At 57.7% G+C, this 110,384-nt stretch carries 118 protein-coding genes, 1 other RNA gene, 1 pseudogene and 1 riboswitch (2 of these 121 running past the window's edge); of the genes and pseudogenes, 68 read left to right on the top strand and 52 right to left on the bottom strand.

Features of this window, described 5'->3' with window-relative positions:
- From lnt to rpsA, 10 genes are all read left to right on the top strand, one after another.
- Positions 1-1,199 carry the 3' portion of an apolipoprotein N-acyltransferase gene (gene lnt / locus DHN10_RS11000; protein ID WP_108815376.1) on the top strand. Its footprint begins 301 nt before the window's first position, so only the last 1,199 of its 1,500 coding nucleotides appear in the window; its start codon lies off the left edge, out of view; its stop codon occupies positions 1,197-1,199.
- A gap of 33 nt (positions 1,200-1,232) precedes the next feature.
- Positions 1,233-1,281, top strand: a riboswitch (SAM-SAH riboswitch).
- Positions 1,282-1,288: 7 nt separating this feature from the next.
- Entirely contained in the window at positions 1,289-2,470 is a 1,182-nt protein-coding gene (gene metK, locus DHN10_RS10995; RefSeq protein ID WP_108815375.1) for a methionine adenosyltransferase, read from the top strand.
- 115 nt (positions 2,471-2,585) lie between these two features.
- Positions 2,586-3,254: a hypothetical protein gene (locus DHN10_RS10990; RefSeq protein ID WP_234417109.1), complete on the top strand. Its 669-nt coding sequence runs from the start codon at positions 2,586-2,588 to the stop codon at positions 3,252-3,254.
- Positions 3,255-3,293: 39 nt separating this feature from the next.
- The gene (gene trmB, locus DHN10_RS10985; protein WP_108815374.1) at positions 3,294-4,007 is read left to right on the top strand and encodes a tRNA (guanosine(46)-N7)-methyltransferase TrmB; all 714 of its coding nucleotides are present in this window, start codon (positions 3,294-3,296) and stop codon (positions 4,005-4,007) included.
- A gap of 103 nt (positions 4,008-4,110) precedes the next feature.
- On the top strand, positions 4,111-5,463 hold the full coding sequence (gene aroA, locus DHN10_RS10980) for a 3-phosphoshikimate 1-carboxyvinyltransferase (RefSeq protein WP_108815373.1): 1,353 nt from the start codon (positions 4,111-4,113) through the stop codon (positions 5,461-5,463).
- On the top strand, positions 5,460-6,068 hold the full coding sequence (cmk, locus tag DHN10_RS10975) for a (d)CMP kinase (RefSeq protein WP_108815372.1): 609 nt from the start codon (positions 5,460-5,462) through the stop codon (positions 6,066-6,068). The genes aroA and cmk overlap by 4 nt, the downstream gene beginning before the upstream one ends.
- A gap of 85 nt (positions 6,069-6,153) precedes the next feature.
- Entirely contained in the window at positions 6,154-6,672 is a 519-nt protein-coding gene (locus DHN10_RS10970; RefSeq protein WP_108815371.1) for a hypothetical protein, read from the top strand.
- A gap of 12 nt (positions 6,673-6,684) precedes the next feature.
- On the top strand, positions 6,685-7,311 hold the full coding sequence (locus DHN10_RS10965; protein WP_108815370.1) for a CatA-like O-acetyltransferase: 627 nt from the start codon (positions 6,685-6,687) through the stop codon (positions 7,309-7,311).
- A 77-nt stretch (positions 7,312-7,388) separates the two neighbouring features.
- Positions 7,389-8,243, top strand: a complete 855-nt coding sequence (locus DHN10_RS10960) for a class I SAM-dependent methyltransferase (protein ID WP_108815369.1) — start codon at positions 7,389-7,391, stop codon at positions 8,241-8,243.
- A gap of 265 nt (positions 8,244-8,508) precedes the next feature.
- Positions 8,509-10,182: a 30S ribosomal protein S1 gene (gene rpsA / locus DHN10_RS10955; protein WP_267895718.1), complete on the top strand. Its 1,674-nt coding sequence runs from the start codon at positions 8,509-8,511 to the stop codon at positions 10,180-10,182.
- 168 nt (positions 10,183-10,350) lie between these two features.
- Here rpsA and DHN10_RS19735 read toward each other — a convergent pair whose 3' ends face one another.
- Entirely contained in the window at positions 10,351-10,524 is a 174-nt protein-coding gene (locus tag DHN10_RS19735) for a hypothetical protein (protein WP_159086980.1), read from the bottom strand.
- A gap of 474 nt (positions 10,525-10,998) precedes the next feature.
- Here DHN10_RS19735 and ihfB point away from each other — a divergent pair, with 474 nt between their 5' ends.
- From ihfB to DHN10_RS10920, 7 genes are all read left to right on the top strand, one after another.
- On the top strand, positions 10,999-11,280 hold the full coding sequence (gene ihfB, locus DHN10_RS10950) for an integration host factor subunit beta (RefSeq protein WP_108815367.1): 282 nt from the start codon (positions 10,999-11,001) through the stop codon (positions 11,278-11,280).
- A gap of 82 nt (positions 11,281-11,362) precedes the next feature.
- Complete coding sequence (locus tag DHN10_RS10945) at positions 11,363-11,716, top strand: LapA family protein (protein WP_108815366.1); 354 nt, start codon at positions 11,363-11,365, stop codon at positions 11,714-11,716.
- A 3-nt stretch (positions 11,717-11,719) separates the two neighbouring features.
- Positions 11,720-12,367: a phosphoribosylanthranilate isomerase gene (locus DHN10_RS10940; protein WP_108815365.1), complete on the top strand. Its 648-nt coding sequence runs from the start codon at positions 11,720-11,722 to the stop codon at positions 12,365-12,367.
- 144 nt (positions 12,368-12,511) lie between these two features.
- Positions 12,512-13,738, top strand: coding sequence for a tryptophan synthase subunit beta (gene trpB, locus DHN10_RS10935; protein WP_108815364.1), 1,227 nt, complete (start codon positions 12,512-12,514; stop codon positions 13,736-13,738).
- A 152-nt stretch (positions 13,739-13,890) separates the two neighbouring features.
- On the top strand, positions 13,891-14,394 hold the full coding sequence (locus DHN10_RS19895) for a PepSY domain-containing protein (RefSeq protein WP_199910662.1): 504 nt from the start codon (positions 13,891-13,893) through the stop codon (positions 14,392-14,394).
- Positions 14,395-14,459: 65 nt separating this feature from the next.
- The gene (locus DHN10_RS10925) at positions 14,460-14,906 is read left to right on the top strand and encodes a hypothetical protein (RefSeq protein ID WP_159086979.1); all 447 of its coding nucleotides are present in this window, start codon (positions 14,460-14,462) and stop codon (positions 14,904-14,906) included.
- Between the two features lie 28 nt (positions 14,907-14,934).
- On the top strand, positions 14,935-15,411 hold the full coding sequence (locus DHN10_RS10920) for a helix-turn-helix transcriptional regulator (RefSeq protein ID WP_108815362.1): 477 nt from the start codon (positions 14,935-14,937) through the stop codon (positions 15,409-15,411).
- On the opposite strand, the gene DHN10_RS10915 is transcribed toward DHN10_RS10920, so the two are convergent.
- The 5 genes from DHN10_RS10915 to DHN10_RS10895 form a co-directional block, all read right to left on the bottom strand.
- Positions 15,412-15,795, bottom strand: a complete 384-nt coding sequence (locus DHN10_RS10915) for a DUF2237 family protein (protein WP_108815361.1) — start codon at positions 15,793-15,795, stop codon at positions 15,412-15,414.
- 42 nt (positions 15,796-15,837) lie between these two features.
- Positions 15,838-16,869, bottom strand: coding sequence for a DUF2332 domain-containing protein (locus DHN10_RS10910; protein WP_108815360.1), 1,032 nt, complete (start codon positions 16,867-16,869; stop codon positions 15,838-15,840).
- Positions 16,866-17,540 carry an aminoacyl-tRNA hydrolase gene (gene pth, locus DHN10_RS10905; protein WP_108815359.1) on the bottom strand — a complete coding sequence of 225 codons (675 nt, stop codon included), beginning with the start codon at positions 17,538-17,540 and terminating at the stop codon, positions 16,866-16,868. Before pth ends, DHN10_RS10910 begins: the two co-directional genes overlap by 4 nt.
- Positions 17,541-17,593: 53 nt before the next feature.
- Complete coding sequence (locus DHN10_RS10900; RefSeq protein ID WP_108815358.1) at positions 17,594-18,106, bottom strand: class I SAM-dependent methyltransferase; 513 nt, start codon at positions 18,104-18,106, stop codon at positions 17,594-17,596.
- A gap of 98 nt (positions 18,107-18,204) precedes the next feature.
- Positions 18,205-18,867, bottom strand: a complete 663-nt coding sequence (locus DHN10_RS10895) for a 50S ribosomal protein L25/general stress protein Ctc (protein WP_108815357.1) — start codon at positions 18,865-18,867, stop codon at positions 18,205-18,207.
- Between the two features lie 156 nt (positions 18,868-19,023).
- On the opposite strand from DHN10_RS10895, the gene DHN10_RS10890 reads away from it, so the two are divergent.
- Positions 19,024-20,181: an MFS transporter gene (locus DHN10_RS10890; protein ID WP_108815356.1), complete on the top strand. Its 1,158-nt coding sequence runs from the start codon at positions 19,024-19,026 to the stop codon at positions 20,179-20,181.
- Between the two features lie 124 nt (positions 20,182-20,305).
- Here DHN10_RS10890 and DHN10_RS10885 read toward each other — a convergent pair whose 3' ends face one another.
- The 3 genes from DHN10_RS10885 to trpA all read right to left on the bottom strand — a co-directional run bounded on the left by DHN10_RS10885 (position 20,306) and on the right by trpA (position 22,768).
- On the bottom strand, positions 20,306-20,518 hold the full coding sequence (locus tag DHN10_RS10885) for a hypothetical protein (RefSeq protein ID WP_108815355.1): 213 nt from the start codon (positions 20,516-20,518) through the stop codon (positions 20,306-20,308).
- 234 nt (positions 20,519-20,752) lie between these two features.
- On the bottom strand, positions 20,753-21,916 hold the full coding sequence (locus tag DHN10_RS10880; RefSeq protein WP_108815354.1) for an alpha-hydroxy acid oxidase: 1,164 nt from the start codon (positions 21,914-21,916) through the stop codon (positions 20,753-20,755).
- A 60-nt stretch (positions 21,917-21,976) separates the two neighbouring features.
- Positions 21,977-22,768 carry a tryptophan synthase subunit alpha gene (trpA, locus tag DHN10_RS10875; RefSeq protein ID WP_108815691.1) on the bottom strand — a complete coding sequence of 264 codons (792 nt, stop codon included), beginning with the start codon at positions 22,766-22,768 and terminating at the stop codon, positions 21,977-21,979.
- Between the two features lie 128 nt (positions 22,769-22,896).
- Between trpA and ychF the strand changes: the two genes are divergently transcribed.
- The 3 genes from ychF (at position 22,897) to DHN10_RS10855 (ending at position 24,887) form a co-directional block, all read left to right on the top strand.
- Positions 22,897-23,994, top strand: coding sequence for a redox-regulated ATPase YchF (gene ychF, locus DHN10_RS10870; protein ID WP_108815353.1), 1,098 nt, complete (start codon positions 22,897-22,899; stop codon positions 23,992-23,994).
- Between the two features lie 124 nt (positions 23,995-24,118).
- The gene (locus tag DHN10_RS10860) at positions 24,119-24,436 is read left to right on the top strand and encodes a type II toxin-antitoxin system death-on-curing family toxin (protein ID WP_234417108.1); all 318 of its coding nucleotides are present in this window, start codon (positions 24,119-24,121) and stop codon (positions 24,434-24,436) included.
- Between the two features lie 76 nt (positions 24,437-24,512).
- Positions 24,513-24,887: a hypothetical protein gene (locus DHN10_RS10855; protein ID WP_108815351.1), complete on the top strand. Its 375-nt coding sequence runs from the start codon at positions 24,513-24,515 to the stop codon at positions 24,885-24,887.
- Here DHN10_RS10855 and DHN10_RS10850 read toward each other — a convergent pair.
- The 5 genes and pseudogenes from DHN10_RS10850 to DHN10_RS10830 form a co-directional block, all read right to left on the bottom strand.
- Complete coding sequence (locus DHN10_RS10850) at positions 24,884-25,723, bottom strand: TIGR03915 family putative DNA repair protein (RefSeq protein ID WP_108815350.1); 840 nt, start codon at positions 25,721-25,723, stop codon at positions 24,884-24,886. The genes DHN10_RS10855 and DHN10_RS10850 overlap by 4 nt on opposite strands.
- 110 nt (positions 25,724-25,833) lie before the next feature.
- Positions 25,834-26,076: pseudogene (locus tag DHN10_RS10845) on the bottom strand (putative DNA modification/repair radical SAM protein); the annotation flags it as partial.
- A 60-nt stretch (positions 26,077-26,136) separates the two neighbouring features.
- Complete coding sequence (locus tag DHN10_RS10840; protein ID WP_108815349.1) at positions 26,137-27,273, bottom strand: hypothetical protein; 1,137 nt, start codon at positions 27,271-27,273, stop codon at positions 26,137-26,139.
- A gap of 33 nt (positions 27,274-27,306) precedes the next feature.
- Complete coding sequence (locus DHN10_RS10835) at positions 27,307-28,092, bottom strand: glycosyltransferase family 25 protein (protein ID WP_108815348.1); 786 nt, start codon at positions 28,090-28,092, stop codon at positions 27,307-27,309.
- Positions 28,085-29,116, bottom strand: a complete 1,032-nt coding sequence (locus tag DHN10_RS10830) for an N-acetylneuraminate synthase family protein (protein ID WP_108815347.1) — start codon at positions 29,114-29,116, stop codon at positions 28,085-28,087. The genes DHN10_RS10835 and DHN10_RS10830 overlap by 8 nt, the downstream gene beginning before the upstream one ends.
- Before the next feature lie 90 nt (positions 29,117-29,206).
- Between DHN10_RS10830 and DHN10_RS10825 the strand changes: the two genes are divergently transcribed.
- Positions 29,207-29,950, top strand: a complete 744-nt coding sequence (locus DHN10_RS10825) for a fused DSP-PTPase phosphatase/NAD kinase-like protein (protein WP_234417107.1) — start codon at positions 29,207-29,209, stop codon at positions 29,948-29,950.
- Here DHN10_RS10825 and DHN10_RS10820 read toward each other — a convergent pair whose 3' ends face one another.
- Positions 29,951-30,658 (bottom strand): acylneuraminate cytidylyltransferase family protein, encoded by a 708-nt coding sequence (locus DHN10_RS10820; RefSeq protein ID WP_108815346.1) that lies wholly within the window; start codon positions 30,656-30,658, stop codon positions 29,951-29,953. It abuts the gene before it with no gap.
- Between the two features lie 5 nt (positions 30,659-30,663).
- Positions 30,664-32,376: a methionine--tRNA ligase gene (metG, locus tag DHN10_RS10815; RefSeq protein WP_108815345.1), complete on the bottom strand. Its 1,713-nt coding sequence runs from the start codon at positions 32,374-32,376 to the stop codon at positions 30,664-30,666.
- Between the two features lie 123 nt (positions 32,377-32,499).
- Here metG and DHN10_RS10810 point away from each other — a divergent pair, with 123 nt between their 5' ends.
- Positions 32,500-32,964 carry an outer membrane protein gene (locus DHN10_RS10810; protein ID WP_108815344.1) on the top strand — a complete coding sequence of 155 codons (465 nt, stop codon included), beginning with the start codon at positions 32,500-32,502 and terminating at the stop codon, positions 32,962-32,964.
- Here the strand turns inward: DHN10_RS10810 and DHN10_RS10805 are convergent.
- Positions 32,952-34,184 (bottom strand): MFS transporter, encoded by a 1,233-nt coding sequence (locus tag DHN10_RS10805; protein WP_108815343.1) that lies wholly within the window; start codon positions 34,182-34,184, stop codon positions 32,952-32,954. The genes DHN10_RS10810 and DHN10_RS10805 overlap by 13 nt on opposite strands.
- 131 nt (positions 34,185-34,315) lie before the next feature.
- Between DHN10_RS10805 and DHN10_RS10800 the strand changes: the two genes are divergently transcribed.
- Positions 34,316-35,359: an aldo/keto reductase gene (locus DHN10_RS10800; protein ID WP_108815342.1), complete on the top strand. Its 1,044-nt coding sequence runs from the start codon at positions 34,316-34,318 to the stop codon at positions 35,357-35,359.
- Positions 35,360-35,371: 12 nt separating this feature from the next.
- Here the strand turns inward: DHN10_RS10800 and DHN10_RS10795 are convergent, their stop codons facing one another.
- On the bottom strand, positions 35,372-35,836 hold the full coding sequence (locus DHN10_RS10795) for a GNAT family N-acetyltransferase (protein WP_108815341.1): 465 nt from the start codon (positions 35,834-35,836) through the stop codon (positions 35,372-35,374).
- Positions 35,837-36,095: 259 nt separating this feature from the next.
- Here DHN10_RS10795 and DHN10_RS10790 point away from each other — a divergent pair, with 259 nt between their 5' ends.
- The 4 genes from DHN10_RS10790 to DHN10_RS10775 are packed head-to-tail and all read left to right on the top strand — an operon-like array spanning position 36,096 to position 39,255.
- A complete protein-coding gene (locus tag DHN10_RS10790; RefSeq protein WP_108815340.1) occupies positions 36,096-37,010 on the top strand; it encodes a 3-keto-5-aminohexanoate cleavage protein in 915 nt (304 codons plus the stop codon).
- A complete protein-coding gene (locus DHN10_RS10785) occupies positions 37,007-37,540 on the top strand; it encodes a lipocalin family protein (protein WP_108815339.1) in 534 nt (177 codons plus the stop codon). The genes DHN10_RS10790 and DHN10_RS10785 overlap by 4 nt, the downstream gene beginning before the upstream one ends.
- On the top strand, positions 37,537-37,785 hold the full coding sequence (locus DHN10_RS10780) for a hypothetical protein (protein WP_159086978.1): 249 nt from the start codon (positions 37,537-37,539) through the stop codon (positions 37,783-37,785). Before DHN10_RS10785 ends, DHN10_RS10780 begins: the two co-directional genes overlap by 4 nt.
- A 9-nt stretch (positions 37,786-37,794) precedes the next feature.
- A complete protein-coding gene (locus tag DHN10_RS10775) occupies positions 37,795-39,255 on the top strand; it encodes a carnitine 3-dehydrogenase (protein WP_108815337.1) in 1,461 nt (486 codons plus the stop codon).
- Here the strand turns inward: DHN10_RS10775 and DHN10_RS10770 are convergent.
- Positions 39,252-40,112, bottom strand: coding sequence for a helix-turn-helix domain-containing protein (locus tag DHN10_RS10770; RefSeq protein WP_108815336.1), 861 nt, complete (start codon positions 40,110-40,112; stop codon positions 39,252-39,254). The genes DHN10_RS10775 and DHN10_RS10770 overlap by 4 nt on opposite strands.
- 83 nt (positions 40,113-40,195) lie before the next feature.
- On the opposite strand from DHN10_RS10770, the gene DHN10_RS10765 reads away from it, so the two are divergent.
- Both DHN10_RS10765 and DHN10_RS10760 read left to right on the top strand, forming a co-directional pair.
- Positions 40,196-41,083 carry a fatty acid desaturase gene (locus DHN10_RS10765; RefSeq protein ID WP_108815335.1) on the top strand — a complete coding sequence of 296 codons (888 nt, stop codon included), beginning with the start codon at positions 40,196-40,198 and terminating at the stop codon, positions 41,081-41,083.
- 23 nt (positions 41,084-41,106) lie between these two features.
- The gene (locus DHN10_RS10760) at positions 41,107-42,009 is read left to right on the top strand and encodes a DMT family transporter (protein WP_108815334.1); all 903 of its coding nucleotides are present in this window, start codon (positions 41,107-41,109) and stop codon (positions 42,007-42,009) included.
- Here DHN10_RS10760 and DHN10_RS10755 read toward each other — a convergent pair.
- Together DHN10_RS10755 and DHN10_RS10750 are read right to left on the bottom strand one after the other, a co-directional pair.
- Positions 42,006-42,683 (bottom strand): NUDIX hydrolase, encoded by a 678-nt coding sequence (locus DHN10_RS10755; protein ID WP_108815333.1) that lies wholly within the window; start codon positions 42,681-42,683, stop codon positions 42,006-42,008. The genes DHN10_RS10760 and DHN10_RS10755 overlap by 4 nt on opposite strands.
- Before the next feature lie 7 nt (positions 42,684-42,690).
- Positions 42,691-43,080: a DUF983 domain-containing protein gene (locus DHN10_RS10750; RefSeq protein WP_108815332.1), complete on the bottom strand. Its 390-nt coding sequence runs from the start codon at positions 43,078-43,080 to the stop codon at positions 42,691-42,693.
- A 177-nt stretch (positions 43,081-43,257) separates the two neighbouring features.
- Between DHN10_RS10750 and DHN10_RS10745 the strand changes: the two genes are divergently transcribed.
- The 4 genes from DHN10_RS10745 to DHN10_RS10730 all read left to right on the top strand — a co-directional run bounded on the left by DHN10_RS10745 (position 43,258) and on the right by DHN10_RS10730 (position 45,208).
- Positions 43,258-43,713 carry an EF-hand domain-containing protein gene (locus DHN10_RS10745; protein ID WP_108815689.1) on the top strand — a complete coding sequence of 152 codons (456 nt, stop codon included), beginning with the start codon at positions 43,258-43,260 and terminating at the stop codon, positions 43,711-43,713.
- Positions 43,714-43,787: 74 nt separating this feature from the next.
- Positions 43,788-44,381 carry an RNA polymerase sigma factor gene (locus DHN10_RS10740; protein ID WP_108815331.1) on the top strand — a complete coding sequence of 198 codons (594 nt, stop codon included), beginning with the start codon at positions 43,788-43,790 and terminating at the stop codon, positions 44,379-44,381.
- The gene (locus tag DHN10_RS10735) at positions 44,365-44,724 is read left to right on the top strand and encodes a hypothetical protein (protein WP_234417106.1); all 360 of its coding nucleotides are present in this window, start codon (positions 44,365-44,367) and stop codon (positions 44,722-44,724) included. The genes DHN10_RS10740 and DHN10_RS10735 overlap by 17 nt, the downstream gene beginning before the upstream one ends.
- On the top strand, positions 44,717-45,208 hold the full coding sequence (locus DHN10_RS10730) for a periplasmic heavy metal sensor (RefSeq protein ID WP_108815329.1): 492 nt from the start codon (positions 44,717-44,719) through the stop codon (positions 45,206-45,208). The genes DHN10_RS10735 and DHN10_RS10730 overlap by 8 nt, the downstream gene beginning before the upstream one ends.
- Here DHN10_RS10730 and DHN10_RS10725 read toward each other — a convergent pair.
- Positions 45,197-46,582, bottom strand: a complete 1,386-nt coding sequence (locus DHN10_RS10725) for a diguanylate cyclase (RefSeq protein WP_108815328.1) — start codon at positions 46,580-46,582, stop codon at positions 45,197-45,199. The two genes, DHN10_RS10730 and DHN10_RS10725, sit on opposite strands and share 12 nt — an antisense overlap.
- A gap of 97 nt (positions 46,583-46,679) precedes the next feature.
- On the opposite strand from DHN10_RS10725, the gene DHN10_RS10720 reads away from it, so the two are divergent.
- Positions 46,680-46,958 (top strand): DUF3572 domain-containing protein, encoded by a 279-nt coding sequence (locus DHN10_RS10720; RefSeq protein ID WP_108815327.1) that lies wholly within the window; start codon positions 46,680-46,682, stop codon positions 46,956-46,958.
- Here the strand turns inward: DHN10_RS10720 and DHN10_RS10715 are convergent.
- A complete protein-coding gene (locus tag DHN10_RS10715) occupies positions 46,955-50,140 on the bottom strand; it encodes a 2Fe-2S iron-sulfur cluster-binding protein (RefSeq protein ID WP_108815326.1) in 3,186 nt (1,061 codons plus the stop codon). The two genes, DHN10_RS10720 and DHN10_RS10715, sit on opposite strands and share 4 nt — an antisense overlap.
- Between DHN10_RS10715 and DHN10_RS10710 the strand changes: the two genes are divergently transcribed.
- Both DHN10_RS10710 and DHN10_RS10705 read left to right on the top strand, forming a co-directional pair.
- Positions 50,122-50,898 (top strand): HAD family hydrolase, encoded by a 777-nt coding sequence (locus tag DHN10_RS10710; RefSeq protein WP_108815325.1) that lies wholly within the window; start codon positions 50,122-50,124, stop codon positions 50,896-50,898. The two genes, DHN10_RS10715 and DHN10_RS10710, sit on opposite strands and share 19 nt — an antisense overlap.
- 90 nt (positions 50,899-50,988) lie before the next feature.
- On the top strand, positions 50,989-52,548 hold the full coding sequence (locus DHN10_RS10705) for a trimethylamine methyltransferase family protein (RefSeq protein WP_108815324.1): 1,560 nt from the start codon (positions 50,989-50,991) through the stop codon (positions 52,546-52,548).
- Here DHN10_RS10705 and DHN10_RS10700 read toward each other — a convergent pair whose 3' ends face one another.
- Positions 52,549-53,640 (bottom strand): zinc ABC transporter substrate-binding protein, encoded by a 1,092-nt coding sequence (locus DHN10_RS10700; RefSeq protein WP_108815323.1) that lies wholly within the window; start codon positions 53,638-53,640, stop codon positions 52,549-52,551.
- Between the two features lie 69 nt (positions 53,641-53,709).
- On the opposite strand from DHN10_RS10700, the gene DHN10_RS10695 reads away from it, so the two are divergent.
- The 3 genes from DHN10_RS10695 to DHN10_RS10685 are packed head-to-tail and all read left to right on the top strand — an operon-like array spanning position 53,710 to position 55,717.
- Positions 53,710-54,189, top strand: a complete 480-nt coding sequence (locus DHN10_RS10695; protein WP_108815322.1) for a transcriptional repressor — start codon at positions 53,710-53,712, stop codon at positions 54,187-54,189.
- A complete protein-coding gene (locus DHN10_RS10690) occupies positions 54,186-54,923 on the top strand; it encodes an ATP-binding cassette domain-containing protein (protein WP_108815321.1) in 738 nt (245 codons plus the stop codon). The genes DHN10_RS10695 and DHN10_RS10690 overlap by 4 nt, the downstream gene beginning before the upstream one ends.
- The gene (locus DHN10_RS10685; protein ID WP_108815320.1) at positions 54,923-55,717 is read left to right on the top strand and encodes a metal ABC transporter permease; all 795 of its coding nucleotides are present in this window, start codon (positions 54,923-54,925) and stop codon (positions 55,715-55,717) included. The genes DHN10_RS10690 and DHN10_RS10685 overlap by 1 nt, the downstream gene beginning before the upstream one ends.
- Here DHN10_RS10685 and dtd read toward each other — a convergent pair.
- The 12 genes from dtd to DHN10_RS10625 all read right to left on the bottom strand — a co-directional run bounded on the left by dtd (position 55,714) and on the right by DHN10_RS10625 (position 65,246).
- A complete protein-coding gene (gene dtd, locus DHN10_RS10680; protein WP_108815319.1) occupies positions 55,714-56,151 on the bottom strand; it encodes a D-aminoacyl-tRNA deacylase in 438 nt (145 codons plus the stop codon). The genes DHN10_RS10685 and dtd overlap by 4 nt on opposite strands.
- Positions 56,148-57,044, bottom strand: coding sequence for a carbohydrate kinase family protein (locus DHN10_RS10675; protein ID WP_108815318.1), 897 nt, complete (start codon positions 57,042-57,044; stop codon positions 56,148-56,150). Before DHN10_RS10675 ends, dtd begins: the two co-directional genes overlap by 4 nt.
- A 20-nt stretch (positions 57,045-57,064) precedes the next feature.
- Positions 57,065-58,168: a TFIIB-type zinc finger domain-containing protein gene (locus tag DHN10_RS10670; protein ID WP_108815317.1), complete on the bottom strand. Its 1,104-nt coding sequence runs from the start codon at positions 58,166-58,168 to the stop codon at positions 57,065-57,067.
- 1 nt (position 58,169) lies between these two features.
- Positions 58,170-58,592 (bottom strand): hypothetical protein, encoded by a 423-nt coding sequence (locus DHN10_RS10665; RefSeq protein WP_108815316.1) that lies wholly within the window; start codon positions 58,590-58,592, stop codon positions 58,170-58,172.
- Positions 58,589-59,113 (bottom strand): cytochrome b, encoded by a 525-nt coding sequence (locus tag DHN10_RS10660; protein WP_234417105.1) that lies wholly within the window; start codon positions 59,111-59,113, stop codon positions 58,589-58,591. Before DHN10_RS10660 ends, DHN10_RS10665 begins: the two co-directional genes overlap by 4 nt.
- 6 nt (positions 59,114-59,119) lie before the next feature.
- Complete coding sequence (locus DHN10_RS10655) at positions 59,120-60,226, bottom strand: SPFH domain-containing protein (protein WP_108815314.1); 1,107 nt, start codon at positions 60,224-60,226, stop codon at positions 59,120-59,122.
- A gap of 24 nt (positions 60,227-60,250) precedes the next feature.
- Positions 60,251-61,198 (bottom strand): DUF2927 domain-containing protein, encoded by a 948-nt coding sequence (locus DHN10_RS10650; protein ID WP_234417104.1) that lies wholly within the window; start codon positions 61,196-61,198, stop codon positions 60,251-60,253.
- A gap of 17 nt (positions 61,199-61,215) precedes the next feature.
- Positions 61,216-62,409, bottom strand: a complete 1,194-nt coding sequence (locus DHN10_RS10645) for a toxic anion resistance protein (protein ID WP_108815312.1) — start codon at positions 62,407-62,409, stop codon at positions 61,216-61,218.
- Positions 62,409-63,299, bottom strand: a complete 891-nt coding sequence (locus DHN10_RS10640) for a 5-bromo-4-chloroindolyl phosphate hydrolysis family protein (protein ID WP_108815311.1) — start codon at positions 63,297-63,299, stop codon at positions 62,409-62,411. Before DHN10_RS10640 ends, DHN10_RS10645 begins: the two co-directional genes overlap by 1 nt.
- A complete protein-coding gene (locus DHN10_RS10635; RefSeq protein ID WP_234417103.1) occupies positions 63,299-63,499 on the bottom strand; it encodes a hypothetical protein in 201 nt (66 codons plus the stop codon). The genes DHN10_RS10640 and DHN10_RS10635 overlap by 1 nt, the downstream gene beginning before the upstream one ends.
- A gap of 59 nt (positions 63,500-63,558) precedes the next feature.
- Positions 63,559-64,380, bottom strand: a complete 822-nt coding sequence (locus tag DHN10_RS10630; protein WP_108815688.1) for a TerC family protein — start codon at positions 64,378-64,380, stop codon at positions 63,559-63,561.
- Between the two features lie 65 nt (positions 64,381-64,445).
- Positions 64,446-65,246 carry a pseudouridine synthase gene (locus DHN10_RS10625; RefSeq protein ID WP_108815309.1) on the bottom strand — a complete coding sequence of 267 codons (801 nt, stop codon included), beginning with the start codon at positions 65,244-65,246 and terminating at the stop codon, positions 64,446-64,448.
- Positions 65,247-65,336: 90 nt separating this feature from the next.
- Between DHN10_RS10625 and DHN10_RS10620 the strand changes: the two genes are divergently transcribed.
- From DHN10_RS10620 to rnpB, 7 genes are all read left to right on the top strand, one after another.
- Positions 65,337-65,783 carry a nucleoside deaminase gene (locus tag DHN10_RS10620; RefSeq protein ID WP_108815308.1) on the top strand — a complete coding sequence of 149 codons (447 nt, stop codon included), beginning with the start codon at positions 65,337-65,339 and terminating at the stop codon, positions 65,781-65,783.
- Between the two features lie 135 nt (positions 65,784-65,918).
- Positions 65,919-66,053 carry a hypothetical protein gene (locus tag DHN10_RS20100; protein ID WP_267895717.1) on the top strand — a complete coding sequence of 45 codons (135 nt, stop codon included), beginning with the start codon at positions 65,919-65,921 and terminating at the stop codon, positions 66,051-66,053.
- A gap of 30 nt (positions 66,054-66,083) precedes the next feature.
- Positions 66,084-66,371, top strand: coding sequence for an Asp-tRNA(Asn)/Glu-tRNA(Gln) amidotransferase subunit GatC (gene gatC / locus DHN10_RS10615; protein WP_108815307.1), 288 nt, complete (start codon positions 66,084-66,086; stop codon positions 66,369-66,371).
- The gene (gene gatA, locus DHN10_RS10610) at positions 66,371-67,858 is read left to right on the top strand and encodes an Asp-tRNA(Asn)/Glu-tRNA(Gln) amidotransferase subunit GatA (RefSeq protein WP_108815306.1); all 1,488 of its coding nucleotides are present in this window, start codon (positions 66,371-66,373) and stop codon (positions 67,856-67,858) included. The genes gatC and gatA overlap by 1 nt, the downstream gene beginning before the upstream one ends.
- Before the next feature lie 41 nt (positions 67,859-67,899).
- Positions 67,900-68,679, top strand: a complete 780-nt coding sequence (locus tag DHN10_RS10605) for a hypothetical protein (protein WP_108815305.1) — start codon at positions 67,900-67,902, stop codon at positions 68,677-68,679.
- A gap of 59 nt (positions 68,680-68,738) precedes the next feature.
- On the top strand, positions 68,739-69,359 hold the full coding sequence (locus tag DHN10_RS10600) for an N-acetylmuramoyl-L-alanine amidase (protein WP_108815304.1): 621 nt from the start codon (positions 68,739-68,741) through the stop codon (positions 69,357-69,359).
- Between the two features lie 12 nt (positions 69,360-69,371).
- An RNA gene (rnpB, locus tag DHN10_RS10595) (RNase P RNA component class A) lies at positions 69,372-69,751 on the top strand.
- 340 nt (positions 69,752-70,091) lie between these two features.
- On the opposite strand, the gene DHN10_RS10590 is transcribed toward rnpB, so the two are convergent.
- Together DHN10_RS10590 and DHN10_RS10585 are read right to left on the bottom strand one after the other, a co-directional pair.
- On the bottom strand, positions 70,092-71,468 hold the full coding sequence (locus DHN10_RS10590) for a sensor histidine kinase (RefSeq protein ID WP_108815303.1): 1,377 nt from the start codon (positions 71,466-71,468) through the stop codon (positions 70,092-70,094).
- Positions 71,465-72,133 (bottom strand): response regulator transcription factor, encoded by a 669-nt coding sequence (locus DHN10_RS10585; RefSeq protein ID WP_108815302.1) that lies wholly within the window; start codon positions 72,131-72,133, stop codon positions 71,465-71,467. Before DHN10_RS10585 ends, DHN10_RS10590 begins: the two co-directional genes overlap by 4 nt.
- Before the next feature lie 136 nt (positions 72,134-72,269).
- Here DHN10_RS10585 and DHN10_RS10580 point away from each other — a divergent pair, with 136 nt between their 5' ends.
- The 4 genes from DHN10_RS10580 to DHN10_RS10565 all read left to right on the top strand — a co-directional run bounded on the left by DHN10_RS10580 (position 72,270) and on the right by DHN10_RS10565 (position 77,514).
- On the top strand, positions 72,270-73,361 hold the full coding sequence (locus tag DHN10_RS10580) for a tricarboxylate transporter (protein ID WP_108815301.1): 1,092 nt from the start codon (positions 72,270-72,272) through the stop codon (positions 73,359-73,361).
- Positions 73,362-73,433: 72 nt separating this feature from the next.
- Entirely contained in the window at positions 73,434-75,461 is a 2,028-nt protein-coding gene (locus DHN10_RS10575) for a tripartite tricarboxylate transporter permease (RefSeq protein ID WP_108815300.1), read from the top strand.
- The gene (locus tag DHN10_RS10570) at positions 75,458-76,549 is read left to right on the top strand and encodes a 4-oxalomesaconate tautomerase (protein ID WP_108815299.1); all 1,092 of its coding nucleotides are present in this window, start codon (positions 75,458-75,460) and stop codon (positions 76,547-76,549) included. The genes DHN10_RS10575 and DHN10_RS10570 overlap by 4 nt, the downstream gene beginning before the upstream one ends.
- Positions 76,546-77,514, top strand: a complete 969-nt coding sequence (locus DHN10_RS10565; protein WP_108815298.1) for a D-2-hydroxyacid dehydrogenase family protein — start codon at positions 76,546-76,548, stop codon at positions 77,512-77,514. The genes DHN10_RS10570 and DHN10_RS10565 overlap by 4 nt, the downstream gene beginning before the upstream one ends.
- On the opposite strand, the gene DHN10_RS10560 is transcribed toward DHN10_RS10565, so the two are convergent.
- Positions 77,504-78,520: an AbrB family transcriptional regulator gene (locus tag DHN10_RS10560; protein WP_108815297.1), complete on the bottom strand. Its 1,017-nt coding sequence runs from the start codon at positions 78,518-78,520 to the stop codon at positions 77,504-77,506. The two genes, DHN10_RS10565 and DHN10_RS10560, sit on opposite strands and share 11 nt — an antisense overlap.
- The gene (locus tag DHN10_RS10555; protein ID WP_108815296.1) at positions 78,517-79,164 is read right to left on the bottom strand and encodes a GntR family transcriptional regulator; all 648 of its coding nucleotides are present in this window, start codon (positions 79,162-79,164) and stop codon (positions 78,517-78,519) included. The genes DHN10_RS10560 and DHN10_RS10555 overlap by 4 nt, the downstream gene beginning before the upstream one ends.
- A 64-nt stretch (positions 79,165-79,228) precedes the next feature.
- Between DHN10_RS10555 and tcuA the strand changes: the two genes are divergently transcribed.
- The gene (gene tcuA, locus DHN10_RS10550) at positions 79,229-80,695 is read left to right on the top strand and encodes an FAD-dependent tricarballylate dehydrogenase TcuA (RefSeq protein WP_108815295.1); all 1,467 of its coding nucleotides are present in this window, start codon (positions 79,229-79,231) and stop codon (positions 80,693-80,695) included.
- Positions 80,696-80,864: 169 nt separating this feature from the next.
- On the opposite strand, the gene DHN10_RS19730 is transcribed toward tcuA, so the two are convergent.
- Positions 80,865-81,212 carry a hypothetical protein gene (locus DHN10_RS19730; protein WP_159086977.1) on the bottom strand — a complete coding sequence of 116 codons (348 nt, stop codon included), beginning with the start codon at positions 81,210-81,212 and terminating at the stop codon, positions 80,865-80,867.
- A 717-nt stretch (positions 81,213-81,929) separates the two neighbouring features.
- On the opposite strand from DHN10_RS19730, the gene rpmG reads away from it, so the two are divergent.
- Positions 81,930-82,097 carry a 50S ribosomal protein L33 gene (gene rpmG, locus DHN10_RS10540; RefSeq protein ID WP_008233681.1) on the top strand — a complete coding sequence of 56 codons (168 nt, stop codon included), beginning with the start codon at positions 81,930-81,932 and terminating at the stop codon, positions 82,095-82,097.
- 171 nt (positions 82,098-82,268) lie between these two features.
- Here the strand turns inward: rpmG and DHN10_RS10535 are convergent, their stop codons facing one another.
- Both DHN10_RS10535 and DHN10_RS10530 read right to left on the bottom strand, forming a co-directional pair.
- Positions 82,269-82,667 carry an MAPEG family protein gene (locus DHN10_RS10535; RefSeq protein WP_108815293.1) on the bottom strand — a complete coding sequence of 133 codons (399 nt, stop codon included), beginning with the start codon at positions 82,665-82,667 and terminating at the stop codon, positions 82,269-82,271.
- An 86-nt stretch (positions 82,668-82,753) separates the two neighbouring features.
- Positions 82,754-83,464 (bottom strand): helix-turn-helix domain-containing protein, encoded by a 711-nt coding sequence (locus tag DHN10_RS10530; protein ID WP_234417102.1) that lies wholly within the window; start codon positions 83,462-83,464, stop codon positions 82,754-82,756.
- A gap of 246 nt (positions 83,465-83,710) precedes the next feature.
- On the opposite strand from DHN10_RS10530, the gene DHN10_RS10525 reads away from it, so the two are divergent.
- From DHN10_RS10525 to DHN10_RS10495, 7 genes are all read left to right on the top strand, one after another.
- A complete protein-coding gene (locus DHN10_RS10525) occupies positions 83,711-85,120 on the top strand; it encodes an MFS transporter (RefSeq protein WP_108815292.1) in 1,410 nt (469 codons plus the stop codon).
- Between the two features lie 62 nt (positions 85,121-85,182).
- Complete coding sequence (locus tag DHN10_RS10520; RefSeq protein WP_108815291.1) at positions 85,183-86,799, top strand: antiporter; 1,617 nt, start codon at positions 85,183-85,185, stop codon at positions 86,797-86,799.
- A 61-nt stretch (positions 86,800-86,860) separates the two neighbouring features.
- Entirely contained in the window at positions 86,861-90,589 is a 3,729-nt protein-coding gene (locus DHN10_RS10515; protein ID WP_108815290.1) for a nitrate reductase subunit alpha, read from the top strand.
- On the top strand, positions 90,586-92,109 hold the full coding sequence (narH, locus tag DHN10_RS10510; protein ID WP_108815289.1) for a nitrate reductase subunit beta: 1,524 nt from the start codon (positions 90,586-90,588) through the stop codon (positions 92,107-92,109). Before DHN10_RS10515 ends, narH begins: the two co-directional genes overlap by 4 nt.
- Position 92,110: 1 nt before the next feature.
- The gene (gene narJ, locus DHN10_RS10505) at positions 92,111-92,818 is read left to right on the top strand and encodes a nitrate reductase molybdenum cofactor assembly chaperone (protein ID WP_108815288.1); all 708 of its coding nucleotides are present in this window, start codon (positions 92,111-92,113) and stop codon (positions 92,816-92,818) included.
- Between the two features lie 12 nt (positions 92,819-92,830).
- Positions 92,831-93,577, top strand: a complete 747-nt coding sequence (gene narI / locus DHN10_RS10500; RefSeq protein WP_108815287.1) for a respiratory nitrate reductase subunit gamma — start codon at positions 92,831-92,833, stop codon at positions 93,575-93,577.
- A 5-nt stretch (positions 93,578-93,582) separates the two neighbouring features.
- The gene (locus DHN10_RS10495; RefSeq protein WP_108815286.1) at positions 93,583-94,380 is read left to right on the top strand and encodes a peptidylprolyl isomerase; all 798 of its coding nucleotides are present in this window, start codon (positions 93,583-93,585) and stop codon (positions 94,378-94,380) included.
- Positions 94,381-94,528: 148 nt separating this feature from the next.
- Here DHN10_RS10495 and DHN10_RS10490 read toward each other — a convergent pair whose 3' ends face one another.
- Positions 94,529-95,305, bottom strand: coding sequence for a Bax inhibitor-1/YccA family protein (locus DHN10_RS10490; protein WP_108815285.1), 777 nt, complete (start codon positions 95,303-95,305; stop codon positions 94,529-94,531).
- A gap of 153 nt (positions 95,306-95,458) precedes the next feature.
- Complete coding sequence (locus DHN10_RS10485) at positions 95,459-95,680, bottom strand: DUF1127 domain-containing protein (RefSeq protein WP_108815284.1); 222 nt, start codon at positions 95,678-95,680, stop codon at positions 95,459-95,461.
- Positions 95,681-95,794: 114 nt separating this feature from the next.
- Here DHN10_RS10485 and DHN10_RS10480 point away from each other — a divergent pair, with 114 nt between their 5' ends.
- Positions 95,795-96,673, top strand: coding sequence for a LysR family transcriptional regulator (locus tag DHN10_RS10480; protein WP_108815686.1), 879 nt, complete (start codon positions 95,795-95,797; stop codon positions 96,671-96,673).
- Here DHN10_RS10480 and DHN10_RS10475 read toward each other — a convergent pair.
- On the bottom strand, positions 96,663-97,622 hold the full coding sequence (locus tag DHN10_RS10475; RefSeq protein WP_108815283.1) for an NADPH:quinone oxidoreductase family protein: 960 nt from the start codon (positions 97,620-97,622) through the stop codon (positions 96,663-96,665). The genes DHN10_RS10480 and DHN10_RS10475 overlap by 11 nt on opposite strands.
- A 319-nt stretch (positions 97,623-97,941) precedes the next feature.
- Here DHN10_RS10475 and DHN10_RS10470 point away from each other — a divergent pair, with 319 nt between their 5' ends.
- The 4 genes from DHN10_RS10470 to DHN10_RS10455 all read left to right on the top strand — a co-directional run bounded on the left by DHN10_RS10470 (position 97,942) and on the right by DHN10_RS10455 (position 101,080).
- Entirely contained in the window at positions 97,942-98,313 is a 372-nt protein-coding gene (locus DHN10_RS10470) for a helix-turn-helix domain-containing protein (RefSeq protein WP_108815685.1), read from the top strand.
- Positions 98,314-98,385: 72 nt separating this feature from the next.
- Positions 98,386-99,195 (top strand): inositol monophosphatase family protein, encoded by an 810-nt coding sequence (locus tag DHN10_RS10465; RefSeq protein ID WP_108815282.1) that lies wholly within the window; start codon positions 98,386-98,388, stop codon positions 99,193-99,195.
- Positions 99,188-100,531 (top strand): 8-oxoguanine deaminase, encoded by a 1,344-nt coding sequence (locus DHN10_RS10460; protein ID WP_108815281.1) that lies wholly within the window; start codon positions 99,188-99,190, stop codon positions 100,529-100,531. Before DHN10_RS10465 ends, DHN10_RS10460 begins: the two co-directional genes overlap by 8 nt.
- Before the next feature lie 69 nt (positions 100,532-100,600).
- Positions 100,601-101,080, top strand: coding sequence for a CAP domain-containing protein (locus tag DHN10_RS10455; protein WP_108815280.1), 480 nt, complete (start codon positions 100,601-100,603; stop codon positions 101,078-101,080).
- Here the strand turns inward: DHN10_RS10455 and guaD are convergent.
- Complete coding sequence (guaD, locus tag DHN10_RS10450) at positions 101,077-102,366, bottom strand: guanine deaminase (protein ID WP_108815279.1); 1,290 nt, start codon at positions 102,364-102,366, stop codon at positions 101,077-101,079. The genes DHN10_RS10455 and guaD overlap by 4 nt on opposite strands.
- 99 nt (positions 102,367-102,465) lie before the next feature.
- Here guaD and mgtE point away from each other — a divergent pair, with 99 nt between their 5' ends.
- Complete coding sequence (gene mgtE, locus DHN10_RS10445) at positions 102,466-103,839, top strand: magnesium transporter (protein WP_108815684.1); 1,374 nt, start codon at positions 102,466-102,468, stop codon at positions 103,837-103,839.
- Complete coding sequence (locus DHN10_RS10440; RefSeq protein ID WP_108815278.1) at positions 103,839-104,378, top strand: 5-formyltetrahydrofolate cyclo-ligase; 540 nt, start codon at positions 103,839-103,841, stop codon at positions 104,376-104,378. Before mgtE ends, DHN10_RS10440 begins: the two co-directional genes overlap by 1 nt.
- Before the next feature lie 88 nt (positions 104,379-104,466).
- Here DHN10_RS10440 and DHN10_RS10435 read toward each other — a convergent pair whose 3' ends face one another.
- The 4 genes from DHN10_RS10435 to DHN10_RS10420 all read right to left on the bottom strand — a co-directional run bounded on the left by DHN10_RS10435 (position 104,467) and on the right by DHN10_RS10420 (position 108,794).
- Complete coding sequence (locus DHN10_RS10435) at positions 104,467-105,216, bottom strand: YebC/PmpR family DNA-binding transcriptional regulator (RefSeq protein ID WP_108815277.1); 750 nt, start codon at positions 105,214-105,216, stop codon at positions 104,467-104,469.
- 71 nt (positions 105,217-105,287) lie between these two features.
- On the bottom strand, positions 105,288-107,069 hold the full coding sequence (locus DHN10_RS10430; protein ID WP_108815276.1) for an SLC13 family permease: 1,782 nt from the start codon (positions 107,067-107,069) through the stop codon (positions 105,288-105,290).
- On the bottom strand, positions 107,062-107,982 hold the full coding sequence (locus tag DHN10_RS10425; protein ID WP_108815275.1) for a DMT family transporter: 921 nt from the start codon (positions 107,980-107,982) through the stop codon (positions 107,062-107,064). Before DHN10_RS10425 ends, DHN10_RS10430 begins: the two co-directional genes overlap by 8 nt.
- Entirely contained in the window at positions 107,979-108,794 is an 816-nt protein-coding gene (locus DHN10_RS10420) for a TIGR00282 family metallophosphoesterase (protein ID WP_108815683.1), read from the bottom strand. The genes DHN10_RS10425 and DHN10_RS10420 overlap by 4 nt, the downstream gene beginning before the upstream one ends.
- An 84-nt stretch (positions 108,795-108,878) precedes the next feature.
- Here DHN10_RS10420 and DHN10_RS10415 point away from each other — a divergent pair, with 84 nt between their 5' ends.
- The gene (locus DHN10_RS10415; protein ID WP_108815274.1) at positions 108,879-109,781 is read left to right on the top strand and encodes a DMT family transporter; all 903 of its coding nucleotides are present in this window, start codon (positions 108,879-108,881) and stop codon (positions 109,779-109,781) included.
- Here DHN10_RS10415 and choV read toward each other — a convergent pair.
- Positions 109,778-110,384, bottom strand: the 3' portion of a protein-coding gene (gene choV, locus DHN10_RS10410) for a choline ABC transporter ATP-binding protein (RefSeq protein WP_108815273.1). The gene runs 407 nt beyond the window's last position; the window shows 607 of its 1,014 coding nt (coding positions 408-1,014); the start codon falls outside the window, past its right edge — the gene reads right to left on this strand; its stop codon occupies positions 109,778-109,780. The two genes, DHN10_RS10415 and choV, sit on opposite strands and share 4 nt — an antisense overlap.

Below are 110,384 nucleotides of genomic sequence, written 5' to 3'. Positions count from 1 at the left end.
TGGGCGGCGGCGCTGCACTGTTCTGGGCGTTGGCTGGGTGGGTTGCGCACCGGGTCGCGCCACGCAATGTCCTGCTGCTTGGTCTGGTGCTGGTCGGTGCGGAAGTCTTGCGTGCCTTGATCCTGACGGGTTTTCCTTGGGCGCTATTGGGCCATGTTTGGCTGGACACGGGTATTGCCCAAGCGGCTGCTTGGGGTGGTCCGCATCTGCTAAGCCTTCTGGCCGTGCTTTGCGCGTGGGGGCTTGCCGCGCTCTTCAGTTCTGTTCGGTTGATCGGGCTGGTTGTGATCGGCCTGCTGCTTGCTCTCAACTTTGTTTTGCAACCCGGCCCAATGCCGAATGCCGACGCCGAAGCACCGCTGGTACGCCTGGTGCAACCCAATGCGCCACAAAGCCAGAAATGGGACCCCGCCTATCGTGATCTGTTCTTTGCGCGCCTTTTGCGATTGACCGGCGAAGGCGATGCGGCTGATCTGGTGGTTTGGCCAGAGACCTCCGTGCCGTATCTGCTCAATTCACTTGATGAAGATGTAAACCTGCTGGCTGATGCCGCCCGCGGTGCGCCTCTGGTGTTTGGGATCCAGCGGCGGGATGCGGAATTGCGGGCATACAATAGCATGGTTGTAATGGGACCGGGCGGCGAGCTGCAGGCGGTGTATGACAAGCGGCATCTGGTGCCCTTCGGCGAATACATGCCCGGCGCGGCCTTGTTGGGGCAGGCCGGGGCCACGGGGCTGGCCCGCAGTCTGGGCATTGGATTTACATCTGGCACTGTGCCCGGTCCGTTGGAGATACCGGGGATCGGCGGGGCTGTACCGCTGATCTGCTACGAAGGCATTTTTGCTGAAGAGATCGGGTATGGCGACGCACGGCCAAGGATGCTGTTGCTGATCACAAATGATGCCTGGTTTGGGCAAGGCGCGGGCCCGCGTCAGCACCTGGCACAGGCCCGCCTGCGCGCGATTGAGCAGGGGTTGCCGATGGTGCGGGTCGCCAATACCGGGATCAGCGCGATGATTGATGGTCGGGGCCGGGTGACCGCCGCCCTGCCGCTGAACGCCGAAGGGGCATTGGATGCGCGCCTGCCAGCGGCTCTGCCGGAAACGTTTTATGCGAAATGGGGTGATCTGCCGGCCACAATTGTGCTCATTTTGTTAATGATACTGGGTTATCTTATCGCCAGACGCGATAGCGATTGACCCTGAACTGGCGACCCCCTATCTGGGACCGTAGTTCTGTCACAACGGCTTCCTGGCGTGACAATTGTTTTTCATTGGAGCACTTCCTCATGGCACGGCAAAATTATATTTTTACTTCGGAATCTGTTTCCGAGGGCCACCCCGATAAGGTCTGCGATCGGATCTCCGACGCAATCCTTGATGCATTCCTCACCGAAGAACCCGAAGCGCGGGTCGCATGCGAAACCTTCGCGACCACAAACCGTGTGGTGATCGGTGGCGAGGTTGGTCTGTCGGATCAATCCAAGCTCAAGGATTATATGGGCCGGGTTGAAGACATCGCGCGCGTCTGCATCAAAGATATCGGCTATGAGCAGGACAAGTTCCATCATGCGACCTGTGAGGTCACAAACCTGCTGCACGAGCAGTCCGCACATATCGCGCAAGGCGTTGATGCCGCAGCAGACAAGGACGAAGGTGCAGGCGATCAGGGGATTATGTTTGGCTATGCCACGACTGAAACCGACGCCTTGATGCCGGCCCCGATCCAATACGCCCACGCGATCCTGCGCCGGTTGGCCGCAGCGCGCAAATCTGGCGAAGAGCCCACCCTGCGTCCTGACGCCAAAAGCCAGATTTCGCTGCGCTATGTGGATGGCAAACCGGTGGAGGCGACGCAGATCGTGCTGTCGACCCAGCACCGTGACGAAAGCCAAAGCAGCGACGATATTCGCGCCATTGTTGAGCCCTACATTCGCGAAGTACTGCCAGAGGGGTTGATCACGCCGCAAACAGAATGGTGGGTGAACCCGACGGGCACGTTTGTTATTGGCGGCCCTGATGGGGATGCTGGCCTGACGGGTCGTAAGATTATTGTTGATACATATGGTGGTGCGGCCCCGCATGGTGGCGGTGCATTTTCGGGCAAGGACCCGACCAAAGTGGACCGCTCAGCGGCCTATGTGTCGCGCTATCTTGCCAAGAACGTTGTGGCCGCGGGCATGGCTGAACGCTGCACGATCCAGCTTAGCTATGCCATTGGTGTGGCCAAGCCACTTTCGATTTATGCCGATACGCATGGCACCGGCGACGTTGATCCAGCCGAGATTGAGCGCGCCATTGATCAGGTCATGGATCTGACGCCACGTGGAATTCGCGAGCATTTGCAGCTGAACAAGCCGATTTATGAACGCACGGCTGCCTACGGCCATTTCGGGCGTGAACCGGATGCTGATGGCGGATTCAGCTGGGAGCGGACCGATCTGGTTGAGGCTCTGAAGAAAGCCGTTTGATCAGGTAAGGTGGATCTTGATCCACCTTACGATGCTGCACAGTCGCGCTAAAATCACTGGCCGTTTCCACCGCTCGCCCTTAAGCTGAGCGGCGGAGCCGTTCGGAGAAAGCCTGATGTTGCGAAGATTTGCCTTGGTGATGGGTCTGTTGGTGGGTGTTGCCACGCCCCTATTTGCAGAGAAATCCGCGTCAACAATTGACGCTGAGGAAAACACAACCGCCTCAAAGTTCACAGTTGATGGCGACACGCTGATCTACAACAGCCAAATCGAGATCGACGGCAGATATGCGGAGATCTCAGAAGAAGATATCGACCTGCTGGCCGAGCATCTGCGACAAAACAAGGACATATCTGTCCTGCAACTGACCAGCAGCGGTGGGGTCATTTGGGTCGGGGCCGATATGGCGCAGATCGTGCTGGACTTCGAGTTGGACACTCTTGTCGTTGATGAATGCAGCAGTGCTTGTGTCACGGTGTTCCTTGCGGGCGCGCGCCGAGAGATGACCCGCGGCTCAAGGATCGGGTTTCATCAAAGCAGCTGGGATGCCCAAGACATCCAAGATTACTACAAATACTGGCGTGAGCAGTCCCATTGGCACACGCCTTGGGATTTCGCCGCATGGCTTTATGGCGACACCCAGCATGAAACGGCAGAGCAGATTGCCTATATGCTGGCCCGCGGCGTTGATCCTGAATTTGCAGTCGAAACCAAGAAATACCGCCCCGGCATGTGGTTCCCCTCGCGACAAGAATTGCAAACAGCGGGTGTTCTGCGCGAGTGAATGTTTGCGCCAGTGGGGTCAGCTTGTTAAAGCCCCGGGATGAGCAAGACAAACCACCCCTCTGGCGCCCCTTGGCGCAACTTCTATGGCCGCTTCAAGGGCAAGACGATCCGTGCGTCACAGCATGACTATCTTGACAATGACCTTGCGCCTTTGTCACCCGGCCCGATTTCCTGGGACGAAAACCCTGATCGCACGCCCCTTGATCTGGCGGCAGTCTTTGGAGACCGTGAAGTCTGGCTTGAAATCGGTTTTGGCGGTGGTGAGCACCTGTTGCACATGGCCGAAACCTATCCCGATATTGGTCTGATCGGCTGTGAGCCCTTCATTAACGGCGTGGCCATGCTTTTGGGTAAGATCCGCAAAGCTGAAGTGTCCAATCTGCGGGTCCACCCTGGCGATGTGCGCGATCTGTTTGATGTGCTGCCTGATGCGACCGTCAGCAAGGTCTTCCTGAACTACCCCGACCCATGGCCCAAGAAACGCCATCATCGCCGCCGCTTTGTCACACCCGAACATCTGGCCCCGCTGCATAAGGTGATGAAGCCGGGGGCAGAGTTGCGGGTTGCTACAGACATTCCCGATTATGTGCGCCAGACCCTCGAACAGGTGCCGCGCCATGGGTTTGATTGGTTGGCCGAAACGCCGGCTGATTGGCGGGAACCTTGGGCTGATTGGCATTCCACCCGTTATGAGCAGAAGGCCCTACGCGAAGGCCGCACCCCGCATTATCTGACTTTCCGCCGGGTGTAGGGCCCGCACCTAGGGGCGAGTTTTTCGGCCAAGATGAAGCAGGGCAATGGACCCTGTCGCGACCCTGCGCTATCAGCGGCGCAAGCGATAAGGAATTCCTGATATGTCCGGCCATGGCACCCCGATCCCGATGACCTCTCGGCCTTGCGGCCCTTTGAAAGGCACCGCAAATGTGCCCGGCGACAAATCGATCTCGCATCGCTCGCTGATCCTTGGTGCGCTTTGCGTGGGTGAGACCCGGATCACCGGGCTGCTGGAGGGTGATGATGTGCTCGACACAGCCAAGGCAATGCGCGCCTTTGGTGCGACGGTGACTGATCATGGCGGCGGTGAATGGACGGTGTCAGGCGTTGGTGTTGGTGGTTTTGCCGAACCCCAGAACATCATTGATTGCGGCAATTCCGGTACTGGTGTGCGGTTGATCATGGGGGCGATGGCGACATCGCCGATCGCAACCACCTTTACAGGCGATGCCTCACTGAATGGCCGTCCGATGGGGCGGGTCACTGATCCGCTGGCCCTGTTTGGCACGCAGGCTGTAGGCCGCGAAGGTGGCCGTTTGCCTATGACTTTGGTGGGTGCCGCAGAGCCTGTACCCGTGCGATACACTGTGCCCGTGCCATCGGCTCAGGTGAAATCTGCGGTGCTTTTGGCGGGCCTCAATGCGCCGGGTCAGACCGTGGTGATTGAGAAAGAAGCGACCCGCGACCATACCGAACGCATGCTGCAGGGCTTTGGGGCGACGCTGCATGTTGAAGAAACTGACGAAGGTCGGGTGATCACTCTGGATGGCCAGCCAGAGCTGGCCCCGCAGACCATCATTGTTCCCCGCGATCCCTCTTCGGCGGCATTTCCGGTCTGCGCAGCGCTGATCGTTCCCGGCTCTGATGTGCTGGTTCCCAATATCGGACTGAACCCAACCCGTGCTGGCCTGTTTACAACCTTGCAAGAGATGGGCGCCGATCTGACCTTTGAGAATATGCGCGAAGAGGGCGGTGAACCAGTTGCCGATCTGCGTGCAAAGTTTTCGCCCAACCTCAAGGGTATCGCCGTGCCGCCCGAACGTGCCGCCAGCATGATCGACGAATACCCAGTGCTGTCGGTTGTCGCCTCTTTTGCCGAAGGTGTGACTGACATGCGGGGGGTCAAGGAGCTGCGTGTCAAAGAAAGCGACCGCATCGATGCAATGGCAAAGGGGCTGCGCACCGCTGGTGTGCAGGTTGATGAAGGCCCCGACTGGTGGCAGGTTACCGGGCTGGGGCATGGCAATGTGCCGGGCGGTGCGACCGTGGCAAGCGTGTTGGATCACCGCATTGCGATGGCCTTTGCTGTCATGGGCATGGCCACACAAAAGCCGATCCACATTGATGATGGCAGCCCGATTGCGACGTCCTTTCCAATTTTCGAAGGTTTGATGGCGGATCTGGGCGCGCAAATCGTGCGGACCAATTCATGAGCTTTACCGTCGCCATCGACGGCCCTGCTGCCGCAGGCAAAGGGACGATATCCAAGGCGGTGGCCGCGCTTTTTGGTTTTGCGCATTTGGATACGGGCCTGCTTTATCGCGCCGTAGCGGCCAAGGTTCTGGCCGGAGCTGACCCGGTTGATGCAGCACGCACGCTTGATCCGATTGACCTAGAGAATGACGCGCTTCGCACACCTGCCGTGGCGCAGGCCGCTAGCGAAGTTGCCGTGATGCCCGAGGTGCGCCTTGCACTGGAGGCATTTCAGCGTGACTTTGCCCGCCGCGGTGCGGGAGCTGTTCTGGATGGCCGCGACATTGGCACGGTGATCTGCCCCGATGCTGAAGTCAAATTATTCGTCACCGCCAGTTCCGCGTGCCGGGCTCAGCGCCGGTTTCAGGAACTGACCAGCAAGGGTATGGAGATCACCTTCGAAACCGTGCTGGCCGACGTCAAAGCCCGCGATGACCGTGACCGCAATCGCGCAACGGCCCCGCTGGTGCCTGCGGGCGATGCCGTCATGCTCGATACTTCTGACCTGAGCATTGACGCGGCTGTTGCCCGCGCGATTGAGATTATCGCCGCCAAACGCGGCTGACGCCCTAGATATTGCAATCTTTCACCAAAGGTTGCTTTGGCCGTGTGACGTGATCAGCCTAAGCTTCTAACAAAGGAGTACGCCCATGATCCGTTGTCTTGCCCTGATTGCATTTCTGTTGCCCGCCACAGCGCATGCGCAAGAGGCCGAACCACATATGACGGTAGAGCGTATGGCGCAAATCGTGCTGGCGCTTGATGCAGAGGCTGCGGTGTCTGGGCCCGGTTTTGCCCTGACCATCGACGATATTCCGATCCTGATTGTCACCGATGTTGCCGCCAATCGGATGCGGGCCATGGTGCCCATCCGCTCTGCCGAGACGATGACACCCGACGAGATGCAGCGCGTCATGCAGGCAAATTTCGACAGTGCGCTGGATGCGCGCTATGCAGTGGCGCAGGGGCGTCTTTGGGGTGTTTTTATACATCCTTTCAAGGAGTTGGAGCGGGATCAGCTTATCTCTGGCATTGCCCAGACCGTGAATATCGCAAAAACCTATGGGTCGCTCTACACCGGAGGTGCCACACAATTTGGCCGCGGTGACAGCGGCGATTTGCAGCGCCAGTTGATCGAAGATCTGCTGGAACGCGGGCAGGACATCTGACACTGTTGGGTCATGACCCATCACATCATCGATCTTAACAACTGGCCCCGCGCCGCGCAGTTTCATTTCTTTCGGACTTATGAAAAGCCACATTACGCGATCACCAGTCGGTTAGACTGCACCCATCTAATGGGGCGTAAACCGGATGGTGTGTCACCTTACCGGGCTTGCCTTTATGCGATCGGATCGGGGCTGCATGCAGTGCCAGAATTATGCATGCGTTTTCGCGATGACGTGGTTGTGCGCCATGACATGATCACACTGTCGATGACGGTGCCCAACGATGCGGGCAGCTTTGGCTATGCCTACGTGCCCTACGTCGCGGATTTCGCGGGCTTTGATACACAAGCCAAGACGCTGATTGATGAGGTCGCGAAAGGTGGCGTATTGCAGGCCAATAGCGGAGAACGTGACGATCTGGCCTATCTGTCGTGTATGCCATGGCTTGACTACAGCTCGATCAACAATGCCCTGCCGGGGCCGGATGACTGCATTCCACGGGTGACCTGGGGCAAGTTTGTGGACCACGGCGGGCGTTGGGACATGGCCATGACGCTTGAAGTGCATCACGCCTTGGTCGATGGCGCGCAAGTTGGGGCGTATTTTGCGGCGGTGCAGAGCGCTTTGAATGACCTCTGACAGCACAGTTCACCGCCGATGACACCCGCCTCCAGTTTTTTCTTTCGCCAAGCCATTATTTCTACTACCGAAACGGCATGGCAGGGAAAAAAATAGATACGCGAAGTTTGGGCCTTGATATCGGGCTCGCTTTTTCAAAATGGCTGACAGGTGCTGAGAACCTGCACTATGGGTATTGGGACGGGCTAGAGGTCTGTGCGGCCAACTTTGGTACAGCACAGGAGGCTTATACCGATTTGCTGTTTGAACGATTGCCGGACCGGCCGTGCCGCATTCTTGATATCGGCGGCGGCGCAGGCGAGACGGCACGAAAACTAATTGCGCTTGGTCATCAGGTCGAGATTGTCATTCCCAGCGCTTTTCTGGCTGCGCGTTGTCGCGAGAATGCGCCAGAGGCTGTGGTTCATGAGGCCACTTTTCAGAATGCACAGGTCCAAGGCCCGTTTGATGTCTGCGTTTTTTCAGAGAGCTTTCAGTATATCCCGCTGGATATCGGCATGGCGAAGTGCCTGACGCTTCTGGCCCCGAAAGGACGCATCGTGATCGCGGACTGTTTCCGCAGCGCGCAGTTTCAGTCCGATGCGGTGAAAGCCACAGTCGGCGGGGGACATGCTATCGCGGCGTTTCGCGCCCGCACAGAAACCCTTGGACTTGAAGTGAGCCAGGAAATCGACATCACCACTCAAGTGGCCCCGTCGATTGATCTCGAGCAGGGCCTTTTCAATGTGATGGGCTATGCCACACGGCGTGTTGATGAAGAACTGGATCGGCAGCGACCGCGTTTGCGTCGCTTTGGGCATTGGATGCTGCGTCGCCTGATCGGCCCGCGCAAACGTGCGCGTCTGGATCAGCGTCTGAACCAACAATCCCGCAATGCCGCGCATTTTGCTGCGAACAACACCTATCTGATGCTTGTGCTGACGCGCGGTTGATCCCCGGCGGCTGCCATTTTCGAGGGCATTGCTGGCGACGATCACAATGGGCGAAACCCCTTGCATACAAGCCCAAACCGGCCTATACGCCGCCCTGTCGAAGCGTCGAGACAGGCGCGGGCGTGAGACTTGAGCGGGGTCGGTAAGTTACCGGCCCTGTTGTTTTATGTCCCGTGAATGGTGCTTGCGACCAACCGAAACCTAAAGACCGGCGGACACAACCGCTCGGCCCGTATAAAACCAAACGTTAGGAAAACGACGCCACATGGCTAACACAATGGAAGAGTTTGAAGCACTCCTTAATGAAAGCTTCGAAATGGACACACCCGCTGAAGGGTCAGTTGTCAAAGGTAAGGTTATCGCGATCGAAGCGGGCCAAGCCATCATCGACGTAGGCTACAAGATGGAAGGCCGCGTTGATATTAAAGAATTCGCAAATCCCGGTGAAGACGCTGAACTGGCTGTTGGTGACACTGTTGAAGTGTTCCTGCGTCAGGTCGAGAACGCCCGCGGTGAAGCTGTTATCTCTCGCGAGATGGCGCGCCGTGAAGAAGCCTGGGATCGTCTGGAAAAAGCATACGCTGATGAAGAGCGCGTCGATGGCGCAATCTTTGGCCGCGTCAAAGGTGGTTTCACTGTAGACCTCGGTGGCGCTGTTGCGTTCTTGCCGGGCTCTCAGGTTGACGTCCGCCCCGTGCGTGATGCGGGCCCGCTGATGGGTCTCAAGCAGCCATTCCAGATCCTGAAGATGGACCGTCGTCGTGGCAACATCGTTGTATCCCGTCGTGCGATCCTTGAAGAATCACGTGCCGAACAGCGCGCCGAAGTTATCGGTAACCTGACCGAAGGCCAGCAGGTCGACGGTGTGGTCAAGAACATCACCGAATATGGTGCGTTTGTTGACCTTGGCGGTGTTGACGGCCTGTTGCACGTCACAGACATGGCATGGCGCCGGGTCAACCACCCATCCGAGATCCTCACCATTGGTGAGACGATCAAGGTGCAGGTCATCAAGATCAACAAAGAAACCCACCGTATCAGCCTTGGCATGAAGCAGCTGCAGGATGATCCATGGGATGCGGTTGAAGCCAAGTTCAGCCTTGGTTCTGTACATCAGGGTCGTGTGACCAACATCACCGATTACGGCGCATTCGTTGAGCTGGAAGCCGGTGTTGAAGGTCTTGTTCACGTGTCTGAAATGTCTTGGACAAAGAAGAACGTTCACCCCGGCAAGATCGTCTCTACTTCGCAAGAAGTCGAAGTCATGGTTCTGGAAATCGATTCTGCGAAGCGTCGCGTTTCCCTTGGTCTCAAGCAGACACAGCGCAACCCATGGGAAGTCTTTGCAGAGCAGTTCCCCGAGGGCACTGAAGTCGAAGGCGAAGTCAAAAACATCACCGAATTCGGTCTGTTTGTTGGCCTCGAAGGCGACATCGACGGCATGGTTCACCTGTCTGACCTGACATGGGAAGGCCGCGGCGAAGACGTCATCGGTGATTTCCGTAAGGGCGACGTGGTTCGTGCGAAAGTTGCCGAGGTTGACGTCGAGAAAGAGCGCATTTCTCTGTCCATCAAAGCGCTGGACGGTGATCCGTTCGCAGAAGCTGTTGGCGGCGTGAAGCGCGGTTCGGTCATCACTGTTGAAGTGACCAAGATCGAAGACGGCGGCATCGAAGTAGACTATGAGGGTGCAAAATCCTTCATCCGTCGTTCGGACCTGTCCCGTGACCGTGCCGAGCAGCGCCCAGAGCGTTTCGGCGTTGGCGACAAGGTCGACGTGCGTGTGACCAACATCGACAGCAAGACCCGCAAGCTGGGACTGTCGATCAAGGCACGCGAGATCGCGGAAGAGAAGGAAGCGGTGGAACAGTATGGCTCCAGCGACTCCGGTGCATCCTTGGGTGATATCCTTGGTGCGGCTCTGAAGGGCGACGAATAAGTCTGATCTTTCGATTTGAATGATGAACCCCCGCCGCAGGTCACTGCGGCGGGGGTTTTCGTTTGGATGGACAAGTTGCGGTGTGGTCATGTTGCTTATGCGCGGTTCAGGGCAGGGCGACGACCCGTGGTGCTTCTGCCGCTTTCAGCAAAGACCTGAGTGCATGCCTCAGCGCAAAATGCCCCAATGGCAAATGCTGAATTGCGATCCCCATACGGGCCCAACACGCGCTTCGGGGCAGGTCATGATCCCGGCATTGTTGGTAAGCCGATCCACCTTGGTGGTGCCGCCGTTCAACCCTTGAGGGAACCCAATGACCGAGGCGATGCCCGCAAGATCCACTTGGGCGGTTGCGATATTGCTGCCTAACCCTGCAAGGTTTTCCTTTACTGTCCGGACGGCATTTGATCGGCAATGCTAGGGCGTGGCTTCGTTCTGGTCGTGCCAGTAATCGGCGCGCACCGAGGTGCTGAGCTGAGATTGAGACCACCATAACGTGCAAGGCGAAGCGGGCGATGCAAAAACCATGAACGGCCAGCTGTAGAGCGCGATCACAGGTGACCTTTGGCGCGGGGCAGATCGCAAAAACGCTGCCCGAGCGTGCGAATCGGGGATGCGACGCGCGCGTGGCTGGTGTGTTCAGTCTGAGTTTGTGGGTTGGATTGTTGCCAAATCGGCTAAATTTCTCCGCTTGTACGGCGGTTTTTCGGAACTGCGCGCGTTTCGAGCTATTTCGCCGCAGAGTCAAAATGCCTATAGTCTCGAACAAAGCAGGGCAAACCTGTAGTGTGTGCTTGTTGGTTGGGAGGCCAAAATATGATCCGTTCTGAACTGATCCAGATACTCGCCGACGAGAACCCCCATTTGTACCATCGCGATGTCGAGCGCATCGTGAATACCGTGTTTGATGAGATTATCGAAGCCATGGCCCGCGGTGACCGGGTCGAGCTGCGCGGATTTGGCGCCTTCTCCGTCAAGAAGCGTGATGAACGCATTGGCCGCAACCCCCGGACCGGCGAAGCCGTGAAGGTTGAAGAAAAGCATGTGCCGTTCTTCAAGACGGGCAAGCTGCTGCGCGACCGGTTGAACGGGAACTAAACGCTCAGTTTCCCATTGCAGGCGGCCCTCAGCAGTCTATCTTTCTTATGAATGGCAAATTGCGCTGTGCGAGGAGGGTGAATTGAAAACGATCCGTTATACATTCTGGGCTATTGTTGGTCTGTGCCTGATCCTCGTGGGATTGGCGAACCGTGAATTTGTCACCCTGCGCGCCATGCCGCAGGCTATGGCTGATCTGCTGGGCATCTCTCCCGACATCAGCCTGCCGTTATTTGTGGTGATCTTCATTGGCGTTGGCGTTGGCCTGTTGATTGGCTTCCTGTGGGAATGGGTGCGCGAGCACCGGATGCGCGTCGATGCCCGTGGCAAGACCCGCGAGGTCGAAAGCCTACGCCGTGAAGTGCAGCAACTCAAAGGTGTCGCCGCTGAGGCCAAGGGCGAAGACGACGTGCTGGCCTTGCTGGAAAAGACCTGAACCATGTCGCCCAAGACGCGTGTTAAGATTTGCGGGCTGCGCGATGCGGCCACGCTGCAAGCGGCCGTGGATGCTGGTGCATCTTATGTGGGGTTAGTGTTCTTTCCTAAATCCCCGCGAAACGTGTCCATTGAGGTAGCGGCGCAACTGGCTAGCGAAGTCCCTGTAGGTGTTGCCAAGACGGCATTGGTTGTGAATGCGAACAACGACCTGCTGGATGCCATCACTGCGAAAGTGCCGCTGGATGTCCTGCAATTGCATGGTGGGGAAACGCCAGAGCGCGTGGCAGAGGTGCGCGTGCGCTATGGGTTGCCCGTCATGAAAGCCGTTGGTGTGGCTGATGAAGGCGATCTGCCGCAGTTAGAGCGTTATGCGCATGTTGCCGATCAGCTGTTGGTCGATGCAAAGCCACCTAAAGAGGCAGATTTGCCGGGCGGCAATGGGCTGTCCTTTGACTGGCGCTTGGTTGCAGGCCGCCGCTGGCCTGTGCCTTGGATGCTTGCAGGTGGGCTGACGCCCGAGAATGTGGGCGAGGCGATCAGCCTGACGGGCGCAGTACAGGTGGATGTGTCCTCTGGTGTGGAAACTGCGCCGGGGCAAAAGGATGCGGCATTGATTGCGGCGTTCTGTGCTGCAGCGGGTACGCGTTAAGGCGGCATTTACCAAGCCGTTGCATGATGGCGTGATGAGCCGAGTACCTATGAAACCTGATACATGGTTTCGTCACCCCTTGGCCGCTTTACCTCACCCGCATCCCGCTATACTGCTGACCCGCGCGCAATAGCTAGGTGTCTCATGGCCAACGATCTATTTAACAGCTTCATGACCGGTCCCGATGAAAAGGGCCGCTTTGGCGATTTCGGCGGACGGTTTGTTTCAGAAACGCTGATGCCGCTGATCCTTGAATTGGAGCAGCAGTATGAACATGCCAAAACAGATGAAACATTCTGGGCCGAGATGCATGATCTGTGGACACATTACGTCGGCCGCCCCAGCCCGCTTTACTTTGCAGAACGCCTGACAGAGCATCTGGGCGGGGCCAAGATTTACCTTAAGCGTGATGAGCTTAACCATACTGGGGCGCATAAGATCAATAACGTGCTGGGTCAGATCATTCTGGCGCGCCGCATGGGCAAAACCCGGATTATCGCTGAAACCGGCGCCGGGCAGCACGGTGTGGCGACAGCAACGGTTTGTGCGAAATTCGGCTTGAAATGCGTGGTCTACATGGGCGCGCATGACGTAGAGCGTCAGGCCCCTAACGTGTTTCGGATGCGCTTGCTGGGCGCCGAGGTGGTGCCGGTGACATCCGGGCGCGGCACGCTCAAGGATGCAATGAATGATGCGCTGCGTGATTGGGTCACCAATGTGCGCGACACGTTTTACTGCATTGGCACGGTGGCTGGGCCACACCCATACCCTGCGATGGTACGTGATTTTCAGGCCATTATTGGCAAGGAAACCAAAGAACAGATGCATGCCGCCGAAGGGCGTTTGCCTGATACATTGATTGCCGCGATTGGCGGTGGGTCTAACGCGATGGGCCTTTTTTATCCTTTCCTTGATGACAAGGACGTCAACATCATTGGTGTCGAAGCAGGCGGCAAGGGCGTGAACGCCAAGATGGAACATTGCGCGTCACTGACGGGCGGTCGCCCCGGTGTCTTGCATGGCAATCGCACTTACCTGCTGCAGGATGATGTGGGTCAGATTCTAGAAGGGTTCAGCATTTCGGCGGGCCTCGATTATCCCGGTATCGGGCCAGAGCATGCCTGGCTGCACGAGATTGGCCGCGCGCAATATGTGGCGATTACCGATGTCGAAGCGTTGGAAGCGTTCCAACTATGCTGCGCGCAAGAGGGGATCATTCCTGCGCTTGAACCATCCCACGCCTTGGCACATGTGATGAAAATCGCACCCGATCTGCCCAAAGATCATCTGTTGGTGATGAATATGTGCGGGCGCGGGGACAAGGACATCTTTACCGTGGCAAAGCACCTCGGCTTTGACATGGACTCCTGAAAAGAGCGCCTAAACTTTGGTTTAGGCGCGTCTTTCTTAGGTTTACCTCTCGCGATTAAACCGATGATAAATGGTATGACCGCCCGCGATCCGCTTTTCTTAAGGCATCGGGGCGCTGACTGTCGGCACCCTTTGCAACAAAGGATCGAGAGATGAGAAAGATTTTGCTGTCCACCACCGCCGCCATTCTGATTGGGTCGGGCGCCGCTCACGCGCAGTCAATTGCCGAGCAGGTCATCACCCAGTTGCAGAGCGAAGGCTATGAAAGCATCGAAGTCACCCAAGGGCCAAATCAGGTCAAAGTTGAAGCCATCCGCAACGGCCGCAAGTTGGAAGTCATCTATGATGCCGCCACCGGGGCTGTCCTGAAGCAAGAGGTCTCTGATGTTGACGAAGACGATAGCTTTAGTCCTGGCGTCAAGCTCGACACTGACGATGAAGATTTCCTTGACGACGAAGATGATGAAGACGACGACGACGACGACGACGACGACGACGACGAAGACGATGAAGATGATGAAGATGACGACGAAGATGATGAAGATGATGAAGATGACGACGAAGACGATGAAGACGACGACGAAGATGATGACGAAGACGATGATGAAGATGACGACGAAGATGATGACGATGATGACGAAGACGATGACGAGTAAGCATCTGCATTCGGCAGGCAAACCGTCTTTGCCCATTCACGCGTAGGCGTCATAAAGGGACGATGATGATCAAACGCCTTGCCATATGTTTTGCACTTGCTGGGACGCCGCAGTTTGCGGCGGCCCAATCCGTGCAGGATCAGATCGTGTCGCAGCTTCGGGCACAGGGGTTTTCGGAAATTACGCTGAACCGCACGTGGCTTGGCCGCGTGCGGGTCATTGCCATGCGTGATGATCTGCGGCGGGAATTGGTTTTCAATCCGCAAACCGGTGAAATCCTGCGCGACTACTGGCGCAGCATTGACGATGATGACGACGGGCCACGTTTGTTCAACCCCGGCAGCAGTGGCGGTGGCTCGGGTGGTTCTGGTTCATCGGGCGGTGGTGACGGTAATGAAGATGGCCCATCTGGTGATGGCGACGAAGAAGATGACGACGAAGACGACGACGAAGACGATGATGACGATGACGATGACGATGACGATGATGACGAAGATGACGATGAAAGCTAGTGCCGCGCAGGCTTAGGGAGGGATCTTAGTGAAAGGACAAAAGATCGTCCTTGTCATTGTTATCGTGCAGGTTTTCTGCGCGATTTTTTTCGTTTCCCAAATCCTGGCTTCGGTCTTGGGTGTTGCCCCGCTTAGCTGGCGGGTTCATGAATTGATCGAACTAGGGGCCGCACTTGGTCTGCTGCTGGGGGTCGGGCTGGGCTGGATCGTGCTACGCCGCACAATGGCGCGCAACATCGCGGTTGAAGATCAACTGCGTCTCGCATCTGGTGCCTTTCTGGAGGTCATGGAAGAGCGGTTCACCCAATGGGATCTGACCCCTGCCGAACGTGACGTCGCACTGTTTGCCATCAAGGGTATGTCGACGCAAGAAATCGCAGGCCTGCGAGATGTGAGCGAAGGCACGGTGAAGGCCCAGACCAATGCGATCTATCGCAAATCGGGCGTTTCGGGGCGCTCCCAACTTCTGAGCCTCTTTATCGAGGATCTGATGGAAGCCACCTGATCAGTTCAGGTCATCGGCCTGCGCATGGGCACGCAGAACATCAATCGGTACAATCTCAAGTGCGCGCACATGGGTGGCATGCAGGTTTACATGTGGGGCACAGCCTTCTTCGTGGGCCTGCAGGAACCGACTGGCGCAAAGGCACCAACTATCGCCTGCCTTCAGACCTGCAAAGCCGAACTCTGTTCGTGGTGTGCTCAAATCGTTACCGACATATTTCGAGAAGGCGAGAAACTCAGCCGTCATGACCGCGCAGACGGTATGACTACCTTGATCGGCCGCGCAGGTATCGCAGGCCCCATTGCGAAAGAAACCGGTCATCGGATCAGTTGAACACGGGGCAAGGGCGCTGCCCAGAACGTTGAATGACGGGTCTTTTTCCATACGATTGTGGCCTTTCTTCGGTTCTTTAGCACTTAGCGCAGGTCATGCGCCGGCCCAGTCAATCCAGCGGCCATGAAAATCAGCACGCCCGAGGTTCAGTGTCACATCTCCGGGCCAAAGCCGCAACGTCAGCGCCGCACCCCGTTCGCCGCCGTCATTTTCCATGCCGAACCAGGCAAGGGGTGACTGTTCTGTCGCCTGCGCTCCGGCGGCGGCGATCATCGCAGCCCCTTCGGCCTGTTTGGTTGCGGGGAAATACTGCCAAGCGACGGTACTATAGATCAGATGTGTCTGACCGTGTTGGTGGGGCAATCGGTCTGCCAGCCAGTCAATTGCGTCGCTTTGGTCAACGGGTGTCGTCGCCGCCGCAATGGCCGCGCGCGTCAAGGCCAGGCGGTCGGGCTGATCGGGCCAAAGATAGGCTTGTAGGCGCAAAGCGTGCTCTGGGTTGCCGGGGTCGAGCGGGTTAAGGTCGACACCGGCGCGATTTGCAACAGACGGCGGGGTCGTGGGTGGCAGGGGGCCTGTCCAATCCGGCGTTAGCGTCAGGGCAGGGGTATTGCTGCCAAAGCGTTGGCCCGCAATGTCCAGCGCATAGCTGTCCCAATGCAGGTTCAGGCCACCGCTCGCCCCCAGTTCTGACGTGCGCACCGGCAGCCCAAACCGATCCGCAATCACATGCCCTGCCGCGATCAGCGTGGCTGCGCGGCGGACCTCATTGGTTTGTGGTGGGCTGTTGAGCCATGCATCGATATGCACCGCCTCGCCATGCAGGGTGCTAGCGATCGCCGCCCAAAGCGTTTGATCATCAACCTCTTGAGATGGATACACCTTTGCAAGCCCACTGTGCCCTTGCAGATGCAAGGCATGCAACGCGCCCGCCAATCGTAGCGGCACGGATTGGCCACGTGGGCTGATGTCACCCTCCCAAGTGAAGATACGCGTGGTCACTGGCCCTTTGGGCCAAGGCATGTCTGCACATGCCTGCATCAACCGGCCCATAAAGGGTGATCCAAGGTTGGCGCAGGCCTTTGCCTGAAACGCAAATGCCTCGCGGATATGGTCCGGTGTCACCGGAACCGGTCCACGAGTTTTTGCAAGCCCGAGCGCGTGTCTGGCTCCGGCTCGGGTGCGGGATTTTCTGCTTTCGGCTTTGGTGCTGATTTCGACGACCGGGGCGGCGCAACGCGCAGCGCAATCGCATTGAGGAACTTGCCGCCGTCACCATCAATCAAATGGGCAATTCCGTCGCTGATCCCACGCAGTTCATCATCTAGCCATTCCGCGTCAGCCTTGGGAAAGTCGCGCAGCACATAACCGGGAACGGCATCCTTGTGGCCCGGATGGCCGACCCCCATGCGCACGCGGTCATAATCAGGGCCGATGTGCCCATGAACAGAGCGCAATCCATTGTGGCCCGCATGCCCGCCGCCGGTCTTCAGGCGTACCTTGCCGGGGGCCAGATCAATTTCATCATGAAAGACAATCACGTCGTCGGGCGAGAGTTTGAGATAGCGCATCGCCTCACCAACCGACTGGCCAGAGAGGTTCATGAAGGTTTCGGGTTTAAGTAGAGTGACGCGTTCCGACCCAAAGCGACCATCGCAGGTCTGGCCCTGAAACTTATTGCGCCACCCGGCAAAGCCGTGATCTGACGCAATGCGATCCATCGCCATAAAGCCGATGTTGTGACGGTTCTGGGCGTATTTCGCCCCGGGATTTCCAAGACCAACAAGTAATTTCATGGGCTCTATCTATCGGATGCCGCGCTGCAGCGCCAGACGTGCTTTGGTGATGTTTAGTTGCGCTGGACGAACAAAAGGCCGCTCTTGTCGGTCTTGATCTGCCAGTCAGCGGAGTGACCATCGAAAACCTCTTTGAAACCGCCCATGTTGGAACGTTCATCCGCAATCAACGCCCAGCCACCCGGCACCACACAATTAATAAGGCGTTTGAGTGCGGTCAGACGCGGAGCTTCGGGCAGCATGTGCAATGTGCGGTCGATCAACAGAACATCGAAAGACCCCATGGGCTCGTAGGTGCTGATGTCGGCAACGATGCCTTCTATGGGCAGGTCTTCTTTCTTTGCCGCTGCATTGAGGTCACGAATGCCCATCGGCGAAAGGTCAACGCCAATGACGCGATGCCCTGCGCGCGCGATAAAGATCGCGTCGCGCCCTTGTCCGCAACCGATGTCCAAAACACGCAGTTGTTCATCTTTGAAGGCCGCAAAGAAGTGGACAAACGCTTTGGTTGGTGCGCCAAGCGCATCGGGCTGCGCGCCATATAATTCATCGTAGTTATACGCCATGGTTCAGCGTACCAGCCCGCAAAAGAATGGTCTAAGTCATTCCGCAAAACAAAAGGGCACCCCATCGGGATGCCCTTTCATCAACACATAGGTGTTGATTATTCTTCTTCGGCAGCGTCTTCGTCGCCAGTTGTTGGCACTTCGTCAGCCGCGACTTCTTCGCCCTCTTCCTCATCATCGGCCAGCAAGGCACGTGGTGCCTGCACGTTGGCAATGACAAAGTCACGGTCGGTGATCGCAGGTGTCGCACCTTCGGGCAGTGAGACGTCGCTGATGGAAATGGTGTCGCCGATTTCGACTGCGGCCAGATCAATCTCGATGTTATCTGGGATGTCGCCAGCCAGAACGTTCAATTCGACTTCGTTGCGTACAACAGTCAGAACGCCACCTTTTTTCACGCCGGGGCAAGTGTCCGCATTCAGGAACTCAACCGGGATAAAGATGTTCACACGGCTTGTACGCTTCAGGCGCATCAGGTCGATGTGAGTTGGCAGGTCCTTGACCACGTCGCGCTGAACGCCACGGCAGATAACGCGCACGTCTTCCTGACCCTCAATCTTGAGGTTGTGCAGCGTGGACATAAAGCCACCCTTGCGCAGTTTTGTCAGAAGGTAGTTGAATGGGATGTTGATGGATTGCGGGTCTGCGCCGCCACCATAAACAATGCCAGGTACGTCGCCTTCACGGCGAGCTTGGCGGGCGGCCCCCTTGCCTGTCCCCGCGCGTACCTTGGCGTTAAGATCTGGGATCTTTCCAGCCATAGTAATATTCCTTAATGTAGGGGCCCGCCTCCAAGGGTGTCCGAGCCCGATGAAGCCCGCCGTATAGGGCCATTGTGACAGTTTGAAAAGAGGTTTTATCGGACAAGACCGCTTTGGAACTTGCTTTGGAAAGATTTGCATTCCACCCATAGCGTCATGTCTATTCTCAGCGCCCTTTATCTGTCCCGCCGCCCTGCCACAGCCTTTGTGATCATTGGCCTGTTCTGGGGGTGCTTTGCGGCCTATGTGCCTGTGTTCAAGGATCAGCTTGGCGCTTCAGACGCGCTTTTTGGCACGCTGCTGTTGGGATCGGCCACCGGGCTGGTGTCAGCCATGTGGTTGGCCCCGCATGCCGACAGGATATTGGGTGCGCGGGGGATGCAGGTTGGGGCAGTGTTTCTTGCGATTGCTTGGCTGCTGCCCGGCGCGATGACTGTGCCTGTGTTCTTTGCCATGGCTATGGGGCTTGTTGGGTTGGCATCAGGTCTGCTCGATGTGGTGATGAATGCACGGGTGAGCGAGCTTGAAGCGAAACACGACCGCCCGTTGATGAATGCAAACCATGCGATGTTTTCCGTGGCCTATGCGGTTGGCGCGCTGATCGTCGGTGCAGCCCGCGAAGTAGGGCTGCCCCCAATTCTAGTCTTTGCCGGAGTAGGTGTGGTTGTGTTGACCCTGACGCTGTTCATCCGCATGGATTTCACCGTAGTCGAAGCCGAGGACGGGTACGATGGCGGCTACCCTCTTTGGCCCATCGCGCTTTGCGGCGCAATCGTGCTGGTGGCCTTTATGTCCGAGGCCACGGTCGAGGCATGGTCTGCCCTGCATGTCGAACGCACATTGGGCGGTGGGGCGGCTGAGGGGGCTTTTGGCCCGGCAATGTTGGGGATCACCATGGCGATTGGTCGGTTCTCGGGGCAAGTAGTGGCCGAACGATTGCGCGAGATCCCGGTTGTGATTGGTGCGGCGTTTATCTCGGCATCGGGGGCTGTGATTGCGGCCTTCGCGCCGACGCCGATGGTGGCCTACCTGGGCTTTGGTATTCTTGGGCTAGGCGTGTCGGTGATCGGACCGATGGGATTGGCGCTGGTGGGCAAGCTGGTTGCACCGCATCTGCGGACCGAGGCGATCAGCCGAACAGCGGTGATTGGCTTTTCGGGATTTTTCTTTGCACCCGTGATGATGGGGTTGATTTCCGAGGCCTTCGGGCTGCGGATCGCATTTCTGGGGGTGGCCGTGCTGTTGTCAGTTGCGGTGCCTTTGGCACTTGCAGTGCGACGTTTGCCGCGCGTGACGACCCGGCAAGGCAGCTAAGGCACCCGGTAAAAAAACAGGGCAGACACCGCAATGGTGCTGCCCTGTTTTCAAACGGTCACGCGTTCACGTGAATGTTCTTTGATCGCTGCACCGCGTATTGCGCCGCAAAGATCTGTAACTCTTAGTCAGATTCGTTGACTGCTGCAGCAATCAGAAGAGCAGCCAGAACACCCAGAACGATGTATGTTGGGCTTACAGAGGATGTAGGCTCTGCCATTGGCTCTTCCATGACAACTGGTGGTTCCATAACTTCTGGTGCCATGCCGCCAGCGAAAGCGGATGTGGACAGAACTGCGATGGATGCAGCAGCGGCGACTGTTGTGGTGATGCGCATAGGTGATACTCCTTAAACTTCTTTTGCGTGGCAGGACGCGCAGCAGACAGCAACGCACCAAATCCGATTGCACCTTTATCTGTGCCAGCGGAATGGTCAATGATTACATGCGTATATATCGCAAATTCAGGGCATTTTTCGCGTATTTGTAACCTTAGAGCCGCGTGAAAGTGAGGAAATGCAGTGAATTAGGCATGTGGCGATTTCTTGCTCAATGCAACCGTAGGGGTGAGGTTAAGCCCACCGTCCGGCGAAATCTTTGGGCACAAGCAGCACATCTTTGTCCAATGTCGTCACATCACGGCGCCCACACAGGGCCATTGTGGTGTCCAGTTCTTTGTGGATCACCTCAAGCGCTGTGGTCACGCCTTTCTCGCCCATCGCGCCAAGCCCGTTGACGAAAGCGCGCCCGATATAGGTGCCCTTGGCCCCCATCGCGAGCGCTTTGAGCACGTCCTGACCAGAGCGAATGCCGCTATCAAGGTGGACCTCAACCTTGTCGCCCACCGCATCAATGATCTCGGGCAGAGCACGGATAGAGGACAAAGCCCCGTCCAACTGTCGGCCGCCGTGGTTGGATACGATGATCGCATCTGCGCCCAGCTCTGCTGCCTTGCGTGCATCATCGGCATCCAGAATTCCCTTGAGGATCACCGGACCGCCCCACATCTTCATCAGTTGCGCAACACGGGCCCAGTCAAGTGCTGAGTCAAAGGCCTCTGCCGTCCATGAGGCCAGCGAAGAGGGATCAGACACGCCCTTGGCATGGCCCACAATGTTGCCAAAGAAGCGCCGTTTGGTTTGCAGCATCTCAAGACCCCAAGGCACTTTGGTGGCTAGATTGGCCATGCTGGCAAGCGTGAATTTTGGCGGCGCAGACAGCCCGTTCTTAAGGTCTTTGTGTCGTTGCCCCATGATCTGCAAATCCAGCGTGATTATCATCGCTGAACACCCCGCATCGCGGGCACGGTCAAACAACCGCTGCATGAAGTCATCATCCTTCAAGGTGTAGACCTGAAACCAGAACGGTTTTTCGGTGTTTTCGGCGACATCTTCGATGGAACAGATCGACATTGTGGACAGGGTAAATGGCACGCCAAACTTTTCGGCGGCCCTTGCTGCTTTGATTTCACCATCGGCACATTGCATGCCTGTCAGCCCAACCGGGGCCAGCGCAACAGGCATCGCCACATCCTGCCCAATCATCTGAGAGGCCGTTGTGCGGTTTGTCATATCCACGGCGATCCGCTGGCGCAGACGGATCAGATCAAAGTCAGAGGTATTTTCGCGAAATGTCTGCTCGGTCCAACTGCCGCTTTCAGCGTAGTCATAGAACATCTTGGGCGTCCGGCGCTTATGCAGACGCTTGAGATCAGCGATTGTCGTGATGACCGGCATTGGCAATCCTCAAAATTGGTAATTTATTCTTACCAGTTTGAGAGTTTCAGCGCAAGACCATCAGCCGCGGTGGGTGCCATCTGCCAGTGACTTCACGAAGGCCAGCACATCGGGGACGCTCTCACCTGCGCCGATCTTTTCCACGATGGCAGAACCCACAACAGCGCCGTCAGCGATTTTTGCTATGGCCTCGGCGGCGTCAGGTGTCTTGATACCAAAACCTACGATCACGGGCAGGTCAGTCTGGGATTTGATCCGGGCGACCTCTGGTGCAACATCATTTGCCTGCGCCTCGGCCGCGCCGGTAATCCCGGTGACAGATACGTAATAGACAAAGCCAGAGGTGTTTTGCAGGACGGTCGGCAGACGTGCGTCGTCCGTGGTGGGTGTCGCTAGCCGAATAAAGTTGATGCCCATCTTTTGGGCCGGAATGCAAAGTTCATCATCTTCCTCGGGTGGCAGATCGACAATGATCAACCCGTCAATGCCTGCGGCCTTGGCGTCGGCCAGAAACGCATCAACACCACGCGAATAGATCGGGTTATAGTAGCCCATCATGACAATCGGGGTCACATCGTCGTCTTTGCGCAGCTCGCGGGCGTACTCCAGGGTCTTTTCCAGATCCTGCCCCGCGTCCAGCGCACGCTGCCCGGCCAATTGAATGGTGGGACCATCGGCCATCGGATCGGTGAAAGGCATGCCAAGCTCGATGATATCGACACCAGCGCCGGGCAGACCTTTGACGATCTCAAGCCCGGTGTCATAGTTGGTGTCCCCGGCCATGACATAGGCCACAAATGCCTTCTTTCCGTCGGCACGCAATTGCGCAAATTTGGCGTCGATTCTGCTCATCATCATCCCCGGTCTGCAAACTTAGTGTGGTTTGCTTGATGTGCGGGGGAAAATCAATGGGGCTTGCGCCGCTTGCGCCCGGCCCCCACGCCGCCTAGAAGCGCGGCAAGCATCAAAGGAGAGCCGCCATGGGTTTCAAAATGGGTATTGTGGGTTTGCCAAATGTCGGCAAATCGACCCTGTTCAACGCGTTGACGAAAACCGCTGCCGCGCAGGCTGCGAATTTCCCGTTCTGCACGATTGAGCCCAACGTCGGCGACGTCGCCGTGCCTGATGCGCGATTGGACAAACTGGCCGAGATTGCCAGCTCTAAGCAGATCATTCCAACGCGCATGACCTTTGTGGACATCGCCGGGTTGGTGAAAGGCGCGAGCCAGGGCGAGGGCCTTGGCAACCAGTTCCTTGCCAACATCCGCGAATGTGATGCCATCGCCCATGTGCTGCGTTGCTTTGAAGATGATGACATCACCCATGTGGATGGCCGTGTTGATCCGGTCGCGGATGCCGATGTGATTGAAACGGAACTGATGCTCTCTGATCTGGAATCCATCGAAAAGCGGATGCAGAACCTGACCCGCAAGGTGCGCGGTGGTGACAAAGAGGCGGTGCAGCAAGCCCGCCTGCTTGAGATGGCGCAGGCCGCCTTGGAAGACGGCAAACCGGCCCGCGTGGTCGCGGTGGATGCCGAAGACGCCAAGGCGTGGAAAATGCTGCAATTGCTGACCACCAAACCTGTGCTTTACGTCTGCAACGTTGAAGAAGACAGCGCTGGCACCGGCAACAGCCAATCCACCCGCGTGGCCGAGATGGCCGCAGCGCAGGGCAATTCCCATGTTGTGATCTCGGCCCGGATTGAAGAAGAAATCAGCCAGTTGGAAGCTGATGAGGCTGAGATGTTTCTGGGCGAGATGGGCTTGGAAGAAGCAGGCCTCGACCGGTTGATACGCGCGGGTTATGAGCTGCTGCATTTGCAAACCTACTTTACCGTTGGCCCGAAAGAGGCGCGCGCGTGGACTATCAAGGCGGGCACATCTGCGCCCCAAGCCGCTGGTGTGATTCACGGCGATTTTGAGCGCGGGTTCATCCGCGCCGAAACCATCGCCTATGATGATTTTGTGACATTGGGCGGCGAACAACCGGCCAAAGAAGCCGGCAAGATGCGGGCCGAGGGTAAGGCTTACATCGTCAAAGACGGCGACGTGATGCACTTCTTGTTCAACACCTAAGCAGATATTGATGCACGGGGTACACGTTCGCATATGCAGGGTGGCTTAGGAGCCCCCGCAATGTTTCAGACCAAAATCCGTAAAGTTGGCAATTCCGCTGTCTTGACCCTGTCAAGAGAGGTGCTTGCCCCGTTGGACGCCCGGAACGCGCGATGGTGCATTGCTGGAAATGGGGTGCGCGTGGCCTCTCAACCTTTGGGCATATGGCGAACCTGATCTTTTTGACCTGGCGGCGGGTTATGCTTTTGGCATCGCCAAGGCGCATGCATTCATGGACGGCAATAAGCGTACGGCATTCCAGACGGCTTTTGTTTTTCTCTACTTGAACGGCGTAGATTTTCACGCGCCTGATGGGGAAGTTGTGACCATGATGGAAGGTCTCGCCGAGGACACAGTGCCGGAAGCGGAATTTGCCCGCTGGTTGCGTCAGATCCAAAACTAGCTCCCGCACCTTTGCCATACTCTTGCCCGAATGGGTGGTCAGCGTTGCCATGACTGCCAGAAAAGGAGAGTTTGCAATGAACTGTTTACGTCTTTCAGGGGCTTTGATCATGATGGCCGGGCTTGCGGCCTGTTCTGGCCCGACGCTGTCTTCCCAATCCTATCCGGGCCGAACCAACGTCGAAGTGATGAGCGCTGACGGTGTTACGGCACGCCGCTATGCATGCCAATCGACAGCGAACGCCGCTAGCGCGCATCGCTACGTTGATGGTGCGATCCTTGAGGCGCAAAACCGTTTTGCTCGCGAAAGCGGTGGCGGGTTTGCCTCTGGTCTTGGTGCCAAGGCAGAGGTGAACGCCGAAATCGCCCGCATCTCGCGTAATGTCGAGGCAGAGTATCGCTGTGCATTGTTGGGTAGCCGGGACAGCCGACAGGTTAATCCATTCGGCTAATCTGTCGTTGGCGCATCACTGCGCAGCTGCCGTTTGATCTTGTCCACCCGCTCTGGCGAGAGGGTCGGCGCGGCCTCTTGCATCTTGCGACCTTTGTCCTCGGCGCCAGCGATCAGGTCGTGCATATGCTGGGCCTCCGGCAGGTTCTTCCAGTATTTCTTGGGCATTTCAGAAGTCATCGCGCTGACCTTGAGCCGGGCCGGGTTGAAAATATTGCAGAAATACGTCCCCCAAAGTGCCTCTGCTGCGTCCTTCGGTAAATCGGGCTTTGGTTGGCCGGGGTGAAACGAAAGGTGCCCATCGACGAATTGCGCGGTGACATCCGGGGTTGCGATCATCCAATCCATATCGGCAAACCGCCGGGCAAAGAACGGGGCGGCAGGTTCGACGCTGTGATGTATCGGCTCAAACCATGCGGCAAAACTGCGCCGCGCTCCGCCCTGACGCAGATCGCGAAAGCGCACAAAGGCCTTCATCTTGTGTTTGCAGCGATGCACGCCTTTTTCCATCTGACGCAACTTGGACAGTTCTGGATCGGCGCGGTCCTGCATCAATCCGGTTTCATGCCGCAACCGCCAAAGCAGCGCATAAAGCCGGGCAAAGCGTTGCGGGTCTTTGTGCCAGGCGACAGTATTGGCGAGGCTCACAAAACTTTGCGGGGCCTTGATCCGCCGGGTCAGTGGCGGCAGTGGAGTGGCGGGGGCAAACAGTTCTTCCGTCTCAGCGTCAAAATTCCACAGCACATCCGCTGGCGACACGCCAGCGCCGACCAAACGCTTGGCCGCATCACGCCAAGCCTCATCTGTGCCGATCCGGGGCAGGGGCACTGTGTACATCACAAAAGGCACAATTGTTCTGGAGGAGGGGCAAAGCGTGCGCGCAGGTTTGCGCTGTCGGTCAACGCGATCGGCACCCGTAAAAGCACCGCTTTGCTAGCCCCGTTGACGTCCACGGGGAACTGCGCGTGCTGAACATTCGACGATACCCGGTTGATGCAATAGGCGCAGTTATTAAGGTAGAAATTCGTCATTAGGATCTTGAGCAGGCTGATGCCCGATCCTTCGGTTGACCCTAGCCCCTTGCCATCACGACTGTCACGGCGCTGCGTCCCGCTTGACGCGCAAGAGGCATCATAGCGGGCGGCATCGCTAAGGATGGCGAGCTTTTCTGAGAGGGCGAGACGTGACATTTGTTCATGTTATGTTCTCATTTAGATCGGCGCAAGACGAGAACTTTGCGAGACCCCTGACTATGGTTTGCCGGGCTCATTCATTTGCTTGGCAAAGGTCTGTTCCATGAACTTTGCGGTCTTCTCATCGCGGATCATGTTTTCACGCACAAGCCCGCTGCGTTTCTTTTTCCATGATGTGGAAATGCCGTAGCAATGAAAGTGATGAAATTTCTGCGACGCTGGAAAGATGCGGCGATTCACACTTTCTATGGCGTGAACCGACCACGACCTGCGCCCTAGAACGCTGTCGGGGACGATGCAATATTTACTGATGCAGTCGTTGCCCTTTGGCCTGCGGAATATGTGATGGGCATGTCGTATGGTTTCGGTGTCACCCATTTGGTAGCGCCATTCGCCGCCGAATCTGATGTATTTCAGCCACGAGCGTTGGGTCGCGTCAAAGATACTTTCGCTGCCGTGCGAAACGACCAATTCATCAACGTCACTCATCAAGACGCCATAGGCCTTGGCGAACCACCGGGTCTTAACGAGGTTAAGAAGGGTACGCTGTTGGAACTTGGTTGTGCCAACACTGTCGGCAGTGCTTTGGTGCGGACCATAGCGCAGCGGCACATCAAGCACGTCGGCAACCACGATTCCATCGACAGAGGCAAGTGTTGCGCGCAACTCTTCGCTGCTAAACTCGGTGCTGTTGTTGTTGCTCATCAACACCGCATCGGCCCCGTGATTGCGCTGATGCGCTGCGGCCCAGTCACGCACCCAGTCCAATGAGTCGTCCTTGACCTGCGTATAAATCACCCGACGCCCGGCAAAACGGTTGTGGTCGGCCTGACTGACAGGAAGTGCTATTTGATGATCGCCTAGGGTGAGGGTGAACGTGCCTTTGAACACGTCACACGGCAAGGAAAGCACATCATATACGCGGAAACGTCGCAGGCGGCGTGGCTTGACCACGTTGCCGTCAATCATCCAGGTCGCCGTACGTATTGCTTTTTCAAATCCGATGAGCTTGGGAAAGAGCACCGTGATCTCGCGCCGCTCTGCACACCAGATCGCATCATAGATCAGCGTGTCATTGTCATATTGATCCCAAAACGTGGGGTCTTTCACCGTGACGCCGCGCGCAATCCCCCGTTCCCCAAATATATCAGGATCGGCGCGATAGGACGCGAGGGTGTGAATGGCGCTGTGCAAATTCTGCCTGCTTTCTTGTGCGACGCTTTGGATCTAGCCCAAGGGCCGATGTCTTGGAATGATCCGGCCTTTTCGCAGCAGCCAGAACGCCCGCCGAAAGTAATTTGCAGCCTTCAGGCGGTAGTGCGGCAGCCGCCGATACCATTTGAATTTCTTGACCAGCGCAAAACCCGCCCCGGTGATGGAACTGACGTCGCCGTCGTCAACATGGGTTGAAAAGGGCTCTAACCCGAATTGCCGGAAATCATGTCGGAAAAAGCGGTTAAGTTCATGGTCAAACGCTCGGGTCTGCGGCCAAAGGTTCGGCAAGATGCGCTGCGCCACCTCTTTTTTGATCAGATAGGTGGCGTTGCCTGTGAACGGCCCCGCATAGGCATTCAAAGTGTAGCGCCCGACGCGCCCCTGACTAATCGGCAGCTTGGCACGAATGCAGTTAAAGCGCAGCGTGTCCCAGTGATCAGACGCAGCAAGCCCCAGATCAAGGCTGTCCAGAAAATCGTCATGGAACACCACATCATCTTCGAGGATTAGCGCCACCTTGTGGTCCGAGGCCAAAAAGGCCTCCCACACAGCGATGTGGCTGGCATAGCAGCCCATCTTGCCGGGCAAAATCGGGCTGCCCATGTTGCGGGCATAAGCGTCGGCATCGGCACGTTTCAGAAGCTCTTCGGCGCAATCCTTGCCATAGATCGCCGGGAACCGTGTGTAGGACAGGGTGAGGGCGTCCAACTGCCGCTCCATTTCGGCGCGCCTGTCGGTGTCGCGATCAAGGTTGATCAGCCACACACCCAGATCAGCACGCGAAAGCGCATCAGCCATCCAGCGCGTCCCAGGTCAGCTGCGTGTTCCGTGTCACTGCGCGGTTCAGCGTCTTGCCAACCACTTTGTCAAAATCATAGCCCGCAATCTCGCCCGAGCCGGGACGACGCGCCCAGATGTCGGCCTCGGTGATGACATGACCCGCAGGCAGATCACGGTCTGCGACCACAGATGCGCGGGCAAAGCGATAGACGTCCTCTTCGGCGCTTGTGCGTTCTTTGGGGTTATGCAGCGCGATATGGATTTCGCGCGAGCGGTCAATCAGGTGGCGCAGTTCGGCCGGATCCATCGAGTTGATGATATCAGGGCCTTTGCGATAGCGCGTGTCGGTATAATGCCGTTCCAGAATGCAGGCGCCCAAGGCGACCGAGGCCAGCGCCATCTCTGGCCCGATGGAGTGGTCAGAGAAGCCGACCACGGCATTCGGAAACGCAGCCTTCAGATCGGTGACGCCTTGCAAGGACACGATTTCAGGCGGTGAGGGATAAAGGTTCGTGCATTCCAGCAAGGCGTAGTCAATGCCCGCCTCATCAAGAATGGCGACCGATGCTTTGATGGTTTCAATGCTCTGCATGCCGGTGGACATGATCACAGGCTTGCCCATCCGCGCGATGTGTCGGATCAGCGGCAGGTTGTCGGCCTCGCCTGATCCGATCTTGAACGCGGGCACGTCCAGTTCATTCAGAAAATCCGCTGCAGCTCGTGAAAACGGGGTCGAGATCCAGATCATGCCAAGGCTCTCGGTATAGCGTTTTAGTTCGGCTTCATCTTCGAGCGACAAGGCACAAGCCGCCATCACATCCCAGATCGACACATCGGCGTTGGGCGGGAAAATCTGCTTGGCCTCTTGGGTCATTTCATCTTCGATGATGTGGGTCTGATGCTTGATCATCTCGCAACCGGCACCGGCGGCAAGACGCACCATGTCCTTGGCGACGGCTAAGTCACCACCATGATTGATGCCAATTTCAGCGATGACGAGCGGGGGATGCTCTGGTCCGATATTGCGGCCTGCGATCTGCATATTCACGCTCCTGCTTGCAGTGGTTGCCTGTGTTTATGAGGTTTCACGCGGGCAGGCAATCGCAGGGTCACCATTGCAAATCGACGGGGCATGGTCCAAGTCACTGGCATCGCAATTGATGGCACAAAGATGATCCGCAAAATACTCAGCACATTGGACAAAAAGGAACGCGACCTGCGCAAGTCCATGGGGAGAGACATCACCGATCCGGCGGACCGTAAGCGCGCACAACGTAGCATGATGTGGTTGGATCATGGGGTCTTGCGCCTTCACTGGCACAACTTCGACAAAGTGGCCGATGGGGTTTATCGCTCTAACCATCCTGATCACAAGCGGTTCGCGGCCTATGCCAAAATGGGCATCACGACCGTGTTGAACCTGCGGGGTGGGTCAAAGGACGCCCATTACCTTTTTGAGAAAGAAAGCTGTGAACAGCTTGGGCTTCATCTGGTTTCGATTCAGATGTCGGCCCGCAAATCTCCGCACAAAGAGCCATTGCTGCGACTATTTAGCGCCTTTGAAACGATGGACCGCCCGTTCCTGCTACATTGCAAATCCGGTGCAGATCGTACCGGGTTGGTGGCCGCACTTTATTTGATGATCCACGAAGGGGCGTCGGTCGCTGTCGCGCGCAAACAGCTTAGCTTTCGTTATCTGCATATCCGGCGTTCATCGACGGGGATTCTGGATCATTTCCTGGATGTCTACGCAGCACGGCACGCCGAAACAGGGATCGGCATCATTGACTGGATTCGCGACGAATATGATCGCGACGCATTAACGGCGAGCTTTGCAGCCAAGCAAGCGGCCCTCAAACCCTGGCAGGGGTGGTAGTCAGTCGCGTAGCCCCTCGGCTATCTGCTTGCCCATCAGGAAATCGATGACCTCCCAATCGAAGAAGCTGTCCACGTCCAACCCGCGTTCATTGGGCACGATGAGAGGGATCACATGCCCTTCGAATAGTCGACTGGCGGTTCGCAAATAGCTGGGCTTGACCACATAGACCAAACCCACATGATCATAAACCATCGGCGCCTGCTGGCGGGCAACCACACCGTGCGGCAGTGGTTTGGACACCTGCAGCGCGCCGTCATCGTCCGTTTCCAGCATATTGAAATAGGGGTTCTTGCCGCTTACGCAGCATGACATGACCATATCGGGTTGTTCCGCCTCGAACAGGTCCAGCCCTGCATCAATATCCTTGGGCAGGCGCAGCGGCGATGTGCAATCAAGATCCAGAAACGCATCCGCCGGACCGATCTGTTTCTCGACCTCGCCTAAGGCATGCTGCCACACACCCCATTTTGCCGCTGTATCGGTGGCCAGATGCGCGGGGCGTAGCCCAATGTCTAGGCATCCTCGCTTTAGCCCGTGTTCGTATATTTCAGGCGAGTCCGAAGAGACAACGACATGATCCACCCGGTCGCTGTCCAAAAGCTGGCCCAGCGACCAGTCAATCAGGTGCTTGCCGTGCAGCATCCGAAAGTTCTTGCCCGGCACGCCTTTGCTGCCTGCACGTGCGCCAATGTGACCGATAATCATCCCAACTACTCCCGCGTGCCTGCAAAACGTTCCGCCCATGCGTCCCGCTCGTCATCAGTGATTTTGCGGAACAAGTTGTCGGGCACAGCAAAGGCGTGGCCCGCAGGCAGCGCGGCAACAGCTGCTGCGATATCAGTGGGCCAAGCATCATCCTCGGTCTGCATTGCGTCAATCATGACTTTGGATGCGTCCGGGATGAAGGCTGCTGACAATACGGCATAGATGCGGATCAAGTTCAGCGCGAGGCGGACCTGCATTGCCGCAGTGTCCGGGTCGGTCTTGAAGGTTGTCCAAGGGGCATTGGCTTGGAGGTATTCGTTGCCAAGCACCCAGATGGCCCGCAATTCGGCCGCAGATTTGCGCACTTCCATTGCGTCCATATGCCCTTCATAGGCCTGCAGACGTGCCGTCAGATCAGCGATTAGTTTTTCCTCGGCGGGTCCATATGTACCACCTTCCGGCACGGCCTCACCGAATTTAGAGCGACAAAACTTAGTGATACGACTAACAAAGTTGCCCAAGACATCGGCGAGGTCCTTGTTTGCGTCAGTTTGGAAGTTTTCCCAGGTAAATTCCGCGTCCGAAGATTCTGGTGCGTGTGATAAAAGCCACCAACGCCAATAGTCTGGCGGCAAAAGCTCCAGCGCTTGATCCATGAACACGCCGCGCCCGCGTGAGGTGCTGAATTGACCGCCATCATAGTTGAGGTAGTTGAAGGACTTGATGTAGTCGACCAGCTTCCATGGTTCTTGGCTTCCCAAAATAGTGGCCGGGAAGGACAGGGTATGGAATGGCACGTTATCCTTGCCCATGAACTGGGTGTAAGTCACATCATCGGCGCCTTTGTCGGTACGCCACCAGCGCGCCCAATCAGTGCCTTTGCCCGCGTCTTCCCATTCCTGCGCGCAGGCGATGTATTCAATGGGGGCATCGAACCAGACGTAGAAGACCTTGCCTTCCATGCCGGGCCAGTCCGCGTCACCCTTTTTGACTGGGATACCCCAATCAAGGTCACGGGTAATGCCACGATCCTGCAACCCATCACCGTCGTTGAGCCATTTCTTGGCAATGGACGTCGTCAGGATCGGCCAGTCCTTCTTGCTGTCGATCCAGGCTGCAAGCTGCGCGCGCATCTGCGACTGGCGCAGGTAGAGGTGCTTGGTTTCGCGCACTTCCAACTCGGTCGAGCCGGAAATGGTCGAGTAGGGATTGATCAGATCAGTGGGGTCCAACTGCTTGGTGCAATTGTCGCATTGGTCACCGCGCGCGCTCTCAAATCCGCAATTGGGGCAGGTTCCTTCGATATAGCGGTCGGGCAGAAAACGGCCATCGGCCACGGAATAGACTTGGTTCTCGGTCACTTCCCTGATCAGGCCAATCTCTTCCAAGCGCCCGGCAAAGGCTTGGGTCAGCGTATGGTTCTGGGGGCTGGACGAGCGGCCAAAGTGATCAAAGGACAGGCGGAATCCTTCTGCGATCTTGGCCTGCACCGCATGCATTTCGGCACAATATTCTGCGACAGGCTTGCCCGCTTTGGCGGCCGCCAACTCCGCTGGCGTGCCATGTTCGTCTGTTGCACACAGAAACAACACCTCATGCCCGCGCTGGCGCAGGTAGCGGGCATAAAGGTCGGCGGGCAATTGGCTGCCCACCAAATTGCCAAGGTGCTTGATCCCGTTGATGTAGGGAATAGCAGATGTAATCAGATGGCGGGCCATGCGCGGTTTCCTTGATAGGGTTGGCCCTATCTAGCGGGGGTGCGCGCCAGATGCCAGATGTTGCGTGGCAGGGATCGGCGGCTTAAACACAAGCTCAACGCCACCCCGGATTGGAGACAGCCGATGAAAACCCTCATTGCCGCCCTTTTTGCTGCAGCCCTTGGCACCACGACCCACGCGCAAGAGGTCTATGTCGGGGGCGGGCTTGACTACCTTTTCCCGCATTCCGGTGATGCACAGTCCGTCGCATCGCTGATTGCAGGCTTTGGCATCGAAACAGGTGGTATGGGACTTGGGGCCGAGATTGACGCAGGTTCGCGTATCGCTGGTGACAACGACTATGACACGCTTCGGGTGCGCATTCTGGCCAGCTATGACTGGAACAACTACACCTTCCGGGCCGGTGGCGGCGTGACAGAGTATTACTTCGACGATGATACCGCAGGCGGCTACAACGCCGGGTTTGGTGCAGAACGTGCGCTGACCCCGAACGTCGCTGTCCGTGGTGAGTTGATCCGTGATTTCATGGACAACACCTTTACCGCAGCAGTCACCACCACGCGAGTGGCGGTGCTTTATTCCTTCTGATCTTCGCGGCTGCGACCCAGCAAACGACCGATCCCGAAACTGGTGCGCGGGGCGTAGATGTAGCGCGTCCTATCTTCAGGTGCGCGGCGCACGCGCATCCGGCTCAGGCCGAAGGCTACCAACAAAATGTGTCCGACTGATATGAAATAGAACAGGGCCGCCGGACCAAATGCGCCGATCAGCGCAGAGGTTGTTAATGGGGCCGCTATCGCTCCAACTGCGAAGAAGAACATCAAGGCGGCGGATAACTCCACCCGCTGATCAGAGGTTGCAAAGTCGTGGGCGTGGGCGGTGGCCACCGAATAGATCGGAAAGGTCGTCAATCCAAAAAGGAATGAGGCGGTCAGGATGATCGTTGTGCCTTGGCCAGCTGTCGCCACAGTGAACGTACATGACACGACCGCCGCAACGGACAGCCAGATCATCACCCAGCGCCGGTCATATTTGTCGGCCAGCCAGCCGACAGGATATTGTGCAATCGCCCCCCCGGCGACAAAGGCCGCCAAAAACGAGCCGATCTGGTTGGCGGTCAGGCCAACCTCCTGACCATAGATCGGGCCGACCATGCGAAAGGACGCGCTAGACAGGGCGGCCACCAGAACCGCCGCAACGGCCAGTGGTGAACAGGCCCAGGCAAGGGCAGGGCGCAGTCGGGTAGCCTTGGGTGTTTCGGGCTGGGGCACGCGGGTCAAGGCCAGCGGCAAAAGGGACGCGCAGCACAGGATCGTCAGGATGTTGTAGGCAATGTAGGTTTCCAGATTGGCCAAAGCACCAATCATGAACTGCGCGATGAATGAAGCACCGGTATCTGCAATGCGGTAGCTGGCCATGGCGCGGCCACGGGTCTCATTGGTGACTTTCGCCTGCAACCATGCCTCGATCACAGTGTAGCACCCGGCGACGCAGATGCCCGATCCGATGCGAAAGAAGGCCCAGAAATAGGGTTCCGCGGTTACCACATGGGCGGCCAGGCCGATTGCCCCCATCGCCGTGAAAGTAGCAAAAGCGCGACTGTGGCCGACGCTGCCCATCAGGCGCGGCGCCCACCAGCAGCCGATGAAAAAGCCAAGGAAATGGGCCGAGCCCAGAAAACCGACCTGGGATTGCGAGAACCCAAGTTCCAGCCCGGTCAAAGCGTCCAATGGGCCCACGCCGCCGGAGGACAGCTGCAACAAGGCAACCGACAAGAATAAAGCAGCGAAAGAGATGATCATACGCATGGGGCCAGCTATGCGCCTGTTGATCGGGGGATGCTAGGCCATATTCGACCTTGGCAATGTCGTCTTTCGCCCCTTGTCCTTTGGTGACTTCACATTAGGGTCTGGCGCGAAACGAATTTGAGGCACGGCAGATGAAACAACTCCCCCTTGGCCGCACAGGTATCATGGTTAGCGAATGGTGTCTGGGCACGATGACCTTTGGCAATCAGACCCCTGAAGACGACGCCCACCGCCAGATTGATATGTCCTTGGACGCAGGTATCAATTTCCTCGACACCGCCGAAATGTATCCAGTGAACCCGATCCGCACCGAAACTGTGGGCATGTCGGAACAGACCATCGGTAACTGGATCGCCAAGACCGGGCGGCGGGATGAGATTGTCGTGGCCACCAAAGTCTCTGGCGACAATCCTGGCTGGGTGCGTGATGGGCGCGGTTATGATGGCGCCGTTATTCGTGAGGCTATAGATAGTTCGCTCAAGCGTCTGCAGACGGATGTGATTGACCTTTATCAGATGCATTGGCCGATGCGTGGTTCGTATATGTTCCGGCAGAACTGGACGTATGATCCTTCTGGCCAGAACCGCCAGCAGACGATGGATCATATGATGGACGTGCTTGAGGCGCTGGACGAGATGGTCAAGGCGGGCAAGATCCGAGCCATTGGCATGTCCAACGAAAGTGCCTGGGGCATGACCAGATGGATTGATCAGGCCGACAAGGCGGGCCTGCCGCGTATGGCGACAGTGCAGAACGAGTACTCTTTGCTTTGCCGTCTCTATGACACCGACATGGCCGAGATGGCCGTGAATGAGGATGTGCTGCTGCTGTCCTTTTCGCCTCTGGCCTGCGGACTACTGACCGGAAAGTACCAGAACGGTGCCGTGCCACAGGGCAGCCGTCTGTCGGTCAACGGTGATCTGGGTGGACGGGTAACAGACCGGGTGTGGCCTGCGGTGCAGGCTTATCTGGATATCGCAACAAAGCATGGGTTGGACCCGGTGCATATGGCGATGGCCTGGCAGCGGACGCGGCCTTTTGCGGTTTCGGCGATTTTTGGGGCGACGACCTCGGCGCAGCTGACGCAAATCCTTGCGGGCAAAGATGTTGCGCTGTCAGATGATGTGATCGCACAGATCGATGCGGCGCAGATGCAGCACCCCATGCCCTTCTAGGTAAGGTGGATTTCAATCCACCTTACATGCAGCATCCATCGCGATTTCAAACCGGGGGCCGGGTGCAGTCGTGATCTCTGATAAACCCATCGCCCTGTAAGTGGCCGCAGCGCCGGGGTTCACCGGTGATGTGCCAATCACCAACCGACAGGCCCCAATTTGGCGCGCATGGACCTGTGCGGCGTCAATTAGCGCTGTACCCACCCCGCGGCCGCGCATCGGCTCTTCCACAAAAAGATGGGCAATATCAAGCAGGGGGCCCTGGTGCACGGGTCGCCAATGCGGTTCGATAGCGGCATACCCGACAGCGCGACCACCCTGACGCGCAATGATGCCCGTCAACGGCCCATCAACAAATTGGGCCTGCGTCTGGGCCAACCCCATCACGCAGCGGTCGCCATGAAAGGTGCAGAGCTTGCGGATCATTGCCAGCAGGGCGGGGATGTCTTTTGGGGTGACTTTGGAAGTTTCGACCATGGTCTGTCCTTTGCGATTGGCCCGCAAGGACAGATGAAACACAGCCAACCCCTGCGGGCGGCTGTTGGTTTATGTATCAGAAAGAGGCCAGCCGCCGTGATATGGCGCTGGTAAAATAGATCACTGCGATGTGCATTGCTCTGGTCATGCGGGGTTTGTGGCAGAGCGGTGCACCCTCTGTCAATAATTCCACCTTGTGCGGTGCCGTGATTTCAGCAAATGTCGCCCAAACAGGCATGCCAATCAGGGGAGAACGCCGATGCCACTTGAGATGAACCGAGAGGTCTTTATCACCTGTGCCGTGACCGGCTCTGGCTCGACCCAGGATCGCAGTCCGCATGTGCCGCGCTCACCGCAACAGATTGCCGATAGCGCCATTGATGCCGCCAAGGCGGGGGCGGCCGTCGTGCATTGCCATGTGCGTGACCCCGAGACCGGCGTTCCATCGCGCGATCTGGCCCTGTACCGCGAAGTGACCGAACGCATCCGCGATGCAGACGTGGATGTTGTGCTGAACCTGACGGCGGGCATGGGCGGTGACATGGTCTTTGGCGGCACTGAAAAGCCGCTGCCCACGATCGCAGGCACCGATATGGTGGGTGCGACCGAACGCGTGGCCCATGTCGCGGAATGCCTGCCCGAGATTTGCACGTTGGATTGCGGCACGATGAATTTTGCAGAGGCCGACTATGTCATGACCAACACCCCTGGCATGCTGGTTGCGATGGGGCAGATGATGACCGATCTGGGCGTAAAGCCAGAGATTGAGGCCTTTGACACTGGCCACCTGTGGTATGCCAAGCAACTGGTCAAAGACGGTGTGCTCGACAGCCCCGCATTGGTGCAGCTTTGCATGGGTGTGCCTTGGGGCGCACCCGATGACCTCAATACCTTTATGGCGATGGTCAACAATGTGCCCGACGATTGGACATTCTCGGCCTTTGGGTTGGGGCGCAGCCAGATGCCTTATGTTGCCGCATCTGTGCTGGCGGGCGGTAATGTGCGCGTTGGGCTTGAGGACAACCTGATGCTGGACCGCGGCGTGTTGGCGACCAATGCACAATTGGTCGAGCGTGCCGCCGGGATTGTCGAAAACCTTGGGGCCAAGGTGATTGGCCCAGCCGAAGTGCGCGCCAAGCTGGGCCTGACCAAACGCGCCCCGGCAGCCAAGTGAGGGCGCTTGCGCTAATCTTGCTGCTTGCAGGCTGTGCCACACAGGACAGTGGCGGGCTGTTTTCGGTCTACCGCGACTTGGAGACGCCAATCGCGTCCAAGGCGGTCTTTGAACCCGCCCGCTATCAGGGCCAATGGTATGAGGTCGCCCGATATCCGGTGCCCTTTGAGGCAGGCTGCGTTGGTGTGACGGCCGAATACGGATTGCGCGACGATGGGCTGCTATCGGTTCTCAACATTTGCCGCAATTCAGATGGCAGCGAAAGGTCGCGGATCGCGGGGACCGCCGAAATCGTGGGCCCCGGCAGGTTGACGGTGCGGTTTCCATCCGTACCTTTTGTAGCCGCTGATTACTGGGTGCTGTGGACCGATGAAAGCTATCGTACGGCTGTTGTGGGGTCGCCAAATGGGCGGTCCGGTTGGGTATTGAACCGTGACCCGGTGATCCCGCCAGATCGACTGCAAGCAGCGCGTGATGTTTTGGAATTCAACGGCTATGATCTGAGCCGACTAATGGAGGTGCCGCAATGAAGTACATGATTTTGGGAAGTGTTCTGGCTTTGGCGGCGTGCGAAGGCACAGGGGCCATGGGCGGCGGCGGGTCAGGCCGGCAGGAATATATGGTCATCGGCAACCGTATGAGTTTTGAGCAATGCCGCGCCCGCGGTGGGTTGATCATCCGCGACAGCAACACATCCATGGTGGCCTGTGATCCCACCATCCGACGCGAGCCTGAGCCAGCGGATGAGTTCAACCACCCAAGCGGCAATTCGTAAGGTCAAACCATGACACAGCAGACAGCGGCCATTATCGGCGGTGGCGTAATCGGTGGCGGTTGGGCCGCGCGCTTTTTGTTGATGGGGTGGGATGTCCGGGTTTTTGACCCCGATCCCGAGGCCGAACGCAAGATCGCGGAAGTTCTGAACAATGCGCGGCGTGCATTGCCGGGCCTTTCAGATGTGGCTCTGCCACCGGAAGGCGCGCTGACATTCCATGACACGATATCGGCGGCTGTGACAGGTGTGGACTGGATTCAGGAAAGCGTGCCCGAACGGTTGGAACTGAAGCGCAAAGTCTATCAGGCCCTTCAGGAACATTGCCCGCCTGATGCGGTGATCGGTTCTTCGACCAGCGGGTTCAAGCCATCGGAACTCCAAGGCTGTGCCACACGACCCGATCAGATTGTCGTCACACATCCGTTTAATCCGGTCTATCTGCTGCCCCTCGTCGAACTGGTCCCAAGCGACAAAACCGCCCCTGCCATCATCGACAAAGCCAAGGACATTCTGACCCACATCGGCATGCACCCGTTGCATGTACGCGCCGAGATTGACGCCCATATCGCGGACCGCTTTCTTGAGGCTGTCTGGCGCGAGGCGCTGTGGATGATCAAGGATGGCATTGCGACGACCGAAGAAATTGATGACGCAATCCGCTATGGTTTTGGCCTGCGCTGGGCGCAGATGGGCCTGTTTGAAACCTACCGCATAGCTGGTGGAGAGGCCGGGATGCGCCATTTCATCGAGCAGTTCGGCCCCTGTCTAGAGTGGCCCTGGACCAAGCTGATGGATGTACCGGAACTGACGGATGAGCTGATCGATGCAGTCGCCGATCAATCTGACGCACAATCTGGGCAATACTCGATCCGCGCGCTTGAGCGCGCGCGCGATGACAATTTGGTCAGCATTCTGCGTGGGCTAAAAGCGCAGGATTGGGGCGCGGGCAAACTACTTAATGAACAGGATCGCCGGGTTGAGGGCGCTGTCGCGCTGCCCGATGACCTGAACCAGCCGATTGTCACGGTGGACCGTGCGGTGCCATTGGATTGGACCGACTACAACGGCCACATGAACGAGGCGCGCTATTTGCAGGCCTTTGGCGATGCCACAGATCGGCTGATGCTGCTGATTGGCTGTGATGCGGAATACATCGCGACCGGCGGCAGCTATTTTACCGCAGAGACGCATATTCGACATCTGGACGAAGTGCATGCGGGTGCCGTGATCCGCATTGAGACCCAAGTTCTGGCAGGGGCTGGCAAGAAGATGCACCTATTTCACCGCATGTTTGCGGGCGACCGTGAACTTGCGACAGGCGAACATATGCTGATCCACGTCAGCCTTGAGACGCGGCGCGCCTCGGAACCTGCACCTAAACTGGCGAAGACGCTGAAAGAGATCGCTGATGCCCATGCGGCTTTGCCAACCCCAGAAGGTGCTGGCAAGGCGGTCGGTGTGCGGGGCTAGGTGATGCGCTGGATCAGACCGTCAAAGTAGACGGTCAGGTCTTTCTGGCTGATGCTGGCGGCCCGCACCAAAGCATCGAAGTGCTTAGTGATGGCCGTCACCCGTTCGGTGTCGCGAAACACCAGATAATTCTGCCCGATATAGATCACGGCTAGCAGCGGGCCAAAGACGGTGACTGGGGCAGAGTAAAGCTCGCGCTGGTCAAAAAGATGCAAGCGCAGTCCTGGATAAAGCTGTGCGTGCAGATCGCGAAACTGCAGCAATTGCGCCTTGCGCAGCTCGGAGGGGATGCCCGCATAGTACCCCTCGGCCCGCGCGAAGGCCTCGACCTCTGACATTGGGATGGCGATTTCATAATCCGAACGCGATCCGCGCATCCAGTTGAGCCTGTCAGTGCTGGCGCCAATCGCTTGCTCAATCGTCTTGCCCAAGGAGGGCGCATATTCCCAGCGCAGGATATCTATGGTTTTGAGCATGTCGGGCAGCCCGGCAGGCACATGACGGATTTTGTAACCCGCTGCCTCCTGATGCCAGGCAAAGATCTGGTCATCGACCATGGCGCGGGGCGCTTCGGTCATGGAAATGGCGGTCGCGACCAGATCGGCGGCTTGTTCGGGACGGTCGGACAGGCCCAGCAGCCAATCCGCACTCACCCCAAGGGCGGCCGCACATTCGGCCACCAATTGCGCATTGGGCAACCTAGCCCCATCATCCTTCAGCAGTTGTGAAAGCGTCGAACGGTCCACCCCCGCCTGCCGCGCCAATCCACTTTGCGTGGCGTTGGTTTGGGTCATTGCCGCGCTCAGCCGTTCACGGAACAGTTGAGCACGATCGCGTTTGTCGACTTTTATCACCATTGATAAATATTATCACGCATTGAGAATTTTGTGAACTACTGTCCAAATGGTTCACGGATGCGTGATCACATACCTTTGCGCCCATGAGACAAAGAAGTATTGGCACGCGCGCAGGCATCGCGTGGCCCACCGTTTGGTTAATCATTGCGTGTTATCTGGCTTGGGGCGTTGCCCTTTGGGTCATGCCGCTGCGGATGGGTGTTGTTTTTGGCGGTATTACAATCGCGCTGCATGCGTCGTTGCAGCACGAAGTTATTCATGGGCACCCATTCGCGCGGCAATGGCTGAATGATCTGCTGATCTGGCCACCGCTGATGCTGACCGTGCCATATGCGCGGTTCAAGGCCACCCATCTGGCCCACCACCATGACGAGGTGATCACGGACCCCTACGATGATCCTGAAAGCAATTTTCTGTCGGAAAACACGTGGCGCGAACTGCCTGCGGTGATCCAGCTGGTACTGCGGGCGAACAACGCGCTGGCTGGACGGCTAGCACTTGGTCCGCTTGTGGGCACAGTTGCCTTTCTGATGTCTGAGTGGCGCACGTGCGACGCGGCGGTGCTGCGCGGTTGGGCGTTGCATCTGCCTGCTTTGGCTGTCGTGGTGGCAGCCGTCACAGCTTCACCCATGCCGCTTTGGGCCTATCTGATCGCCGCCTATCTGGGCATGTCGATCCTGAAACTGCGCACCTATCTGGAGCACCGCGCGCATGAACGCGCCAGCGGACGCTCTGTCATTGTAGAGCGGGGCGGGGTTTTTGGGTTCCTTTTCCTCAACAACAATCTGCATGTGGTGCATCACATGCACCCGCGTGTGGCGTGGTACAGGTTGCCCGCCCTCTACCGCGCGCGGAAGGATCACTATCTGCGGCGCAATGGCGGTTATGTTTATGGATCCTACGCAGAGGTCTTTGCGCGGTATTTCTGGCGTGCCAAGGACCCCGTCGCACACCCACTCTGGCGGCGGTAGCCGAATAGGGGCATAGACGCCCCATGGAACCATGGATCCTTATCACGATTGGCGCTGCCACGGCGCAAACGCTACGCTTTATGTTGCAAAAGCGGCTGAAGGGCATGGCCCTGTCCACGGCAGGGACGACATTTGCGCGGTTTGTCTATTCGTCGCCTTTGGTGGCCGTGATCGCTTTGACCTATGCCAGCAGCACAGGACAGGGGTTTCCCAGCCTGCCTGCGTCGTTCTGGCCATACATGCTGGCAGGCGGCACCTCGCAGATATTGGCGACGATGTGCGTGGTCGCCCTGTTCAGCCATCGCAACTTTGCCGTTGGGATCACGTTCAAAAAAACCGAGGTGCTGCTGAGCGCGCTCTTTGGGTTCCTCATCCTTGGCGACAGGTTCACGACGCTGACGATTGTCGCGATGCTGATTGGTTTGGGCGGTGTCCTGCTGCTGTCTGACCCGCCGGGTGGCGTGGGGCCATGGCATCAGCGGATCTTCAACCGGGCCACAGCCTTAGGTCTGGGTGCAGGGGTGCTTTTTGGCATTTCGGGCAATGGGTATCGCGGGGCGTCGCTGTCTTTGGCCGATGGTGATGTGTTTTATCGGGCCATCGTTACGCTGGCCTTTGTGACGGCGTTTCAGACCATCGCCATGGCGCTATGGCTTGCATGGCGGGAGCGGGGCGAGATTTTACGGGTGCTTTCAGCTTGGCGTGTTGCGGGGCTGGTCGGGGTAACCAGCATGATCGGGTCTATTTGCTGGTTCACAGCCTTCACCATGCAAAATGCAGCTTACGTCAACGCGGTAGGGCAGATTGAGCTGCTCTTTTCCTTGCTCATCGGCGCGTTCGTCTTTGGAGAGAAGGTCACGGCGCGCGAATGGCAGGGACTTTTGCTGCTGACGCTGAGCATCATCATGCTGGTGTTGCTGCTTTAAAGCGGGTTGCGACCGCCCAGTCGGCTGACCAGATGCGCCTCATCATCATTGCGAAAGAACGGCACGCTGGCGGGTGGGCCGCCGCGTTGCAGATGGCTGACCAGTTCAGCCAGAACGATCTGGGTGATGAAGGGCAGATCGAACCTTCTTGCGTCCGACAAGGGCACCCATTGCAAATGGGCCAGTTCATCCTCTGCCCCTGAGAAGTCATCGGGGTCGCCGATCAGACCTGCGGCATCTGCCAGAAAGAACCGCGCGTCAAAACGGCGGGGGCGTCCGGCGGGGGTCACGGCGCGAAAAAAGAACTGCAGGGCGGTCCCGTTCGGGATGTGCCCGGTGGCCGCAAAGCCGCGCCAACCTTGTGGTGGATCGGACCACTCCTGGGGGTGGCCAAGCACCTGCCCGGTTTCCTCCCAAAGTTCGCGAATGGCGGCGGCGGCAAGGGTGCTACTGGTATGGGTACTTTCTTGTGTCAGGCGCGCGGCGTCCAGATCCGAGAGCGGAGAAACCGGCACGCTGGCATCGTTGTCATCAACAGCACCACCGGGAAAGACGAATTTGCCCGGCATGAACGCAGCTTTTGCGCCGCGTTGGCCCATCAGCACGGCAGGTACCGTACTTGCATCGCGCAGAACGATCAGTGTTGCAGCGTCGCGGATTGCCGATTTGTCCATCACAGACCTAGCTGTTGTGTCCGAACCCGTGCATTCGCCGGGCCCATTGAATGGCCACAACCATGCCCTTCATCCGCGGCAAAAGAAAGAGCGACAAGGCAACCGCACCAATGGTGAGTGACGTTGCCATCACCCAAGGCTCTGGCCGGAAATAGACCCACATAAAGTGAATGACAAAGCCCAGAACGTGACCCACCAGCAGGATGGTCAGATAGGCCGGACCATCGTCGGCACGGTGGTGGTGCAGTTCTTCGGCGCAGTTGGGGCAGGTGTCCGCGACCTTAAGGTATTTTGTAAAAAGCTTGCCTTCACCGCACTGCGGGCAACGGCAGCGCAGCCCGCGCCAGATGGCTGGTTTGGTAGGGCGATCATCGATTTGGAACTCTGCGTTGGCCATAGTCATGCTCCGGTTGTTGTCCCTGAAATGGACTATTGCCACGTCCATTGGAAGAGGGTGCGCTGATTTGACCAGAAAAGTTATTTCGTAAACCCGCGACGGAAACGGATTGCCGCCTCGTTCAAGGAGGGTCAGCAGCGCAAAAGGCTGCGGGATATGATGAAAAGGAAAGACAAAATGAAAATCAAGATTTTGATGGCAGCACTTCTTTCAGGCCTCGTGTTCACAGCCGGTGCGGTGTCCGCAGAAAACCACCGCGAGCGCCCCGACTTTGCGACCTTGGATGCAAATGGTGACGGCGCGCTGACGCTGGACGAATTGCAGGCCCGTGGTGCGGCCCGCTTTGCCGAAGCTGACGCCAATGGCGATGGCGCTTTGTCGGCAGATGAAATGACTGCCGCCGCAGAGGCGCGCGGTGCCGATCGTGTGGCGCGCATGATCGAGCGCCACGACGAGAATGGTGATGGTTTGTTGCAGCACGATGAGCTGCCCACACGTGGACAGGATCGTGCCGAACGCATGTTTGAACGGGCTGACGCCAACGATGATGGCACTATTTCCGAGGAGGAATTTGAGGTCGCCAAAGAGCGGATGCGCGAGCACCGCGGCAATGGCCGCAAGGATCGCGGGTAAGCGACCGATCGGCGGGGGGTGCCGCATCCCCTGCCGATTGCCAGTGATGCGCAATCGGGCTAGCACTTTCACCAATGACCATATCGTCAGACCCATTTGCGGATGCATCCGACGCCGCCGTTCTGGTTGCTTTCGCCAATGGCGATGGGCAGGCGGCGCGCGTGTTGACGGGGCGGCTTTTGCCGCGGGTTCTGGCGCAGGCCACGCGGTTGCTGGCCAATCCGGCCGAGGCCGAAGATGTGGCGCAGGATGCGATGATGCGCTTGTGGAAGGTTGCACCGCGGTGGCGGCAAGATGAAGCACAGGTCAGCACTTGGCTTTACCGGGTGGTGGCCAACCTTTGCACCGACCGACTGCGCAAACGGCGCAATGTGGCCCTTGATCAGGTAGCCGAGCCTTTGGACGACAGCCCAAGTGCGGCGGCCCAAATGCAAACGCAGGCAAGGATGCGGGCGCTGTCAGATGCATTGACGGCCTTGCCGGACAGGCAGGCGCAGGCGGTATCGTTGCGACACCTTGAGGGGCTGTCGAACCCCGATATTGCGCAAATCATGGACATCAGCGTGCGGTCCGTGGAAAGTCTTACAGCACGCGGGAAACGGGCCCTTGTCACAATCATGGCGGGGCGGAAGGCAGAACTGGGGTATGACGATGACGAACCCGAATGATGACATGCTGGACGATCTGTTCGGGCAGGCTCGCGCGCAACAGCCCGTCGCGCCAAGCGATGATTTGATCGCGCGGGTGCTGGCAGATGCCGCCGGCGTTCAGCATGCCCCCATTGCCCAAGTGGCCGATCAGCCCGGAGCGTGGGCCCGTATCATGGATGCCATCGGTGGTTGGCCCGCGCTTAGCGGGCTGGCTGCGGCCACTGTTGCGGGTGTCTGGGTTGGCATCGCCCCGCCTTCCTCTGTCAGTGATCTGACGGCGAGCTTGATGGGTGATGCCGTGAGCGTCGATCTTTTCTCGACGAACTTGTTGTTGGATGCGGGGGCTTTGAGCGATGGCTGAAAACCCGTCTTTGCCGGCCAAGCCGCGCCGGATCTGGAAAATCGTGCTGGTTCTGTCGCTCGCGCTAAATCTGGCCGTTGCTGGTATTGTCGTGGGATCTGTCGCCTCGGGCCGGGCCGGGCCTGATGGGCCACGCAACTTTGATCTTGGGGTCGGGCCGATGACCCGTGCCCTGAACCGCGAAGAGCGCCGCACACTTAGCCGAAACCTACGCGAAAGCCGTGCGCTGCGCGATTTGAACCCGCGCGAACGTATTGGCGGGTTGGTTGCCGCCTTGCAGGCCGAACCGTTTGATCCCGCAGCCTTGCAGACGCAGTTGGAGGAACAATCGCAAAAGATGGATGGCGTACAAATGCAAGCGCAAGCCGCATTTCTGGCACTGGTATCGGATATGACACCTGAACGCCGTCAGGCGTTTGCCGCCCAGCTTAGCGAAGAACTGTCGCGCCCGCGCCCGTTTCGAGAGCGGCGCTCAGGCGGCTGATTTGCTCATGGCGACCTGATTGCGGCCGCTTGACTTCGCCTTGTAGAGCGCCTGATCGGCGCGGGTGCAAATCTTGCCAATGGCTGGGTTGTCTGTAGCGCAGGGCGTGCTGACCGCAACACCAACAGAGATGGTCACTGAAATTGGCGCGCCGTCATCGGCCTGCGCCAGAACTGCCCCATCAATCAGATGGCGCAGCCTGTCGGCGGCAAGTCGTGCCTGATTTCTGGTCGTAGCCGGCATGGCGATCAGGAATTCTTCGCCGCCCATGCGGGCGACCAGATCAACCGTGCGCAGGCCAGCCTGCAGCATGGCCGATAGTTGGCGCAGCACCCCATCCCCTGCAGAATGCCCATAGGTGTCATTGACCGACTTGAAATGATCGATATCGATCATCATCACGGCAAAGGGTTGTCCGGTGGCGACGGCCTGTTCGGCCAGATGTGCCAGATGCGGTTCAGCATAGCGCCTGTTGTAAAGACCAGTGAGCGGATCTGTGATTGCGGCTTTTAGCCCACTGCGCACTGTGTCGCGCAGCTTGTCCTGCTCTAACTTGCGCTCGATCAATGCGCGGGCACGCAGCTTCAGCTCGCCTTCGCAGCAATCGGCGGACACCACATCATCAGCACCCAGATCAAGGAACATTGCTGCCATGTCCGGCGCGCCCTTGGGCACGACAATCAACTGTGCGGCCCACCGTGTTTCAACCCGCGCCCGCAGATCGGACACAAGCCCAAAAAGCGTGCTTTGCGCTGGATTGCTGGCATCAATCACAAAAAGATCGGGCACAGGTTCGACAGTGGCATCCTTAAGGACGGATGCCGTGTTGTGTTGGTGGATATCGACCCGCACGCCCCGTTTTAGCTTTTGATAAAGCAGCAAATCGGGGCTGGGGTCATCTGTCAAAAGGGCGACGCGCCCGGCGGGGCCAAAGGGTGTCGGTGTTTCATCAAAACCAAGAGCGCGGCTGGTGCTTTCGCGCAGGACAAATTCCTCTCTTGCGGTGCGGACCCGCAAAAGGCTGCGGATACGCGCCAGTAAAAGTGTGTCGTTGGTGGGGAAGGGCAAGACATCGTCAGCACCAGCATCAAGTGCAGCAAACCGGGCTGCAGCAGTGTCGGCCCCGCCGACGGCAATAATGGCAATGGTTCCGGTTGCAGGGGAGTTGCGTAACTGCCTGCAGAATTCGTGCCGGTCCTCGGAAGGATCAGCGAGGTTGATCAGGATCAAATCAGGTGCTGCATGGCTGATCAACGCAGTCGCGTCTTTTGCCGTGGCACAAGCATCAACGGCGAAATGGGATGCCATCATTTTCACCTTCAGCACAATTCTGTTTGTCGCGGAAGCGTCGATGATCAATATACGCCCAGACATGGCTTGCTCCTACATTGGGCCTTCTGGCCCGTTCCGGTGCTGCATAATGTCGTCATGTTTGGTTAAGAAAACGTTTCCCGTTGTGTAAGGAAGATCAATGACTGCTGAACAGGCCGAGCTGATTGCGCTCAAGGGGCTGGCCTGGCTGGCCACCAACGAAGAGCTTTGCCCTGTCTTTCTAGGGGCAAGCGGCGGGTCGGTTGATGACATGCGCGATCGGGCCACTGACCCTGCGTTTCAGGCGGCGGTGTTGGACTTCATCACAATGGATGATGCTTGGGTCATAGCTTTCTGTGATAGTATCGATCTGGGTTATGACCAACCGTTGCGCGCCCGCTATGCGTTGCCGGGGGCCGAATCTGTGCATTGGACCTAAAGATCAATCTTAACCGTGCCGTCAGCATCTTTTGCGCGGCTCTGGCACAGGATCATCTGTCCTTCGCGTTGCGCCTTCGAAAGCACGAAATCGCGGTGTTCGACGTCCCCTGCCAGAACCCCGCATTTGCAGACACCACATAACCCGTCAGCGCATTTCACATCCACATGCACCCCCGCGGCGATCAATGCGTCAGCAGCGGATTCGTCCTTAGACACGGCGATCTCGCGACCATTCTTTAGCGCAAGCGTGAAAGGGTGGTTTTCGTACTCTGGCTGCTCAGGCACTGCAAAATATTCAAGATGCCGTGCGTCTTCGGGAAAGCCGTTGGCCTCTGCCGCGTCCATCACAGCCGCCATATAAATGTCCGGCCCGCAGGTGTAGATATGCGCGCGCGGTTTATAGCGGGTGAGGTTCGCAAGATCAGCGCGGGTGCCTTCGGTCGAGATATGCAGGTGGACCTTGTCTGCCCATGCCACCTTTCCCAGATCATCCAGAAACCCTGCATCACTGCGCTGACGCATACTGTAGTGCAACGCAAAATCCGCGCCAATCGCATGTAGCCGGTGGGCCATCGCAATCATCGGGGTGATCCCGATCCCACCACCAAACAACAGCGACGTGCTGGCGTCTTCGACCAGTGGGAAGTGATTGATGGGTGGTGAGATGAAAACCCGTCGCCCTTCGGTGAAGATACGGTGCATCAACTTGGACCCGCCCCGCCCGGTATCTTCGCGCAATACGGCGATTTGGTACCTGCTGCGGTCCGCCGGATCGCCGCTCAGCGAATATTGGCGGAAAAACTCTGGGGCGACGACGACATCGATGTGTCCGCCTGCTGTGGCCGGGGGCAGGTCGCGGCCATCGGGCAGGGCGAATTCGTATTTGGTCACGGCATCGGTCATGTTTTCGATTTTGCTGATGACAACGGGGATGACAGGAGCATCGCCTTGATCAGCCGCGTATTCATGCTCTGCCGGTTTTCCTTGTGCCCGCCGCGTGCGGTGTTCGGCAGCAGGGATCATCGCCTCATAGGCGGCAATCCCGGCTTCGCGGTCCATGGGCGCGGGCCATGGATAGGGCGGCGGAGCAAGTGGCGCGGGATAGACGGCGAGTGTCTGATCCTCATAGCGCAGGTCAAGGTCCCTTTGCAGGTCACGTGCGTTTACTTCATGGCGAGAGGGGCGATAGGCGCCATCATCCTCCATCTCCAGATCCCACCACCATTTCTTGACCGGGTTGATCGATCCTTTGCTTAACCTGTCGTCCAATGCGGCAAGGCTCTTAGCCGCTTGGGGCACAGACATGGCGAGCTTGCGAAAGGGCGCTTCGGCGAACAAGCCTTCAAGGTTCCACGGGCAGGTTTTCATGCAGCGCCCGCACATCGCCCCGTTTTTCTGACTGACGCGGTATGTCGTGCATTTCTGACTGTCGGATTTCCAGATCTCGTAACCGTTGAACATCAGCTTTGGCCCAGCGGTGATCGCGCCAGACGGGCATTCGCGGGCGCATTTGTTGCAGGCATCGCAGAATTTCTGCAGACCAAAGTCGATGGGCTTGTCATGCACCATCGGCATGTTCGTAGTCACCACACCTGATTTGAGACGCGGGCCAAGGAAGGGGTTCAGGATCACTTCGCCAATACGGCTGACCTCACCTAAACCCGACAGCAGCAAAAGCGGCGGGTGCAGCACCTCTTCGTCCATGACTGAATGCACGCGGGCAGTGTAGCCAAGGTTGCGCAGGTGCTGGGCTAGTACTCCACCCAGCAGCGAAAACCGCAGATAAGCGCGCATCGATTGGGCGCAGGCGATCCAATCGTCACCCGATGCGCCCTCCATCGTTTCGTGCCCCTGATCGACGATCATAGAGATGGCGTTGTCGTGGTAAGGTGTAATCGGTTCGCCTGCCGCGTCATGGCTATAGTAGGCCCAATCGGGGCAGGCCGAGAGGCCCACGGCGTCAACGCCGAGGAAATAGAGTGCGGCCTTGATGTTGGCGGCATTGCTTTCGGGCGTGTCGCTGATTTGGTCCGGTGCTGCTTCGCCATCCTGCAGCAAAACAAAGGCCCCTAGTGATGGGCGGAAGGCGTAAGCGGCAGCCGACTTGCGCACATAATTGCCGTTCTTGGTGGCGTCCTGCACATGTTTGCCCATGTCGCCAAAAAGGGCACGGGCAAAGAGGTTGGCACGTTTAGGCACACGCGCCACATTGGGCCGGTCAATATAAGTTGTAGGTTCATCGACCCGTTTCAGTGTTTCGAAAGGGTGCGGGCCATCGACATAGTTGCGCTTGGCAAAGGGATCGCGATTGCGCGCGGTTTTCGCGTGGGTGCCCAGCCCGGTCTGATATGTCATGGGCGGGGTCTGGCCCGGCTGCAACGGTTGGTCTGGGGTCATGGCCAGCGTCGTGGTGACCGCAGCCAACCCGTAGCGTGCGCCAGTGAACGGATTCAATAACTGGCCGCTTTCCATTGCGACCAACCCTGCACTTGCGGCCAAAGCCCCCAGATGCATGTCAGAGGCCGCCATGGAATGCGCCCTTGCGTCATATCCCAAGGTGCGGATGTAGCTTGCCAGCGTCACGGCGGTTTCCATACCGCGCAGGCAGGCGCGTTGGGGCAAGGCGTCGCTGATCCAATCCGTCCCCAGTTCGCCGGTCTTTGGCGGTCGCGGGTGATCATAAAGAAAGACAATCGCATCCGTATGATGGCGGCAGTCGACGGGTGGGAGTGCCATGCTCTCGCGCAGGCCCGCCATGATCACGTCGATCCCTGCGGCAAGGGTCTTGGTCTGCATGGTGCGCAGTTTGCCCGCCAGCCTGTCCACGTCGGGGTTGACCAATGGCGCCTCAAGCCACGCCTCTGGCGTCAGCTTGCAGGTGCCAACCATGCTGGCGTCGCAGTAATAGCCAAAGGCTTTGAGGTGATCGGCCCGCTCTTGCGGATCAATGGGGATTTCGGCGATCTCTTTCTTGACCATGCCGTCGCGTGTTGCGTCCAGCATTGCTTGATAATCCTGCATCGCATTGACGATGCTGCGCGGTTCATCGGACCTGCGAAAGGTCACGGGTTCCATGGGCGGCAACCCGGCCGGATCGACATTGGATTGCCGTTTCAGGGTCTCAAGCGGGAATGGTCCCAAGTGCATAGGGCGGGACTTGTATGAGCGGAGCTTTAACATCGGTTGACACCGTCTTGCGGGCAGGGTCCGGTGTCAATGCAACAACCAACGAGGCAGGCGTGATTCAGGGCATCATTTTTGACAAGGACGGGACCTTGTTTGATTTCAACGCGACATGGGGCGTCTGGGCGCGCGGCATGCTAGAGGCGGAAACCGGCGGCGATCCGGTTCTGTTCGACAGGTTGGCAGCGGCGCTGGGTTACAATACGCAAGCCAATCGGTTTGACCCCAGCAGCATTGTGATTGCGGCCACGGCAGGCGAGGTCGCGGATCGCATTATGACGGTGATCGCGGGACTGGATCGCGAAACGCTCCTGACCAGGATGAATACCACAGCGTCAGAAGTGACGCAGGTCGAAGTGGTGCCTTTGGTTGCCTACTATGACGCGCTGCGCGCGACGGGTTTACAGTTAGGGATCGTCACGAATGATGCCGAAGCCCCCGCGCGGCGACATCTGGAGCGTGCAGGCGTCACCGGGCATTTTGATTTCATCGCCGGATATGACAGCGGCTATGGGGCAAAACCTGAACCGGGGCAGTTGCTGGCGTTTTGCGACGCCACCGGGCTTGATCCATCGGCCTGTCTGATGGTGGGTGACAGCACCCATGATCTGCATGCAGGGCAGGCGGCCCAAATGCGCACGGTCGGTGTTTTGACCGGCCCTGCAGCGCATGACGAATTGGCCCCTTTTGCTGATGTGGTCTTGCCTACAATCGGCGATATTCCGGCGTGGCTGCAGGCCGAAAACCTCATCTGATCCTGAATCCGACAGCGAATGTCGGTTTCCCATCATCGTTAGCCGCTTTCCTTTGCCATCCTGCCTTGCAGGAACCAAGGAGTGGGCAATATGTCGGACACAGCAAGATCAAGGCGGCGCGGTGGCGGACGGGCCGGGGCAGCCACTCGGCGCGGCACAGCTGTGATCGAACAGATGCCTTGGCGCTTGCCGGTCAACACCGATCGCCCGACCGAGCCGCTTGGCCCCGAAGGCGTGCAGGCTATCCACGATGGGGCCATGCGCATTCTGGAAGATATCGGCATTGAATTCCTCAACGAAGAAGCGCTGGCGCTGTTCAAAGAGGCAGGCTGTACCGTCAATGGCACGAATGTGCGCATGGGGCGCGATTGGGTGATGGAAATGCTGGCCCATGCGCCGGCGCAATTCGACATCACACCACGTAATCCGGACCGGAAAATTACCATTGGTGGCAAGCACATTCTTTTCGGGAACGTGTCTTCGCCGCCCAACTACTTTGATCTTGAGATCGGCAAGAAAGTCTCTGGCAATCGCAATCAATGCGCTAACCTGTTGCGGCTCACTCAGTATTTCAACTGTATCCATTTTGCGGGCGGCTATCCGGTGGAACCTGTCGATGTGCACGCCTCGGTCCGTCACCTTGATGTCGTCTATGACAAGATGATCCTGACCGACAAAGTCGCTCACGCCTATTCACTGGGAAAAGAGCGGGTCGAAGATGTGATGGAGATGGTCAAGATCGCAGGTGGTCTGACAGAGGAAGAGTTCGCCGCGAAACCGCATATGTATACCAACATCAACTCCACTTCGCCGCTCAAGCACGATGTGCCGATGATTGATGGCTGTTTGCGCTGTGTGCGGCGGGGGCAGGCTGTGGTGGTCACACCATTCACCCTTGCGGGGGCAATGGCACCTGTGACGATGTCGGGTGCTGTGACCCTGTCGATTGCCGAGGCGATCAGTGCGATTGCCCTGTTCCAATACGTCCGCCCCGGTGCGGCTTGCGTGATTGGCACATTCACCAGCAACGTCGATATGAAATCCGGCGCACCGGCATTTGGGACGCCCGAATACATGCGCGCGACCCAGATGACGGGCCAGATGGCGCGGTTTTATGGCTTGCCGATGCGGTCGTCGGGTGTCTGTGCTGCCAATGTCCCGGATGGGCAGGCCATGTGGGAAACGTCAAATTCGCTTTGGGCGTCCGTCCAGTCGGGCACCAACGTCGTTTATCACGCCGCCGGGTGGCTAGAGGGTGGTCTGATCGCCAGCCCTGAGAAATTTGTGATGGATTGCGAAGTGCTGCAAATGATCCAGCGCTATTTGGAGCCAGAGGTCATTGGCACCGGCCCCGATGACATCGCCATTGATGCGATCAAGGAAGTCGGCCCCAATGGCCATTTCTTTGGGATACAACACACGCAAGACCGCTATGAAGATGCGTTTTACCAGCCCTTCGTGTCGGACTGGCGCAACTTCGAAGCCTGGGAGGTTGCAGGCGGCATCTGGACGGCTGAACGCGCGCATCGCACGTTCAAGGATATTATCGCCCAGTTTGAAGAACCGCCAATGGACATTGCGATCAAGGAAGAGCTCACCGCCTTTGTTGACCGGCGCAAGGCCGAGGGCGGTGCGCCCACCGATTTCTGATCACTTTGTCAGGCAGTCCTCAAACGACCCACCAAGACGTTCCATCAGATCCGTGTAAAGCGCAGGACCTGCTGTCAATCCAACACCAATCGCATCAAGTGTGGCGGTGTTTGCGTCGTTCCCTTCTGTGAGGATGGCGGCCCAACGATCACCGATTGCACGATCACTGAAAACACAAATGATCCCTTCGGCTGCCATTTGATCGCGTAAGGCAGAGACCTGTGCGGGACCCGGCGTGCGCCCATCGACATCGGCCAATGCACCGACGGCTGTTAGGCCATAACGTGCTTCAAAATACTGATAGCCGTCATGTGGCAGGATGTAGTTTTGCCCTGCAAGCGGTGCCAGACGTGCGGTCAGCGTGGCATCAAGTGTGGCAATGCTGGCTTGTGCGGCTTCAGCGTTGGCCTGATAGGTTGCAGCGTTGTCAGGGTCAGCCTCGGAAAGAGCTGTTGCGATATGGCCCAGCCAAACCTGTGCAATTTCAGGGTCGCCCCAAGCATGTGGGTCGAAATCACCGTGGTCATGTGCGTCATGTCCATGCGCGTCGTGATCATCGTCTTCGTCATGCGCGTCATGGTCGTCGTCGTGTCCATGTTCTTCATGCTCTTCTTCGTGCCCATCTTCGTCATGCCCATCTTCGTCATGTTCGTGATCGTCATGCTCGTCTTCGTCATGATCGTGATCGTCATGGTCGTGATCGTCATGCCCGTCTTCGTCATGCTCGTGATCGTCATTGGCGCCGATCTCTTTCAAGTCACGGATTTCAAGGGTCTCCCAACCGTCTGTTTCCAACAGCTCTAGCTGTATGGCGGAAGGTGCAAGGATCTCCAGCGGCTCTTCCAGCCACGGCGTTAGCCCATGCCCGACCCAGATCACGAGTGCCGCATTACCCAAACGGTCCGCATCGCTGGGCCGCAACGCAAAGTCATGCGGGTCAGCGCCGGGGGGCAGCAGCAGATCCGGCGTGCCCAAATCACCCATCACTTGCGCGGTCAGGCTGTGGATCGGGGCAATATCTGTGATAACCTTCGGGGCCTCTGCATTAGCCGTCAAGGGAAGCAGCGCGAAGGGGGCGATGTAGCGAATCATGATTGGGTCCTTGTCCTTTAAGAGCGCTGATCGTATATTAATTATGTTATAACATAACAAGAGCCAAAGATGCCTCAAAAGACCCTTGGATTTGCCAGTCATGACCACAACGCCTGCATTCGGTCCGCGCTGAACGCTGCTGATGCAGCATGTGCTGCGCGTGCTGTGCAACTGACCCCGGTGCGCCGCCGCGTGCTCGAGATTTTGTTGGAAAGTCACGCTGCCATGGGTGCCTATGATGTGCTGGCCCGGTTGGATGCCGAAGGTCTCGGCTCCAAGCCGCCGGTTGCCTATCGCGCGCTGACCTTTCTGATCGAACAGGGTTTTGTGCATCGCATTGAGCGGCTCAATGCATTCATCGCCTGCACCCATCCCGGTGCGGCCCATGATCCGGCCTTTATGATCTGTCGCAGTTGCGGCGTTGTTGCCGAGGCACTGGCCGAAGCGGCCCTCGGCAAAACCGCCAAGCAAAGCGGGTTCATGATCGAGCAGACGGTGATCGAAGCCGAAGGGCTGTGCCCGCGTTGCCAACCGGAGGTCACGGCATGAGCTTGATTGATGCGCGCAACATTGATTTTGGCCATGGTGGCCAAACCGTGTTGCAAGGTGTGAACCTGTCGCTGGATCCCGGAGAGATTGTTACGATTGTCGGCCCCAATGGCTCTGGCAAATCCACGTTGTTGCGGGTGCTGATCGGTGCGTTACAGCCGCGCAAGGGCACGATCACGCGGGCGACGGGGTTGCGTATCGGCTATGTGCCGCAAAAGCTGCATATCGATCCCACATTGCCGATCACCGTGCGTCGCTTTCTCAATTTGCCCAAGGCAGTCAATCATGCCGCAGCAGAAAATGCCTTGGAAAAAGCCGGTGTCGCTGGCCTGACCGAGCGGCAGATGGCGTCGCTCTCTGGTGGGCAGTTCCAACGGGTGCTGTTGGCGCGGGCGATTTTGGGCAAGCCGGATGTGCTGATGCTGGATGAGGCAACGCAGGGTCTTGATCAACCGGGGTCAGCCGCCTTTTATCGCCAGATTGATGCGGTGCGCCGTGATCTGGGCTGTGCTGTCCTGATGGTCAGCCACGAATTGCACGTCGTGATGAGCGCCTCGGACAGGGTGATTTGTCTTAACGGCCATATCTGTTGCGAAGGCACGCCCGAGGTTGTTTCGGCCGCACCGGCCTATCGTGAATTGTTTGGATCGGGGACCGGGGGTGCGCTGGCGCTATATCGGCATGATCACGACCACGGGCACGACCATGACCACCACCATGAGGCTGCTGAGTAATGCTGGACGATTTTTTGGTGCGCGCAGCCTTGGCAGGCGTTGGAACGGCAATCGCCGCAGGCCTGCTGGGCTGTTTCGTCGTCTGGCGACGCATGGCCTATTTTGGTGATGCGACGGCCCATGCCGCCGTTCTGGGCGTGGCTTTGGCGCTGCTTTTTGGCACTTCGATCACGCTGGGCGTTGGATCGGTCGCCTTGGCCATGGCCCTGCTGATCCACGGGTTAAGCGGGCAAGGCACGTCTGTTGATACGATGCTAGGTGTGCTGGCGCATGGGGCGCTGGCGTTGGGTTTGGTGGCTGTAACGCTGATACCGGGGCAACGCATTGATCTGGACGCTTACTTGTTTGGTGACGTGCTGAGTGTCACGCGGATGGATCTGGCCGTGATTTGGGGCGGCGGTGCCATCGTCGTGGCTATTCTGTGGTGGCAGTGGCAGGCGATGCTTACGGCCACACTCAGCCCTGATCTGGCCTATGCTGCTGATCTGAACCCACGCCGCGCGCAACTGATCCTGACATTGCTTTTGGCAGGGGTTGTCGCTGTCGCGATCAAGGTGGTGGGGGCGTTGCTGATTACGGCCCTGTTGATCATTCCAGCGGCCTCTGCGCGCAGCTATGCCACCACGCCTGAACGCATGGCGCTGCTTTCTATGGCGATCGGCGCGCTGTCGGCTATCGCAGGGCTGCGGCTTGCGGTCATTTTGGACGTGCCGGTTGGGCCAGCGATTATCTGCGTGGCCGTTGCGATTTTTGCAGTCAGCGCTTTGGGGCGGACCCTGCGCAAGCTAACCTAGACGTCCAGCCAGATTGTCACGGGGCCGTCATTGGTCAGGCGCACGGCCATGTCGGCGCCGAATGATCCGGTGGCCGTGGCAATGCCCAAGGCGCTAACATCGCGCACGAACTGTTCATAGAGCGCGCGGCCGGTTTCGGGCTTGGCCGCTTGCGAAAATCCGGGTCTGTTACCGCGTGATGTATCGGCGGCCAAAGTGAACTGGCTGACAATCAAGGCGGCTCCTCCGACATCAACCAATGAGCGGTTCATTTTGCCAGCGTCATCGGTGAAGATGCGTAGCTTGCTGATCTTGGTAGCAAGGGTTTCAGGTTTGGCGGGATCATCCCCGTCCATCGCACAAACGAGGATCAGCAGGCCTGTGCCAATCTCTCCGATGATTGTGTCGTCAACCGTGACAGAGGCTTCGGTCACCCGTTGGATCAGTGCTCTCACAGTTCGGTCGCCCAAGGCGGATTGGCGCCAGCGCGGCTGACTGTGATGGCGGCGACCTTGGCACCAAAGGCCGCAGCGGCACGCAGGTCGCCTGCGCCAAGAGTTGCTTTGGTCAGATGTCCGTTTTGGTGCAAATAAGCTAGGAAACCGGCACTGAAAGTGTCGCCAGCCCCGACCGTATCCACGACCGTGGCCTTTTGCGCGGGCACGTTGATGGTGCCGGATGGCGTCACGACGCTGACGCCTTCGCCACCACGTGTCAGCAGGACCACCTGCGCCCCGGTTTCGGCCAGCAGCGCCTGCGCATCGGTGTTGCCCGTGATCCATTCGAGGTCTTCGTCGGATGTTTTGATGATATCTGCGGCACCCAGCATCCGGGCCAAGCGTGCGCGATAGCCAGCCTCATCCGTGATAAAAGATGGCCGGATGTTGGGGTCGATCATCGTCAGCCGCTGGGGCGCTTCACGCAGCATCAGTGCTTCATAGGCGGCACCACAAGGTTCAACCACAAGGCTGATCCCGCCAAAAAACAACGCATCTGCCGTCACATCAGGTAGGTCATCCGGGGTGAGCATGCGACCCGCCGTGTTCTCATCATAAAAGGCATAAGACGCATGGCCGTTGGTGAGTTTCACAAAAGCCAATGTCGTGGGGCGGTCAGAAATGGCGGCGGGGCTGCTGTCCACTTTGGATGCGGTCAATCCATCGCGCAGCAGGTCACCAAACAGATCAGATGACAGGCCAGAAAAGAATTGCACCGATGCATCCAAACGGCCCAAGGCGATGGCGGTATTATAGACGGACCCGCCCGCATGAGGCGCAAAGGCACTTTCGCCCGTTGCTGTCTCACGCGGTAGCATGTCGATCAGCGCTTCTCCGCAGCACAGGATCATTGCAGGAACTCCCTCTTCATCTATTGGCTGTTAGCGATAACAAATCCAGCGATTAGCGCAAGAATAAGACCAATGACAACTGCAAAGGCGATCTTCCAGGCCGAATAGGGTCGTTCGCCCTGTACCCGGCCGGTGCGCCCGTTCACCACAAACCGGTAGGTTTTACCGCGATACTTGTAGGCCGCCAGCCAGATCGGCAGCAGGATATGCTTAAACGTGACGTCGTGCACGTCGGTTTCGACCGAGCCGATGCGCTGATCGTCACCGCCAATGTCATACTTCACGTCACGTCTGATCATCCGATCCATAAAGGCGCGGGCCTCGTCAAAACCGTCTGTCAATTCAACCTGATAGCCTTCGGCGCGGAACCCGGCGAGGTATTCGGGTTTGTAAGGCTCCAATGCAGAAAGATCCCAAGGTTCGAGCCCATCGGTGTATGTCTTGGGCAGTGAACGCGAAGCGAGCACCAGCACATCATCAAAAAATCGCGCCACCCGGCCAGAGACGCGCCGCCAACGGGTCTTGCGCACGCGGACCTGTTGGCGCTTGCCGTCGCGCATCACTGTTTTGGTTTCGTAGTAATGCGTGCCGCGCTGGCCGGTGTATTGGCTCTTGGTGTCGGCATCGAAGGTCCAGTAGGGTACATAGATGCCGTTCATCTTGCGGCCCTTCCGGGCGTAATCGGTCAGACCATTTGGGGCGAACCACAGGCCGCCAAGCCAGCCGACCAAGGCACCGCGCGCGCGTTTCTCGTCCAGCTCAAATGGCAGCAACCCGCGTGGCTTGATATGCCGATGCGCGCCAGTGTCGGTGACAACCGGTGTGGCACAAAACGGGCATTCTGCAGCGTGAATATCGGGGTCAAACTCGGTCTGCGCGCCGCAATTAGGGCATGTATTGACGCGGGTTTCCTCGATGTCTTCGTCGGCGAGCCGATGGGCGACGGCCTGACGAAAATCCAACTCTGTGATGCTGCCTTTCCACGGTCCAGCGCTTTCGATTTGTTCGATATTCCCGCAGTGATCACAGATCAGCTGATGATCGCCCGGATCAAAGCGCAAGTCAGACCCGCAGGTGTCGCAGGGAAAACGGTGTTCAGCGTGAGTGGTTTGAGCGTCTGCCATATCAAAGTATCTTATGCACAAAGCGCGGCGCCATCACCCGCAAAGCGCCGTCAAACAGCACATTGTGCCGCCAAAAATGAAACAGACCATGTAAGGTGCCTGCCGTCAGCAGAATCAAGAGAGCGTTCCATCCGGTGTTACGTGGCAGCCAGCCGATCAGGGCGGAGCCGTTCAGCACGACCGTCATGGCCAAGATTACATAAAGGCCGCGATGCATCCAACGATAGGATTTGCGCAACGGGCCTTGCAGTCTAGGGCCGGGCTTGCACATCATGCCACGGGTCAGTGCCATGCCCACCCAGAATGCGCCTCCGATCACAAACGCCCAGCGAACCAGCAAGGCCGACGTCCCGTCTTTGAGCATGATCAGGACCAGCATCAGTACCGACCAATGCAGCAGGATTGTTAGGCGGCGTTGCGTCATAGGTATTTGTGCAATGCTTTGGGGGTCATGATGCGCAATGCGTTGTCTTTCAGCATAAAATGCCGCCATAGATGGAATGTTGCGTGTACGATGATCGCGCCCAACATGATGTTGAACGAAATCTCGTGGATTTCCTCAAAGAAGCCATGAATGCCGCGCGCACCCCAACCGCCGTTGATGGGCAACACCCCAAACGCCTTGATCACATAAGGCGCCGCGAACCCCGCCAAAGCGCCAGTCAAGACCATCACGGGTAACGCAACATGCATCGCCTTGTGGCCCAAACTGTGAAACTGTTTCGCTGTTGCAGGTAGCTTTGGGCCGGGGCGCCCAGCCAGACCCTTGCGCAGATACATCACGGTCCAGCTGGCAACGACCAAGGCCAACAGAATGCCAACACCAGCGTGGGTGGCCAAAGCTGCTGCGCCTAGGCGGTCCACATCTTCGGGTTCGGCGAAGAAAAAATAGGCAATTAGAAAAAAGCTGCCCCAGTGCAGCCACTTTAGAGCAATACGACGCATCAGTGGTTACACCGCCGGGGGTGGGGGTGGCATGACGGTGAACAATTGCGCCAGTTCGATCACATCACCTGCCTTCATCCAGCCGTCCTGACCTTGGGTCCAAACCATGCTGTCGCGGGTCAGCCCGCCTTCGGTGACCATGCGGCCCAGCTTGGCCTTTGAGTAAGGGCCGGTGACGTCGCCTGCATCAGCAATATGCCAGACATGTTCGACATGTGGCGGCGGCGGCGGGGTTGGGGCTTGCGGGGCCTGTGCTGCCGCTTGACCCCAGGGGCTGTTCATCTGGCCCATCTGCATGCCCAGACCTGCACCCATGCCCATCCCCATGGCGTTGCCAGCGGCAGAGCCTTCCGTGGTCATGGCCTCGGCCGCTTTCCATTTCATATGATCGTCCAGATTGCCCGCAACTCCGCGCGAAGTGCGTTCATCCAGCGCCTTTTCCACGGCCGGTGGCAGGCTGATGTTCTCTATGTACAGTTCCGGGATCGTCAGACCATATTGCTTGAGCGTGGGATCAATGGCGCTGGCCACCAGTTGTCCGACCTCAGCGGTATTTGCCGCCATATCGAGAACGGGAATGCCCGACTTCGCGATGGCGCGGCTGAATTCCTGCACAATGATGTTGCGGATCTGATAGCTGATCTCATCCATGGTGAACTCACCGTCGGTGCCCACGATTTCCCGCAGGAACACGGCCGCATCCGCCACTTTCACGGTATAGGTGCCAAATGCGCGCAGGCGGGTTGGTCCGAATTCCGGATCACGCAGCATGATCGGGTTCTTTGTGCCCCATTTGAGGTTAGAGAACCGGGTTGTGTTTACGAAATAGATTTCGGATTTGAACGGGCTTTGAAAGCCGTGGTCCCAATGCTGCAACGTCGTCATGATCGGCATGTTGTTGGTTTCCAACATGTAAAGGCCGGGGGTAAAGACATCCGCCAACTGCCCTTCATGCACGAACACGGCCGCCTGACCTTCGCGGACCGTCAGCTTGGCCCCGTATTTGATTTCATGATCTTCACGCTCAAACCGCCAGACCATCGTGTCGCGGGTGTTGTCGGTCCAGTGGATGACGTCGATAAACTCGCCCGTCAGAAAATCGAAAATGCCCATGTATCAGGTCCTCTCCATTGGTGGTTAGCTTGCTCCTGCCGCCAGGTAATCCCGTGCAATCACACGGGCGATGGGGGCGGCAACGGCGGGATCCATGCCCGCTTGCAGACGCGGATCGTAGAGCATCCGCAGCAAGAGTTCGTCGTGACGTGTCAGCAGCGCGAATTCTTCGTCGTCGTTAAAGATCGAAGGACGGGCACCAGGGCTGTCGTTGGCCAGGCCCATGCCTTGGGCCAGTTCTTCATGGATACAGGCGCTGCGCATCAGGTTGGGATGTTCGGCGCGGATCATGGCGACAGCTTTGGTATAGGTGGACTGCCCGGCGGCGAATGTGCCAATCACCACGCAAAGCTGTTCGCGTGGCAGGTTCACGAATGTCCGCACAGTCGCGTCCGAGATGTTGGGGATCAGTGCGCGCAGCGCGTCACCGTAGTTCCGCCGATCATCTTCGCCAAGAAACAGAACATGAAAGTTGGGGTTTTCATCGGTGATTGTCACTGGCACGCCGCTGGCGCGCGACAGTCGCGCGGCATAGCTGGTCACGCTCACCCGATCTGCATCGCGCTGAGCCAGTGGAACAGTGTCGCCAAATTCAACCGACATCCGAATAGGGTTGGCCCAGCGGCGCAGCTTGGAAACCGTCGCTTGGGGCCGCTGGAAATCGCTGTCATCGCGGTATTCGTTGAACAGTGCGATGCGCACGAAGTTGCGCGCCAGTTGCGTATCTGTGAAAGGCGTATCCGGCCCGCCACCATCTCCGCGCAGCAGCCCTTGCGCCAGCAGGTCGTTTTGCAGGCGCTTGTAATACGTTGCCAGATCACGGCTGGCTTGGCTGGGTGGGGTCACGACGGGTGCTGCTGGCATCGCGGGTTCTACGGGCACAGGCAGTGGCGCAGGTGGAATCGGGGGCATGAACAGCTCGCAGCCCATCAGGCCTGCCGCACAGACAAGCATGATGGCGCGTCGCGGCATGCCCCCAAACCCCATGTTTATTCGGCGCCGGCCGCAGTACCGATGGTGTCACCGGTGCCCGTCTTGCGGGCTTTGGCAGAGGCGAGCGTCTCTTTCAGCTCTTGCTCCATCTTCTGTAACTCGACCTCGGCCTCGGCACGCTTGCGCTTGCCTTCATCGGCGATTTCAAGGCTTTCGTTGATCGTGGCGATCAGGTTGGCGTTGGCCTCTTTCACCGCGTTGATGTCAAACACGCCGCGTTCCATTTCCTCGCGGATTGTCTTGTTTGCTGTGCGCAGGTTTTCAGCGTTAGCCTTGAGCAATTCGTTGGTCAGATCATTGGCATCGCGCACCGCTTCGGCCGCCTCGGCAGAGCGTTGGATGGTGACGGCCTGCGCCAGTTGAGTTTCCCAAAGCGGCACGGTGTTGACCAGTGTCGAGTTGATCTTGGTCACCAGTGATTTGTCGTTTTCCTGCACCAGCCTGATCGACGGCAGCGATTGCATCGTCACCTGACGGGTCAGTTTCAGATCATGCACGCGGCGTTCCAAATCATCACGCGCGGCACGCATGTCGCGCAATTCCTGCGCTTTCATCACGGCGTCATTTTCTGCGGCGGCCTGCACTTCGGCCTCTTTTGCGGGGATCGTGTTGGTGTCAAGATCCGCAAGCTTCGCTTCTCCGGCTGCTATATACAGACCCAACTCGTCGTAGAAGCTGAGCGTCTTATCATAAAGCGTATCAAGGCTTTCGATATCCTTGAGCAGCACATGTTCATGCTTGAGCAGGTCATCAGTAATGTGATCAATCTGGCCCTGCACCTCTTCAAAACGGGCGGCGAATTTGGCCATAGGGGCGGCACGGCCCAGCAGTTTTTCCCACCAGCTACGTTCACGGCGCACGTCCAGTTCAGAGATCGAGAACCCACGAATTGTTGTGACGATGTTGCGCAGGCTGTCACCCGCAGGGCCTACGTCCTTGTTGCGCACGCCAGCCAGCATGGATTGGCTGATTTCCTGCAATTCCGCCTGCGCGGCAGAGCCAAATGACACAATAGAGTTGGTGTCGGACATGTCCAATTCGGCCACGCGCTTGTTGATTTCGTCGCTGGTGGGGGCATCGGCCTTGTCCAGCGGCACGACGTCACCCTTGGGTTCGGCCAAAACAACTGCGGTGATTTTTTCAACGTCAGCCAAGGCGGCTTCGGCTTTCTGGCGTACAGTTTCAGACATTAATCATTCCCTCTTGGTTTCAGGCTGACGCCTTCCCGCTGAAGGCGGTCGCGTAGCACGTTTATTTCCACATCCATGTCACTGCGGTCATCCAGCAGCATCTTTTCGGTGCGGGCAGCAAAGTTTTCTTTCAGATCGACCAGCAGCGCCTCATAGTTGGCGCGGGCATCGGCGTCATTGTTGCGGCTGTAAAGATCGACAAATTTGATCGTCGCATCGCGGGCGCCCATCAGATAGACGCCCAGAAACTTGCGCGCGCCGGTCAGGTCGCGCGGGTCTTCTTCGACCGTGCGGATCATCCGGCGGGCGACGGTTTGAAAATCCGTCACACGATCCGTCAGACGGCGGTCAGACAGCCCTTCAATCTGCGATTTCATCACATCAAGGTAGGTTTCAGCCTCGTCCACCACGCGGGCAACGCGATCCTGTTGGAAGGTATCGACGCCCTCCATGCGTTTGTCTGTCATCGGATCGATGCCAAAGGTGGCGATGTGCAAACCTGCGGCGGCAATACCATAAAGCGCCGACGCGACAATGCCGCTGTCCCCGGTATAGGCTGCAATCGCCGTGCCGATCCCAGTAAGGGCAGAGGCCATCATCTTGCGCGGTATCGCGGGGCGACGGGCAACCTTGCGGGCGTTATAGGCCGCTTCGGCCTCGACCCCTTCGCCAAGCATCCATGCGGCCAGCGTCAGGATCGCGGCACCGATCAGGGCCAGAACCAACGTAGCGGCCCCATTGTTGAGAGAGGTGAATGCAAGCAGGATCGGCGGCAGATACAGCAGTTTGATCGCCGCACCACCGGCCACAGGATTTGCGGCCTGTACAGTGTCGCGCGGGCCAGAGGCCTGCCCATCGGGGCTGTATTTTCCGCCAAATCGTTTAGCCATTACGCGGCCCCCAAAAGGCCAGAGGCGACGCCGAGCATCAGCAAAACCAGCAGGATATATGTGATCCGTCGAAATTTGACCGGCATCGTCGTGTTGTCCTTTCCAACGGCGCTTTGTGCGACCGCTTGTATCGTGCCCATCGCCCAGATCAGTGTGATTGCCATCACTGCCACAAAGGCCGCCACTAGGATCAATCGCATCATGTTTTAGATCTCTCCGTCAGGTAGGTTACCGTTCAGATAGGCATGAACCTCTTGTTTTACGAGGCTTTCTGATGCGCTGCGCGCTCTGCATTCAGCTTGCGACTATAGCCCGATTGGATGATTTCCACGGCAACCAGCACCACAACAGAGAAGTAGAATGTCGATTTCGACATCGGAATGATGTCCTGACCAAAGACTTTGATCTGCAAGGCATCGTCATGCATCGCATGGGCGGCGGCGGGCCCCGCCTCACCCAAAAGCACAACACCGACAATCAGCAGGATAAACAGGCCCAGCACCTCATACATCCGGTTCTTTTCCAGGAACCGTGTCACCCCGTCGGCCAGTAGCAGCATTGCGATACCGGACAGGATGATCGCAAAGGCGAGGATCGGGAAAACATCGGTGATGGCCAGCGCGGACAGGACGGAGTCAAACGAGAAGATCAGGTTCATGATCACGATCAACATCACCACCTGAACGGCGGATTTGCCTGTTTTGCCATTCACATCATGGCCCAGATGTTCCACCGACAGCATATGGGCGATTTCTTTCACCGCCGTATACATGATGAAAATACCACCAAAGACAAAGACGACAGTGGCAAAGTTCACTCCGCCTTCCAGCACGCCTTCCCAGTCCATGATAAAGAATGGTTCGGCCAGCGCATCGATCAGGCTGATCATCACGAAAAGCAGAACGACTCGCAGGACCACCGCAATGATGATGCCCCACATGCGCACCGCTTTTTGGTGGGCCACAGGTGCGCGTTGGCTCTCAATCGAGATATAAAGAAGGTTATCAAAGCCCAAAACAGCTTGCAAAAAGCACAGCATGATCAGGTTGGTCGCGTTTTCCAGCGTAATCAGGTCAGCCAACGTCATAGTCCCCAGCGTTTTTTATTGTGACACTACCATGCATAACACTATGAGCAGGACAAGGTTCAACGTGAGCGCTTTTTCCCCTTTAGTGGCCTGTTGGCAGGTTTGCGCACGCGGGTGGGTGTGGGTTTGTCGGAAATTCCCAGCTGATCACGGACCACACGTTGCCGCAATTCCTCGACCTCGCCTTGCTTGAGGTTGGCCAGCTGGAATGGCCCATAGCTGACTCGGATCAAACGATTCACAGTCACGCCGATCTCGCCCATCGCACGCCTGATTTCGCGGTTCTTGCCTTCGCGCAAGCTGACGGTCAGCCATGCGTTGGCCCCTTGCTGGCGATCGAAAGTGACGACCATTGGCTGATAGGTGATCCCTTCCACTGTGATGCCCGCGCGCAATTCGTCCAACTTTGCCTCGCTCACCGATCCATTGATGCGGACACGGTAGCGGCGCAGCCAGCCGGTGCTGGGCAATTCCAGCTTGCGCTTCATCTCACCATCATTGGTCAGCAACAGCAGCCCTTCGGAATTCAGATCAAGCCGCCCTACGGACATCACCCGTGGCATATTTTCGGGCAACGCACCAAAGACGGTGGGCCGGTCTTTCTCGTCCCGTTCGGTTGTCACCAGACCCGCAGGCTTGTGATAAAGCCAAAGCCGGGCCACATCAGGTTCGCCCACTTGTTTGCCATCGACGACAATCTTGTCGTCAGGTGTGATGTTCAGCGCCGGGCTGGTGATGGTTTTGCCATTCACGCTGACGCGACCATCGGCGATCATGCGCTCCGCCTCGCGGCGGCTGGCGATGCCTGCGCGAGACAGGACTTTGGCGATGCGGTCGCCGGGGGGAGGGGTGTCAGTCATGTGGCGCGGTGTAGTGCCTTGGCGACGCTCGTGCAATTGCCGAATGCCGGGCCTCTTGCCGAACAGCGGCCCAGCAGGCATCACTCAAACATGGATTTTCGCAGCTACATGCATATCGCAATGGAAGAGGCCCGCGCCGCCGCCGCGCGCGGTGAGGTGCCCGTCGGCGCGGTGATTGTTGGCCCTGAGGGCGTTGTCGCGCAAGCAGGCAACCGCACCCGCGAGCTGAACGATCCCACCGCACATGCTGAAGTGTTGGCGATCCGCGCTGCTTGTGCCGTATTGGGGCAAGAACGGTTGGCGGGGCATGACCTCTATGTCACGCTAGAGCCGTGCCCGATGTGTGCGGCAGCCATCAGCAATGCGCGGATTGCGCGGCTTTATTATGGGGCATCGGATCCAAAGTCCGGCGGTGTTGCGCAGGGTCCGCGAGTGTTCAGCCATGCGCAATGCCATCATGTGCCAGAGGTCTACGATGGGCTTGACGCGCAAGCTGCGGAAGAAATGTTGCGCGATTTCTTTGCCGCGAAACGCTGATCAATTCTTGGTACAAGAATTGGCTGCAAACTTTCCAAGAAAGTTTGGCGACGCGGTTGGATCATCTGTTGTGATTTCTCGTCGCCCTCCGCCGTGATCTGGACAGGATAACACCAAAGCAGTGAGGTGCGGTGCATGCTGGGTACCGCCCGTTTTTCTGATCCGTGCGGCTCGCATTTCATCTGGCATATCCTCAATGGCATCATGCTGGGCTGGATGATCCATGTTTGCACCCGCCATATGCTTGCGACTGCCCCGCAGTGGCGGTAAACGCAGGACAAAGATTTATCGGAGACACCCATGTCGATTGACACCGAAACCGCCCGCCGCGTGGCCAAGCTGGCCCGTATCAAGGTCGAAGATGAGGCGCTTCCCGCGCTCGCATCTGAATTCAGCGCTATTCTGGGGTTCATCGAGCAACTCAACGAGGTTGATGTTGAGGGGGTTGAGCCGATGACATCTGTGACCCCGCAGCGTCTGAAGCGCCGTGAGGATGTGGTCACAGATGGCAGCCAGCAAGAGGCTGTCCTCAAGAACGCTCCCGATGCCCGTGAAGGGTTTTTTGCCGTGCCGAAGGTGGTTGAATAATGTCTGACCTTAGCAAACTGACCATCGCCCAAGCCCGTGACGCCATGCGCAAAGGCGACACATCCAGCGCCGAGATTACGGCCGCTTGCCTGTCCGAGATCGAAGGCGCTGGCGCGCTGGGCGCATTTGTCCACAACACCCCAGAGATCGCCAATCAGCAGGCCGCCGCAGCCGACGCACGTATCAAGGCGGGCGATGCCCCTGACATGTGCGGCATCCCGCTTGGGATCAAAGACCTGTTCTGCACCAAAGGCGTGCCCAGTCAGGCCGCCAGCCGTATTCTCGAAGGCTTCAAGCCGGAATACGAATCCACTGTCACCACACAGCTTTTCGATGCGGGTGCAGTCATGTTGGGCAAGCTCAACATGGATGAATTCGCGATGGGTTCGTCCAACGAAACGTCCGTCTACGCCGATGCGGTCAACCCATGGCGGCGTGGCAATGATGATGCCGCTCTGACGCCCGGTGGGTCCTCCGGCGGATCGGCGAGCGCTGTTGCAGCTGATCTCTGTTTGGCTGCAACCGGCACTGATACGGGCGGGTCCATTCGCCAGCCCGCGGCCTTTGTGGGCATCACCGGCATGAAACCGACCTATGGCCGTGTCTCCCGCTGGGGCGTTGTGGCTTTTGCCTCGTCCCTCGATCAGGCCGGACCCATGACCAAAGACGTGCGCGATGCAGCGATCATGCTTGAAGCGATGTGTGGTCATGACCCCAAGGACAGCACCAGCGCTGATCTGGCTGTGCCGAACTTTGAAGCTGCCCTGACCGGCGACATCAAAGGCAAAACTATAGGTATTCCCAAGGAATACCGTATGGATGGTATGCCCCAAGAGATTGAACAGCTTTGGGCCGATGGCACGACCATGCTGAAAGACGCAGGGGCCAAGATTGTCGATATCACCCTGCCGCACACCAAATATGCGCTGCCTGCGTACTATGTGATTGCCCCGGCTGAGGCATCATCGAACCTTGCCCGTTATGATGGCGTGCGGTTCGGACATCGTGCCAAACTGGCACAGGGCGATGGCATCACCGAGATGTACGAAAAAACCCGCGCGGAAGGGTTTGGGCCTGAGGTGCAGCGCCGTGTGATGGTGGGCACCTATGTGCTGTCGGCGGGTTTCTATGATGCTTACTATAACCGCGCACGCCGTGTGCGGGCATTGATCAAACAGGACTTTGATAAAGTCTTTGCCGACGGCGTGGATGCGATCCTGACACCGGCCACCCCCTCTGCGGCCTTTGGTCTGGGTGAAATGGCGGATGCGGACCCGATCCAGATGTATCTCAACGATGTCTTCACCGTGACGGTGAACCTTGCAGGCCTGCCCGGCATTGCGGTGCCAACCGGCGTTGACAAGCAGGGGCTACCGCTGGGTTTGCAACTGATTGGCCGGCCTTGGGAAGAGGCGGATTTGCTGAATGTGGCTTACAGCCTAGAGCAGTCAGCCGGATTTGTGGCCAAGCCTGCAAAGTGGTGGTAGGCTGCTGGCCAAAGACGACGCAGTATAACAGGTGAGATATCATGAAATCGGGCATTCTCTTTGCCGCCTTGGCCGTTGGGTTGGCGGCTTGCAGCCCCTCCGAGGTGCCACGCGAACGCGGCATCGGCTTTGATGACTTTTCACAGTTTGAACTGGACCGAGCCCGACGCGAGGCCGCGCTGAACGGCCAGACGGCCTCAATTGTGCCACCGCCGCAGGTGAATGCACTGCCGTCAACCGGCCAAGCCATCCCGCGGAGCGCATTGGCGCAGGCTGGGATCGGTTCAACGGCTCCAACGGGGCAACCGGCGCCACAACAAACGGCACAGACGCCGCAGGCGACAGCGCCAAATCTGGGCAGCGATCCGTTGCGCACCCAAGGTATCGATGCGTCACCCAGCAACCCCGCCCCCGCACTCGCGGGAACCACGGGGCTGTCGGATGAGCAGAGCTTTGATGCAGTTTCAGGGCGCGAAACGATCGAAAGCGATGCAGAGCGACGCGCAGCCCAAGCAGCCGCGCGCGAACAGGTCAACCCCACCGCAGTACCAGAGCGCCCCGCGAATACCGGCCCCAATATCGTGGAATACGCGCTGAACGCGCCCAACGTGAAAGGGCAAGAATGGTACAGCCGCTCGATCTTTTCGGGGCAGGGGCGGTTCCAACGCAATTGCGCGACCTATCTGACCCCGGACGACGCACAGCGTGATTTCCTTGCACGCGGTGGGCCAGAGCGTGATCGACGCGGCCTTGATCCTGATGGTGATGGGTTTGCCTGCGGCTGGGACCCGGCCCCGTTCATTCAGGCGATCAGCAACTGAAACTGACAACGCGGTCCTCGCCCAACCAAGGGCCGCGCCGCGACGGTGCAACGCCTGATATGGTGGTAATCCACTATACGGCAATGGCATCTGCGGCGGCGGCGGTAGAAACGCTGTCCAATCCGAAAACCGAAGTGTCCGCGCACTACCTGATTGCGGAAGATGGGGAAGCCCTGTCACTGGTGCCCGAGGCAATGCGTGCCTGGCATGCGGGCAGGGGGCAGTGGGGCAGCGTAACGGATGTGAACAGCCGCTCTATCGGGATTGAACTGGCCAATACTGGCTTTGTGCCATTTGCAGCACCACAGATGGATGCGCTGACTGATCTGCTGACGGGGATCAAGGCACGTTGGGGTATCCGGCCTGAAAGGGTGATCGGGCATTCCGACATGGCACCGGGGCGCAAGATCGATCCGGGGGTACGGTTTGACTGGCGCAGACTGGCGCTTGAGGGAATGTCGGTATGGCCCACAGATTGGGCCGCTGATGATCCTGCGGGCTTTGTCCGATGGATGCGGAGTTTTGGTTGCACGGCGACAGATGACGAAGATCTTCTGTTAAAGGTTTTCCGTTCACGTTTCCGACCGCATGCGGCGGGGCCACTTGATGCAACTGATGCTGGCATGATCCGAAACCTGTCTCAACGTTTCCCCGTTGACGTGAACGCGGCTTGGGCCTAACCCCACTGTTGCGCGGATGGCTGGATGGCTGCGGCAGCGATGTCGAGGAAAGTCCGGACTCCACAAAGCACGGTGCCGGGTAACACCCGGCGGGGGTAACCCCAGGGAAAGCGCCACAGAGAACAGACGACCACGCATGCGTGGTCACGGTGAAACGGTGGGGTAAGAGCCCACCGCGCAAGCGGCAACGCAAGCGGCACGGCAAGCCCCACCGGGAGCAATGCCAAATAGGGACCTCGCGTCGCAAGACGGGGATGCTTGAACCCCAGACGGTCCGGGTTGGCAGCTAGAGGGCGTCTGGTAACAGGCGGCCCAGATGAATGGTCATCTCGGGTGAATTGCCTTTGGCAAATCACCTAAGACAGAATCCGGCTTATAGGCCATCCGCGCAATAATATGGGTTTTTGGAAGTCTGCTTGGCGGACAAACCGGACTTGTGCAGCTGCGTCTATTGCTGACGCGGCATGCCCTCGCATTTGCAGCAGGTCATTCGCTGCTACCCAGCTCATATCGCCAAACCGGCCGTTCCCGAGCAACTTGTTCGCCTCGCGCAACGGGCACTTTTGCCGCCTGAAACTTGGACTGGCGAAACTCGTGGAAAGCCGATTGCATCAACTCGCAGAATTATTGTTTGCTATTCTTTCTGGGTTTCGGTGTTGCTCAATCTCCATAAGAGATGATTGTGATCTGTGCCGAAGTCGCCAAAATCGTTCGGCAAAAATTGCTCGGCTTTCAAGCCGAAATCGCCGCCTTGAGAGGGCAGCTGAAAACGACTTCGAATTTTCCTTTTTCATTTCTCAACTTTACCGTGCCTTCGAAGCTTTTAGCGACCGCTGTCGCGATTGGCAGGCCAAGCCCTGATCCGGCACTCGGTCCAATTTGGCTAAAGCGCCCCAAGGCGCGATCAAAGTCACGTTCTGGGATGCCTTTACCATCATCCCAGACTGTAACCACGAGACTATCGCCTTTAGCTTTTGCGGTCATATCAATCCTGGAGAGCTGAGGGCCGCCGTGGTCCAGTGCGTTGGTGATGATGTTGAGGATGGCCTGTTCAAACATCACCGGATCGCCGGTCAAATGCAGGACACGTTCTTCGATGTTCGCTTGGAATGCTATCCCGCGCTCACTGGCGACTGCTGCACTCTTTTTTGCGATGTGGTGCAGGAGGATCAATGGGTCGAAGCGGGCCATATTTTGATCTGGCACATTTGCTTGTGCTCGCTCCAAGGTTAGCAAATTATTGGCCAACTGCCCCGCACTGCGTGCCGCATCAAGAAGATCGGCGGATCGTTCATCTTTATCGGCGAGCGTTTTGGCATTCGCCACGGACTCAGCGAGGGTCAGCACACCTGCGATAGGATTGCGCAATTGATGCGCTGCGTCAGAGATAAAGGCGTTCTTTGCGTCCAGCGTTCGGGATAGATCATCGAGCAGTTTGTTGAACCGCCCGACAATCCCAGTGACCTCTTGAGGGATGCGCCGTTTGATCGGCGATAAATCACTGGCAGAGCGGCGGGCGATGGCGTCTTCCAATTCGATGAGCGGGGCCAATCCACGTGCAACGCCAAACCACACGATGATCGCCAAGGCACCGATCAACGCAGCGATGATCAAAAACACAGGACCCGTGCGCGTTGCCACAAACCCGTCGCGCACCGATATCTTTTGCCAGACGGAAAACGTAAACGGGCCGGAAATGCCATCAATTGTTGTCGTCTGAGAAAACCGCAAGGCGCGCACGGGGGCGCCTTGATAGAAGGCATCAAAATAAGTCTGGCTCGTTTCCGGAACGATCGGGCTTGGTGGCACGGGAGGCGTTGCGTATCCGGTCACGAACACGCCGTCTGGCGCATAGACATGGTAAAACACCGCTCCGCCGGATGTGTCGCGCAGTAAATCGCGGGTTTCTTCGCTGAGCGCATCGCCACCAGTCACCGCCGTATCGCGCGAGATCGCAAGTGCGGTAGAAAGTAAAGAGCGATCAAATCGTTCCGCAGCATTGGTCTGGGCATCAAAGTAGGCCCACACGCCAACAAGGGTCGCAACAAGTATGAGAGGCAGCAGGATGATCAGCGTCAAACGCCCGCGAAGGGAAAGACTGTTCCTCATGCAGTTCCTTGAAGCATGTACCCAAGCCCGCGTTTCACGTTGATTACAATTCCGAAGGGTCGCAGCCTTTTGCGCAGCCGCGACACATAGACTTCCACGACAGGTTCATCGACATCCGCGCCGGTCCCATAGAGGCTATCAAGCAGGGCCTGTTTTGACACGATGCGCCCGTTGGCCATCAAAAGTCGTTCGAACAAAGCAACCTCGCGACGGGGGATATCAAGCGGACCGTCTGGGCCGACAACCATTCGCGCTGTCTGGTCGAAATGAATATCCCCAACGGCTCTTAGCTGTTTTGGTTTTTCGGTTACGCGGCGCGACAATGCTCTGATGCGCGCCCCGAATTCGTCCATCTCGAACGGTTTGCCGAGGTAGTCATCGGCCCCTGCGTCTAGGCCTGTAATCTTATCTTCCGTCTCTGATTGCGCAGTGAGCAACAGAATCGGTCTTTGATCATCCCGTGCCCGCATACGCCGTAAAATCGTCAGCCCGTCCATGTTCGGCAGGTTGATGTCCAGCACAACAATGTCTGCGTTATCATCTCGCAGCACCGCGTCGGCCTCGGCCCCGTTGTGAACCAAGTCGACCGCATGGCCAGCATCGCGCAAATAGTAGCGAATGCCTTTAGCAACAGAGATATTGTCTTCAACAACGAGGATCTGCACAGGCTGCCTTTCAGATTAATTCGGCGATGCAAGGTTCACGCAAGGATGCCACTACAAGGTGACATCATCAAGAAGGCGCGGAGGCCTTCTGATTCTTAATTACAGGGCCAAGCAGGTCCGTCTGGGAGGAAAACAAATGCTTAAGAAAACACTGGCCGCGCTTGCGCTCACATCCGCTTTGGTGGCGACACAGTCTGTGGCTGACGGTCATCAGATTGATCTGTCCGGCAAGACAGTTGAATGGATCATCCCGTTCTCTGAAACAGGTGGATCGGCCAAATGGGCCAACTTTTACGCGCCGCTTCTGTCCGAGGCTCTGCCCGGCAACCCCACCGTCGTTGTGACCTTCAATCCCGGTGCTGGTTCTACCAAAGGTGCGAATGCGTTTCAGGAAATGGGATATGAAGACGGCACGACCATCTTTGGTTCGTCCGGCTCCACGCAGTTCCCCTACCTGCTAAGCGATCCGCGCGTGCGTTATGAATACAGCGACTGGAACGTGGTTTTGGCCTCCGGCACAGGCGGTGTGGCCTACTTGCCGCCAGAGCTGTCCGCGCAACTTGGCGACGGTGGCGATGCGTCTGCATTGCAGGGCGAAGATTTCATCTACGGCTCTCAGGGGGCCACTCGTCTTGACCTCGTGCCACTTCTGGCATGGGAAATGCTGGGTTTGCAGGTTGAGCCTGTTTTCGGAATCGAAGGCCGCGGCGATGGTCGTCTGATGTTTGAGCGCGGCGAAGCCAACATCGACTATCAGACATCCTCTAGCTTCCTGTCCGGCGTGACACCGCTGGTCGAAGCTGGCACAGCTGCGCCTTGGTTCTCGTTTGGTGCATTGGACGCAGATGGCAACATCGTGCGCGACCCAACATTCCCTGACATGCCGACGTTCAAAGAAGTCTGTGAAGCCACAGAAGGCTGTGAAACATCCGGCGAACAGTGGGATGCATGGAAAGCCTTCTTCGTTGCAGGTTTCCCCGCACAAAAGATGGTCTTCCTGCCTGCAGGCGCACCTGACAACGCAGTTGCCACCTTCACGGAAGCCTTCGCCGCCATCCAAGAGCGTGATGATTTCGCCGAGATCAGCCGCGCGCGTCTTGGCGTGTACCCACAGCTGACAGGTTCTGCCGCGCAGACCGCCATGGCCAGCGCGACCGACGTGCCACAAGAAGCCAAAGACTTCGTGATCAACTGGCTGAGCGAGCGTTACGGCGTCGTCCTTCAGTAACCACTAACGCCCCATCCGCTGACCGGCGGGTGGGGTTTCTTCTTTTTCAGCACATAACAGACAGGGGACGTTATGGAGGTCTTTGCAACAGCATTTCCTGCGTTGAGCGACGCATTTGCAATGATCCTACAGCCACACGTCATCGGCTATTTGGTCCTTGGTGTTGTTATGGGGCTGTGTATCGGCGTCTTTCCCGGACTTGGCGGCATCGCGGGCCTGTCCCTTTTGCTGCCGTTCATGTTCGGGATGGAGCCTGTTACCGGATTGGCCCTGATGGTTGGCATGGTGGCCGTTGTGCCAACCTCTGACACCTTTGCCTCCGTTCTCATGGGTATTCCCGGATCATCGGCGTCCCAAGCGACGGTGCTTGATGGCTTTCCAATGGCCAAGAAAGGCCAAGCGGCGCGCGCCCTGTCGGCCGCCTTTGCATCGTCGTTGTTTGGTGGCCTTGTGGGGGCCGCGTTCCTGACTGTCTTTATCCTTGCTGCACGCCCGATTGTGCTGCTTTTTCAAACGCCCGAACTGTTGATGATCACGATCTTTGGTTTGTCTATGGTCGGGATTCTTGCCGGGCGCGTGGCGCTCAAGGGACTTGTTGCGGCCTGTCTTGGTATTCTTGTCGGTACCATTGGCGAAGGCGCCAGTTCGGGTGCCTTGCGCATGTCGACCTATGACATGCCGTATCTCGTGGATGGTCTAAAACTGGTCATCGTCGGCCTTGGTATCTTTGCCATCCCCGAAATCATCGCCCTATTGCGCCGCGACAAAGCCATCTCTGATCGCGCGCCTTTAGGGGGGGGCTGGGCAGAGGGTGTCAAAGACTGGTGGGCGAACAAATGGCTGTCAGTGCGCTGTTCACTGATTGGCGTCGTTGTTGGCGTCATCCCTGGCCTTGGCGGATCGGTCGTGGACTGGATTGCCTATGGGCACACGGTGCAAACAGCTAAAGACAAATCCCAGTTCGGGTCAGGCGACGTGCGCGGCGTGATCGGGCCCGAAAGCTCAAACAACGCCAAAGAAGGCGGCGGGCTGGTGCCCACTTTGCTGTTTGGTATTCCCGGATCAGGATCCATGGCGATCTTTATCTCGGCTGTCGCATTGCTCGGCACGGGGTCGATTGAGGTCGGGCCGTCCATGCTCAAGAACAACCTCGATTTCACCTATGCCATCGTCTGGTTGCTGGCGCTGGCGAACGTCGTGGGCACGTTGATCTGCATCGCAGCGTCCGGTGGCATCGCCAAGCTGACCGAGATCCGCTTTGCGCTGCTAGCACCATTCCTGTTCATGATTATCGCTTTCGCTGCCTTCCAGTCCCGTCAAGAAATCTGGGACCTCGTGGCCCTATTCGGCATCGGCCTGTTGGGCATTTTGATGCGCCGCTTTGACTGGTCACGCCCCGCGTTCCTGATCGGTTTCGTCCTGGCGGCGCCCGCTGAACGCTATACCAACCAAGCCTATCAGATTGGCGCATCCCGTTTCCGGCGCGGGTTTGAGGACGGCATCGAATATGTTTTCAGCCCTATCGTGATCGTGCTGATCATCATCACGCTACTGTCCGTCGTGATCGGGTTGCGTCAGGCCAAAAACATTCAGGCCGAAGGGTCGGTCGCGGCGGGTAGCAAACGCGCGCCTGTTGTCTTCCTGCTAGCAGTTACGGCCTACATTGCGCTGACCTATTGGAACGCTGCGATCATTCCTGATTTTGCTCGCATGGACCGCGTGTTTCCTGTGTTTGTGGCAACCGTTGCCCTGATCGGCTGTGCGCTGTTGCTGGTCCAAATGATGCGCGCGGATGAGACGTCCGCGATTTTTGCAGATCGCGAGGCCGAAGAGGCGGACGACAATGTCCACGGCCTTTGGGCGACGTTAGGGTGGTTCGCGAGCCTGCTTGTGGCATCCGCTGTCTTCGGGTTCATTCTGGCACTCGCAGGGTTCTTGTTGCTGTTCATCCGGCTGCGCGCTGGCAAAAGCTGGGGCTATGCGGCGATCTATACCGCCGTGGGAATCGCGTTCATCTGCGCCATGGCTTGGACCCTGAACCGTGATTTCCCGCCAGGTGTGTTGCAGTCCTTCGTTGATCTGCCGTGGCCCCTAACATGACCCAGACCGCCATTCCCTTTCTGTTCATGCGTGGAGGCACATCCCGTGGGCCATACCTGAACCGCGCTGATCTGCCCGAGGACCTCGACACTTTGGCTGAGGTGCTTGTTGCCATGGTCGGGTCTGGTCATCCGCTCAACATCGACGGGATCGGGGGCGGCAATGCAGTAGCGACCAAGGTCGCGATGTTGTCCAAGTCAGACGACGATTGGGCAGATATTGACTACTTCTTCGCGCAGGTCAGCGTCGAGGAATGCACCGTCGATTTCAAACCAACCTGCGGCAACATCCTGTCCGGTGTTGGCCCCTCCGCGATCGAAATAGGTTTGATTGCACCGACGGGTGGTGAAACAACGGTGAACATCCGCGCCGTGAACACTGGCGCGCGGGTGACAGCAATTGTACAGACACCACAAGGCGCTGTGGCTTATGACGGGGACGCCGCGATTGACGGCGTGCCAGGCACCGCAGCCCCAGTTGGCTTGCAATTCATGGACACTATCGGCGGAGCGACGGGAGCGTTTCTGCCCACGGGAAACCTGATTGATACCTTCGATGAAATAGACGTCACCTGCATGGATGTCGCCATGCCGATGGTCATCGCAAAGGCGTCTGCGTTCGGCCTTTCCGGCTACGAAAGCGCTGAGGACCTGAACGACAACACCGACTTCTTTGCCGCGATGGAGGCTGTGCGCATCCAAGCGGGGGAGGCGATGGGGATCAAGGACGTGGCATCCTCTGTCACACCCAAGTTCGGCCTGTTGGCCCCTGCCAAAGACGGCGGCACCATTGCGACGCGGTATTTTATGCCATGGTCGGCGCATCCGACAATGGCCGTGACGGGCGCGCAATGTTTTGCGTCTTGTGTGCTGACGCCGGGGAGTGTGGCCGAAGGGATGGCGGTCCGGTCCAACCAGCGGCCTGCGGCAGTGACGTTGGAACATGCGTCGGGCCAGATCGACGTGCTTGTCGATTATGAGCTGACAGAAAACGGCATTGATCTGCGCTCTGCTGGATTGGTGCGCACCGCAAGATTGCTGGCGCGCGGTGAGGTTATGATCCCAGCCTCTGTCTGGAGCAAGGCGTGAAGGTTCACATCCTCGACGATTGGTTCGACACGCTGCGGGGGCTGCCCTGCTTTGACAAACTGAATGACCATAACGTCACCGTCTGGACCGATCATGAACCCGACCCTGTGGCTCTTGCAGCGCGCATTCAAGATGCGGACGCGCTTGTATTGTTTCGCGAACGCACCAAGATCGGGCCAGAGCTGCTGGAACGCGTCCCGAACCTCAAATTGATTAGCCAACGCAGCGTCTATCCCCATATCGACGTGCCCGCCTGCACTGGAAACGGGGTGATGCTGTGTTCGAACATGCACAGCGACACGCCGTCCTATGCCGCTGCCGAAATGACCCTCGCGCTGATCCTTGCGAGCTTCCGCCAGATCCCACAGCAGGTCGCCAGCATCCGTGCGGGCGATTGGCAGATGGGGGTTGGGCGCACATTGCGGGGCCGCACCCTTGGGCTTTATGGCTACGGGCGGATCGCGCAGGCGGTTGCGGGCTACGCAGAGGCGATCGGGATGCGCGTTCAGTGGTGGGCGTCAGAAGATGGCCGCGCACGCGCACGAGCGGATAGGCGTACCGTAGCGGATAATCGCGAGGCGTTCTTTGCCACCTCTGACATTGTCAGCCTGCATGTCCGCCTGAAACCTGTAACGCGGGGCAGTATTACGGCGGGTGATCTTGCCGCGATGGCCCCGCGCAGTCTGCTGGTGAACACCTCACGCTCTGGCCTGATTGCACCCGGCGTCCTTGAGACCGAGATCGCACAAGGCCGTATTCACGCCGCCGTCGATGTGTTTGACAGCGAGCCTTTGCGCGATACGGCCAACCCGCTGTTGACCCACCCTAACGTCCTGCCCACGCCCCATATCGGCTACGTCACCGAGGACGAGTTCGATCTGCAATTCAGTGACATATTCGATCAGATCAACGCCTTTGCGGATGGCGCGCCGATCCACGTCATCAATCCAGATGTCACTGGCTAAACAACCGGGCAGCAATTGGCGCACCGACAATCACGGTTACGATCCTTAGTACATGGTGGGCGATGACAAATGCCATGTCCGCCCCCGCAATCAGCGCAAGAACCGTCATTTCGGCCTGACCGCCGGGGGCAAAGGCCAACAAGGTCTCCATCGGTGGGGCCAGCGCAAAAAGATGGATGACCTCAACAAAGCCCGCCGACAGGATCAAAAGGATCACGCAGAACCCAAGGGCCGCAGCCACATCGCGGCGCACTTCGGCGCCTGTGACGCCAGCATACTTGGTGCCGACAGTCATGCCGATAAAGAACTGAGCGGCCCAGATTGCCTCGGCTGGTGGGCGATATTCTAGTATTCCAGTCAACGCCAACATACCCGCCAAGATCATCGGCCCCAAGATCGACGCGCCAAAAAGTCCGACGGCCTTGGCAATCTGCCATCCGGCCAATCCGGCGACGATCATCAGGGCCAGTTGCGATAGGGGTAAAGTTGCGGCTGGCACCCCCGGCGGGTTGCTGAGGTCAACGCCCCAGTACCCCTTCAGGATAAACGGCAGGGCCACCACGATAACCATCACACGGGTTGCGTGGATCAAGGACAGCGCGCGCACATCGCCGCCCGCGTCTTCGCCAAACAAAAGCATGTCCTGCAACCCACCGGGCATCGCGGAATAATAACTGGTGGCGAAATCAAACCCCCACAGCCGTTGAAAATACGGAACGCCAACCAACCCGATCAGAAAGACCATGACCGGCACGAGGATCAACGTCGTCCAGTACCCTGCCATGCTGATCACAAGCGCAGTCGTGAATGTCGCGCCCACCGCAACCCCTAGGATCGAGCGCATCGCGTTGTTCAACACAGGTATGCTTTTCATTTGCGCGCCCAGAAGGGCGGCGATCAAGCAGGCGACGATCGGCCCCAAGAGCCATGGCAACGGCAAACCGATGAGGTGGAATGAAAGCACCCCGAACCCCGCAATTGCGTGGGTGATCGCAATCTGCCTCATCCACGCATGACCTTCAGTCGATAACGCAACGAGGTTTGCAAATGGGCCTCGGCCGCCGCCCCCGCAGCATCGATGTCTCCTGCGCTAATTGCGTCGATGATCTGGCTGTGTTGGTGAACAACCGTGGCGATCCTGTCCGCATCGGCCAATGTCGTTGGCCCCAGCAACAACAGCGCATTGTTGATCGCGCGGGCCGCATCCAACAAAAAGCGATTGCGCCCCGCAAGATTGATTGCGTGGTGGAATTTCTGATTGATGGCGGCCGCGCGGGCGGCGTCATCTGGTGTCTGACGGATGTCGTCATTGATCACGGCCAGCGCGTCAACCTCCGCCTCGGCGCTGTGTTTGGCTGCCATTTCCGCCGCCGTGCGTTCTAGCACCAGCCGCATTTCATATAGCTCGACCACTTCGGCCTGACCCAGCTTGCGGATCACAGCTCCGACGCGGGGGCGATGCTCGACAATGTTTTCAGCCTCAAGGCGGCGCAGGGCCTCACGAATAGGTGTGCGCGACAGGGACAAGCGTTCGGCGATCTCAACCTCGCGCAGGCGATCACCCGGTTGATACAGACCCGTTTCGATGGCGTGCATCAGTTTGGCGAAGGCAACGCCGCCTTGGGACAGATCAGTGGGATCAGCCTGCATCTAAAAGGTCCTTTTCAAATTGTATCCGCTTGGATACATAATCCGATAAAGAAGGGAATCGAATATGTCAAAGAAGATCATCGTCGTCGGGTCAGGCAACGCAGCCATGTGTGCAGGCATTGCAGCACTTGAAGCTGGTGCCGCGGTTTTGATGCTGGAGAAGGCAGACGAAGCGCTGGCAGGCGGCAATACGAAATACACCGCAGGCGCGATGCGATTTGCCTATGACGGCGTTGACGATCTGATGCCGTTGCTCAAAGACAAGGACGACCCGCGCTTGGCCGTGACCGATTTCGGTGGCTACACGACGGCCAAGTTTGCTGATGATCTTTTGATGTTCAACGGTGGCCGCCCGTTGGCGCCAGAACAAGACTGCCTGATCGGGCAATCTCTGCCCGCGATGCAATGGCTGGGGCGGCATGGCGTAAAGTTCGAACCGATCTATTCGCGCCAAAGCTTTGAGAAGAACGGGAGACACGTTTTCTGGGGTGGCCTTACACTTGCCGCCGAAAACGAAGGCGTGGGCCTGTTTGATATGGAACTGGCCGCGTTCACGCGTCTTGGCGGTACGATAAGATATGAAAGTGCCGTGACTGAGTTGATGACGGACGGTGATACGGTCATCGGAGTTAAGGTCGGTGATGAAGAGATTTCTGGGGACGCCGTGATCCTCGCCTGCGGTGGCTTCGAGGCCAGCGCAGAGCGACGCCGCGACTGGATGGGCGGCCACTGGGACAAGGCTAAGGTGCGCGGCACACCGATGAATACGGGCGATGGTTTGTCGATGGCCATGAGTCTTGGCGCGCAAAGCTACGGGTTGATTGACGGCTGCCACGCCACGCCGATGGATTTGCACATGCCCGACTACGCCAATCTTGATCTGCCTGCGTCCGAGCGCAAGAACTACCGCAAAATCTGCTATTTTCTTGGTGTTATGCTGAACGCAGATGGGGACCGATTTGTCGATGAAGGTGAAAACTTTCGCAACTACACCTACGCGCAATTCGGCAAAGCGGTGTTGGACCAGCCCGGACATTTCGCTTGGCAAATATTTGACGCCAAGGTCGATGACCTGCTCTACGCAGAATACACATTCCACGACGCACATTTCGTGCAGGCCGATACGCTTGACGCGCTCTGTGACATGCTGACGGGCGTTGACGCCACCGCAGCCCGCGCCACGCTTGAGGCATTCAACGATGCAGTAAACGATGACGCGACATTCGACCCGACTTCTCTGGATGGCAAAAGCACCCAAGGGCTGACCTTGCGCAAATCCAACTGGGCGCAAAAGTTCGATACGCCACCCTTCAAAGCCTATCCGGTCACGGGCGGCATAACGTTCACCTATGGAGGCCTGAAGGTTTCAGAAAGATGCGAGGTTCTGCGCGAGGACGGGACACCCATTGGCGGCCTTTTCGCCGCTGGTGAAATGGTCGGGGGCGTGTTCTTTGAGGGCTATCCGGGTGGATCAGGCCTTACCTCTGGCGCGGTGTTCGGTCGCTGCGCGGGTCAGGGGGCTGCTGGATAAACTGTGGACCGTGGCAATCAGATTTGTGCCGGATCGTCCTGCACCTTGCCTAAGCCGAATTTCAAAACGACGCCCGGATAGCGGACAGGTCTTTCGACTATGGTAGGCGCGTCACCGGCTGGACCATTCGAAGGTTACCGGTCTTGCCTTATAACTCCGTCACTTTCGTTTAACGTATGGATTGCATCCCATACCCATACGCCAGCGCCGCGTTGACGCCGAGAGCATAGCATCGGTTTAATAACCGTTGCCGGCATTGACGTAAGGCGGCGATGAAAACGAGTTGCGCGAATTTGCGTTCGGTCTTTTGCAAGCGCGGATTTGGGCGCAGCCGCAGCGAAAGCTCAGTCGGTCCTGCAATTGCTAGATTACGTTTCCGACCTCGCTGCATTACGAACGAATGGCGGCTATTCAGTTCGGCCGCCGGCGCTATCAATAATGAGTTCGCAGCAATTGCCGTGCCGCGCGCGCACGCAGCATGAAAATCCAATTCACAGTCTGGGCTCAAGCCGGTCATCTGATGCTTTTAGTCGGGTTTATCGCTACCTTCGAGGTCGCAGATGACCGCAATGCGGGACGAATCTACTATTGATTGCAATCCAGATTTTTGTCAGTTAGTCGAGAATTCCGCTGGATGCCCCAGTTCTATGCGCTTCGTTTAGTCTTGGAATGCGTCCGCGCAAGTAAGGTAAACCACATGGCAATCACATTCACTGAATCGAACGGTGGCGGCGTTTGGAGATTGTTCCGACTAACATGATTGCAGGGGCGGTCCTCACCATTTTGATGGTCTACTTTGTTTTCAGACACATACTATTCCTTTTTATGTTTCTGGATTGGATGCTAAGCTGGCTTCGCGAGTTCAAGTGGTTCCCCAGAGAAGGAAACCGTCTGAGAACGACAGTTCATTGGTTTGTCTCGATGGGCCTCTTATTTGGCTTCCAAACAATCGCTGGGTCTTTGGGGTGGTTGGAATTCGTCCCAATGTAGCTGGCATTTCAGTTATGCTGCACGAATTCACTTAGGGCTCCAAGCAGCCAGTCCCGACATTCCCAAAAACTCTACCGAACCTTTGGCTTCAACGATAAAGGTCATATAGACAACACGTAACCACGACATTCGCCGACCTAACTTCTCCTTTCCGGTTGACTCGGTCGTGGGCCGGAGTAAAAGGCAGCTTCAACGAGATTCACGCGATGTGCCCGATGCGGCCCGCAACCAGGAGAGATGAGACATGGCGAAGCCTACCACCATCAAGATCCGCCTGAACTCCACTGCGGGGACCGGGCATTTTTACGTCACGAAAAAGAACGCCCGTACCATGACCGAGAAGATGGTCATCAAAAAGTACGACCCCGTTGTGCGCAAGCACGTGGAATACAAGGAAGGTAAGATCAAGTAATTGATCACCTGACCGGACAGTGATTGGGCCACGCATCGCGCGTGGCCTTTTTCGTTGGTGTTACCCTTTGGGTGCGTCGCTTGGGGTGCCGTCCAGCCGTTCATATCGCCGGGTCTGAGTTGTTCGAATGAAGATCAGGCGGCAACATCTTTGCGGATCACGGGCATAGCGTCACCCTATCAAAGTTATTGCAAGTGCGGCGATCAGCACCACCTGCGCCAGCAGTGTCATCCACATGCCCACGACGCGGAACCGCCAATTGGTGCCGTGGACGGCAAAGTAAAGCCCATGCAGCGCGCGACCCATAACCAGGATCAGCGCACCCAAAACCAAAAGCCCCAGAGGGCCGCCTTGCAGCTCTGCCAATCCCATGAGGATCAGGGCGATGGGTAATTGTTCTACCGCGTTTGCATGGCCGCGGATCGCCTTTACAAGCATGCGGTCGTCATTGTCGCCCAATACGACGCCACCGCGCCTGCGAAGCTGCACCACACGCAACGTCAGCGCTAGAATAAGCAAGCCCGAGAAAAGGGCGGTCAGGCTCGTGATGGGGAGGGCAATTGGGGTCATGTTACCTGCGCAAAGAAAAGGGTAATGCCATCAGCCCCGAAACCTTTGATCAATTCAATCCCTATTCGCGGACTGCGAGGTTGTCCCTAGGATGAAAAATCATCGATCAATGCCGATGGTTTCGCGAATTTTGCCAGATCATCGCGGTCATTGATCGCGATCGTATTTCCGCGCACCTCAACGCCATAGGCCTGAAGGCCCTTGAACGCCCGGCTTAGGTTTTCGGGTGTCATGCCAAGAAACGAGGCCAACCTGCGTTTTTCCAAAGTCAGTTCAAACGTCGTTGCACCATCCAGCCGGTTGTGTTGACGCAGCAAGTAATTGGCCAGCCGTTCCAGCGATGTGCGCAGCTTGAGATCCTTCTGTGCCTTCACCACCGACCGGTAACACTGTGCCAGCTCCGTTACGATGGCGCGGGCAAAACCGTGATCAGTTGCAAAGACGTTGCGCACATCTTGACTGGGGATCAGCGCCACGCGGCTTTTCTTAAGCGTTTTGGCCGACATCAGATAGGGTGCATCCTTGATCGTTGCCGCAAGGATGAAGGTGGATATCGGACGAACCGTTGCCATGACGGTTTCGCGCCCGTTCCAGCTGGATGATAGCGCGACCGTGCCTGACAGGATAATATGCAGGAAATCGCTGGGGTCACCTTCGGTGATCAGGTCAACCTGCGGCGGGAAGTTCTGCACATATGACCCGCGCATCAGTTCTTCAAATCGCGTATCTGCCATGTCTGCGAACAGATGGAGCCCCCTAACATCAGGGTAGTCCGACTCGGGCATGCCTACAAACATCTCAGATCCTTTGATTTCGACATTTATCAAGCCGAGGCTTGATAGATGTCAATGCACTGATTGATCTTTCCATGTGACGCACTTGATGTTGCGCGGTTCTTGTCATGACAAATTTCATTAAGTCATTTATTTCATTATATAAATCCCCTCTTTTGATCTGGATCAACGGAATTGGCCTGCGCGGGCGGCACCCTTGGCGCAAGGCGCGCAGCTTCGGCTGTGCGCAACAGAAGAAGGGGACAGCCGATGGAACTACAAAACAAGGCCACAGCCCTGTGGTCGAATTTCTTCAACGTAAAGATGGTGCAGATCAGAACCTTCCACATGACGTGGTTTGCGTTCTTCTCGTGCTTCTTTGCATGGTTTGGCATCGCGCCGCTGATGAGTGTCGTGCGGGATGAACTGGGTCTGACACCTAACCAAATTGGTTGGGCGATCATCGGTTCTGTGTCCATGACCATTTTTGCCCGCCTGTTTATCGGCTGGTTATGCGATCGGATCGGGCCACGGAAATCCTATACTTGGCTATTGCTGATCGGGTCCTTGCCTGTGATGGGGATTGGTCTTGCCCAGAGTTTTGAGACATTCCTGCTGTTCCGCGTCTTGATCGGCGGTATCGGTGCGGCTTTTGTCATCACCCAATACCATACATCCGTGATGTTTGCCCCCAACGTGGTTGGTCAGGCGAACGCTACATCCGCTGGCTGGGGCAACCTTGGCGGTGGTGTCACACAGTTTGTTATGCCGCTGCTTTTTTCGGTCATGGTCATTGGCTTTGGCTTTTCGGAAGCGGTGGGCTGGCGTCTGTCCATGGTCGTCGTCGGGATCATCATCTTCCTGACCGGCATCGCTTACTACTTCCTCACTCAGGACGCGCCTGACGGCAATTTTGACGACCTGCGTGCGCAGGGCAAAATGGAAGAGAAGGCCAAAGTCACTGGCAACTATATGCAGGCTCTCAAAGACCCCCGTGTCTGGGTTCTGTTTGTAATCTACGGCGCGTGTTTCGGGATCGAGCTGACAGTGAACAACGTCGCTGCCCTTTACTTCATGGACTATTTTGATCTGACCTTGGTCACTGCTGGTTTCGTGGCTGCATCCTTTGGCCTCATGAACCTATTTGCCCGGACGTTGGGTGGATTGTTCGGCGATAACTTCGGCTCTCTGTGGGGTTTGAAGGGGCGGGCGTTCTGGCTTTTCATCTGTCTATTCTTTGAAGGCTGCGCCTTGATGGTCTTCAGCCAGATGAGCGTGCTGTTCTTGGCACTGCCAGCGCTGATTGTTTTCTCGTTGTTCACCCAGATGGCCGAAGGCGCCACCTATTCTGTCGTGCCATTCATCAACAAAAAGGCCCTTGGTGCCGTTGCTGGAGTGGTCGGTGCGGGCGGGAATGCCGGTGCGGTTCTGGCAGGGTTCTTGTTCAAGAACGTCATCGACTGGTCAGAGGCGTTTTTCATCCTTGGCGTTGTGGTCACTTGCGCATCGTTCCTGGCCTTCTTTGTCCGGTTCACCACCCGGCAAGAAGATGAAGAGCGTGCAAATTTTGCCGCCGCCAACATCGATACGCTGCGGTTGCGCGCCCTCAGGGCCAACGCCGCCCTTGAAGAGGGGCTGGTCGCTGTTGCCAAGAAAAACGGCGCACAGCCAGCAGAATAATCATTGCATAAGGCGGGCCCCATGCCGGGCCCGTCCCACCCCCTCAACTTGGGAGAAATCAAGTGGGACAAGATCTCAGAAATTGGAACATTGAGGACGACAGCTATTGGTCCTCTACCGGCAAGTCGATTGCCACGCGTAACCTATGGATTTCGATCCCGTCGTTGCTGTGCGGTTTTGCGGTTTGGCTGTATTGGGGGATCATCACCGTTCAGATGCTGAACCTTGGATTTGGATTTGCGAAATCCGACCTTTTCACACTGGGTGCAATCGCCGGTCTGACCGGGGCCACACTGCGCATTCCGTCAACCTTCTTTATCCGCATTGCGGGTGGGCGAAATACCATCGTCTTTACCACCGCCTTGCTGATCATCCCCGCCGCCGGTGCAGGGTTTGCGTTGCAAGACCCCAATACTCCGCTGTGGTACTTCCAGATCCTTGCGTTCCTGTCGGGTATTGGCGGCGGTAACTTCTCGTCTTCCATGTCCAACATCAGTTTCTTTTACCCAAAGAAGATCCAAGGGTATGCCTTGGGCATGAACGCCGGATTGGGCAACTTTGGTGTGACCACCATGCAGATTCTGATCCCGCTGGTCATGACTTTTGGCCTGTTCGGGGGCGAAAGCCGCACTTTGGTGAATACATCCGGCACGCTGATCGGCAAGATCCCGGCAGGAACCGAGACCTATATTCAGAACGCTGGCCTGATCTGGTTGGTGTTTCTCGTGCCCCTCGTCATCATCGGTTGGTTTGGTATGAACAACATTCGTGACGAACACGTGTCACCGAACATCCCAAACCCTGTGGGTGCCTTTGCAACCATCACCGGTATGCTGCTGATCGGTTTTGCAACCGCGGCCTTCGGCCTGTGGCTGCTGCTGCCGGGCACAGAAGGTGGTCTGCCGACATCTGGCATCGGCCTTTCCAAATGGCTGGTCCTGCCCATCGTGATCGCGTTGACAGTACTGGGTCTGAAAATGATCCCCGGCGCTGTCGGCCAAAACCTGAGCCGTCAGTACCAGATCTTTGGCAACAAGCACACTTGGGCGATGACCGTGATCTACACCATGACCTTTGGGTCGTTCATCGGGTATTCGGCTGCCTTGGCGCTGACTATCAAAGTGGTCTTTGGCTTCAGCCACGTCGAAGTCGGCGGCCTGATGACCCACGACACTGTGAACCCCAACGGCCCATCGGCCCTGATGTTTGCATGGATGGGGCCATTTATCGGTGCGTTGATCCGCCCCATCGGGGGTATGATGGCTGACAAGCTGGGTGGTGCTCGCGTCACACAATGGATTTCCATCGTGATGGTCGCCTCGGCGTTGGGTGTGGCTTACTTCATCCAAGCTGCCTATGCCTCCGCGGCGCCGGAACAGTATTTCTACCCCTTCCTGGGCCTGTTCCTGATCCTGTTCGCAGCCACCGGTATCGGCAACGGATCAACCTTCCGCACCATCGCTGTGGTTTTCAACAAAGAACAGGCCGGCCCTGCGCTGGGTTGGACTGCTGCTGTGGCCGCTTACGGCGCATTCATCATCCCCAAAGTGTTCGGCGAACAGCTGGGCGCGGGACACCCTGAATATGCGCTTTATGGCTTTGCGGTCTTCTACGCCGTCTGCATCGCGATCAACTGGTGGTTCTATCTGCGCCCCGGCGCCTACGTGCAGAACCCATAAACCTGACGCCTGCCTGTCCCGGCAAGTGCCGGGGCAGGACCACCCTGACAGGAGAAATGACATGAGCCACCTGCTCGATAGATTGAACTTTCTGGAATCGAAGAACCTTGAGACGTTCTCTGATGGTTTCGGCAAAGCCACCAATGAAAGCCGCGACTGGGAAGACACCTATCGCAATCGCTGGCGGCACGACAAAGTGGTCCGGTCCACCCACGGGGTGAACTGCACAGGGTCCTGTAGTTGGAAGATTTACGTCAAATCCGGCATCGTCACCTGGGAAACCCAGCAAACTGATTATCCGCGCACCCGCGCTGACCTGCCGAACCACGAACCACGCGGATGTGCCCGTGGCGCGTCTTACAGCTGGTATCTCTATTCCGCGAACCGGGTGAAGAACCCGCTGGTCCGTGGCCGCTTGATGAAGGTCTGGCGCAAGATGCGCGAAACCATGGAGCCGATTGAGGCATGGACCAAGCTGCAAGCTGACCCGATCCTGCGCGCCTCTTACGTGGAAACACGCGGTAAGGGCGGGTTCGTGCGTGCAACATGGGATGAGGCAACCGAAATTACCGCCGCCGCCAACGCATACACCGCCAAGACCTACGGCCCCGACCGCGTCTTTGGCTTCTCGCCTATTCCTGCGATGTCGATGGTGTCTTACGCCGCTGGCTCGCGGTACTTGTCCTTGATGGGCGGCGTGTGCATGTCGTTTTACGATTGGTACTGCGATCTGCCGCCGGCCTCGCCCATGACGTGGGGCGAGCAGACAGACGTGCCGGAAAGTGCAGACTGGTATAACTCTGGCTACCTGCTGCTTTGGGGCTCGAACGTGCCGCAGACCCGGACACCCGATGCGCATTTTTATACAGAAGCGCGTTACAAGGGCACCAAATCCGCGGTCATTTGCCCTGACTATTCAGAGGCAGCAAAGTTCGGCGATGTCTGGTTGAACGCCAAGCAGGGCACAGATGCGGCCCTCGCCATGGCCTTTGGTCACGTGATCCTGCGCGAATTCCACCTTGACCGTCAGTCCGAGTATTTTGAGGACTACACCCGCAAATACTCTGACTTCCCCATGCTGGTAAAGCTGGAGGAAAAAGACGGCAAGATGATCCCCGGTCGCTTTCTGCGCGCCGATGATCTGGACGGTAAGCTTGGGGAAGACAACAACCCCGAATGGAAGACCGTCGCATTTGACGGCAAGTCGGGCAGCCTTGTCGCGCCCAATGGGTCCATCGGATACCGCTGGGGCGAAGACGGCGAATGGAACCTTGAGGAAAAAGCAAACGTCGCTGTCACCGATCTGAAGATGTCGTTCGTGCTTGAGGAAGACTACGACGATGTCGTCGGCGTCGATTTCCCCTACTTTGGTGGTGAGGCTTATGGCCAGTTTCAAACCGATGCCGATCACCCTGATGTTCTGACCCGAAATATCCCTGTGAAGCGGGTGAAGACCGCGAACGGTGAAATTGCAGTAGCGACTGTCTTTGATCTGTTTTGCGCCAACTACGGTCTGGACCGTGGTTTGGGCGGTGATTGGGTCACATCTGACTACGCCGATGACATGCCCGGCACACCGGCTTGGGCGGAAAAGATCACTGGCGTGCCTGCCGACAAAATCGCGCATGTGGCTCGTGAATTTGCAGACAATGCCGAAAAGACCAATGGCAAGTCCATGATCATCATCGGTGCTGCGATGAACCACTGGTTCCACATGGATATGAACTATCGCGGGGTCATCAACATGCTGGTGATGTGTGGCTGCGTCGGGCAATCGGGGGGTGGCTGGGCGCACTACGTGGGTCAGGAAAAGCTGCGTCCGCAGACGGGCTGGCAACCGCTGGCATTCGCGCTGGATTGGAATCGCCCTCCACGGCACATGAATTCGACCTCTGCGTGGTATGCCCACACGGATCAGTGGCGGTATGAGACACTGAAGGCGGACGAAATTCTGTCACCCACAGCGCCAGAGGGCGATTGGGACATCAGCCTGATTGACTACAACATCCGGGCCGAACGCATGGGCTGGTTGCCATCGGCACCGCAACTGAAGACGAACCCGTTAGAAGTTGCCAAGGCCGCGAAAGCAGCGGGTCAGGAAATCCCGGCTTATGTAGCCGAGAACCTGAAATCCGGTGATCTGGAAATGTCCTGCGAGGACCCAGACGACCCCGCCAACTGGCCGCGTAACCTGTTTGTGTGGCGATCCAACCTGTTGGGCTCATCTGGTAAAGGGCATGAATATTTCCTCAAGCACCTGCTTGGCACCGATCACGGCGTGATGGGCAAGGACTTGGGCGAAGACGGTGGCCAATTGCCCAAAGAGGCCCAGTGGCACGATAATGCGCCGCGCGGCAAGCTGGACCTGCTGGTGACCATCGACTTCCGCATGTCCACCACTGCCGTTTACTCCGACATCGTTCTGCCAACCGCCAGTTGGTACGAAAAGGACGATATGAACACGTCCGATATGCACCCGTTCATTCACCCGCTGCAGGCGGCGGTTGATCCTGCGTACGAGTCCAAATCGGACTGGGAAATCTTCAAATCCATCGCGAAGAAATTTCAGGAGATCACACCGGGTTATCTGGACAAGGAAACCGATATCGTCGCCTTGCCCATCCTGCATGACACCCCAGCAGAGATTGCGCAGGATCAGGTGAAGGACTGGAAAAAAGGCGAATGCGATCTGATCCCCGGCAAAACAGCCCCTGCCTACGTGACGGTCGAGAGGGACTACACCGCGATCTACGACCGGTTCACAGCACTTGGCCCAATGCTTGATAAGCTGGGCAATGGCGGCAAGGGGATCAACTGGGATACGCAGGAAGAGATCGACAATCTGGCGGCTCTCAACGGCGTGCAACTGGATGGCACGGCGGCCGGTCGCCCCAAGATCGAAAGCGCGATTGATGCCTGCGAGGTCATCCTGATGCTGGCACCCGAGACAAACGGCAACGTCGCCGTGAAGGCTTGGGAAGCGTTGGAAAAGGCCACCGGGCGCGAACACGCGCATTTGGCGGAAGGCGAACATGGCAACAAAATCCGTTTCCATGACATCGCCGCCCAGCCGCGCAAGATCATCTCTAGCCCCACATGGTCGGGCATCGAGAGTGACAAGGTCAGCTATAACGCGGGCTATACCAATGTGCATGAACTGATCCCGTGGCGTACCCTGACAGGGCGGCAACAGCTGTATCAGGATCACCTGTGGATGCGGGCATTTGGCGAAGGTTTCATGTCCTACCGTCCGCCGGTTGACCTGAAAACGATCACCAAGGACGTGCAGGATGAGGGCGACAACCTTGTGCTGAACTTTATCACGCCGCACCAAAAATGGGGCATCCACTCTACCTATTCCGACAACCTGTTGATGCTGACGCTGAACCGGGGTGGCCCGGTGGTCTGGATATCCGAAGTGGACGCGAAATCCGCGGGCATCGTCGATAACGACTGGATCGAGGTCTACAACACCAACGGTGCATTGACAGCACGGGCGGTTGTGTCCCAGCGGATCAAGGAAGGCACGACCTTCATGTATCACGCGCAGGAAAAGATCGTGAACACACCGGGCTCTGAAAAGACCGGGCACCGGGGCGGTATCCACAACTCTGTGACGCGCACGACGTTGAAGCCCACCCATATGATCGGCGGCTACGCCCAGCAATCTTATGGCTTCAACTACTACGGCACTGTGGGTGCGAACCGGGACGAATTTGTCGTCGTTCGTAAAATGAAAAAGGTCGACTGGCTCGACAAAGAAGCACCTGCAAAGGAGACCGCACAATGAGAATCCGCGCACAAATCGGCATGGTGCTGAACCTCGACAAATGCATCGGGTGCCACACCTGCTCTGTCACCTGCAAAAACGTCTGGACCAGCCGGGACGGCGTTGAATACGCTTGGTTTAACAACGTGGAAACCAAGCCGGGGCTTGGTTATCCGACAGATTGGGAAAATCAGGACCGTTGGAAAGGCGGTTGGGAACGCACCAAATCCGGCAAGCTGCAACCCAAGCAGGGTAGCAAGTGGCGCATCCTGTCCAACATCTTTGCCAACCCCTCCATGCCTGAAATTGACGACTATTATGAGCCGTTTGATTTCGACTACGACCACCTGAAATCCGCACCTGAAATGGAGGCGTTTCCAACTGCACGCCCCCGTTCCAAGATCACAGGTGAGCGGATCGAGAAGATCGAGAAAGGGCCGAACTGGGAGGAAATCCTCGGAGGTGAGTTTTCAAAGCGGTCGCAGGACTACAATTTTGAGGGCATCCAAAAGGAGATTTACGGGGAATACGAAAATACATTCATGATGTATCTGCCCCGTTTGTGCGAACACTGCCTGAACCCGGCTTGTGCATCGTCCTGCCCATCGGGTGCAATCTATAAGCGCGAAGAAGACGGCATTGTCCTAATTGATCAGGAAAAGTGCCGCGGCTGGCGCATGTGCGTGTCGGGCTGTCCATACAAGAAAATCTACTACAACTGGGAAAGCGGCAAATCCGAAAAATGTACGCTGTGCTATCCCCGGATCGAGAGCGGTAATCCAACCGTCTGTTCCGAAACCTGCGTCGGGCGTATCCGGTACTTGGGCGTCATGCTTTATGATGCCGACAAGATCGAAGATGCGGCGAATATGGAGGACGAACAGGACCTTTATGATGCGCAACTGGGCGTGTTCCTTGATCCCAACGACCCGGTGGTGATCGAAACTGCCCGCGCCGACGGCATCCCGGAGGATTGGATCAAAGCCGCACAGGAAAGCCCGATCTGGAAGATGGCGATGGAGTGGAAGGTCGCCTTCCCACTGCACCCCGAATACCGGACGCTGCCGATGGTGTGGTATATCCCGCCACTGTCGCCGATCCAGAACGCCGCAGAGGCGGGTGCGATTGGCACCAGTGAAGGCATGCCGGACGTCAAGAACCTGCGCATTCCGGTCAAATACCTGGCCAACATGCTGACCGCCGGGGATGAAGCCCCCGTTGTGACAGCGTTGGAACGAATGCTGGCGATGCGGTCCTACATGCGGTCCAAAACCGTGGAAGGCATCATCGACGAAGGCATCGCGGCACGCGTCGGCCTGTCGGGTCGCGTGATCGAGGACATGTATAAGATCATGGCCTTGGCGGATTATGAAGATCGCTTTGTCATCCCCACAACGCACCGCGAACAGGTTGAAGACGCCTATGATCTGCGTGGCGGCTGCGGCTTTACCGATACCAATGGGTGCGGTGGCGGATCCTCCAAGGGATCGCTCTTTGGTGGCTCCAAGAAACCCCTGAAAATGCCAACGGAGGCAATGTGAAATGGACCGTACTCTTAAAGCATTCTCACTTCTTCTGAGTTACCCGACACGCGAGTTGCAAGAGGCGATGCCCGAAATTGGCGGCGTACTTGCCTCGGACACGCGACTGACAGCAGCAGCGCGTCGGGCGTTGCGCCCGCTGGTAGAAGAACTGGCTGCGCGCGACATCTATGACCTCGAAGAGCAATTTGTTTTGCTCTTCGACCGGTCACGCACGTTGTCGCTAAACCTCTTTGAACACGTGCATGGTGAAAGCCGTGACCGGGGTGGGGCGATGGTGTCACTGGTCGAAACTTACCGCGAAGGCGGGTTTGATCCGGTGACGTCAGAGCTACCTGATCACTTGCCTGTTTTGCTGGAATTCCTGTCCACACGATCCCCTCTGGTGGCGCAGGACACTCTGGCGGACGCGGCTCATATCTTTGAGGCCTTGAACGCCCGGCTGATCCGGCGGGAAAGTCCTTATGGTGCCGTGTTCGTCAGCCTTTTGCAGCTTGCCGGTGTGCAGGCCGACAAAGAGGCCGTCGCCGAGATGCTGGCGCTGCCTGACGATGATCCCACCGATCTTGAGGCATTGGACGAGGTCTGGGAGGAAAGCGAAGTGCTTTTTGGACCTGACCCCAACGCGGGCTGTCCGCAAGCGCGCGAAATGCTCGCCCAGATGGATTTGCCGATGAACCCTCCACCTGCGCACCACGCTGCCGAATAGGGAGACAAAGACATGTTTTCGAACCTCGATATCAACTTCATCATTTTTGGCATCATGCCCTATGCGGCGCTGACGATCCTCGTGATCGGTTGCATTGCCCGCTATGACCGCGATCAATACACGTGGAAAAGCTCTTCCAGCCAGTTGTTGCGACGCAAGCAACTGATGTGGGGATCAATCCTGTTTCATGTGGGGATCATTACGATCTTCTTTGGCCATCTTGTGGGGCTGTTTACACCTGTCTGGGTGTTGGATGCGCTGGGCGTGCCTTACGCGCTCAAACAATGGATGGCGGTGATCATTGGTGGTCCAGCAGGGGTTGCCGCGCTGATCGGGGGTACGTTGCTGTTGCATCGCCGCCTGACAGAGCCGCGCATCCGCGCCACATCCAGCTGGATGGATATCACCATCATGGTACTGATCTGGCTGCAACTGGCCATCGGCTTGCTGACTATCACGCAGACCCTGCAACATATGGACGGGTCCGAAATGGTCCGCTTTATGAGCTGGTCACAAAGTATCGTCACATGGAACATTAACGCCTGGGTCACTGTGGTAGACGTGCATTGGCTCTATAAACTCCACATTTTTCTTGGTCTGATCATCACCGCGCTTTTCCCGTTCTCGCGGCTGGTCCACATGGTTTCCGGCTTTGCTGCACCGTTCCGCTATCTCATGCGTCCCGGCTATCAGATCGTGCGGACGCGTCGTGGCAAGCCACTGCCCAAGCGCGACAGCAAAACAACACCGGCGGAGTAAGGACCATGAACGCAGCACTTTTCCCCGATCTTATCGTCAATGGCGAACAGGTGCCCCACACTGTGGTGGCGGCTGAGACCCAAAACCACGATGCGCCGGCTGGCAAACCGGGCATCGCCTGGCGCAAGGCGGCCAACGCGGTCGTCATCCGCACTCTGCTGTTGCAAGAGGCCAAGAAACGCGCGCTGGAGGCTGCACCCCAAGAGGTGGCCCCCGGTAAGTTTGAAACCCAAGAAGAGGCCCTGATCAGGGGTGTTCTGGAAGACGCTGTTGAGGGCACAGCGCCCAACGCCGACGCAATCCGTGCCGAATGGGCCAAAGACCCGGAACGGTTCAGGGCGCCGCCCCTGTGGGAGGTGTCGCATATCCTTTGCGCTTGCGATCCAAGGGATGCAGAGGCCAAACACAAGGCAATGCACCGTGCGCAGGCGTTGGTATCCATGGCCAGAAAAGACGCCAAAACCTTTGCGGCGATTGCATCGCAAGAAAGCGATTGCGGGTCCAAATCATCGGGGGGCACATTAGGTCAACTGGGGCCGGGCGACACCGTGCCAGAGTTCGAAGCCATCCTGCGCACCTTGCAAGAGGACGAGATCACCTCCCAACCGATCCTGACCCGCCATGGCTGGCACATCGTGCGTATGGATGCGGTCGCATTGGGGGCTGTTCTGCCATTTGAGGCGGTCAAACCCAAGATCGCGGACGCCATGGAGAAGGCGAGCTGGGCACAAAACGCGCGCACCTTCGTTGCCGGTCTGATTGCATCAGCCAAGATCACTGGTGCCGATCTTAAACCGGTTTAGCCTTGGATGGGATAGCGGATTGAACACGCGCTGGTCCGCGAATCCGGTCGTTCAGGCCGATATCAGCGACACATTGAGAACACCAAAAAAGAAGCCCCGCCTGACAATGCGTCAAGCGGGGCTTTTTGTCGATCAACGGTTTGCGACGTTACTCGCGGCTGCCAAACAATTGCAGCAGGAAGATGAACATATTGATGAAGTCGAGATAGAGGTTCAATGCGCCCATGATGGCGGCTTTGCCCAACCATTCGCTGTCGCCATGTGCCGCGTGTGCAACATAATCATTCTTGATCTTCTGCGTATCGTAAGCAGTCAGACCCGCAAAGATAAGCACGCCGATTGCCGAGATCGCGAACATAATGGCATCAGACTGCAGGAAGATGTTGACGATCATGGCAACCAACAGGCCAACCACGCCCATGATCAGGAATGAACCCCAACCAGAAATATCTTTCTTGGTCGTGTAGCCCCAGAAGGACAGGCTCGCGAATGAGATCGCTGTGATCAGGAAGATCTGAATGATCGAGAACCCTGTGTAGACCAGAAAGATAGAGCTAAGCGAAAGCCCCATGACTGCGGCGAAGGCGTAAAAGACCGTTTGCGCCGTTGCGGCCGACATGCGGTTGATCATGGCGCTCAGGCCAAAAACAAACGCAAGAGGTGCAAACATGATGACCCACTTCAGCGGTGAGCCGTAAATCAGACCACCCAGATTTGTCAGCATCGTGCCGTTGGTCAATTGAGCGACGGCCTGCGACGGATCAGTTGTTGTTGCTAGACCTGAAATTGCCCATGCAGCGAGTGCAGTAATCAACATGCCTACGGACATCGTGCCGTAGACTTTGTTCATGTGGGCGCGCAGACCCTCGTCGATTTCGGCCGTGCGTACACCGCCGACCGTTCTTACGCTATCAAATTGAGCCATTACGACCTCCAGATTGAAACAGTGGCGCCGCAAGACGGCATCCTTGGCTCAGATATTGGCAGGTGGGGCCGTTTTTTCAAGGTCGAACGGTGCCGTTAGCGGTAATTCTGATGAAATTGGGCGGGATTGTCGCAGCTCCCGCCCATTTGCGCGTTATTGATGCCAGTGTGCCGGGGCATCCCAGGGCATCTTTTCCCCTTCTTGAAGGGCTTCGGAACGGGTCACGCCGATGTCGTTGAGCAGGTGTTCGTCCAGCATCTGCAAGTGTTGGCGCTGGCGCCGCACTGCAAAAACCTGTCCTAGACGTGCCCAGATCGACCGGGGCTTTGGCTGGCATGCTACGTGGGCTGCTTGTGTTTGGACTGAGATGCTCATGTCATTCCCCTTTGTGATGTAATCGGCATTTCATATGTTGATGCTTGATATGTAGCGGCCATCATGACATAATGAAAATGAATACTTTTGAATGCTTGCATCAAGGAATGTGATATGCCCAGAAATCTTGATCTGACCGCCCTACGCTCATTCGTGTCTGTTGCTGATGCTGGCGGGGTGACCCGCGCGGCGGGCATGCTGAACCTGACCCAGTCCGCCGTTTCGATGCAACTCAAGCGGCTGGAAGAATCACTGGATGTGGCGCTGCTTGATCGATCTGCCCGCACGATCGCGTTGACCCCGGCCGGAGAGCAGTTGCTGGGCTACGCCCGTTCTATGCTCAAGACCAATGATGAAATTCTCAAACGTCTCACCGCGACAGAGTTTGAGGGCGAGCTGCGCTTGGGTGTGCCGCATGACATTATCTATCCGGTTGTGCCTGCGGTGCTGAAACGCTTTGCCGCAGACTTTCCACGGATGCAGGTGCGGCTGATCTCGGCCCCAACGCGCAAACTGCTAGAGATGTTTGGCCGGGGAGAGGTCGATCTGATCCTGACCACGGAAGAGGATTGTGGCCCCGAAGGACAGGTGCTCGTTGAACTGCCGCTCCTTTGGATTGGCGCTTTGAATGGTAATGCCTGGCGCAAACAGCCGTTGCCCGTCGCCTTTTGTAGTAACTGCATTTTTCGCGGTGGCGTGTTGCAGGCGCTGAACGAAAGGCAGGTGGCGTGGTCGATGGCGGTCGATTCCGAGCTTGATAACGCGGTTGAGGCAGCAGTGAGCGCGGATTTGGCCGTGCATGTCGCCTTAGAAGGCAGCCTGCCACCCCATACCGAGATCATCGATCATGGTGGTGCGCTGCCCGAACTGCCACCGCAGAACATCAATCTTTATGTGCTGCGCCCCGAAGATCACGCAAGTGTCGCTATGGCTGACATTATTCGCCAGTGCTATGCGACCCCCCGAGCAGTACCGCAGCTACTTACGGCGTAACCACCACTTTGCCCGTCGATTTGCGAGAGCGCATCAGTTCCAGTGCGTCAGCGGCGTCCGCCAAGGGGACCGTATGGCTGATGTGCGGCTGAAGGCGGCCTTCGGCATGCCATTGCATCAGTTCGGCAAGGCTATCGGTCAGTGCCTGAGGATGAAACTTTAGATAGCCACCCCAATAGAACCCGATGACAGTGATGTTCTTGACCAGAATGATATTTGCGGGGATTTGCGGGACGTCGCCGCTGGCAAACCCGATCACGATGACACGGGCTTCGCGGTTGCAGGCACCCAAAGCGGCCTTGAAAGCGTCACCGCCAACCGGATCATAGACCACATCGGCGCCGCCGAGGGCTTTGACAGCGGCTTTGATGTCATCGGTTGTGCTGTCGATCAGGTGGTCGGCGCCCGCGGCTTTGGCCACGGCGAGCTTATCGGCGCCACGGGCCACGGCGATGACAGTGGCCCCCATTGCCTTGCCGACTTCCACGGCTGTCAGCCCAACACCACCCGCAGCACCAAGCACCAGCAGCGTTTCGCCCTTTTGCAACTGCGCGCGCCGCGTCAGTGCCAGATGCGACGTGCCATATGCCACCATGAACCCGGCGGCGGTTGCATCATCCATGCTGTCTGGGATGGGGCGGCACAAGGCGGCCGGAAAAACACCGTGTTCGGCCATTCCACCCTGACCGCCAAAAACGACAACGCGTGTGCCAGCCGCAGGTGAGGTAACGCCGGGGCCTTGGGCGGTCACGGTCCCTGCTACTTCCATCCCAAGCGTGAATGGTGGGGGTGGTGTGTCCTGATACGTGCCGGTCGCCATAAGAAGATCGGCGAAATTCAGCCCACAGGCTGCGATCTCAATCAGGACCTCACCCTCAGTTGGGGTTGGGACCGGAACGTCCTTTAACTGTGGGGCATTGTCGTATGAGGAGATTTGAAAAGCGCGCATGTGGGTCGAATCCTTTGTGGTGAGAGTCTGTTAACTACCATCAGGTCAAAATGACAGACTCCTGTTCACCTTGTTCGCTTCACGCATTGCAAAAACCATGCTAACGTTGGCCTGTACTTTTGGGCAGGGCTGGCAGTAATTGCGCGCTCTAAACCTGTCCTAAAGGGCAGGATGGGCGCTGCAACCGTTGCGTGTTCTGTCTGAAATAGTCATGGACGTGTTCAAGCACGCCCTCAATTTGTTTTTTTATTTTGGTGTGTGGGTAAACCCAAATTCTGTCGCGCTGTGCGTCAGGTTTCGGCATGATGAGGATAGTAGTATGAAACACCCAGTTGACGTCCATGTTGGAAAACGCATTCGTCATCGCCGTTGGATGAATGGCACAACGCAGCAGCAGCTTGCTGAGGCAGTTGGCATCAAGTTCCAGCAAATCCAGAAATATGAAACCGGTATGAACCGGGTCAGCGCCTCCCGCCTATGGGATATCGCTAACGTATTGAGCGTGGACGTTTCTTTCTTCTTCGAAGGTCTAGAGGCAGAGCAAACTGGAGAAGCTGGCGCATCTGATCTGCCCGGTGATATCCTGACAGACAAAGAAGCGCTGGAACTGCTGCGCTCTTACTATGCGATCCCAGAAAATCAGCGCCGTCGCCTGTTCGATCTGGCGCGCGTTCTAAGCGAAGCCGCTTAGCTAAAGACTTGACCTCCTTGTTTGCGTCGGGCTACCGCCAAGGGCAACGCAAGTCGCAAGAAGGACGACCCCATGCATGTTGACCCTTCAACCCACGCGGAACTGATCCGCGTGGCGCATGCTTTGGCCGATGCCGCACGGCCGGTCACCCTACGCCATTTTCGCAGCGCTGGACTGACCTCTGAAAACAAAGAGACAGGCGGCTTTGACCCGGTCACGATTGCCGACCGCGATGCAGAGGCGGCGATGCGGGCCGTTTTGGTCGCCCAACGTCCCGATGATGCGATTCTGGGCGAAGAGCACGGGCATAAGGCGGGCACCACGGGGCTCACTTGGGTGCTTGACCCTATTGATGGCACACGTGGCTATATCAGCGGCACTCCGACCTGGGGTGTGCTGATCGCGGTGTCTGATGACACTGGGCCGCTTTTTGGGATCATTGACCAACCTTATATCGCTGAGCGGTTTCTTGGTGGCTTTGGTCAGTCCCAAGTCACCGGACCGATGGGCAGCGCCGAGCTTCGATGCCGCGCGGCACGTCCTTTGGCAGAGGCGACCGTCGTGACGACCTTTCCCGAAGTTGGCACCATGAGCGAAGGCGCGGCCTTTCAGGCGGTTGCGTCACGTGCCAACCTGACCCGCTATGGCATGGATTGCTATGGCTATGCTTTGCTGGCCGCAGGCCAAATTGATCTGGTGATCGAAGCCGGGCTCAACGCCTATGATATTCAAGCGCCCATCGCTGTGGTAGAAGCGGCAGGCGGTATAGTGACGGATTGGACAGGTGGACCTGCCCATGCAGGTGGCCAAGCGATTGCCGCGGCCAATCCCGACATACATGCCGAGGCTCTGACCATCATAAAAGAGGCGATGAATGACTGATACGTTGATCCAAAACGCCGATGTCATCCTGACGATGGATGATAACCGCGCAGAGCTGAACGGCGCGGATATTCTGATCCGTGACGGCGTCATCGCTGCTGTCGGTCAGGGGCTTGTGGGGGGCGACGCAGAGGTTTTCAACGCAGCAGGCAAGATCGTCACCCCCGGCTTGGTCAACACACACCACCACCTATACCAAACCCTGACCCGTGCCGTGCCGGGCGCGCAGGATGCGTTGCTGTTTGGCTGGTTGCAACGGCTTTATCCGATTTGGTCGCGGTTTGGCCCCGAAGAGATGTTTGTCTCAGCCCAAGCAGGGTTGGCTGAACTTGCCCTGTCCGGCTGCACCATGACATCGGACCACCTTTATCTTTACCCCAACGGGGCGCGGCTGGATGATACCATCGCTGCCGCATCCGAAGTGGGTCTGCGGTTTCATGCCACACGCGGTGCAATGAGCATTGGCGAAAGCGATGGAGGCCTGCCGCCAGATGCGCTGGTCGAAGATGAGGCCGCCATCCTCAAAGACAGCATTCGCGTTATCGATGCGTTCCACGACCCGAACCCCGGTGCCATGGTGCGTGTCGGCGTTGCCCCCTGCAGCCCATTTTCGGTCAGCCGTGACTTGATGCGTGATGCGGCTCTTTTGGCGCGTGACAAAGGTGTGATGATGCACACCCATTTGGCCGAAAATGACGAGGACATCGCCTATTCACTGGAAAAATTCGGGTGCCGCCCCGGCCAATATGCCGAAGATCTAGGCTGGACCGGCGATGACGTTTGGCATGCCCATTGCGTGAAACTTGACGAGCAGGAAATCGACCTTTTTGCGCGCTCGCGGACGGGCGTTGCCCATTGCCCCTGTTCCAATTGCAGGCTGGGTTCCGGGATTGCTCCGATACGCGGGATGCGCGACGCAGGCGTACCTGTGGGCCTTGGCGTGGATGGGTCGGCAAGCAATGACATCGGCAATCTCGCCGGAGAGGCCCGCATGGCGATGCTGCTGCAGCGGGTACAAAGCGGGGCAGACGCCATGTCAGCGCGCGAAGCACTAGAGATCGCCACACGCGGCGGGGCGCAGGTGCTGGGACGCGATGATTGCGGGCAAATTGCCATTGGCAAACGCGCCGACGTGGCGATCTGGGATGCGCAATGCGTCGAGAACGCCGGATCTTGGGATCCGGCAGCGCTGTTGTTGGCGGGGCCCGCGAAGGTATCGGCTCTTTATGTCGAGGGGCGCCAGATCGTGTATGACGGACATATGCAGACGCTGGATATGGACAAGACGATCGCACGCCAGAATGCACTTGCGCGGAAACTGGCCGAGCGTGGATAGCCGTCAAACTTTTGCCTCTTTTCGGCCCCCAATTGGGATCAATCGCCCACCTTTGTCGATTGGCCCACAATGAAACTTCTCTTTGCTGCGACGGTCCTCACCCTGTTTGCTGCATGCACCACCACTCCGCCTGCGCCGATGTCTTCGGCGCGGGCGGCTCCCACAGCGGTGCCGTCATCTGCATCCTTCACGCAAATTCTGAATAGCTTTCGCGCGAGCCAAGGGCTGGGATCAATGCAGCCGAACGCTGCTTTGACCCGTGCCGCACAGGCCCATGCCGAAGACATGCGCGCTCGCAATTATTTTTCACACCGTGCGCGCAACGGCCCCAATGGCGAAACCTTCGGCCAACGCGCTGCGGGTGCCGGATGCACAATCCTGTCTGGGGCTGAGAACATCGCATTTGGGCAAACGTCCGAAGCAGAGGTGTTTACCGGATGGCAAAACTCAAGTGGACACCGGCGCAACATGCTGGGCCGTGATTACACGTTCTTTGGGCTTGGCCGGGCAGGCGACATCTGGGTATTGAAGCTGTCGTCGGGCTGCTAGACCTGCCGCGTGCCAGCAATCCAGACATCGCGGACCGCCCGATCATCCCCCATCATGATGGTCGGAAAGAGCGCATCCCAAATCCCTTCGGCCCGCGCACTGCGCTGGGCAATTGCATCGGTGGATTGCAAATCAAGCACAGTGATATCGGCCATGGCACCGACACCCAGATGCCCGATCTGACCCGACATCTTGAGCGCATCAGCGGACCCTTCGGTGGCCAACCACATCAACTGGGCGGGATGCAACGCAACCCCGCGTAGCTGTCCGATTTCATAGGCAGCGGCCATCGTCCGCAGCATTGAAAAAGACGAACCACCGCCAGTGTCCGTGGCCAATCCGATAGAGACCGCGGACTTTGCCAGCCCCATCACATCAAACAGGCCAGAGCCGATAAACGTATTGGACGTCGGACAATGGACGACGGCGGCGCCAACCTCTGCCAGCCGGGCAATCTCGCGCGGGTCCAGATGGATGGCATGGCCGTAAAGGCCACGTTCGCCTAGCAGGCCAAAGGCCTCGTATGTATCCAGATAATCGCGGGCATCGGGGAACAGTTCTTTTACCCAAGCAATCTCGGGGTGTTGTTCGCTCAGATGGGTCTGCATCAGGCAATCGGGATGCTCTGCCCACAACGCACCAAGGGCGGCCAGTTGATCGGGCGTCGATGTCGGCGAAAAGCGCGGCGTGATCGCATATTGCGCGCGACCCTGCCCATGCCATTTCTCAAGCAAAGCCTTGCTGTCGTCATAGGCGGTCTGGGCCGTATCGATCAATGTATCAGGCGCATTGCGATCCATGCAGGTCTTGCCCGCAATCACTGCCATATTGCGCGCCGCTGCCGCCTCAAAGAAGGCATCAACGCTTTCGGGATGGATCGTGCAAAAACTTGTCAGCGTCGTGGTGCCATGGGCCAATGCCAGATCAAGCGTGCTCCCGGCCACATCGTCAGCATAGGCCTTATCGCCAAAGCGCGATTCTTCGGGGAACGTATAGGTATTCAGCCAATCAATCAGCTGCTTGCCCCAGCTGGCGATCATCCCGGTTTGGGGATAATGCATATGTGCATCGACAAAACCCGCACTGATCAGCGCGTCGCCATAATCGGTCACTTGCGCCTGCGGATGCGCCGCTTGCAAGGCGGGGCCATTGCCAACGTCGATGATCTGCCCGCCATCAATCAACACGCCACCTGTGCTGTCAAACTGCACGGCGTCGGCCCAATCGCCCGTCAGGGGATTGCCGGAAAAGCCCAAGGTTTGGCCCAAGAGTAACTGCATTGTCATATCACGAACCTATGCTGCCGCTGGCGCGGGGTAAATCGCAGAAATCTGCGTTGTGCCGCTGTGGCAATGGACTATGTTGCAAAAGCAGCAGGGGGACGCATGGCCGAGGCAGAAACCACCACCGAAGACGAAGCATTCGGCGTCACCGACCGACTGGTTGCCGATGTGATGGAGGCCGTTCAGGCCGCAGACCCCATTTCGATCCATGCTTTGCTTGACCCGCTTCACCCCGCCGACATCGCCCACCTGCTTGAACAAATCGACGCCCGCGACCGCCGCGACCTGCTGACCGTCTGGTCAGGGGGCGTTGATGGTGACGTCCTGTCGGAACTGGACGAAAACCTGCGCGAAGAGGTGATCGAACAGCTTGCGCCCTCAGAACTGGCTGAAGCCGTGCGCGATCTGGAAAGCGACGATGTCGTCGATCTGGTCGAATACCTCGACGACGCCCAGCAGGAACAAGTTCTTGAAGCCCTGGAAGCGGGCGACCGAGTTGTTGTCGAACAGGCGCTTACCTACCCCGAAGAATCCGCAGGCCGCCATATGCAATCCGAACTGGTGCGCGCGCCAGAGCATTGGACCGTGGGCGAGGCGATTGATTATCTACGCTCTGACGTGGTCCTGCCGGATCAATTCTATCACATCATTCTGGTTGATCCTCGGCTCAAGGCCGTGGGCTATGTCACGCTTGGTCGCATCCTAAGCCACCCGCGCACCATGGCTTTGAAAGACCTGACCGAGGACATATTCCGCACGTTCCACGTCGAACAGGACGTTGAAGAAGTGGCACAGGCAATCAACCACTATCACATGATCACCGCGCCGGTGGTGGACGATGATGACCGGGTTGTGGGCGTTATCACAATCGACGATGCGATGGCCTTTCTGGAAGAAGAAGCCGAGGAAGACATCCTGCGTCTGGCCGGTGTCGGCGAGGGCAGCCTGTCTGACCGGGTGATTGAGACAACGCGCCAGCGCTTTCCCTGGCTGGCAGTCAACCTTGTCACCGCCATTCTCGCCTCAATGGTCATTTCCCTCTTTGAGGAAACGATTGCCGGCCTCGTCGCACTGGCCGTCTTGATGCCCATTGTGGCCTCAATGGGGGGCAATGCAGGCACACAATCTCTGACCGTGGCCGTGCGCGCGCTTGCGACCCGCGATTTGACCACGGCAAACGTCTGGCGGGTGATCCGACGCGAGGTCTTGGTAGGGCTAATCAACGGGACCATTTTTGCAATTGTGATGGGCGTTGTGGGCGTCGTCTGGTTCGGCTCGCCAATGCTGGGGCTGGTGATTGCGGTGGCGATGGTGATCAATTTGGTCATTGCAGGTCTCGCCGGCACTGTGATCCCTGTTGCGCTGGAAAAAATCGGGATCGACCCTGCCTTGGCCTCTGGCGCTTTTGTGACAACCGTGACTGATGTCGTTGGTTTCTTTGTTTTTCTGGGCCTTGCCGCAGCGTGGTTACTTTGATGGATAAATCTGCAGCACGCACGGCCGCCTTTGCGCGGCGCAAGATTGCGCATGAAAGGGGCGGTGCAACCGCTGGCTACCTAAGCGAGGTCCTCGCTGGTTATCGCGGTGTGCCATTGGCGGGCTACATGGCCATGCGGACCGAAATTGATCCAACACCGGCGATGGAAGAATCCGCGGCCCACGGGCCGGTCGGCGTGCCAGTGATCATCGGAGCAGGGCAACCGCTGCGGTTCCGGCTGTGGGAACCGGGATGCGCGCTCATCAAAGGCGAATTTGGGGCGATGATCCCCGAAAGCGGCGAATGGATGACGCCGCAAATTGTGGTGGTGCCGTTGGTGGCGTTCGATCGGACAGGCGGGCGTCTGGGATATGGTGGCGGGTTCTATGACCGGACGCTTGAGAAACTACGTGCCGCGCAACCGACGATGGCCATCGGATTTGCCTATCAGGCGCAGGAAGACACTGATCTCCCGCTTGAGCCGACAGATCAACCGCTTGACCTGATCGTGACTGAAAACGGGATCATCACGCCTTAGCGCAACATCCCATTTTCTTTTGTTCAAAAATATCTCGGGGGGCCGCACAGCGGCGGGGGCAGCGCCCCCTCAGACCGTGCAATCAGGTTCAGCCTTCAGCGAAGGCATTCATCACCTCTTCAGAGGCTTCAAAATTCGCTGTCACTCGTTGAATGTCGTCATCTTCTTCCAACGTATCCAGCAGCTTCATCAGCTTGGTCAGACCATCAATATCGACCTCAGTCGTCAAATTTGGCTTCCAGATCAGCTTGGTGGTCGTGCTCTCGCCCAACTCTGCCTCAAGCGCGTTGGACACATCGTTCAGGTCAGTATCCGCGCAATAGATGACATGGTTCTCGTCGTCGCTTTGAACGTCTTCTGCACCCGCCTCAATCGCCGCCATCATGACGGTATCCGCATCGGCAACGGATGCGGGATAGACCACCTCACCCTTGCGATCGAACATGAAACCAACCGATCCGGTCTCGCCCAGATTGCCGCCGTTCTTTGAAAACGTCGACCGCACGGTTGACGCAGTGCGGTTGCGGTTGTCGGTCATCGCCTCAACGATGACAGCGACACCATTGGGGCCATACCCCTCATAGCGGATCTCATCATAATTCTCGGCATCGCCGCCTTGCGATTTCTTGATCGCGCGGTCGATCACATCCTTGGGGACGGAGCTGGATTTGGCTTCTTTCACCGCCAGTCGCAGACGGGGGTTCTTGTCAGGATCAGGGTCGCCCATCTTGGCGGCAACCGTGATTTCCTTGGCCAATTTGGAAAACAGCTTGGAACGCAGTTTATCCTGCCGTCCTTTGCGGTGCTGAATATTCGCCCATTTGGAGTGGCCAGCCATGTGAAACCTCGTCTGTCGCGCTGAAAATCTCAGCTTCTATAGGGCATCGGGCCACTGGCCCGCAACCCCGCCTAGAGCGGCCAGATGAAGGGGATCACAAAGGAAACGATTGGTGCCAGCGACAGGTTCAGCGGGATGCCGAATTTCAGAAAATCCGTAAACTTGTATCCGCCGGGCCCGAAGACAAGGGTGTTGGTCTGATATCCGATTGGCGTGGCAAAGCTGGCACTGGCCGCAATCATCACTGCCACGACCAACGGGCGCGGGTCCACACCCAAGGCCGCAGCCAACCCGATGGCGATAGGTGTCATGACCACGGCAACCGCATTGTTGGACACCAGTTCCGTCAGAATGCTGGACAGCAGATAGACTGACAGCACGATAAAGAAGGGCGGCAACACCAGCATCACAGGCGACAGCGTGTCGGCGATCATCCCAACGGCACCTGATGATTGCAAAGCCGACCCGACCCCCAGCATGGCAAAGATCAACGCCAATAACCGCCCATCGACAAAGGAAAACGCCTCATCCGCGTCGATGCATCCGGTAACCAAAACCAGCGTCACGCCAATCATCGCCAGCATCAAAATCGGTGCTACGCCAAGGGCCGCAAGCACAACAACACCCAGCAACACCCCCAATGCCACTGGCGCGCGGTTGCGCCGGAACGCCCGCTGCGACAAGGCCGACACATCGCCGAGGTTCATATCTTCGGCCAGCCGTTGAATATCCTGCGGCGCACCCTCTAGCAGCAAAGTGTCCCCAACCCGCACAATCACATCTTCGATCTGCTTGCTGATATTGGCATCGCGCCTGTGTACGGCAAGCGGATAAACGGCGTAACGGCGGCGCAGCCGGAGCGAGCCAAGCCGCCGGCTGACCATTTTGCAGTTTGGAGTGATCAACACTTCTACGGTTGTGGTCTCGACCGCCGAAAGCTGATCAACACGGCGCAATTCTTTGTTTCCCTGCAACGACAAAAGCTCGGTCATCTCCGTGCGCAGCACCACCCGGTCGCCAACTTGCAACACAACGCCGCTCAGATTGCGCCGCAGTGATGTATCGCCACGCACCACATCAATCAGGCGCACACCGTCGCGTTTGAACAGTTGCACGCCTGTCACTTCACGCCCGATCAGGTTGCTGTCGGGGGGGATCACGGCCTCGGAAAAGAACTTTTTCTTTGAACGATCAGACAGCATCGTCGCCATGCTTTGCCGGTCGGGCAGCAGGCGGGGGGCCATGAAATAAAGATAGGTAAAGGTCCAAAGGACAACGACAATGCCAATCGGGAAAATCTCAAGAATGCCAAACGGGCGCATGCCAGATGCGCGCGCTACCCCATCAACCAGAAGGTTGGTCGAAGTGCCGAGCAACGTCATCGTGCCACCGACGATGGCGGCGTAACTTAGCGGGATCAGCAGTTTTGACGCCGAGGTACCCAAGGTGCGCGCCAGTTGCACAAAAACCGGGATCATGACCACGACCAAAGGCGTGTTATTCATGATGGCACTGGCCACTGCCACAAACAGCAACCCACCACCAATGGCGCGTGCCGGGCTGACCTTGGCCTGCCGTTCGGCAATCTGGGTCATGGCATTCAGCGCGCCTGTGCGCACCAAGGCACCCACGATGATGAACATCGCCGCAATCGTCCAAGGGGCGGGGTTGGCAAGGGCGGTAACCGCGTCCTCATAAGGCAGCACGCCCGTAGCCAACAAAACAGAAACCCCAACCATAGCCACCACTTCGGTTGGGAAAACCTCGCGCAGGAACATCAGGAACATGGCGACCACTACCACCATTGTCAGCACTGCACTTTGCGTTTGGGTCAGTTGGAATAGATCATCCATGGGCAGGAGTGTCTCTCAAGGCCGGATCATCGGCAAGTCGCGGTTGTACCAACATCAGGCCTAAGGCCATGAAAACCAAGGCCAGCCATACCCAAAGACTATAGCTTTCGCCCAGAAGCGGCATCGCCCAGAGCACACCAGAGCCGGTCACGATATAGGCGACTTGGCCCGCGAAAACAGCGCCTGTACGCCCGATCAGCCAGACGTAGCCTGCGTAGACTAGCACATGGATGACAGCGCTCAGCACCATGGTGAAATCGGCGACGATGAATGGTGCCGAAGGTACAAAGAAATGGCCCGAGCTGACGGCGAGTGGAAAGGCGATGGCCGTGCCGATCACCGATGCGCCGAAAAGAACCTGAATAGGATCAAGCCCCGCCGTGCCCCATTTGGCGACGATATTGCCTTCGCAAGCATAACAAAACGGCGCGATCAGTGCCAAAGGCAAGACAGCGATCATTGCGCGTTCTGGCAAACTGGCCTCTGGCAAAGCGATCAGCCCGACCCCAAGCAGGCCCAACGCCAACCCGGCCAGACGGCGCAGTGAAAACTGGTCATTGCGCAGCGCTAGTGCGATGGGAAAGGCCATCATAGGCACGGTTGCAATGACAATGGACATGATGCCAGACGGCAGATGAAATGCAGCTCGGTAGCTGGTGGAGTTGGGAATGATCGTGCCGATAGACGCAATCATCAGCCAGATTGCCAGGGTTTTGGCGTTGATTGGGACCCGCCCTACCATCCGCCAGCGCAATGCGCCCAAAAGAACGGCACCGATCAACAACTGCCAGAACACAAGGCCCAAGGGCTGATACCCCGCCGTCACAGTGATTTTGGTCAATGGCTGCGTCAGGCCCCAGCCGCATCCCAAGAGCAACAAAAGCCCCGTCAGGTACCGCCGCTCAGTGTTCATGCAGGTCCGGCCTGCGCCAATCGCCCGCCTTGGCGCACCATTTCAATCCGCGTGGCCTTGCCGGTGCGGTCGTCGGTTTCCACATAAAGGCCAGAAAGCGTTGCCTCCTCATTGGCCGGTGTGAACCGGGCCTTGGGCATGCCGGTTACAAAGCGGCGCATTGGTTCGGCCTTATCCATACCAATCACAGAGTTGTAGTCGCCGCACATGCCCGCATCGCTAAGGTAGGCCGTCCCACCGGGCAAGATCATCGCATCCGCCGTGGGCACATGGGTATGGGTGCCGACAACAATGCTGGCGCGCCCATCGCAGAAATGGCCCGTTGCCATCTTTTCCGACGTTGCTTCACAGTGGATATCGATCAGGCTGGCATGGACCTGCCCCCCCATCGGATACTGCCTGAGTAAGCCATCCAAGGCCGAGAACGGATCATCAAAGGGGCGTTTCATGAAGACCTGCCCAAGGACCTGTGCCACCAGCACCTTGCGCCCGCCGGGGGCGGTAAAAATGCGCGCTCCCACACCGGGGGCGGCTTTGGAATAGTTGAGAGGGCGGATAATCCGTGGCTCTGACGCGATGAAGCTCATCATGTCCTTTTGATCAAATGCATGATCACCAAGGGTGACAACGTCCGCACCTGCGTCCAGCAAAAGCTTGGCGTGATCACCCGAAAGGCCCATGCCAGAGGTCGCGTTTTCGCCGTTGACCACCACAAAGTCGAGCTTCCACGCGTCGCGCAGCCGGGGCAGGTGGGTGGTGACAGCGGCCCGACCGGACCGCCCCATGACATCGCCAAGAAAGAGTATTTTCATACCCCCTGTGTTACGGGGTGAGGCGGCGTTCATCCAGCGGTTTCTGTACTTGCTATCAGCTGACCTTGGTGCGACCCATGGCATATGAAACCCGCGCAGCATTCCCGCCCCGTCGCTGGCATCTTCTGGATGCTGGTCACAGGTGTGATGTTTGTAGCCGTCACCGCAGTGGTGAAACACGTGGGTGATGATGTGCCAGCGGCACAGGCGGCGTTTCTGCGTTATGTGCTGGGGCTGGTCTTTCTGATCCCGATGATCAAACCGATCTTGGCCGCACATCTGACGACCCGCCAGAAAAAGCTGTTTTGGGCACGGGGGTTGGTCCACACATTGGCCGTCATTTTGTGGTTTTTTGCCATGGCGCGGATCCCCATCGCCGAAGTCACCGCGATGAACTACCTTTCGCCTGTCTATGTCTCACTCGGCGCCGCGCTGTTCTTGGGAGAGCGCCTGCCACCGCGCCGCTTGGCCGCGGTGATCATGGCGTTGATTGGCGCGATGATCATCCTGCGTCCGGGGGTGAAAGAGGTCGAAATAGGGCATGTCGCCATGCTGGCCACTGCCGTTTGCTTTGCCGCAGGTTATCTGATTGCCAAGCAGTTATCAGGCGAGGTGTCGGCGCCGGTTGTTGTAGGCATGTTGTCGATTACGGTCACAGTTGGCCTGGCACCTTTTGCGTGGGCGGTGTGGGTTACACCCACCCTACCGCAATTGGGTTGGCTGTTTCTGGTCGCCTGTTTTGCAACGGCAGGGCATTACTCTATGACGCTTGCCTTTGCGGCTGCACCCCTGACTGTCACACAGCCAGTCACCTTCCTGCAATTGGTCTGGGCGGTCTTATTGGGCGCAGTTGTATTTGGCGAAGCCGTCGACGGCTGGGTGATCTTCGGTGGGGCCGTGATTATGGCATCAGTGAGCTTTATCACATGGCGCGAAGCTGTGGCACGGCGCGCCATTACCCCTGTTGTGTCGGCCACAAAGGTTTAGTCTGATCCCGGCGTCAGCCGCGCAATCAATGACGCTTGCGTAACCTTGCCAACAGGCTGGCCGTTTTCGGTCACCTGCAACGCGCCGCTGTCAATCTGATGCATGATGTCCTGCACCGGTGTTTCCACGTCAATTGATGCGCCATCGGCACTGCCTTCGGTCATCACATCACGGGCGGTCAGCACACCAAGCGGGTTCATATGGGCCACGAAATCAGCGACATATTCATTAACCGGATTGCTGAAAATCTCGCGCGGGGTGCCGCATTGGACGATGCGTCCGCCCTCCATGATTGCGATGCGATTGCCCAGTTTGAACGCCTCATCCAGATCGTGACTGACAAAGATAATCGTGCGCCCGCGTTCCTTTTGCAGTTCCAATAATTCATCCTGCAAGCGCGTGCGGATCAGCGGATCGAGGGCCGAAAACGGCTCATCCATCAGCAGGATCGGCGCATCGGTGGCAAAGGCGCGTGCAAGGCCCACGCGCTGTTGCATCCCTCCTGACAACTCGCCCACCAGCGCATCGGCGCGATCATCAAGGCCGACCATTTCCAGTTCCTGATCTACACGTTTGATCCGCGCCGCATTGTCCATGCCCGCC

It is taken from the genome of Loktanella sp. Alg231-35 (genome assembly GCF_900143545.1).
Classification (GTDB): domain Bacteria; phylum Pseudomonadota; class Alphaproteobacteria; order Rhodobacterales; family Rhodobacteraceae; genus Yoonia.
The sequence above is the reverse complement of the archived record's forward strand: the minus strand, read 5'-3'. Positions and strand labels throughout refer to the sequence as shown.

What these genes read in the sequence shown, in the direction of transcription:
- DHN10_RS10825 (WP_234417107.1), top strand. Translation starts at nt 29,207, where the DNA reads ATGGTCCAAGTCACTGGCATCGCAATTGATGGCACAAAGATGATCCGC.
- DHN10_RS10650 (WP_234417104.1), bottom strand. Translation starts at nt 61,198, where the DNA reads ATGCCGCGACGCGCCATCATGCTTGTCTGTGCGGCAGGCCTGATGGGC.
- DHN10_RS10730 (WP_108815329.1), top strand. Translation starts at nt 44,717, where the DNA reads ATGGCTGAAAACCCGTCTTTGCCGGCCAAGCCGCGCCGGATCTGGAAA.
- trpB (WP_108815364.1), top strand. Translation starts at nt 12,512, where the DNA reads ATGGCCAACGATCTATTTAACAGCTTCATGACCGGTCCCGATGAAAAG.
- narJ (WP_108815288.1), top strand. Translation starts at nt 92,111, where the DNA reads ATGGACCGTACTCTTAAAGCATTCTCACTTCTTCTGAGTTACCCGACA.
- DHN10_RS10940 (WP_108815365.1), top strand. Translation starts at nt 11,720, where the DNA reads ATGTCGCCCAAGACGCGTGTTAAGATTTGCGGGCTGCGCGATGCGGCC.
- trpA (WP_108815691.1), bottom strand. Translation starts at nt 22,768, where the DNA reads ATGAGCAGAATCGACGCCAAATTTGCGCAATTGCGTGCCGACGGAAAG.
- DHN10_RS10850 (WP_108815350.1), bottom strand. Translation starts at nt 25,723, where the DNA reads ATGTACACAGTGCCCCTGCCCCGGATCGGCACAGATGAGGCTTGGCGT.
- DHN10_RS10440 (WP_108815278.1), top strand. Translation starts at nt 103,839, where the DNA reads ATGGATAAATCTGCAGCACGCACGGCCGCCTTTGCGCGGCGCAAGATT.
- DHN10_RS10770 (WP_108815336.1), bottom strand. Translation starts at nt 40,112, where the DNA reads ATGGTGATAAAAGTCGACAAACGCGATCGTGCTCAACTGTTCCGTGAA.
- DHN10_RS10805 (WP_108815343.1), bottom strand. Translation starts at nt 34,184, where the DNA reads ATGCGTATGATCATCTCTTTCGCTGCTTTATTCTTGTCGGTTGCCTTG.
- DHN10_RS10425 (WP_108815275.1), bottom strand. Translation starts at nt 107,982, where the DNA reads ATGAACACTGAGCGGCGGTACCTGACGGGGCTTTTGTTGCTCTTGGGA.
- DHN10_RS10810 (WP_108815344.1), top strand. Translation starts at nt 32,500, where the DNA reads ATGAAAACCCTCATTGCCGCCCTTTTTGCTGCAGCCCTTGGCACCACG.
- metK (WP_108815375.1), top strand. Translation starts at nt 1,289, where the DNA reads ATGGCACGGCAAAATTATATTTTTACTTCGGAATCTGTTTCCGAGGGC.
- DHN10_RS10720 (WP_108815327.1), top strand. Translation starts at nt 46,680, where the DNA reads ATGACTGCTGAACAGGCCGAGCTGATTGCGCTCAAGGGGCTGGCCTGG.
- DHN10_RS10470 (WP_108815685.1), top strand. Translation starts at nt 97,942, where the DNA reads ATGAAACACCCAGTTGACGTCCATGTTGGAAAACGCATTCGTCATCGC.
- DHN10_RS10575 (WP_108815300.1), top strand. Translation starts at nt 73,434, where the DNA reads ATGGAGGTCTTTGCAACAGCATTTCCTGCGTTGAGCGACGCATTTGCA.
- DHN10_RS10655 (WP_108815314.1), bottom strand. Translation starts at nt 60,226, where the DNA reads ATGGGCATTTTCGATTTTCTGACGGGCGAGTTTATCGACGTCATCCAC.
- metG (WP_108815345.1), bottom strand. Translation starts at nt 32,376, where the DNA reads ATGGCCCGCCATCTGATTACATCTGCTATTCCCTACATCAACGGGATC.
- DHN10_RS10495 (WP_108815286.1), top strand. Translation starts at nt 93,583, where the DNA reads ATGAACGCAGCACTTTTCCCCGATCTTATCGTCAATGGCGAACAGGTG.
- DHN10_RS10515 (WP_108815290.1), top strand. Translation starts at nt 86,861, where the DNA reads ATGAGCCACCTGCTCGATAGATTGAACTTTCTGGAATCGAAGAACCTT.
- cmk (WP_108815372.1), top strand. Translation starts at nt 5,460, where the DNA reads ATGAGCTTTACCGTCGCCATCGACGGCCCTGCTGCCGCAGGCAAAGGG.
- DHN10_RS10990 (WP_234417109.1), top strand. Translation starts at nt 2,586, where the DNA reads ATGTTGCGAAGATTTGCCTTGGTGATGGGTCTGTTGGTGGGTGTTGCC.
- DHN10_RS10700 (WP_108815323.1), bottom strand. Translation starts at nt 53,640, where the DNA reads ATGATTCGCTACATCGCCCCCTTCGCGCTGCTTCCCTTGACGGCTAAT.
- DHN10_RS10560 (WP_108815297.1), bottom strand. Translation starts at nt 78,520, where the DNA reads ATGAGGCAGATTGCGATCACCCACGCAATTGCGGGGTTCGGGGTGCTT.
- guaD (WP_108815279.1), bottom strand. Translation starts at nt 102,366, where the DNA reads ATGACAATGCAGTTACTCTTGGGCCAAACCTTGGGCTTTTCCGGCAAT.
- DHN10_RS10820 (WP_108815346.1), bottom strand. Translation starts at nt 30,658, where the DNA reads ATGATTATCGGTCACATTGGCGCACGTGCAGGCAGCAAAGGCGTGCCG.
- DHN10_RS10645 (WP_108815312.1), bottom strand. Translation starts at nt 62,409, where the DNA reads ATGTCTGAAACTGTACGCCAGAAAGCCGAAGCCGCCTTGGCTGACGTT.
- DHN10_RS10460 (WP_108815281.1), top strand. Translation starts at nt 99,188, where the DNA reads ATGACTGATACGTTGATCCAAAACGCCGATGTCATCCTGACGATGGAT.
- DHN10_RS10605 (WP_108815305.1), top strand. Translation starts at nt 67,900, where the DNA reads ATGAAATCGGGCATTCTCTTTGCCGCCTTGGCCGTTGGGTTGGCGGCT.
- DHN10_RS10915 (WP_108815361.1), bottom strand. Translation starts at nt 15,795, where the DNA reads ATGGAAAAAGACCCGTCATTCAACGTTCTGGGCAGCGCCCTTGCCCCG.
- gatA (WP_108815306.1), top strand. Translation starts at nt 66,371, where the DNA reads ATGTCTGACCTTAGCAAACTGACCATCGCCCAAGCCCGTGACGCCATG.
- DHN10_RS10970 (WP_108815371.1), top strand. Translation starts at nt 6,154, where the DNA reads ATGATCCGTTGTCTTGCCCTGATTGCATTTCTGTTGCCCGCCACAGCG.
- DHN10_RS10465 (WP_108815282.1), top strand. Translation starts at nt 98,386, where the DNA reads ATGCATGTTGACCCTTCAACCCACGCGGAACTGATCCGCGTGGCGCAT.
- DHN10_RS10590 (WP_108815303.1), bottom strand. Translation starts at nt 71,468, where the DNA reads ATGAGGAACAGTCTTTCCCTTCGCGGGCGTTTGACGCTGATCATCCTG.
- DHN10_RS10765 (WP_108815335.1), top strand. Translation starts at nt 40,196, where the DNA reads ATGAGACAAAGAAGTATTGGCACGCGCGCAGGCATCGCGTGGCCCACC.
- DHN10_RS10690 (WP_108815321.1), top strand. Translation starts at nt 54,186, where the DNA reads ATGAGCTTGATTGATGCGCGCAACATTGATTTTGGCCATGGTGGCCAA.
- DHN10_RS10760 (WP_108815334.1), top strand. Translation starts at nt 41,107, where the DNA reads ATGGAACCATGGATCCTTATCACGATTGGCGCTGCCACGGCGCAAACG.
- rpsA (WP_267895718.1), top strand. Translation starts at nt 8,509, where the DNA reads ATGGCTAACACAATGGAAGAGTTTGAAGCACTCCTTAATGAAAGCTTC.
- DHN10_RS10890 (WP_108815356.1), top strand. Translation starts at nt 19,024, where the DNA reads ATGTCTATTCTCAGCGCCCTTTATCTGTCCCGCCGCCCTGCCACAGCC.
- DHN10_RS10780 (WP_159086978.1), top strand. Translation starts at nt 37,537, where the DNA reads ATGAAGTACATGATTTTGGGAAGTGTTCTGGCTTTGGCGGCGTGCGAA.
- DHN10_RS10430 (WP_108815276.1), bottom strand. Translation starts at nt 107,069, where the DNA reads ATGGATGATCTATTCCAACTGACCCAAACGCAAAGTGCAGTGCTGACA.
- DHN10_RS19730 (WP_159086977.1), bottom strand. Translation starts at nt 81,212, where the DNA reads ATGACCGGCTTGAGCCCAGACTGTGAATTGGATTTTCATGCTGCGTGC.
- DHN10_RS10790 (WP_108815340.1), top strand. Translation starts at nt 36,096, where the DNA reads ATGCCACTTGAGATGAACCGAGAGGTCTTTATCACCTGTGCCGTGACC.
- DHN10_RS10640 (WP_108815311.1), bottom strand. Translation starts at nt 63,299, where the DNA reads ATGGCTAAACGATTTGGCGGAAAATACAGCCCCGATGGGCAGGCCTCT.
- DHN10_RS10535 (WP_108815293.1), bottom strand. Translation starts at nt 82,667, where the DNA reads ATGACCCCAATTGCCCTCCCCATCACGAGCCTGACCGCCCTTTTCTCG.
- rpmG (WP_008233681.1), top strand. Translation starts at nt 81,930, where the DNA reads ATGGCGAAGCCTACCACCATCAAGATCCGCCTGAACTCCACTGCGGGG.
- DHN10_RS10750 (WP_108815332.1), bottom strand. Translation starts at nt 43,080, where the DNA reads ATGGCCAACGCAGAGTTCCAAATCGATGATCGCCCTACCAAACCAGCC.
- DHN10_RS10895 (WP_108815357.1), bottom strand. Translation starts at nt 18,867, where the DNA reads ATGGCTGGAAAGATCCCAGATCTTAACGCCAAGGTACGCGCGGGGACA.
- DHN10_RS10490 (WP_108815285.1), bottom strand. Translation starts at nt 95,305, where the DNA reads ATGGCTCAATTTGATAGCGTAAGAACGGTCGGCGGTGTACGCACGGCC.
- DHN10_RS10775 (WP_108815337.1), top strand. Translation starts at nt 37,795, where the DNA reads ATGACACAGCAGACAGCGGCCATTATCGGCGGTGGCGTAATCGGTGGC.
- ihfB (WP_108815367.1), top strand. Translation starts at nt 10,999, where the DNA reads ATGATCCGTTCTGAACTGATCCAGATACTCGCCGACGAGAACCCCCAT.
- DHN10_RS10580 (WP_108815301.1), top strand. Translation starts at nt 72,270, where the DNA reads ATGCTTAAGAAAACACTGGCCGCGCTTGCGCTCACATCCGCTTTGGTG.
- DHN10_RS10475 (WP_108815283.1), bottom strand. Translation starts at nt 97,622, where the DNA reads ATGCGCGCTTTTCAAATCTCCTCATACGACAATGCCCCACAGTTAAAG.
- DHN10_RS10570 (WP_108815299.1), top strand. Translation starts at nt 75,458, where the DNA reads ATGACCCAGACCGCCATTCCCTTTCTGTTCATGCGTGGAGGCACATCC.
- DHN10_RS10600 (WP_108815304.1), top strand. Translation starts at nt 68,739, where the DNA reads ATGGTGGTAATCCACTATACGGCAATGGCATCTGCGGCGGCGGCGGTA.
- DHN10_RS10670 (WP_108815317.1), bottom strand. Translation starts at nt 58,168, where the DNA reads ATGGCAGACGCTCAAACCACTCACGCTGAACACCGTTTTCCCTGCGAC.
- trmB (WP_108815374.1), top strand. Translation starts at nt 3,294, where the DNA reads ATGAGCAAGACAAACCACCCCTCTGGCGCCCCTTGGCGCAACTTCTAT.
- DHN10_RS10485 (WP_108815284.1), bottom strand. Translation starts at nt 95,680, where the DNA reads ATGAGCATCTCAGTCCAAACACAAGCAGCCCACGTAGCATGCCAGCCA.
- DHN10_RS10715 (WP_108815326.1), bottom strand. Translation starts at nt 50,140, where the DNA reads ATGTTAAAGCTCCGCTCATACAAGTCCCGCCCTATGCACTTGGGACCA.
- DHN10_RS10555 (WP_108815296.1), bottom strand. Translation starts at nt 79,164, where the DNA reads ATGCAGGCTGATCCCACTGATCTGTCCCAAGGCGGCGTTGCCTTCGCC.
- gatC (WP_108815307.1), top strand. Translation starts at nt 66,084, where the DNA reads ATGTCGATTGACACCGAAACCGCCCGCCGCGTGGCCAAGCTGGCCCGT.
- DHN10_RS10420 (WP_108815683.1), bottom strand. Translation starts at nt 108,794, where the DNA reads ATGAAAATACTCTTTCTTGGCGATGTCATGGGGCGGTCCGGTCGGGCC.
- ychF (WP_108815353.1), top strand. Translation starts at nt 22,897, where the DNA reads ATGGGTTTCAAAATGGGTATTGTGGGTTTGCCAAATGTCGGCAAATCG.
- DHN10_RS10635 (WP_234417103.1), bottom strand. Translation starts at nt 63,499, where the DNA reads ATGCGATTGATCCTAGTGGCGGCCTTTGTGGCAGTGATGGCAATCACA.
- narI (WP_108815287.1), top strand. Translation starts at nt 92,831, where the DNA reads ATGTTTTCGAACCTCGATATCAACTTCATCATTTTTGGCATCATGCCC.
- pth (WP_108815359.1), bottom strand. Translation starts at nt 17,540, where the DNA reads ATGAAATTACTTGTTGGTCTTGGAAATCCCGGGGCGAAATACGCCCAG.
- DHN10_RS10705 (WP_108815324.1), top strand. Translation starts at nt 50,989, where the DNA reads ATGTCGGACACAGCAAGATCAAGGCGGCGCGGTGGCGGACGGGCCGGG.
- mgtE (WP_108815684.1), top strand. Translation starts at nt 102,466, where the DNA reads ATGGCCGAGGCAGAAACCACCACCGAAGACGAAGCATTCGGCGTCACC.
- narH (WP_108815289.1), top strand. Translation starts at nt 90,586, where the DNA reads ATGAGAATCCGCGCACAAATCGGCATGGTGCTGAACCTCGACAAATGC.
- DHN10_RS10740 (WP_108815331.1), top strand. Translation starts at nt 43,788, where the DNA reads ATGACCATATCGTCAGACCCATTTGCGGATGCATCCGACGCCGCCGTT.
- DHN10_RS10965 (WP_108815370.1), top strand. Translation starts at nt 6,685, where the DNA reads ATGACCCATCACATCATCGATCTTAACAACTGGCCCCGCGCCGCGCAG.
- tcuA (WP_108815295.1), top strand. Translation starts at nt 79,229, where the DNA reads ATGTCAAAGAAGATCATCGTCGTCGGGTCAGGCAACGCAGCCATGTGT.
- DHN10_RS10435 (WP_108815277.1), bottom strand. Translation starts at nt 105,216, where the DNA reads ATGGCTGGCCACTCCAAATGGGCGAATATTCAGCACCGCAAAGGACGG.
- DHN10_RS10885 (WP_108815355.1), bottom strand. Translation starts at nt 20,518, where the DNA reads ATGCGCATCACCACAACAGTCGCCGCTGCTGCATCCATCGCAGTTCTG.
- DHN10_RS10620 (WP_108815308.1), top strand. Translation starts at nt 65,337, where the DNA reads ATGGATTTTCGCAGCTACATGCATATCGCAATGGAAGAGGCCCGCGCC.
- DHN10_RS10960 (WP_108815369.1), top strand. Translation starts at nt 7,389, where the DNA reads ATGGCAGGGAAAAAAATAGATACGCGAAGTTTGGGCCTTGATATCGGG.
- DHN10_RS10455 (WP_108815280.1), top strand. Translation starts at nt 100,601, where the DNA reads ATGAAACTTCTCTTTGCTGCGACGGTCCTCACCCTGTTTGCTGCATGC.
- DHN10_RS10745 (WP_108815689.1), top strand. Translation starts at nt 43,258, where the DNA reads ATGAAAATCAAGATTTTGATGGCAGCACTTCTTTCAGGCCTCGTGTTC.
- DHN10_RS10625 (WP_108815309.1), bottom strand. Translation starts at nt 65,246, where the DNA reads ATGACTGACACCCCTCCCCCCGGCGACCGCATCGCCAAAGTCCTGTCT.
- DHN10_RS20100 (WP_267895717.1), top strand. Translation starts at nt 65,919, where the DNA reads ATGCTGGGTACCGCCCGTTTTTCTGATCCGTGCGGCTCGCATTTCATC.
- DHN10_RS10710 (WP_108815325.1), top strand. Translation starts at nt 50,122, where the DNA reads ATGAGCGGAGCTTTAACATCGGTTGACACCGTCTTGCGGGCAGGGTCC.
- DHN10_RS10880 (WP_108815354.1), bottom strand. Translation starts at nt 21,916, where the DNA reads ATGCCGGTCATCACGACAATCGCTGATCTCAAGCGTCTGCATAAGCGC.
- DHN10_RS10900 (WP_108815358.1), bottom strand. Translation starts at nt 18,106, where the DNA reads ATGGCGTATAACTACGATGAATTATATGGCGCGCAGCCCGATGCGCTT.
- DHN10_RS10525 (WP_108815292.1), top strand. Translation starts at nt 83,711, where the DNA reads ATGGAACTACAAAACAAGGCCACAGCCCTGTGGTCGAATTTCTTCAAC.
- DHN10_RS10835 (WP_108815348.1), bottom strand. Translation starts at nt 28,092, where the DNA reads ATGGCTGATGCGCTTTCGCGTGCTGATCTGGGTGTGTGGCTGATCAAC.
- DHN10_RS10830 (WP_108815347.1), bottom strand. Translation starts at nt 29,116, where the DNA reads ATGCAGATCGCAGGCCGCAATATCGGACCAGAGCATCCCCCGCTCGTC.
- DHN10_RS10855 (WP_108815351.1), top strand. Translation starts at nt 24,513, where the DNA reads ATGAACTGTTTACGTCTTTCAGGGGCTTTGATCATGATGGCCGGGCTT.
- DHN10_RS10665 (WP_108815316.1), bottom strand. Translation starts at nt 58,592, where the DNA reads ATGACGCAACGCCGCCTAACAATCCTGCTGCATTGGTCGGTACTGATG.
- DHN10_RS10695 (WP_108815322.1), top strand. Translation starts at nt 53,710, where the DNA reads ATGCCTCAAAAGACCCTTGGATTTGCCAGTCATGACCACAACGCCTGC.
- DHN10_RS10925 (WP_159086979.1), top strand. Translation starts at nt 14,460, where the DNA reads ATGATCAAACGCCTTGCCATATGTTTTGCACTTGCTGGGACGCCGCAG.
- DHN10_RS10795 (WP_108815341.1), bottom strand. Translation starts at nt 35,836, where the DNA reads ATGGTCGAAACTTCCAAAGTCACCCCAAAAGACATCCCCGCCCTGCTG.
- DHN10_RS10675 (WP_108815318.1), bottom strand. Translation starts at nt 57,044, where the DNA reads ATGATCCTGTGCTGCGGAGAAGCGCTGATCGACATGCTACCGCGTGAG.
- DHN10_RS10660 (WP_234417105.1), bottom strand. Translation starts at nt 59,113, where the DNA reads ATGCGTCGTATTGCTCTAAAGTGGCTGCACTGGGGCAGCTTTTTTCTA.
- aroA (WP_108815373.1), top strand. Translation starts at nt 4,111, where the DNA reads ATGTCCGGCCATGGCACCCCGATCCCGATGACCTCTCGGCCTTGCGGC.
- DHN10_RS10735 (WP_234417106.1), top strand. Translation starts at nt 44,365, where the DNA reads ATGACGAACCCGAATGATGACATGCTGGACGATCTGTTCGGGCAGGCT.
- DHN10_RS10480 (WP_108815686.1), top strand. Translation starts at nt 95,795, where the DNA reads ATGCCCAGAAATCTTGATCTGACCGCCCTACGCTCATTCGTGTCTGTT.
- DHN10_RS10530 (WP_234417102.1), bottom strand. Translation starts at nt 83,464, where the DNA reads ATGTTTGTAGGCATGCCCGAGTCGGACTACCCTGATGTTAGGGGGCTC.
- DHN10_RS10725 (WP_108815328.1), bottom strand. Translation starts at nt 46,582, where the DNA reads ATGTCTGGGCGTATATTGATCATCGACGCTTCCGCGACAAACAGAATT.
- DHN10_RS10800 (WP_108815342.1), top strand. Translation starts at nt 34,316, where the DNA reads ATGAAACAACTCCCCCTTGGCCGCACAGGTATCATGGTTAGCGAATGG.
- DHN10_RS19895 (WP_199910662.1), top strand. Translation starts at nt 13,891, where the DNA reads ATGAGAAAGATTTTGCTGTCCACCACCGCCGCCATTCTGATTGGGTCG.
- DHN10_RS10755 (WP_108815333.1), bottom strand. Translation starts at nt 42,683, where the DNA reads ATGGACAAATCGGCAATCCGCGACGCTGCAACACTGATCGTTCTGCGC.
- DHN10_RS10415 (WP_108815274.1), top strand. Translation starts at nt 108,879, where the DNA reads ATGAAACCCGCGCAGCATTCCCGCCCCGTCGCTGGCATCTTCTGGATG.
- DHN10_RS10685 (WP_108815320.1), top strand. Translation starts at nt 54,923, where the DNA reads ATGCTGGACGATTTTTTGGTGCGCGCAGCCTTGGCAGGCGTTGGAACG.